The organism is Aggregatibacter actinomycetemcomitans (assembly GCF_023518055.1).
In the GTDB taxonomy this organism is placed as follows: domain Bacteria; phylum Pseudomonadota; class Gammaproteobacteria; order Enterobacterales; family Pasteurellaceae; genus Aggregatibacter; species Aggregatibacter actinomycetemcomitans.
The window spans coordinates 346,030-461,372 of the sequence record NZ_CP085096.1 but is presented as its reverse complement, the minus strand read 5'-3'; the positions used below and the strand labels follow the sequence as shown (position 1 = coordinate 461,372).

At 45.2% G+C, this 115,343-nt stretch carries 109 protein-coding genes, 1 tRNA gene, 3 rRNA genes, 1 other RNA gene and 3 pseudogenes (2 of these 117 only partly in view); 45 read left to right on the top strand and 72 right to left on the bottom strand.

The window, feature by feature from the left end:
• The 3 genes from LIN98_RS02330 to cydC all read left to right on the top strand — a co-directional run.
• Positions 1-15, top strand: the 3' portion of a protein-coding gene (locus LIN98_RS02330) for an anaerobic C4-dicarboxylate transporter (RefSeq protein WP_249856149.1). The gene continues 1,308 nt to the left of window position 1, outside the view; the window shows 15 of its 1,323 coding nt (coding positions 1,309-1,323); its start codon lies beyond the left edge, outside the window; the stop codon is at positions 13-15.
• 167 nt (positions 16-182) lie between these two features.
• The gene (locus LIN98_RS02325; RefSeq protein ID WP_249856148.1) at positions 183-1,931 is read left to right on the top strand and encodes an ABC transporter ATP-binding protein/permease; all 1,749 of its coding nucleotides are present in this window, start codon (positions 183-185) and stop codon (positions 1,929-1,931) included.
• The gene (cydC, locus tag LIN98_RS02320) at positions 1,924-3,582 is read left to right on the top strand and encodes a thiol reductant ABC exporter subunit CydC (RefSeq protein ID WP_033000450.1); all 1,659 of its coding nucleotides are present in this window, start codon (positions 1,924-1,926) and stop codon (positions 3,580-3,582) included. Before LIN98_RS02325 ends, cydC begins: the two co-directional genes overlap by 8 nt.
• A gap of 111 nt (positions 3,583-3,693) precedes the next feature.
• Here cydC and fabR read toward each other — a convergent pair whose 3' ends face one another.
• Both fabR and oxyR read right to left on the bottom strand, forming a co-directional pair.
• Positions 3,694-4,314, bottom strand: a complete 621-nt coding sequence (gene fabR, locus LIN98_RS02315; RefSeq protein ID WP_005539586.1) for an HTH-type transcriptional repressor FabR — start codon at positions 4,312-4,314, stop codon at positions 3,694-3,696.
• A gap of 11 nt (positions 4,315-4,325) precedes the next feature.
• The gene (gene oxyR / locus LIN98_RS02310; RefSeq protein WP_005539591.1) at positions 4,326-5,225 is read right to left on the bottom strand and encodes a DNA-binding transcriptional regulator OxyR; all 900 of its coding nucleotides are present in this window, start codon (positions 5,223-5,225) and stop codon (positions 4,326-4,328) included.
• A gap of 158 nt (positions 5,226-5,383) precedes the next feature.
• Here oxyR and pgdx point away from each other — a divergent pair, with 158 nt between their 5' ends.
• Positions 5,384-6,112 carry a hybrid peroxiredoxin PGdx gene (gene pgdx, locus LIN98_RS02305; RefSeq protein WP_005539592.1) on the top strand — a complete coding sequence of 243 codons (729 nt, stop codon included), beginning with the start codon at positions 5,384-5,386 and terminating at the stop codon, positions 6,110-6,112.
• Between the two features lie 60 nt (positions 6,113-6,172).
• On the opposite strand, the gene LIN98_RS02300 is transcribed toward pgdx, so the two are convergent.
• Positions 6,173-6,394: a SlyX family protein gene (locus LIN98_RS02300; RefSeq protein WP_025298275.1), complete on the bottom strand. Its 222-nt coding sequence runs from the start codon at positions 6,392-6,394 to the stop codon at positions 6,173-6,175.
• A gap of 88 nt (positions 6,395-6,482) precedes the next feature.
• On the opposite strand from LIN98_RS02300, the gene LIN98_RS02295 reads away from it, so the two are divergent.
• The 5 genes from LIN98_RS02295 (at position 6,483) to LIN98_RS02275 (ending at position 8,986) form a co-directional block, all read left to right on the top strand.
• On the top strand, positions 6,483-7,208 hold the full coding sequence (locus LIN98_RS02295; protein WP_249856147.1) for an FKBP-type peptidyl-prolyl cis-trans isomerase: 726 nt from the start codon (positions 6,483-6,485) through the stop codon (positions 7,206-7,208).
• Between the two features lie 79 nt (positions 7,209-7,287).
• A complete protein-coding gene (locus LIN98_RS02290) occupies positions 7,288-7,956 on the top strand; it encodes a helix-turn-helix transcriptional regulator (protein WP_005546328.1) in 669 nt (222 codons plus the stop codon).
• Positions 7,957-7,959: 3 nt separating this feature from the next.
• Positions 7,960-8,337 carry a sulfurtransferase complex subunit TusD gene (gene tusD, locus LIN98_RS02285; protein ID WP_249856146.1) on the top strand — a complete coding sequence of 126 codons (378 nt, stop codon included), beginning with the start codon at positions 7,960-7,962 and terminating at the stop codon, positions 8,335-8,337.
• Entirely contained in the window at positions 8,334-8,696 is a 363-nt protein-coding gene (gene tusC / locus LIN98_RS02280; RefSeq protein WP_014167514.1) for a sulfurtransferase complex subunit TusC, read from the top strand. The genes tusD and tusC overlap by 4 nt, the downstream gene beginning before the upstream one ends.
• Before the next feature lie 2 nt (positions 8,697-8,698).
• A complete protein-coding gene (locus tag LIN98_RS02275; protein ID WP_005568519.1) occupies positions 8,699-8,986 on the top strand; it encodes a DsrH/TusB family sulfur relay protein in 288 nt (95 codons plus the stop codon).
• 4 nt (positions 8,987-8,990) lie between these two features.
• Here the strand turns inward: LIN98_RS02275 and LIN98_RS02270 are convergent, their stop codons facing one another.
• The 5 genes from LIN98_RS02270 to LIN98_RS02250 all read right to left on the bottom strand — a co-directional run bounded on the left by LIN98_RS02270 (position 8,991) and on the right by LIN98_RS02250 (position 14,163).
• On the bottom strand, positions 8,991-9,758 hold the full coding sequence (locus LIN98_RS02270) for an amino acid ABC transporter ATP-binding protein (protein ID WP_005568518.1): 768 nt from the start codon (positions 9,756-9,758) through the stop codon (positions 8,991-8,993).
• A 9-nt stretch (positions 9,759-9,767) separates the two neighbouring features.
• Positions 9,768-10,490 (bottom strand): amino acid ABC transporter permease, encoded by a 723-nt coding sequence (locus tag LIN98_RS02265; RefSeq protein WP_014167513.1) that lies wholly within the window; start codon positions 10,488-10,490, stop codon positions 9,768-9,770.
• On the bottom strand, positions 10,474-11,253 hold the full coding sequence (locus tag LIN98_RS02260) for an amino acid ABC transporter substrate-binding protein (RefSeq protein WP_005568516.1): 780 nt from the start codon (positions 11,251-11,253) through the stop codon (positions 10,474-10,476). Before LIN98_RS02260 ends, LIN98_RS02265 begins: the two co-directional genes overlap by 17 nt.
• Before the next feature lie 125 nt (positions 11,254-11,378).
• Positions 11,379-12,674 (bottom strand): NAD(P)/FAD-dependent oxidoreductase, encoded by a 1,296-nt coding sequence (locus LIN98_RS02255; protein WP_148326242.1) that lies wholly within the window; start codon positions 12,672-12,674, stop codon positions 11,379-11,381.
• A 124-nt stretch (positions 12,675-12,798) separates the two neighbouring features.
• Positions 12,799-14,163 carry a patatin-like phospholipase family protein gene (locus tag LIN98_RS02250; protein ID WP_014167512.1) on the bottom strand — a complete coding sequence of 455 codons (1,365 nt, stop codon included), beginning with the start codon at positions 14,161-14,163 and terminating at the stop codon, positions 12,799-12,801.
• Positions 14,164-14,424: 261 nt separating this feature from the next.
• Between LIN98_RS02250 and LIN98_RS02245 the strand changes: the two genes are divergently transcribed.
• The 3 genes from LIN98_RS02245 (at position 14,425) to LIN98_RS02235 (ending at position 15,996) form a co-directional block, all read left to right on the top strand.
• Positions 14,425-14,868, top strand: a complete 444-nt coding sequence (locus tag LIN98_RS02245) for a Panacea domain-containing protein (RefSeq protein WP_061870001.1) — start codon at positions 14,425-14,427, stop codon at positions 14,866-14,868.
• 2 nt (positions 14,869-14,870) lie between these two features.
• Positions 14,871-15,428 (top strand): RelA/SpoT domain-containing protein, encoded by a 558-nt coding sequence (locus LIN98_RS02240; RefSeq protein ID WP_231098008.1) that lies wholly within the window; start codon positions 14,871-14,873, stop codon positions 15,426-15,428.
• Positions 15,429-15,519: 91 nt separating this feature from the next.
• Positions 15,520-15,996 carry a (p)ppGpp synthetase gene (locus LIN98_RS02235; protein ID WP_249856145.1) on the top strand — a complete coding sequence of 159 codons (477 nt, stop codon included), beginning with the start codon at positions 15,520-15,522 and terminating at the stop codon, positions 15,994-15,996.
• Between the two features lie 111 nt (positions 15,997-16,107).
• Here LIN98_RS02235 and murQ read toward each other — a convergent pair whose 3' ends face one another.
• Positions 16,108-17,022, bottom strand: coding sequence for an N-acetylmuramic acid 6-phosphate etherase (gene murQ / locus LIN98_RS02230; protein ID WP_061870002.1), 915 nt, complete (start codon positions 17,020-17,022; stop codon positions 16,108-16,110).
• On the bottom strand, positions 17,019-18,149 hold the full coding sequence (locus tag LIN98_RS02225) for an anhydro-N-acetylmuramic acid kinase (protein WP_014167510.1): 1,131 nt from the start codon (positions 18,147-18,149) through the stop codon (positions 17,019-17,021). The genes murQ and LIN98_RS02225 overlap by 4 nt, the downstream gene beginning before the upstream one ends.
• 85 nt (positions 18,150-18,234) lie before the next feature.
• Between LIN98_RS02225 and glmU the strand changes: the two genes are divergently transcribed.
• The gene (gene glmU / locus LIN98_RS02220) at positions 18,235-19,605 is read left to right on the top strand and encodes a bifunctional UDP-N-acetylglucosamine diphosphorylase/glucosamine-1-phosphate N-acetyltransferase GlmU (RefSeq protein ID WP_005546352.1); all 1,371 of its coding nucleotides are present in this window, start codon (positions 18,235-18,237) and stop codon (positions 19,603-19,605) included.
• Positions 19,606-19,756: 151 nt separating this feature from the next.
• Here the strand turns inward: glmU and LIN98_RS02215 are convergent, their stop codons facing one another.
• The 3 genes from LIN98_RS02215 to deoC form a co-directional block, all read right to left on the bottom strand.
• Positions 19,757-20,848, bottom strand: a complete 1,092-nt coding sequence (locus LIN98_RS02215) for a YdcF family protein (protein WP_005568508.1) — start codon at positions 20,846-20,848, stop codon at positions 19,757-19,759.
• 137 nt (positions 20,849-20,985) lie between these two features.
• Positions 20,986-21,735 (bottom strand): DNA-binding transcriptional repressor DeoR, encoded by a 750-nt coding sequence (gene deoR / locus LIN98_RS02210; RefSeq protein WP_005546355.1) that lies wholly within the window; start codon positions 21,733-21,735, stop codon positions 20,986-20,988.
• Positions 21,736-21,762: 27 nt separating this feature from the next.
• Positions 21,763-22,434 carry a deoxyribose-phosphate aldolase gene (gene deoC, locus LIN98_RS02205; protein ID WP_249856144.1) on the bottom strand — a complete coding sequence of 224 codons (672 nt, stop codon included), beginning with the start codon at positions 22,432-22,434 and terminating at the stop codon, positions 21,763-21,765.
• Positions 22,435-22,625: 191 nt separating this feature from the next.
• On the opposite strand from deoC, the pseudogene LIN98_RS10405 reads away from it, so the two are divergent.
• Positions 22,626-22,898 (top strand): annotated as a pseudogene (locus LIN98_RS10405) (helix-turn-helix domain-containing protein); the annotation flags it as partial.
• Positions 22,899-23,500: 602 nt separating this feature from the next.
• Here LIN98_RS10405 and LIN98_RS02200 read toward each other — a convergent pair.
• The 19 genes from LIN98_RS02200 to LIN98_RS02110 form a co-directional block, all read right to left on the bottom strand.
• Positions 23,501-24,010 (bottom strand): hypothetical protein, encoded by a 510-nt coding sequence (locus LIN98_RS02200; protein ID WP_014702418.1) that lies wholly within the window; start codon positions 24,008-24,010, stop codon positions 23,501-23,503.
• Positions 23,997-24,203 carry a hypothetical protein gene (locus LIN98_RS02195; RefSeq protein ID WP_005594668.1) on the bottom strand — a complete coding sequence of 69 codons (207 nt, stop codon included), beginning with the start codon at positions 24,201-24,203 and terminating at the stop codon, positions 23,997-23,999. The genes LIN98_RS02200 and LIN98_RS02195 overlap by 14 nt, the downstream gene beginning before the upstream one ends.
• On the bottom strand, positions 24,193-24,564 hold the full coding sequence (locus LIN98_RS02190) for a hypothetical protein (RefSeq protein ID WP_005594667.1): 372 nt from the start codon (positions 24,562-24,564) through the stop codon (positions 24,193-24,195). Before LIN98_RS02190 ends, LIN98_RS02195 begins: the two co-directional genes overlap by 11 nt.
• Complete coding sequence (locus LIN98_RS02185; protein ID WP_249856143.1) at positions 24,557-25,120, bottom strand: host cell division inhibitor Icd-like protein; 564 nt, start codon at positions 25,118-25,120, stop codon at positions 24,557-24,559. Before LIN98_RS02185 ends, LIN98_RS02190 begins: the two co-directional genes overlap by 8 nt.
• Positions 25,121-25,729: 609 nt before the next feature.
• Positions 25,730-26,155 (bottom strand): winged helix-turn-helix domain-containing protein, encoded by a 426-nt coding sequence (locus LIN98_RS02180; protein ID WP_005657512.1) that lies wholly within the window; start codon positions 26,153-26,155, stop codon positions 25,730-25,732.
• Between the two features lie 71 nt (positions 26,156-26,226).
• Positions 26,227-27,000, bottom strand: coding sequence for an antA/AntB antirepressor family protein (locus tag LIN98_RS02175; protein ID WP_249856142.1), 774 nt, complete (start codon positions 26,998-27,000; stop codon positions 26,227-26,229).
• The gene (locus LIN98_RS02170) at positions 26,997-27,272 is read right to left on the bottom strand and encodes a hypothetical protein (protein ID WP_005594661.1); all 276 of its coding nucleotides are present in this window, start codon (positions 27,270-27,272) and stop codon (positions 26,997-26,999) included. Before LIN98_RS02170 ends, LIN98_RS02175 begins: the two co-directional genes overlap by 4 nt.
• Positions 27,273-27,293: 21 nt before the next feature.
• Positions 27,294-27,677 carry a hypothetical protein gene (locus tag LIN98_RS02165; RefSeq protein ID WP_005594660.1) on the bottom strand — a complete coding sequence of 128 codons (384 nt, stop codon included), beginning with the start codon at positions 27,675-27,677 and terminating at the stop codon, positions 27,294-27,296.
• A 93-nt stretch (positions 27,678-27,770) separates the two neighbouring features.
• Positions 27,771-28,082: a hypothetical protein gene (locus LIN98_RS02160; RefSeq protein WP_005594659.1), complete on the bottom strand. Its 312-nt coding sequence runs from the start codon at positions 28,080-28,082 to the stop codon at positions 27,771-27,773.
• 24 nt (positions 28,083-28,106) lie between these two features.
• A complete protein-coding gene (locus LIN98_RS02155; RefSeq protein WP_005594657.1) occupies positions 28,107-28,559 on the bottom strand; it encodes a hypothetical protein in 453 nt (150 codons plus the stop codon).
• A 13-nt stretch (positions 28,560-28,572) separates the two neighbouring features.
• Positions 28,573-28,833, bottom strand: coding sequence for a helix-turn-helix domain-containing protein (locus LIN98_RS02150; protein WP_005594655.1), 261 nt, complete (start codon positions 28,831-28,833; stop codon positions 28,573-28,575).
• Between the two features lie 10 nt (positions 28,834-28,843).
• Positions 28,844-29,053, bottom strand: a complete 210-nt coding sequence (locus LIN98_RS02145; protein ID WP_005594653.1) for a helix-turn-helix transcriptional regulator — start codon at positions 29,051-29,053, stop codon at positions 28,844-28,846.
• Positions 29,054-29,239: 186 nt separating this feature from the next.
• Complete coding sequence (locus LIN98_RS02140; RefSeq protein WP_005594652.1) at positions 29,240-30,016, bottom strand: hypothetical protein; 777 nt, start codon at positions 30,014-30,016, stop codon at positions 29,240-29,242.
• Positions 30,017-30,025: 9 nt separating this feature from the next.
• Positions 30,026-30,697 (bottom strand): hypothetical protein, encoded by a 672-nt coding sequence (locus LIN98_RS02135; protein ID WP_005594651.1) that lies wholly within the window; start codon positions 30,695-30,697, stop codon positions 30,026-30,028.
• 173 nt (positions 30,698-30,870) lie between these two features.
• Entirely contained in the window at positions 30,871-32,115 is a 1,245-nt protein-coding gene (locus LIN98_RS02130) for a tyrosine-type recombinase/integrase (protein WP_005594650.1), read from the bottom strand.
• A gap of 287 nt (positions 32,116-32,402) precedes the next feature.
• Positions 32,403-32,768: a transfer-messenger RNA gene (gene ssrA, locus LIN98_RS02125) on the bottom strand.
• 242 nt (positions 32,769-33,010) lie between these two features.
• Positions 33,011-33,241, bottom strand: a complete 231-nt coding sequence (locus LIN98_RS02120) for a YnbE family lipoprotein (RefSeq protein ID WP_005548515.1) — start codon at positions 33,239-33,241, stop codon at positions 33,011-33,013.
• The gene (locus LIN98_RS02115; protein ID WP_249856141.1) at positions 33,238-35,973 is read right to left on the bottom strand and encodes a YdbH family protein; all 2,736 of its coding nucleotides are present in this window, start codon (positions 35,971-35,973) and stop codon (positions 33,238-33,240) included. The genes LIN98_RS02120 and LIN98_RS02115 overlap by 4 nt, the downstream gene beginning before the upstream one ends.
• A 105-nt stretch (positions 35,974-36,078) precedes the next feature.
• The gene (locus tag LIN98_RS02110; RefSeq protein WP_005568493.1) at positions 36,079-36,696 is read right to left on the bottom strand and encodes a MarC family protein; all 618 of its coding nucleotides are present in this window, start codon (positions 36,694-36,696) and stop codon (positions 36,079-36,081) included.
• A gap of 80 nt (positions 36,697-36,776) precedes the next feature.
• Here LIN98_RS02110 and LIN98_RS02105 point away from each other — a divergent pair.
• The 4 genes and pseudogenes from LIN98_RS02105 to LIN98_RS02090 all read left to right on the top strand — a co-directional run bounded on the left by LIN98_RS02105 (position 36,777) and on the right by LIN98_RS02090 (position 40,876).
• Positions 36,777-38,664: pseudogene (locus LIN98_RS02105) on the top strand (ABC transporter ATP-binding protein).
• Between the two features lie 147 nt (positions 38,665-38,811).
• Complete coding sequence (gene recA / locus LIN98_RS02100) at positions 38,812-39,870, top strand: recombinase RecA (RefSeq protein WP_005544399.1); 1,059 nt, start codon at positions 38,812-38,814, stop codon at positions 39,868-39,870.
• A gap of 81 nt (positions 39,871-39,951) precedes the next feature.
• Positions 39,952-40,410, top strand: coding sequence for a recombination regulator RecX (gene recX / locus LIN98_RS02095; protein ID WP_005548507.1), 459 nt, complete (start codon positions 39,952-39,954; stop codon positions 40,408-40,410).
• A 76-nt stretch (positions 40,411-40,486) separates the two neighbouring features.
• The gene (locus LIN98_RS02090) at positions 40,487-40,876 is read left to right on the top strand and encodes a RidA family protein (protein ID WP_005568497.1); all 390 of its coding nucleotides are present in this window, start codon (positions 40,487-40,489) and stop codon (positions 40,874-40,876) included.
• A gap of 71 nt (positions 40,877-40,947) precedes the next feature.
• On the opposite strand, the gene tkt is transcribed toward LIN98_RS02090, so the two are convergent.
• Both tkt and tal read right to left on the bottom strand, forming a co-directional pair.
• On the bottom strand, positions 40,948-42,945 hold the full coding sequence (tkt, locus tag LIN98_RS02085) for a transketolase (protein WP_249856140.1): 1,998 nt from the start codon (positions 42,943-42,945) through the stop codon (positions 40,948-40,950).
• A gap of 132 nt (positions 42,946-43,077) precedes the next feature.
• Entirely contained in the window at positions 43,078-44,031 is a 954-nt protein-coding gene (gene tal, locus LIN98_RS02080; protein WP_005571405.1) for a transaldolase, read from the bottom strand.
• 522 nt (positions 44,032-44,553) lie between these two features.
• On the opposite strand from tal, the gene LIN98_RS02075 reads away from it, so the two are divergent.
• The 5 genes from LIN98_RS02075 (at position 44,554) to LIN98_RS10470 (ending at position 50,251) form a co-directional block, all read left to right on the top strand.
• Positions 44,554-46,093 (top strand): 16S ribosomal RNA (locus LIN98_RS02075).
• A 99-nt stretch (positions 46,094-46,192) separates the two neighbouring features.
• Positions 46,193-46,268, top strand: a tRNA-Glu gene (locus LIN98_RS02070).
• A gap of 206 nt (positions 46,269-46,474) precedes the next feature.
• Positions 46,475-49,497: ribosomal RNA gene (locus LIN98_RS02065) — 23S ribosomal RNA — on the top strand.
• A gap of 281 nt (positions 49,498-49,778) precedes the next feature.
• Positions 49,779-49,894, top strand: a 5S ribosomal RNA gene (gene rrf, locus LIN98_RS02060).
• The 16S, 23S and 5S rRNA genes sit together here with 1 tRNA gene alongside, the layout of an rRNA operon.
• A gap of 183 nt (positions 49,895-50,077) precedes the next feature.
• Positions 50,078-50,251: a hypothetical protein gene (locus LIN98_RS10470; RefSeq protein ID WP_415749547.1), complete on the top strand. Its 174-nt coding sequence runs from the start codon at positions 50,078-50,080 to the stop codon at positions 50,249-50,251.
• Positions 50,252-50,418: 167 nt separating this feature from the next.
• On the opposite strand, the gene mog is transcribed toward LIN98_RS10470, so the two are convergent.
• The 19 genes and pseudogenes from mog to LIN98_RS01965 form a co-directional block, all read right to left on the bottom strand.
• The gene (mog, locus tag LIN98_RS02055; protein ID WP_005540434.1) at positions 50,419-51,000 is read right to left on the bottom strand and encodes a molybdopterin adenylyltransferase; all 582 of its coding nucleotides are present in this window, start codon (positions 50,998-51,000) and stop codon (positions 50,419-50,421) included.
• A gap of 89 nt (positions 51,001-51,089) precedes the next feature.
• Positions 51,090-52,019, bottom strand: a pseudogene (locus LIN98_RS02050) (phosphatidate cytidylyltransferase).
• Positions 52,019-52,651 carry a lysophospholipid acyltransferase family protein gene (locus tag LIN98_RS02045; RefSeq protein ID WP_061870019.1) on the bottom strand — a complete coding sequence of 211 codons (633 nt, stop codon included), beginning with the start codon at positions 52,649-52,651 and terminating at the stop codon, positions 52,019-52,021. The pseudogene LIN98_RS02050 and the gene LIN98_RS02045 overlap by 1 nt, the downstream one beginning before the upstream one ends.
• 10 nt (positions 52,652-52,661) lie before the next feature.
• Positions 52,662-53,270, bottom strand: coding sequence for a CDP-alcohol phosphatidyltransferase family protein (locus LIN98_RS02040; RefSeq protein ID WP_005548612.1), 609 nt, complete (start codon positions 53,268-53,270; stop codon positions 52,662-52,664).
• A 10-nt stretch (positions 53,271-53,280) separates the two neighbouring features.
• Entirely contained in the window at positions 53,281-55,149 is a 1,869-nt protein-coding gene (locus LIN98_RS02035; protein WP_014167507.1) for an SLC13 family permease, read from the bottom strand.
• Between the two features lie 39 nt (positions 55,150-55,188).
• Positions 55,189-55,788, bottom strand: a complete 600-nt coding sequence (gene rnhB, locus LIN98_RS02030) for a ribonuclease HII (RefSeq protein WP_005569469.1) — start codon at positions 55,786-55,788, stop codon at positions 55,189-55,191.
• Positions 55,781-56,965 (bottom strand): lipid-A-disaccharide synthase, encoded by a 1,185-nt coding sequence (lpxB, locus tag LIN98_RS02025; protein WP_005548618.1) that lies wholly within the window; start codon positions 56,963-56,965, stop codon positions 55,781-55,783. The genes rnhB and lpxB overlap by 8 nt, the downstream gene beginning before the upstream one ends.
• A gap of 84 nt (positions 56,966-57,049) precedes the next feature.
• Positions 57,050-57,838: an acyl-ACP--UDP-N-acetylglucosamine O-acyltransferase gene (gene lpxA / locus LIN98_RS02020; RefSeq protein ID WP_005548620.1), complete on the bottom strand. Its 789-nt coding sequence runs from the start codon at positions 57,836-57,838 to the stop codon at positions 57,050-57,052.
• Between the two features lie 20 nt (positions 57,839-57,858).
• The gene (gene fabZ / locus LIN98_RS02015) at positions 57,859-58,269 is read right to left on the bottom strand and encodes a 3-hydroxyacyl-ACP dehydratase FabZ (protein ID WP_005569468.1); all 411 of its coding nucleotides are present in this window, start codon (positions 58,267-58,269) and stop codon (positions 57,859-57,861) included.
• A 136-nt stretch (positions 58,270-58,405) separates the two neighbouring features.
• Positions 58,406-59,428, bottom strand: coding sequence for a UDP-3-O-(3-hydroxymyristoyl)glucosamine N-acyltransferase (gene lpxD, locus LIN98_RS02010; RefSeq protein ID WP_005548623.1), 1,023 nt, complete (start codon positions 59,426-59,428; stop codon positions 58,406-58,408).
• A complete protein-coding gene (locus tag LIN98_RS02005; protein WP_005566444.1) occupies positions 59,428-60,003 on the bottom strand; it encodes an OmpH/Skp family outer membrane protein in 576 nt (191 codons plus the stop codon). The genes lpxD and LIN98_RS02005 overlap by 1 nt, the downstream gene beginning before the upstream one ends.
• A 102-nt stretch (positions 60,004-60,105) precedes the next feature.
• Positions 60,106-62,511 carry an outer membrane protein assembly factor BamA gene (gene bamA / locus LIN98_RS02000; RefSeq protein ID WP_014167506.1) on the bottom strand — a complete coding sequence of 802 codons (2,406 nt, stop codon included), beginning with the start codon at positions 62,509-62,511 and terminating at the stop codon, positions 60,106-60,108.
• Positions 62,512-62,535: 24 nt separating this feature from the next.
• The gene (gene rseP, locus LIN98_RS01995) at positions 62,536-63,870 is read right to left on the bottom strand and encodes a sigma E protease regulator RseP (protein WP_005575594.1); all 1,335 of its coding nucleotides are present in this window, start codon (positions 63,868-63,870) and stop codon (positions 62,536-62,538) included.
• An 8-nt stretch (positions 63,871-63,878) separates the two neighbouring features.
• A complete protein-coding gene (locus LIN98_RS01990; RefSeq protein WP_148322227.1) occupies positions 63,879-64,748 on the bottom strand; it encodes a phosphatidate cytidylyltransferase in 870 nt (289 codons plus the stop codon).
• A 14-nt stretch (positions 64,749-64,762) separates the two neighbouring features.
• Positions 64,763-65,482, bottom strand: coding sequence for a polyprenyl diphosphate synthase (gene uppS / locus LIN98_RS01985; protein ID WP_005548633.1), 720 nt, complete (start codon positions 65,480-65,482; stop codon positions 64,763-64,765).
• Positions 65,483-65,503: 21 nt separating this feature from the next.
• Positions 65,504-66,787 carry a 1-deoxy-D-xylulose-5-phosphate reductoisomerase gene (ispC, locus tag LIN98_RS01980; protein WP_005569455.1) on the bottom strand — a complete coding sequence of 428 codons (1,284 nt, stop codon included), beginning with the start codon at positions 66,785-66,787 and terminating at the stop codon, positions 65,504-65,506.
• Between the two features lie 28 nt (positions 66,788-66,815).
• Entirely contained in the window at positions 66,816-67,373 is a 558-nt protein-coding gene (gene frr / locus LIN98_RS01975) for a ribosome recycling factor (protein ID WP_005548637.1), read from the bottom strand.
• 224 nt (positions 67,374-67,597) lie between these two features.
• Complete coding sequence (gene pyrH / locus LIN98_RS01970) at positions 67,598-68,311, bottom strand: UMP kinase (RefSeq protein WP_005548639.1); 714 nt, start codon at positions 68,309-68,311, stop codon at positions 67,598-67,600.
• A gap of 156 nt (positions 68,312-68,467) precedes the next feature.
• Positions 68,468-70,126 carry a putative transporter gene (locus tag LIN98_RS01965; RefSeq protein WP_005548641.1) on the bottom strand — a complete coding sequence of 553 codons (1,659 nt, stop codon included), beginning with the start codon at positions 70,124-70,126 and terminating at the stop codon, positions 68,468-68,470.
• Positions 70,127-70,282: 156 nt separating this feature from the next.
• On the opposite strand from LIN98_RS01965, the gene LIN98_RS01960 reads away from it, so the two are divergent.
• On the top strand, positions 70,283-72,067 hold the full coding sequence (locus tag LIN98_RS01960) for an ABC transporter ATP-binding protein/permease (protein WP_128568082.1): 1,785 nt from the start codon (positions 70,283-70,285) through the stop codon (positions 72,065-72,067).
• A 588-nt stretch (positions 72,068-72,655) separates the two neighbouring features.
• Here the strand turns inward: LIN98_RS01960 and LIN98_RS01955 are convergent.
• From LIN98_RS01955 to LIN98_RS01945, 3 genes are all read right to left on the bottom strand, one after another.
• Positions 72,656-75,382 carry a TonB-dependent receptor domain-containing protein gene (locus tag LIN98_RS01955; RefSeq protein ID WP_148322225.1) on the bottom strand — a complete coding sequence of 909 codons (2,727 nt, stop codon included), beginning with the start codon at positions 75,380-75,382 and terminating at the stop codon, positions 72,656-72,658.
• 343 nt (positions 75,383-75,725) lie between these two features.
• Complete coding sequence (locus tag LIN98_RS01950) at positions 75,726-76,481, bottom strand: DeoR/GlpR family transcriptional regulator (RefSeq protein ID WP_005543199.1); 756 nt, start codon at positions 76,479-76,481, stop codon at positions 75,726-75,728.
• 61 nt (positions 76,482-76,542) lie between these two features.
• A complete protein-coding gene (locus LIN98_RS01945) occupies positions 76,543-77,418 on the bottom strand; it encodes a rhomboid family intramembrane serine protease (protein ID WP_005569788.1) in 876 nt (291 codons plus the stop codon).
• Positions 77,419-77,460: 42 nt separating this feature from the next.
• Here LIN98_RS01945 and LIN98_RS01940 point away from each other — a divergent pair, with 42 nt between their 5' ends.
• Positions 77,461-77,775 (top strand): DUF5389 domain-containing protein, encoded by a 315-nt coding sequence (locus LIN98_RS01940; protein ID WP_012820825.1) that lies wholly within the window; start codon positions 77,461-77,463, stop codon positions 77,773-77,775.
• A gap of 11 nt (positions 77,776-77,786) precedes the next feature.
• Here LIN98_RS01940 and glpE read toward each other — a convergent pair whose 3' ends face one another.
• From glpE to rmuC, 3 genes are all read right to left on the bottom strand, one after another.
• Positions 77,787-78,113, bottom strand: coding sequence for a thiosulfate sulfurtransferase GlpE (gene glpE / locus LIN98_RS01935; protein WP_148322221.1), 327 nt, complete (start codon positions 78,111-78,113; stop codon positions 77,787-77,789).
• 11 nt (positions 78,114-78,124) lie between these two features.
• Positions 78,125-78,685 carry a TIGR00645 family protein gene (locus tag LIN98_RS01930; RefSeq protein ID WP_005588112.1) on the bottom strand — a complete coding sequence of 187 codons (561 nt, stop codon included), beginning with the start codon at positions 78,683-78,685 and terminating at the stop codon, positions 78,125-78,127.
• A 112-nt stretch (positions 78,686-78,797) separates the two neighbouring features.
• Entirely contained in the window at positions 78,798-80,411 is a 1,614-nt protein-coding gene (gene rmuC, locus LIN98_RS01925) for a DNA recombination protein RmuC (protein ID WP_014167502.1), read from the bottom strand.
• Between the two features lie 143 nt (positions 80,412-80,554).
• On the opposite strand from rmuC, the gene LIN98_RS01920 reads away from it, so the two are divergent.
• Genes LIN98_RS01920 through aroE form a run of 3 tightly spaced genes read left to right on the top strand, consistent with a single transcriptional unit; the run spans position 80,555 to position 82,463 of the window.
• Positions 80,555-81,103 carry a DNA topoisomerase family protein gene (locus LIN98_RS01920; RefSeq protein ID WP_005548661.1) on the top strand — a complete coding sequence of 183 codons (549 nt, stop codon included), beginning with the start codon at positions 80,555-80,557 and terminating at the stop codon, positions 81,101-81,103.
• A gap of 4 nt (positions 81,104-81,107) precedes the next feature.
• Positions 81,108-81,659: an L-threonylcarbamoyladenylate synthase type 1 TsaC gene (locus LIN98_RS01915; protein WP_005548663.1), complete on the top strand. Its 552-nt coding sequence runs from the start codon at positions 81,108-81,110 to the stop codon at positions 81,657-81,659.
• Between the two features lie 3 nt (positions 81,660-81,662).
• Entirely contained in the window at positions 81,663-82,463 is an 801-nt protein-coding gene (gene aroE / locus LIN98_RS01910) for a shikimate dehydrogenase (RefSeq protein WP_005566420.1), read from the top strand.
• Here the strand turns inward: aroE and rarD are convergent.
• Together rarD and LIN98_RS01900 are read right to left on the bottom strand one after the other, a co-directional pair.
• Positions 82,458-83,339 carry an EamA family transporter RarD gene (gene rarD / locus LIN98_RS01905; protein WP_005548667.1) on the bottom strand — a complete coding sequence of 294 codons (882 nt, stop codon included), beginning with the start codon at positions 83,337-83,339 and terminating at the stop codon, positions 82,458-82,460. The two genes, aroE and rarD, sit on opposite strands and share 6 nt — an antisense overlap.
• Before the next feature lie 32 nt (positions 83,340-83,371).
• Complete coding sequence (locus tag LIN98_RS01900; RefSeq protein ID WP_005575611.1) at positions 83,372-83,557, bottom strand: LysR substrate-binding domain-containing protein; 186 nt, start codon at positions 83,555-83,557, stop codon at positions 83,372-83,374.
• 634 nt (positions 83,558-84,191) lie between these two features.
• Between LIN98_RS01900 and LIN98_RS01895 the strand changes: the two genes are divergently transcribed.
• The 6 genes from LIN98_RS01895 to LIN98_RS01870 all read left to right on the top strand — a co-directional run bounded on the left by LIN98_RS01895 (position 84,192) and on the right by LIN98_RS01870 (position 91,106).
• On the top strand, positions 84,192-84,500 hold the full coding sequence (locus LIN98_RS01895; protein WP_005588117.1) for a ketol-acid reductoisomerase: 309 nt from the start codon (positions 84,192-84,194) through the stop codon (positions 84,498-84,500).
• A 220-nt stretch (positions 84,501-84,720) separates the two neighbouring features.
• Entirely contained in the window at positions 84,721-85,095 is a 375-nt protein-coding gene (gene rpsL / locus LIN98_RS01890) for a 30S ribosomal protein S12 (RefSeq protein ID WP_005543325.1), read from the top strand.
• A gap of 152 nt (positions 85,096-85,247) precedes the next feature.
• Positions 85,248-85,718: a 30S ribosomal protein S7 gene (gene rpsG / locus LIN98_RS01885; RefSeq protein ID WP_005555497.1), complete on the top strand. Its 471-nt coding sequence runs from the start codon at positions 85,248-85,250 to the stop codon at positions 85,716-85,718.
• 114 nt (positions 85,719-85,832) lie between these two features.
• A complete protein-coding gene (gene fusA / locus LIN98_RS01880) occupies positions 85,833-87,935 on the top strand; it encodes an elongation factor G (RefSeq protein ID WP_005589288.1) in 2,103 nt (700 codons plus the stop codon).
• Between the two features lie 63 nt (positions 87,936-87,998).
• Positions 87,999-89,183 (top strand): elongation factor Tu, encoded by a 1,185-nt coding sequence (tuf, locus tag LIN98_RS01875; protein ID WP_014167500.1) that lies wholly within the window; start codon positions 87,999-88,001, stop codon positions 89,181-89,183.
• Between the two features lie 1,287 nt (positions 89,184-90,470).
• Positions 90,471-91,106 carry a TfoX/Sxy family DNA transformation protein gene (locus tag LIN98_RS01870; protein WP_053330351.1) on the top strand — a complete coding sequence of 212 codons (636 nt, stop codon included), beginning with the start codon at positions 90,471-90,473 and terminating at the stop codon, positions 91,104-91,106.
• Positions 91,107-91,172: 66 nt separating this feature from the next.
• Here the strand turns inward: LIN98_RS01870 and rpoH are convergent, their stop codons facing one another.
• From rpoH to narQ, 4 genes are all read right to left on the bottom strand, one after another.
• Positions 91,173-92,021 (bottom strand): RNA polymerase sigma factor RpoH, encoded by an 849-nt coding sequence (gene rpoH / locus LIN98_RS01865; protein WP_005548059.1) that lies wholly within the window; start codon positions 92,019-92,021, stop codon positions 91,173-91,175.
• A gap of 184 nt (positions 92,022-92,205) precedes the next feature.
• Positions 92,206-92,520 (bottom strand): DUF2322 family protein, encoded by a 315-nt coding sequence (locus LIN98_RS01860; protein ID WP_005548062.1) that lies wholly within the window; start codon positions 92,518-92,520, stop codon positions 92,206-92,208.
• Positions 92,521-92,535: 15 nt separating this feature from the next.
• Positions 92,536-93,561 carry a UDP-N-acetylmuramate dehydrogenase gene (murB, locus tag LIN98_RS01855; protein ID WP_005566996.1) on the bottom strand — a complete coding sequence of 342 codons (1,026 nt, stop codon included), beginning with the start codon at positions 93,559-93,561 and terminating at the stop codon, positions 92,536-92,538.
• 14 nt (positions 93,562-93,575) lie between these two features.
• Positions 93,576-95,279, bottom strand: a complete 1,704-nt coding sequence (gene narQ, locus LIN98_RS01850; protein WP_005548066.1) for a nitrate/nitrite two-component system sensor histidine kinase NarQ — start codon at positions 95,277-95,279, stop codon at positions 93,576-93,578.
• Between the two features lie 275 nt (positions 95,280-95,554).
• Here narQ and LIN98_RS01845 point away from each other — a divergent pair, with 275 nt between their 5' ends.
• From LIN98_RS01845 to LIN98_RS01820, 6 genes are all read left to right on the top strand, one after another.
• The gene (locus LIN98_RS01845; RefSeq protein WP_005548070.1) at positions 95,555-95,839 is read left to right on the top strand and encodes a chaperone NapD; all 285 of its coding nucleotides are present in this window, start codon (positions 95,555-95,557) and stop codon (positions 95,837-95,839) included.
• A 33-nt stretch (positions 95,840-95,872) separates the two neighbouring features.
• The gene (gene napA, locus LIN98_RS01840; RefSeq protein ID WP_005566990.1) at positions 95,873-98,359 is read left to right on the top strand and encodes a nitrate reductase catalytic subunit NapA; all 2,487 of its coding nucleotides are present in this window, start codon (positions 95,873-95,875) and stop codon (positions 98,357-98,359) included.
• A 71-nt stretch (positions 98,360-98,430) separates the two neighbouring features.
• Positions 98,431-99,246 (top strand): ferredoxin-type protein NapG, encoded by an 816-nt coding sequence (napG, locus tag LIN98_RS01835; RefSeq protein ID WP_005585478.1) that lies wholly within the window; start codon positions 98,431-98,433, stop codon positions 99,244-99,246.
• Positions 99,246-100,127 (top strand): quinol dehydrogenase ferredoxin subunit NapH, encoded by an 882-nt coding sequence (napH, locus tag LIN98_RS01830; RefSeq protein WP_005548076.1) that lies wholly within the window; start codon positions 99,246-99,248, stop codon positions 100,125-100,127. Before napG ends, napH begins: the two co-directional genes overlap by 1 nt.
• 37 nt (positions 100,128-100,164) lie before the next feature.
• Positions 100,165-100,614 (top strand): nitrate reductase cytochrome c-type subunit, encoded by a 450-nt coding sequence (locus LIN98_RS01825; RefSeq protein WP_005548078.1) that lies wholly within the window; start codon positions 100,165-100,167, stop codon positions 100,612-100,614.
• A gap of 13 nt (positions 100,615-100,627) precedes the next feature.
• On the top strand, positions 100,628-101,263 hold the full coding sequence (locus LIN98_RS01820; protein WP_005569423.1) for a NapC/NirT family cytochrome c: 636 nt from the start codon (positions 100,628-100,630) through the stop codon (positions 101,261-101,263).
• 85 nt (positions 101,264-101,348) lie between these two features.
• Here LIN98_RS01820 and gss read toward each other — a convergent pair whose 3' ends face one another.
• The 4 genes from gss to rfaD form a co-directional block, all read right to left on the bottom strand.
• Complete coding sequence (gss, locus tag LIN98_RS01815; protein WP_005569424.1) at positions 101,349-103,244, bottom strand: bifunctional glutathionylspermidine amidase/synthase; 1,896 nt, start codon at positions 103,242-103,244, stop codon at positions 101,349-101,351.
• Between the two features lie 117 nt (positions 103,245-103,361).
• On the bottom strand, positions 103,362-104,405 hold the full coding sequence (waaF, locus tag LIN98_RS01810) for a lipopolysaccharide heptosyltransferase II (RefSeq protein WP_005592506.1): 1,044 nt from the start codon (positions 104,403-104,405) through the stop codon (positions 103,362-103,364).
• Between the two features lie 19 nt (positions 104,406-104,424).
• Entirely contained in the window at positions 104,425-105,552 is a 1,128-nt protein-coding gene (locus LIN98_RS01805) for a DUF4172 domain-containing protein (protein ID WP_005548086.1), read from the bottom strand.
• 169 nt (positions 105,553-105,721) lie between these two features.
• Positions 105,722-106,648 (bottom strand): ADP-glyceromanno-heptose 6-epimerase, encoded by a 927-nt coding sequence (rfaD, locus tag LIN98_RS01800; RefSeq protein WP_005566984.1) that lies wholly within the window; start codon positions 106,646-106,648, stop codon positions 105,722-105,724.
• Positions 106,649-106,926: 278 nt separating this feature from the next.
• Here rfaD and LIN98_RS01795 point away from each other — a divergent pair, with 278 nt between their 5' ends.
• Positions 106,927-107,703 carry a hypothetical protein gene (locus tag LIN98_RS01795; RefSeq protein ID WP_005548092.1) on the top strand — a complete coding sequence of 259 codons (777 nt, stop codon included), beginning with the start codon at positions 106,927-106,929 and terminating at the stop codon, positions 107,701-107,703.
• A gap of 26 nt (positions 107,704-107,729) precedes the next feature.
• Positions 107,730-109,544, top strand: coding sequence for an NAD nucleotidase (gene nadN, locus LIN98_RS01790; protein ID WP_005538478.1), 1,815 nt, complete (start codon positions 107,730-107,732; stop codon positions 109,542-109,544).
• Positions 109,545-109,649: 105 nt separating this feature from the next.
• Here nadN and LIN98_RS01785 read toward each other — a convergent pair whose 3' ends face one another.
• From LIN98_RS01785 to polA, 3 genes are all read right to left on the bottom strand, one after another.
• The gene (locus tag LIN98_RS01785) at positions 109,650-109,997 is read right to left on the bottom strand and encodes a helix-turn-helix domain-containing protein (RefSeq protein WP_012820817.1); all 348 of its coding nucleotides are present in this window, start codon (positions 109,995-109,997) and stop codon (positions 109,650-109,652) included.
• A 249-nt stretch (positions 109,998-110,246) separates the two neighbouring features.
• Entirely contained in the window at positions 110,247-110,369 is a 123-nt protein-coding gene (locus LIN98_RS01780) for a hypothetical protein (RefSeq protein ID WP_005548099.1), read from the bottom strand.
• A gap of 14 nt (positions 110,370-110,383) precedes the next feature.
• Entirely contained in the window at positions 110,384-113,185 is a 2,802-nt protein-coding gene (gene polA / locus LIN98_RS01775) for a DNA polymerase I (RefSeq protein ID WP_050846190.1), read from the bottom strand.
• 216 nt (positions 113,186-113,401) lie between these two features.
• Between polA and LIN98_RS01770 the strand changes: the two genes are divergently transcribed.
• The 3 genes from LIN98_RS01770 to rep all read left to right on the top strand — a co-directional run.
• Positions 113,402-113,965 carry a porin family protein gene (locus tag LIN98_RS01770; protein ID WP_005548103.1) on the top strand — a complete coding sequence of 188 codons (564 nt, stop codon included), beginning with the start codon at positions 113,402-113,404 and terminating at the stop codon, positions 113,963-113,965.
• A 103-nt stretch (positions 113,966-114,068) separates the two neighbouring features.
• Entirely contained in the window at positions 114,069-114,299 is a 231-nt protein-coding gene (locus tag LIN98_RS01765; protein ID WP_005539105.1) for a YceK/YidQ family lipoprotein, read from the top strand.
• 9 nt (positions 114,300-114,308) lie between these two features.
• Positions 114,309-115,343, top strand: partial view of a DNA helicase Rep gene (gene rep / locus LIN98_RS01760; protein ID WP_005570045.1) — the 5' portion only. The gene runs 981 nt beyond the window's last position; the window shows 1,035 of its 2,016 coding nt (coding positions 1-1,035); the start codon lies at positions 114,309-114,311; the stop codon falls past the right edge of the window.

Below are 115,343 nucleotides of genomic sequence, written 5' to 3'. Positions count from 1 at the left end.
AATATTTTCCTATAACACGATTTTGCTTCGGGGAATAATAGCGTCTTATTTCAGGCGCTATTTTTTATTTAACCGTTAAACACGAAATACATTATTTTTACGAATAAAATTAATTAGCATTTGTCATATAAATGTTATGATATAGCACTTTCATTGAGGTGATTTAAGGACAGATAAACATTATGATGATTGATAAACGGCTGATAAATACGGTCGCCAACAGCAAAAAATGGATTGCGATTAATGTATTGTGGAACTGGGTTGCATTAATTGGCGGCATTATTAGCGCAGTGGTGTTTGCCGTTTGTTTGCAATGGGCGTTTGAGCGTTCGCTTACCCTCCAAAGTGCGGTTATTTTTACCGTCGTTTTAATTGCCTGTTTGGCACTACGTGCCTGGGCGGGCAAAATGGCAGTGAAAGCGTCCTATAAAGCCAGTACGCAGGTGAAACACAAATTACGCACGCTGATTTATCAAAAACTGTCTTCCATGCCGCTTAATCAAGTAAATCAACAATCAACCTCTTCCGTAATTCAAGTGGCTTCCGAAGGGGTAGAACAGCTGGAAATTTATTTCGGGCGTTATCTCCCGCAGCTTTTTTACAGCCTGCTTGCGCCACTCACGTTGTTTATTTTTTTGGTTTTTTTCAACGCGCCAACGTCCCTCATTCTGTTGGTTTGCGTACCGTTAATTCCTATGTCCATTATTGCCGTGAATAAAATCGCGAAACGTTTATTAGCGAAATATTGGTCCATTTATGTGGGTTTAGGCAGCAGTTTTTTGGATAACTTACAAGGCTTGATTACTTTAAAAATCTATCAGGACGACGATTACAAAGCTAAACAAATGGACATTGAAGCGGAAAATTTCCGCACTATTACCATGAAAGTGCTCACTATGCAGCTGAACTCCGTTTCGCTAATGGATTTATTGGCTTACGGCGGCGCTGCGCTGGGTATTTTGACCGCACTTTTACAATTTCAGGACGGCAATTTATCCATTTTCGGCGTGGTGTTGTTTATTTTACTGGCTTCCGAATTTTTCATTCCATTGCGCTTGCTTGGTTCCTTCTTCCATGTGGCGATGAACGGCAAAGCTGCTTCGGAAAAAATCTTTATGCTGTTGGATACGCCGGTGGAAGAAAATAAAAGTGCGGTGGATTTTCCGGTTAAAAATGAAGTCACCGTGCAAATTAACGATTTACATTTTGCCTATTCCGAGGAAAAACCCGCCATTAAAGGCTTAACCCTCAGCATCCAGCCGAAACAGTTAACGGTTTTCGTGGGCAAAAGCGGTTGTGGCAAATCGACCTTGGTATCTTTACTAATGGGGTTCTATCAGGCGCAACAAGGCGAAATTTTGTTTAACGGCATCGATATTAAACAGATTAACCGCCATTCCTTATATCGCCACATTTCGCTGGTAAGTCACAGCAGTTACATTTTCAAAGGCAGCTTGCGGGAAAATATGCTAATGGTGTTATCAAATGCCTCCGACGAAGTCATTTATCAATGTTTGGAACAAGTGAATCTGGCGAATTTTGTGCGGGAAAACGGCGGTTTGGAGATGCCGTTGCTCAGTCGCGGAAGCAATTTGTCCGGCGGGCAAATTCAACGTTTAGCGCTTGCCCGCGCCCTTTTGCATAACGCTGATGTCTATATTTTCGATGAAGCTACCAGTAACATCGATGTAGAAAGCGAAGAAATTATTCTGCAATTTATTCAACAGCTTAAACACAGCAAAACCATTGTGATGATTTCTCATCGGTTGGCAAACGCGGTGAACGCGGATCAGATTTATGTGCTACAAAGCGGTCGCTTGATGGAATCCGGCGATCATGCCTCTTTAATGGCAGAAAACGGAATTTATGCAGAAATGTTCAATCAACAAAAGAATTTAGAAAATATCAGAATGGGGGCAAATCATGCGTAAGAACGGATTTGTCGTCATGTGGCAGCTCATGAAATTGGTTACGCCGTTAGCCCACATCATGAGTTTCACCATCATTATGGGCACCCTCGGTTTCCTCAGCGCGATTTTCATTATGGTGCTGGGCGCCATGGGATTGGCGGAACTGCTCAATTTCCACGTTCACTTAAATTTATCGCAAATTTTGACCGCACTTATCGTGTTGGCGGTAGCACGCGGCATTTTGCGTTATCTGGAACAAATGTCCGGGCATTACATCGCTTTCAAATTATTGGCATTATTGCGCGATAAAGTGTTTGGCGCATTGCGTCGCCTGGCGTTCGTTAAATTGCAGGATAAACAATCCGGGCAATTGCTCTCTTTAGTCACCAACGACATTGAATTGTTGGAAGTGTTTTACGCACACACCATCGCCCCCATCGCTATTGCCTTTCTCACTTCCGCCATTTTATTGGCGGTATTCGCTCACATTTCCTGGTGGTTCGTGTTGGTGGCTCTGTTGGCGTATGTGACCATCGGCATTATTCTGCCTATCGTCACTACCCAAATGGCGCGCGAAGACGGGCGCAAATACCGCGAGCTGGTGGGCGAAATGAACGATTTCTTTCTCGACAGCATTCGTGGCATGAAAGAAATTCAGTTATTCGGCAACGAACAAAAACGCCTACAGGAAATTCACCAACGCAGCGAAAAAATCGATCAGGCATTCTTAAAAATCAAACAACAGGAAGGCAATGTGCGTTCCTTTACGGAAATCGCCGTATCGTTTTTTAATATCGTGATTTTACTGGTGGGCTTAACGTTATTTGCTTATGATAAAATTGATTTTGTTGGCTTGTTAGTGGCGGTGATTTTGCTTATGTCCGGCTACGGACCGGTGATTGCCTTAAGTAATCTCTCCAATAACCTGCTGCAAACCCTTGCCAGCGGCGAGCGGGTATTGGCGTTGCTGGCGGAACAGCCTGAATTGAAAGACGTGGAAAATGGAGTAAGTATCACCGATGTGCAGCAAATTAAGGTAGAAAATGTCAGTTTTGCTTATGCGCAGGAACAGATTTTGTCCGATGTGAATTTGCACATAAATAAAGGCGAAATCCTCGGCATTCACGGACGCAGCGGCAGCGGAAAAAGCACGCTGTTAAAATTGATTATGCGTTTTTACGATCCGCAACAAGGCAGCATCTGTATTAACGATACCGACTTAAAACACATTAACACCGTGAATTTGCGCGATAATATCGCTTACATCACGCAACAAACCTATATTTTCAACGAAACCATTTATGAAAATATTTTGTTGGCGAACCGCAACGCGACCAAAGAACAAGTGATTGAAGCGGCGAAAAAAGCGTCTATTCATGAATTTATCATGAGCCTGCCGGAAGTCTATGACACCAAAATTACCGAAATGGGGAACAACCTTTCTGACGGCGAAAAACAACGCATCGGTATTGCCCGCGCTTTCTTGCACAACGCGCCGATTATTTTGCTGGACGAACCTACCAGCAATCTGGACAGCTTAAACGAAGCCATGATTTTGCAATCTTTATTGAATGTAAAAGCGGAAAAATTAATCATCCTCGTCAGCCATCGCGCCTCCACCATGGCGATTTGCGATCAGGTGATCCCGATTGCCAACGGCCGAATGTCATAGTTGTTCCTACAAAGTGCGGCTAGCTTAACTATTTGAGGGGTATAAAACCTAAAGATCTGTTTTTGGCATGAAATGTAAAATAAGCAGAGCTAAATTGAATCTGTTAAAAAATTAGCCAGGCTTGTATTTATCCCTGGTTTCATATTTAGCCCCTTTTGCCAACATTCTGAGTTGTAAAATCAACCGCGCTTTTAACTGTTCCCGTTCCGCCTTACTCATGTCTAAGGCACTGGCGCCAGTAGTAAATACAATGGTGACCATCCCTTCAGCCTGCACATAAGCGATATATTGGGAATAGTGGTTTTTGTGGGCAATGTATTCTGACAGTTCGTCGATAAAATGCTTTATTTCACGGGCAGCGGCAGTGCGGAAAGCCTGTGATGTGCCTGAACTTTCACGCAATAGTAGGCGGAATATGTTTGGACTGTTGTTGATAAATTCAAAGAAGGTTTCCACTGAGATGACGATAACGCTTCCGCCGTTGGCAATGCGTTTACGTGCTTGACGCATGAGTTGACGTAGGATTAAACCTGCTTCATCCACCATGGTGAGACCAAGCTCATTCATATCGCGAAAATGGCGATAAAATGAGGTCGGAGCAATACCGGCCTCGCGGGAGACTTCCCGCAAACTCAAATTGGAAAAACTCTTTTCTGCCGTCAGCTGGTTAAAAGCCGCATCAATTAAGGCACGACGGGTTTTTTCTTTTTGCTGCGCCCGAATACCGACCATAGCTTACCCCATTAAGAAGATAAGATAGATTTAACCGATTGACTCACCGTATTTGCTACTCGCTCATAACGTGCACGTAATGGTGAACCCGGGCGATAAACCAAGGTAATGTCGCGGGATGGTTCCGGTTCATCACAAGGCAGGTATTTTACGCCACTACGATTGCCTTCACTGAGCACAGCAAGCTGTGGCATTAAAGTGACGCCGGTATTGGCAGCGACCATGTTGCGTAGAGTTTCTAAGCTGGTTGCCTGAAAGTGGGCGTTTTCCCGTGCGCCGGCAGTGAAGCAATAACCTAATGCTTGGTTGCGTAAGCAATGCCCATCGTCCAACATTAATATTTCACAGTCTTTTAGTAAGGACATTGAGACTGAATTTTCATTAGCCCATGGGTGCTGCTCAGCAACGGCAAGAAGCATTTTTTCATTAAATAGTTGGACTTCAATAAAGGCTTCAGTTTCCGGTACGGACGCTACAATAGCACAATCCAATCGACCGGTTTCCAGTTGTTCTAACAACCTATAGGTTTGTGCTTCATAAAGGAATAATTCCAGATCAGGGAAATTTTGCTGTAAGGTCGGTACGATATGAGGCATTAGATAAGGTCCTACAGTAGGAATAATGCCTATATGTAGCGGACCGGTCATGTCTTTGCCTTGGTTGCTTGCCATTTCTTTTAATAACTTTACTTCGCGCAAGACGGTTTTAGCCTGATCCACCAATAATAAACCCGATTGGGTAAACAATACTTTACGGCTGGTACGTTCCAACAGAATAATACCCAACTCATCTTCCAGTTTACGAATTTGTCCGCTTAATGTCGGTTGGCTTACATGACAAGAATCCGCCGCACGACGAAAGTGCTTGTGTTCGGCAAGCGCTACAAGGTATTCTAAATCACGAATATTCATAGATCCTCAATTATAGAAGGTAGCAATTAAAAAAATAGAATTAATTGATTGCGACTATATCATAATTTTACCTATAATTCACCTTATGTTTAGATATTGCTTAGGCTTTTAACGGCGGTTTCTAAATGTGTTCTGCAAATTTTAATAGGAGAAAAATCATGTCTAATATGGAAGGTAAAAAAGTTCCTCAAGTGACATTCCGTACGCGTCAAGGCGACCAATGGATTGATGTCACTACATCCGAATTATTTGATAATAAAACCGTTATCGTTTTCTCTTTACCGGGTGCATTCACCCCGACTTGTTCTTCTTCCCATTTACCACGTTATAACGAATTAGCGCCGGTATTCAAAAAATACGGTGTTGATGATATTCTTGTGATTTCCGTGAATGATACATTCGTGATGAATGCATGGAAAGAAGATGAAAAATCCGACAACATTACTTTCATTCCTGACGGTAATGGCGAGTTCACCGAAGGCATGGGCATGTTGGTAGGGAAAGAAGATTTAGGTTTTGGCAAACGTTCATGGCGTTATTCTATGCTGGTGAAAAATGGCGTAGTAGAAAAAATGTTTATCGAACCAAACGAACCGGGTGATCCGTTTAAAGTGTCCGATGCCGATACCATGTTGAAGTATCTTGCACCGCAACACCAAGTTCAAGAATCTATTACGATCTTCACTAAACCGGGTTGTCCATTCTGTGCAAAAGCAAAACAAATGTTACACGAAAAAGGCTTGAGCTTTGAGGAAATCGTGTTAGGTCACGATGCGACTATCGTGAGCGTACGTGCGGTTTCCGGTCGTGCGACTGTGCCGCAAGTATTCATCGGTGGTAAACACATCGGTGGTAGTGATGATTTAGAAGCGTATTTTGCGAAATAATCAACATTATAAAATAAATGAGGACGCCGGTTCGGCGCCCTTTTTTTATTTTCTTTAACTCTAATAATGCGGTGGTGGGGTTTCTTCCGCTTGGCTGGCGATATTGGAAGGCTGCATATCTTGTATTTTATTCGCCAGATAACGTAACTGGAGCTGAATTTTATCCAGAATAAATTGTTGTTCAACCAATGCCTGATTCAATTCTTCAATGACAGTTTCCTGAAAGGTCGCTTTCATCTCCAATTCGGTGATACGCTGTGCTAAATTTTGTTGCATCGACATAATATTTCCTAAATAACTGTTGTGAATTTGTTGAATCCGTTTTACCCTATCCAACGCATTTTTTACTTATTATAAAGGATAGAACCCAATGTTAAAAATGAAGAAAATTTCAGTGCCGGTGCTGATTTTAAGTGCGGTCGTTTCTAGCGGTGTTTTGGCGGAAAGCAAAACTGATGCAAAATTTACCGATGATTCCTCTTACGCGGTAGGCGTATTATTCGGTTCCGATTTACAAGGCTTAATTAACGCACAAAAAGGCATGATTGATTACAACAATGCGAAAGTGATTGCCGGGATTTCCGACGTGTTAAACGGCAAAGTAAAATTGGAAGGCAACAAAGAAATCGCCTCTACCTTGCAAGGCATTAATGCCAAGTTAAAAGCGGAAAATGAAAAACGTGTCGCCGCCATGGTGAAAAAAGCGGAAGAAGAAGGCAAAAAATTCACGGCAGAATTTGCTAAGAAAGATGGCGTGAAGAAAACTGCTTCCGGTTTGTTATATCGTGTGGAAAAAGAAGGGTCCGGTGATGCCATTAAAGCTGCCGATGTGGTTAAAGTTCACTATACCGGTAAATTGCCGCACGGTACCGTATTTGACAGCTCCCGTGAGCGTGGAACGCCTGCCGAGTTTCCATTAAATCAAGTGATTAAAGGTTGGACCGAAGGTCTGCAATTAGTTAAAAAAGGCGGACAAATTGAGTTGGTCATTCCGGCGGACTTGGGGTACGGTGAGGACGGTGCGGGCGATAAAATTCCACCGCATTCCACACTTTACTTTGATATTGAAGTATTGGACGTCACCCCGGCGAAATAACCTGAAAAACGACCGCACTTTTCCGGCAAGCGAAAGTGCGGTCATTTCTAGTGGCTTATAACAATAAACACGTTCTTTCATGTTAACGGATAAACGACCTTTTACTGACGAAGATCGCACCATTTTAAATTCTTATATTGCCGTGGTTGACGGCGTGAGTGCGCTTATCGGGCAACATTGCGAAATTGTTTTACATTCCTTTGAGGATTTAGAACATTCCGCCATTTATATCGCCAACGGGCATAACACCAACTGTCAGGTGGGTTCGCCCATAACGGATTTTGCTTTGCGTTCATTGCACGAGATGAAATCAGACAGCGTCAGTAAACCTTATTTTCTCCATGAGGAGAAAAACAGCGGTTTGATGAAGTCGGTAACCATCGCTATTCGCAACAGCACAAAGCGTATTATTGGTTTGCTTTGTATAAACATTAATTTAGACGTGCCGGTGTCGCAATTTCTGCAAAATTTTATCCCAATCCCCGATCATCAAGAAACCTCAGCGGTGAATTTTGCCAGCTCGGTGGAAGAACTGGTAGTGCAAACTGTGGGTAAAACCATTGAGGAGATTACTGCCGATCGCATGGTGGCGAATAATAACAAAAATCGCCAAATTGTCGTTTCTCTGTATGAAAAAGGCATTTTCGACATTAAAGACGCTATCAATTTAGTGGCGGAGCGTCTCAATATTTCTCGTCATACCGTGTATTTATATATTCGTCAAATTAAACAAGATCAGGATGAATAATTCATGGATTATGTGTTGGTGGTGAAACAACCGGTTTACGGTAGTCAAGGCGCGTTTCTGGCGTACCAACTGGCACAAGTACTGGTGCAAAAGCATCATATCAGCCAAATCTTTTTTTATCAGGATGGCGTAACCAACGGCAACGCCTTGGTTTATCCCGCTAATGACGAATTTAATTTGGTCCAAGCCTGGCAGGCATTTTCCCGTCAATTTAACGTGCCGCTGCATTTGTGCGTTGCCGCCGCTCAACGGCGTGGCGTGGTGGATAGCTATTCTGCCGCCGATAAAAGTGCGGTTAACCTGGCGGACTTTTTTCAACTTGCCGGCTTGGGTGAATTCAGCCAAGCCTTATTACAAGCCGATCGGGTGATAACCCTATGAGTAAACTTGCCTTTATTTTCCGTCACGCGCCTTATGGTTCGGCAAATACACGCGAAGGATTAGACGCGCTGCTTGCCGCCACGGCATTTTGCGCCGAAGAGGACATTGCGGTGTTTTTCTTGGATGACGGCGTGTTGAATTTGCAAAAAAATCAACAGGCGGAATTGATTTTGCAAAAAGACACGGCAAGCGCATTAAAATTATTGAATTTATACGATATTGAACAGCGTTATGTGTGCGCCGATTCCCTGCAACAATTTCAACTTAAGCCGCTGGATTTATCCTTAAACTGTGAGGCACTGCCGCGTGAACAGCTGATGAGAATCCTGCAACAAAGTAAAAAAATTCTGACGTTCTGATTATGCTTTATACCTTTTCCCAAGCCCATTATTCCCAAGCCGAACTGGCACGTTATTTGCTGAATGCCACCGCGCGGGATGCGGTCGTGTTATGGCAGGACGGCGTGTTATTGGCGTTAAAACAGGCGGATTTATTGGCGCGCTGTAAAGCGCAATGTATGATGTTGCAGGAAGATATTTTGGCGAGAAATTTAACCGCACTTTTGCCGTCACCAACAAAAGTGCGGTTGATTTCTTTGACGGATTTTGTGGCAATCAGCGAACAATATTCTCCGCAAATTGCCCTTTGAAAGGCTAAATTTCATACTCCACGCAGACCGGAATTTTTGCCTGTAACAAGAATTGTTTGGTGCGTTCCTGTTGCGGGTTTTCAAAAAATTCACGCGCGCCGTTTTGTTCCACCACATTGCCGTCTGCCATTAAAATCACCCGATCCGCCACGTCGCGGGCAAACTGCAATTCATGGGTGACGATAATCATCGTCCAGCCTTCCTGCGCCAGTAATTTCAAAGTTTGTAGCACTTCACCGACCAATTCCGGATCCAGCGCGGAGGTGGGTTCGTCCAGCAGAATAATGTCCGGTTGCACCGCCAACGCGCGCGCAATACCGACACGTTGCTGCTGACCGCCGGATAATTGGGACGGATACAAATGCATTTTGTCTTTTAAGCCCACTTTGGTGAGCAATTCCACGGCGCGCTGTTCCGCTTCCTCCTTGCTTTTCTTTTGCACCACAAGCATGCCTTCCATCACGTTCTCAAGTGCGGTGCGATGGGGAAATAAATTGTATTGTTGAAACACCATGGAAGAGCGGCGACGCAGTTTTAATTCATCGGCTTTGCTGATTTTTTTGGCAAAATCCAACGCAAGGCTGCCGTCGGTGAAGTGCAACGTGCCCTGTTCGGCGCGTTCCAGTAAATTTAAACAGCGTAAAAACGTGGTTTTGCCGGAGCCGGAAGGGCCGAGCATCGCCACCATTTCGCCTTTTTGAATCTGAAAATCGATCCCTTTCAGCACCTGATTGCCGTTAAATGTTTTATGAATGTTGCGAACGTCTAACATGGGATTTCCTTAGGCTTGTAAGTGACGGGACAGGCGTTTTTCCAAGCGTTCCTGAGCAAATGACAAAACCAGACAAATGCACCAGTAAATTAACGCCGCTTCGCTATAAATCATAATAAATTCATAGTTTTCCGCTGTGATATTTTGCGCCACGCGGAACATTTCGGTCACCAACACCAAAGACGCTAACGACGTGTCTTTCACGTTGCTGATGAAGGTGTTGGATAGCGGCGGCACGGACACGCGCAAAGCTTGCGGCATGATGGTGCGGGTGAAGGTTTGGAAATAGTTCATGCCAATAGAATAGGAGGCTTCCCATTGCCCTTTCGGAATGGACAAAATCGCCGCACGAATGGTTTCCGACGCGTAGGCACCGATATTAATGGAAAAGGCGATAATCGCCGTCGGAAAGGGATCCAGTTTAATGCCCACTTCCGGCAAGCCGTAGAAAATAATGAAAATCTGCACCAACATCGGCGTACCGCGAATGATGGAAACATAGATGCGACAAAGCAGTTGCAACACAAGTAAACCGATGCCGCTTTTCGGCATGGTACGAATCACCGCCACGCCCAACGCAATCACTAAACCGGCAAAGAAAGAGATAATTGCCAACGGAATGGTTTTATCAATTGCCGCTTCCAACATAGGCCAAAAAGCGCTGATGGCTTCATTGGCTCTTTCTGCATTCATAAAGGGAAGGGAGGCAAGAAAATTATTGAGTAATATCATCACCGAACCATTTAATTGAGATTTGCTTCAAGGTGCCGTCTTTTCGTAATTCTTCCAGCGCCTGATTGATTTTTTCCGCCAACGGTTCTTCACCTTTTAACACGGCAAAACCGGAAGGCACTTTTTCATCGCGTTTTACTGCAATTTTTAAGCCGGCATTTGGTTGTTTTTTGAAGTAATCCAACACTGCTAATTGGTCGTTTACTACGGTTTGTGCACGATCTTGTGTGATGAGTTTCAAGGCTTGCGCCAAACCGTCCACCACGATCAATTCCGCGCCGTTGGCTTTGGCGATTTTGCCGTAGTTACTGGTTAAGGATTGCGCCGCTTTTTTACCTTTTAAATCTTCAAATGCCTTAATGCTGTCATCGCCTTCTTTGGTCACGATAACCGCCGTGGAGTAGTTATAAGGTGTGGTGTAAAGGTACTTTTTCAAGCGTTCCAGACTTGGGCTGGTTTGGTTGGCGATTAAATCGAAACGTTTGGCGTTTAACCCGGCGTACATGGAATCCCATTGGGTTTCGTTAAATTGAATTTTTAAGCCTAAACGTTGCGCCACAGATTCGATAACTTCCACGTCAAAACCGGTTAATTTGCCGCTGTCATCGTGGAAGGTGAACGGAGCGTAAGTGCCTTCCGTACCCACTAATAAGGTTTTGGTTTTTTCTACCCGATCGGAAATTTCGCCTGCTGCCGCCTGCGTGGCGATGCCGAGGGCTAAACCGGTTAACAGTAATGTTTTTGCTAAAATGGATTTTTTCATAATTCGTTCCTTTATTTTGCTTAATAAGAGGAAAAGTGCGGTGGATTATTACAGTAAATCTGCGCCGAATAAAATAATCATTTTCTCTATTGTATAACTAAAAGAAATAAAATTTGTCTACAAAATCAACGGTATTTATCTAAGAAACGATAATAATTAACGCCGATTTTTAATGCCAGATTCTTCACTAATTTGCCGCCGAACACGGAAGGCACTTTTAATTTACTGAAAATCTTCAAACGCTCGTCGTTGCCTAAAATGGCTTCCGCTACAATGCGCCCCGCCAAACCGGTGAGCGCGACGCCGTGTCCGGAATAGCCTTGCGCGAAATAAATATGCGGCGAAATCCGGCCGAAATGCGGGTTGGAATTGATAGTCATGTCGATAGGTCCACCCCAGCCGTAGTCAATTTTGACCTGTTCCAACTGTGGAAAAACATGCAACATATTGCCGCGCATGACTTCAATCATATCTTTTTCCGAACTGGAGTCACTGCCGAACAACAAGCGATTATCGGCGCTTAAACGATAATAATCCAGTAAATAATTGCTGTCGCACACGGACATCCCGTTATTAATCACTGAATCGGCGGTGGCTTGATCCAACGGTTCGGTGGCGATAATAAAACTTTCCACCGGCAGAATTTTGCGCGCAATGCCGTGGTGAATGCTTTTCGGCAAGGCGTCAATATAGGCGTTGGTCGCTAATACCACATCTTTGGCGATGACCGAACTTTGATCGGTGATCACTTCAATTTTCGTGGCTTTTTCCTGCAAATCCACTACCGGCGACTGTTCATAAATGCGCACGCCCAGCTCCAAACAGGCTTTCGCCAAACCGAGACAATAATTGAGCGGGTGTAAATGCCCGGAATTACTGTCGTACAACGCGCCGTAATAAATTTTGCTGCCCAGATGTTGTTCCAGCTTAGCTTTATCCCACAGTTGCATATTTTGATAGCCGAAAATCTCATGGCTGGCTTTTTCGATAGCGATGAGATCGTCCATGCGGCGCTCATTTAACGCCAAGGTAGCATAGCCTTTCTTCCAATCGCATTGAATGCTGTATTTGGCAATACGCTCATCAATAATCTCAATGGCTTCCAGCGACATCTGCCAGAGCTTGCGGGCGGTGTCCAGCCCCACTTGCGCAATATAATCGTCGATGCCGTCTTCAAACCCGTTAATCGCCTGCCCGCCGCTACGCCCCGACGCGCCAAAGCCCACCCGCGCGCCTTCCAGCACGATCACGCTTTTTCCTTGCTCGGCAAGTTCCAACGCAGTGGATAAACCGAAAAAGCCCGCGCCCACCACGCAAACGTTGGCAGATGCTTTTTGACTTAGCGATGGTAACTCAAAATATTGGTTACGAGTGACGGAATAATAGGATTCAATATGTTCCTGATGTGAAAACGCTAGCATAAAAAACGCCTGTAATGGAAAGTGGGAGCATATTACTACGCAAGGGGGAGAAGTCAATATTTGTACGACAGACAAGCAAAAGTGCGGTCATAAAAAAATGTATTTTACACCGCACCTATCAAGATTATTGCAATGCCTTCAGCGCTTCTTGATATTCTTTCGATTGCTCTAACAAAATCTTAGCGGCTTCGCGCAGTTTATCCACATCAGATTCAGGCAAATAGAAAGAGGTGCCGATATGTAACACATCGGTTTTTAACTGTCCTTCAGGCAGATTCCGCAAACTCAAATTCACAAAATAAATCTTAATTTTTACGTCTTTTTTGCGCTTGGTGTAAGCATTCCATTGGTCGGCAAATTTTTGTGAATATTGCAATGTGGATTCCGTCGCTTTATCAATAGGCACACTGATAACTGTATTAACCACTTCTTTCACGCCCGGCACATCCGCCGATTTATCTATCTGACTGGTATTTTCGTTTTGCGCATTCACATTCACCACCACAATATTGCGCAAATTGGACTTTTTCAATTCTGTATATAACTCATGCATACTCAATAAATTCGACATATCCAATAAACTCGCCAAGCCCAAATTGTCTGTCAAACCGCCGTCTACCAAATGTAAATAGGTTTTTTCGGGATTATTTTGATAGCGGGCAAAACGTTTTTCCATAGCATTAAAATTATTCAGCAGGAGCCAATAACCCGGCTGTTCGGTCAACATCGCTTTTTTGTTATGGATATGGCAAGATCCACCATGATTATTGAGCGTCACCGGCGAAAAAATTAACGGCACGGCGCTGGACGCCGCCACCGCGCGGGCAATTTCAATATCGTTTAAATCCAGACAAAGCCAATCAAAGAAATCTTGGGTAAAGGAGATTTTTTGCCCCATGGCCATGTCCGTGGCATTGATCACCGCAAAAGGACCTTTTCTATGTTGGGCGAGGTCGGCAAATTTTTTCCCTTTATATAACGCAAGATTCAACTGCTCCTGCAACAAATCGCTCCGCCCGAATTGCGGGGAGGTTAGCCGAGGCACGTTGCTCATGGAGAACACTTCGTTAATTACTTTCTTTTGAAAGTCCTTTTTCAAAAAGGATTCGTTAAATTTCGGGATCACATCCTGCCCTTCCTGTGCAAAATATGCCGCCAACACCGAACCGCCCGACACGCCGTACACCACATCAATATTTTGCAACAGAGTATCGCCTTTTTCCGTCGGTCGCACCGAGGCGTTTTTGAATTGCTCCAACACGCCGTAGCCCAAAGATGCCGCCCGCGAACCGCCGCCGGAAAAGGTCATAATCACCAGATTCTCTTTTTGCAACGCCTGCTGCATGACGTTTTCCAAACGATAACCGCTTTGCAGATCGATGTGTTCAATGGTTTTGGCAGGTTGATAAATGATGGAGTGGCAAGCGGTTAGCAACGCTAAACCGGCGGCGAGAAAGGTCAATCGGAAAGGAAAGTTCGCGCGTTTCATAACAATATCCCTTTGACGGATTTGGATAAAATTTATTCTACAACGCTTAGCAAGAAAGGGGAAAGTGCGGTGGATTTTTTCGGTGTTTTTATTTTGAAAATGTGATCGGTGTGGCAATTAAGGAACAAAATGTGAAGATACGCATGGTGTATTTACTCAAATTTACAAAGAAAATGGTGGTATACAGTATTGGTTTATAACAGAGAAAGGTATACAATCCTAAGCCAAATTTTAGTTTATTATAGAATAAGGAGGTAAATTGTGGGTTATTCATCTATTGCTATCGCCAACTCATTCATTGGCAAGGCTAATATTGGAGAAATTTCTAATTTAACTCCAATGAAACTACGAAAATTAATGTTTTATACGCAATCTTGGTATATTAAGCTTTATGGTAAGCCTTTGTTTGAGGGGGGGGTTGAAAGATGGCAATTTGGTCCGGTGCTACCGGAAATTTACCATGAGTTCAAACCATTTGGTTCTCGAATTATCTCTAGTTTTGGTACTGATATATGGGGGAAACAGCAAATTATTAAAGAAAGTGATAAAGATACTCTGTTGTTTTTAGATAAGATCATTGAAATATACGGTAAATTTGATGGACCTCAGTTATCTTGGATGACTCATCAACCTGAAACGGCATGGTCTATGGGACGTTTAGGAAGTGTTATTACTCAAGATGAGCTTTTTAATGGAAAAGTATAATAATGTCCAGTATTGAGAATATAAAAACAGAATTTGAATTTAATTATGTTCAAAAAGGTGAGGCTGGTATCGAAAGTCCACCTTTTTTATTGCCTTCAAAATCATCAGTAGCCAAGGCTGGCGATTATTTAAGAAAAATATCTCAAAGCAATAATGAAGAAATAGATCAAAAAAAATTAATACGCTTTATTACTATACTAGAAACATATAGAAGTTACCACTCATATAATATTTCAGTTTTTGAAAGACTACTGAATAAGAAAATTCAGAGATTAAATCTATATGATAAATGTATCATATCTTCGCGCTCAAAAAGGTTTTCTTCAATTATACAAAAATTAAAAAGATTTCCTGATATGAAATTATCTCGAATGGGAGATTTAGCTGGAGTTAGAATAATTTTAAAGAATATGGATGCATTGAGAGTGTTTGTTAGTGATAATTCAAATACAATCTGTGAACTTAGGAAGGAAAATTTCTTCTGTTATGTAAATAAAACGCATGATTATATAGAAACTCCTAAAAAAGATGGGTATATGAAGTGTACATCAAGTATTTGAAGATAAAAATTATAAACTAAAATTAGAGTTGCAAATTAGAACTCAGTTACAACATGAGTGGGCAACCATAGTTGAAATATTGGGCTCTTTGATGAAAACATCATTTAAAGTTGGACAAGGTGATGAGGGAATAAGATTATTTTTGAAATTATGTAGTGCATTATTTTCTTATCAGGAAGATACTCCAATAATAGAAGAGTTTAATAATTTTTCTGTTGTGCAAATATGTGAAAAAATAAAAGATTTAGATTCAAAATTAGGTGTAATAGATAAACTAAAAAGCGTTAGTGCTATTGATGTAGAACATAACCCTAGCGCAGCATATTATTTGTTAATATTAGATTTAAAAAAACATAATACTGAAATTAAAACTTTTAATGAGAATGAGAAATTTAAAGCTGAGCAGGTATACTCCCATTATGAACAAGATTCTTTTAAGAATGAATTTCTTGATGTGGTGCTAGTTTCGGTTGATGATGTAAACCAATTAAAAGATGCGTACCCTAATTATTTCTTAGATACAACTAGCTTCATAAATAGAATGGAAAACTTACTAATGAATAGATAGTAATTTTTTTGTTGTATACACTTCGTTTCTCCAAATAATTTCAAGTCCAATTCCCGTACTTGCCCTCGGCTTTTAAAGCCTATAAAGTGCGGTCGTTTTTTCCGGCGTTTTTCACCCCACCAAGGCGTTCTGTAATCTTCCCTTATGTTGCACTAACACGGCTTCCGCCTGCGTTTTATCCAATCCGCTTAACAACATCATGATCGCGAGTTTGGCATTGCCGTTGGTGGTGTGTAGGGTTTGTTCGGCGGTGGTGGCATCGCAGTCGGTGGCTTGCATGACAATGCGGATGGCGCGGGCTTTGAGTTTTTGGTTGGTGGCTTGCACGTCCACCATCAGGTTTTGGTAGCATTTGCCGAGGAGGATCATGGCGGCGGTGGTGAGCATATTCAGCACCATTTTTTGCGCTGTGCCGGATTTTAAGCGGCTGGAACCGGTGAGAGCTTCAGGGCCGACGGCGGTGGTGATGGCGATGTCCGCGATATCGCTCATAACAGCGTTCGGGTTGCTGACCAAGGACACTGTGGTTGCACCGAGCTGTTTGGCGTAGTTCAAACCGCCGATCACATAAGGCGTACGTCCGCTGGCGGCGATGCCCACCAGTACGTCTTTAGCGCTGAAATTGATGTGGCGTAAATCCTGTTCGCCTGCGGCGGCATTATCTTCCGCGCCTTCCACCGCGTTACGCAACGCCGTGTCCCCGCCGGCAATTAACCCCACCACCATGCCGGATGGCACGCCGAAGGTGGGCGGGCATTCGGAGGCATCTAATACGCCAAGGCGACCGCTGGTGCCGGCACCCAGGTAAACCAAGCGTCCGCCCGCCTGAAATGCCTCCTCAATGCGTTCTACCGCTTGTGCAATTTGCGGCAGATTTTTTTCCACCGCCAACGCCACCAATTTGTCTTCCTTATTTAATAAGGTAACGACCTCCAACGTCGACAGGGAATCAATGTGCATGGTGTTCGGATTGCGCTGTTCGCTTAACATTTTTTCGAGGCTGTTTACTAAATTTTGTTCGCTCATGAGATCTTCTCCGCAGGAAAAATGGCGCCCAAACTGACCGCACTTTTGGCGCCGGTCACGCTGGGTAAATTGGATGGTAGGTTGTGAATGCGACGATAGGCAAGCCAAGCGAAGGCGGCGGCTTCCACATAATCCACATCTAAGCCCACGTCGTTGGTCGGACGGCATTGCCAATTTGGCAGCAGCGCTTGCAGGCGCTCCATCAGCAAGCCGTTTTTCGCGCCGCCGCCACACACCAACAAATGGCGCGGCAGTTCGGTTTCAAGCTGATTTAAAGCAAGGGCAATGCTTTGCGCGGTGAATTCCAATAAGGTGGCTTGCACGTCTTGCGGCGGTATCTCGTCTAAAAGTGCGGTCGTTTTTGCCAGCGTTTTTTCAAGCCACGCAAGGTTGAACAATTCGCGCCCGGTGCTTTTCGGCGGCGGTAGTTGGAAATAAGGCTCTTTCAGCATTTCCGCCAATAATGCCGACCGCACTTTTCCGCTGCGCGCCCATTGCCCGTCGGCGTCGTAGGATTTGCCCAGATGGCGCTCAATCCAACCGTCCATTAAGGCGTTGCCCGCGCCGGTGTCGTAGCCGATAATCGGCTGATGGGGAAACAGCACGGAAATATTGCTGATCCCGCCGATGTTCAACACCACCGTCGCCCAACGTTCATCATAAAACAGCGCTTGATGAAAAGCAGGCACCAGCGGCGCCCCTTGTCCGCCGAATGCCATATCCTTACGCCGAAAATAGCCCACCACGTCAATGCCGGTGCGCGCTGCAAGCAGATGCATATCGCCAATTTGTAGGGTAAACGGAAAATCCCCCTGCGGCGCGTGCCACACGGTTTGCCCGTGGCAGCCGATGGCGCGGATATGTTGCGGAGATAGGTTGTGGGTGGTGAGGAAGCGGTTGACGGCGTCGGCGTATAACAGGGCTAAACGTTGATCTAGCTCGCCCAGTTGCTGTAATGTGGTGGTGCCGTGAGAAACTAATTGCAATAAATCTTGTCGTAAATGCGTCGGCATTGGCGTGAATTGCCCGGCAATGAATTGCGGTTGTTCGGTGAATGCCATCAGGGCAACGTCCACACCGTCCAAACTGGTGCCGGACATGATGCCGAGATAATATTCCTGTTGCATATTGCGGCGTATCCTTAACTTAACTCGAAATTGCAAGAATGATATACTAGCGCGCAATTTTTAGCGAACAAAAGAGACATTTTTTATGACAACTCAAGCACTCAGCGTAGTAATTCTGGCCGCCGGCAAAGGCACCCGTATGTATTCCGATTTGCCGAAAGTGTTGCACCCTATTGCGGGCAAACCCATGGTGAAACACGTCATCGACACCGCTAAACAACTCGGCGCGCGCAATATTCATTTGGTTTACGGACACGGCGGCGATTTAATACAACAACGCTTGGCGGGCGAACCGGTGAACTGGGTGTTGCAAACGGAACAACTCGGCACAGGTCATGCCATGCAACAGGCGGCGCCGTTTTTTGCCGATGACGAAAACATTTTAATGCTCTATGGCGATGCGCCTTTGATTACTAAAGACACCTTGGAAAAACTCATTGCCGCCAAACCGGACAACGGCATTGCCTTGTTAACGGTCGTGTTGGACAACCCGACGGGTTACGGTCGCATTTTGCGCGAAAATGGCAATGTCGTTGGCATTGTGGAACAAAAAGATGCCAACGTGGAACAGCTTAACATTCAGGAAGTGAACACCGGCGTGATGGTGTCCGACGGCGCATCCTTCAAAAAATGGCTGGCGCAGCTGGATAACAACAACGCGCAAGGCGAATACTACATGACCGATGTTATCGCCTTGGCAAATCGCGACGGTTGCCAAGTGGCGGCGGTGCAAGCGGTGGATTTAATGGAAGTGGAAGGCGCGAATAATCGCCTGCAACTGACCGCACTTGAGCAATATTTCCAACAAAAACAGGCACGCGAATTATTGCTGGCGGGCGTGATGTTATTGGATCCGAACAGCTTCAAACTGCGCGGCGAATTGAGCCACGGCAAAGACGTGGAAATCGACATGAACGTGATTTTAAACGGCAAAGTGCGGTTAGGAAATCGGGTGAAAATCGGTGCAGGTTGTGTGTTGACTAACTGCGACATCGGCGATGACGTGGAAATCAAACCGTATTCCGTGCTGGAAGATGCCTCCGTAGGCGCCAATGCCGCCATCGGACCGTTCTCCCGCTTACGTCCGGGCGCCGACTTGGCGGAAAACACCCACGTGGGCAATTTCGTGGAAATCAAAAAAGCGTACATCGGCAAAGGCTCCAAAGTGAACCACTTAACCTATGTGGGCGACGCGGAAATCGGCAAAGATTGTAACATAGGCGCAGGCGTGATCACCTGTAACTACGACGGCGCCAACAAATTCAAAACCACTATCGGTGACAACGTGTTTGTCGGCTCCGACAGCCAACTCGTCGCCCCGGTCACCATCGAAAGCGGCGCTACCATCGGCGCAGGCTCCACCATCCGCTACGACGTCAAACGCGACGAACTGGTCACCACCCGCGTTCCGCAAAAACACGTCCAAGGCTGGGAAAGACCGACGAAGAAAAAATAATCCATTGATTTGAATAGAAAAGAGCAACATAGCTTGGCTGTGTTGCTCTTTTTTTTTTAGGGAAATGCCGGACATAAAAAGTGCGGTGAAAATTCACAGCGTTTTTCAACCGCACTTTGGCTCGGGATGCGACCCAATTTGCATTACAGAATTAATCTTGTAGTGCTCCGCTATTAAACATTGGCAAGCCCATGGTTTTCAGGCTGTCGCGATAGATTCCCAATAAATCTTTTTCACTCACTTTTTGTAATTCGTCTAACGGTTTGTCTAGCGCCGCCACCGTTTCGATTTTGATGTTTTGCGGACCGGATTCCAAGGCGGCGATTTCAAACAACGCCTGACCGCGCCGCACATGGCTACCGGAGCTGATGAGGGAGGCGTGTTTGATATGGTGTTTCGCCAAGGCGTAACGGGAAAATAACGCATTTTCCACCGTTGAACGGGCGTAATTGTCGGCATAAATGCGTTTGGCATCGATGCCTTTGTTAATCAGCCATTGTTTCATTAATGCCCCTTCCGTACGATTATTTTGCGGCATGCCGCCGGTGACAATAATCAATGCATCAGGATTTTGTTTGGCGATTTCCAAGGTTTTTTCCAAACGCTGAATCAAAATGTCGTGCATACTGCCGTCCGGATTTAACGCATAACCCAAGGTAATAATGGCGGAATCCGCCGGCAATTTATTCGCCAATTTATCGCTAATCGGTTGGCTTGCGGCGTTATCAATAATCTTGAAGACCTGCTCCAGTTCCGCTGCTTTTTGCGGTGCCAGCGCTTTTAAGCGGGTGAAGTATTTGTCGGTTTCCCCTTGGTTTTGTTTAAAACGATTCCACGCGGTTAAATAAATATGTGCTTTCACATCATCAGGCGCCACCGTGAGCACTTTTTGGTAAAGCTCGATGGCTTTGTCCGTATTGCCGTTGTAAATGTTGGCATTTGCTGCGCCGAACAGAAAATCAACGCGGTAAGGTTCCAATTCATAGGCTTCCAACAAAATCGCGGCAATGCGTTCCATGTTGCTTGGCAATTTTGCGGTAAAGCCCGCATTGGACACCCGCGCCGGTGAATTTTGGATTTTCACCGCCTGCGCGATTAAATCATCCACCACCTGCCGTTGGGTGAGTAACTGTTGATAGTTTACCTGCGGTTCCAACACGGCTAACGGTTGTGTATTTGCCATGGTATTAAAAGCTAACGCGGAAATCATGGCAAACAATGAAATTTTTAAGGTTTTATTCATCTGATTCTCCTTGGATTGGTGTTTATAAAGATAGTGTATTGCAATTGCATTTAAAAACCACGATTTAGATCACATTTTGAGGTTTTTCTGTGTGAAAAAACGCCATGATGATCATGGCGTTTGGGTTCCCTTTCACTTTATTTCACTAACATCTTCGGCACCTCACCAAAGCCCGCCGGTAGCGGTTGGTTGGAGATCAGCAGATCAAATTGTGCCAATTCGCCGATATAGGCTTGTTGGATTTTATGCACTTTATGGTGATCAAAAACCAAAATGGCCAGTTGGGTTTTTGCCATGGCTTTTTGCTTCACTTTCGCTTCATCCACGCTAAAGCAGGTCACACCTTTTTTTATATCGATACCTGAGGCGGAAATAAAGGCTTTGGTGGTGCAAATGGCGTCCAGTTCGCTGTGTAATTGCACGGAAGTCAGGAAAGAATTGTGGCGCGAATAATGTCCGCCGCACAGAATCACTTCGCAGTGCGGTTTGTCCTGCAACGCCATAAAACTATTGATGGAGCAACAAAGTGCGGTGAATTTTATCTGCGGATCGATTTGCGAAATGATAAACGGAATGGTGCTACCGCAATCGAAGAACACGGTATCTCCGTCCTTGACGAGATTGGCGGCGAGTTTACCGAGCCACATTTTTTCCGTAATGTGGCGCGTTTGTTGGTCAAAAATCTGATAATGATTGCCGCTTTTTTGTGGGTTCATCACGATATAGCCGCCCAATAACACCACATTGCCGCTGTCGGAACTTAAATCCCGACGTAAAGTCATTTCCGACACATCAAGCATTTGTGCCGCGTCGCGCAGATGGATTTTATCTGTTTGTTTGAGCAAAAATTCCAGTTTTTGTACCCGTGAGGTTTGTTTTTTCTCCATGCTGTGCTGTCTTTCCTAACGTATTGATTAATAAGGGCTGCCGGAGTCCTGTAAGCCGTGAATAATGGCGATGCCTGCGCTGGCGCCGATACGGGTTGCGCCCGCTTCAATCATGGCTAACGCGGTTTGCGTATCGCGAATCCCGCCGGAGGCTTTTACGCCGATGTTACCCACGGTTTGTTTCATTAACGCTACATCTTCCACGGTGGCGCCGCCTTTATTGAAACCGGTAGAGGTTTTCACAAACGCCACATTTAACCTTTTGCAGATTTCGCAGGCGCGTACGATTTCTTTTTTGGTTAGCAGACAGGTTTCCAAGATCACTTTTAACGGCGTGCCATAGCAGGCGGCAAGTACGCCCTGAATATCCGCTTTTACCGCGTCCCACTTACCGGATTTAATCCACCCCACGTTGATCACCATATCGATTTCATTGGCGCCGGCGGCAATGACTTCTTTGGTTTCAAAGGCTTTCACGGAGGTGAGATTCGCTCCCAACGGAAACCCTACTACCGTACAAATTTTCACATCGGAACCGGCAAGTTTTTGTTTTGCCAACGGAATATGGCAGGAATTAATACAAACGGAAAAGAAATGATGTTCAAGGGCTTCATCACACAGTTTCAAAATATCCGCCTCGGTTTTCTCGGCTGTGAGGGCGGTGTGGTCGATATAATGGGCGATTTGTTTTGCGTTCATTGGTAACTCCTTACTGCAACAATTAATTAAGGGAATTATAGCGAAAATAAATTTTAGGAACGTGATCTGTATAACATTTTTGAGGTTTTTTATTGGGTAGGGGGATTTTTGTGAGATTTGTAACAGTGAGGAGAAAGAAAAGTGATCTACCCTACCAAAAAAAACTGGACACCTAATTTGAGGTGCAGATTATGTCTTACTCTTACCAATTTCGTTTAAAAATTATCAAGCCGGTCACCGAGCAGGATTTCGGTATATGAGAGGTGGCTAAATTTCATCAGATTTCTCGTTCTCAAGTCATTTATTGGAAAAGCCTTTCGTGAAAGAGGGCTTGATGGCGTAAAATCGCCTTATACAAACCTAAAACCTCCAAAATTCTGAAACCCCAAATGAAAAGAACGCAGATTGAAGTGGCTGAAACAAGTGACTTTTCACCACAAGCCTTTAAAAAACTGAAACGGGAATCGTATAACTAAAATTCAAGGCTTTGGTAGTATCTTATAGGAACGCTTAGGAAATAAAAAAGCCCTTGAGGTTAATATTTTCAAGGGCTTTTAGGTTTTGTAAAGTTTGCTTTGGACTATGTTTTGGTGGGCTGGGGTTATCTGAATTGTTGCTTGTAAGCCTTGTTATTGCTAGATTTGTGCAATTTGGTTTTTACTCCGTATAACTAAACGTATAACTAAAATCTAAAGTGCCTATAAAAATGGCGGTAATCGGGAGGTTTCTGAACGCTATAAAAAAGAGGTTTTCGGGAATTATAAAAAAGCGATTTAACCAGAAGATGATGATGGTTAGAAATGTGAAAAATTGGCAGTCTCCGCGCACCCGTTACCCCGTGGAAGTCCTAGCCCATCTAGGAGTACCTTTACTCAAAGGTAAACAAGTCCGGTTTTATCTGTCATCATAAAATCTTAATTTTGCGGTGGTGGTAATTGAGTGGGATGGGCGGTTTTAAGGCCTAAAACCTGCAGTAATTTCCCGCGCGCGCGTACTGGTCGCGAAATTCAATAAAAAAGGCTCAATGCACTACATCAAGCCTTTTTACATCGGTGTAACCGGTGGATTAATCCACTTTGCTATCCGTCGTTTTTTGCCCTTCAACGCGCTCAATACTGAGCTGGTCAATCTGCTCTACCACTTCCGAAAACTTATGGATTAGATAGCCGCTCACCTGATTAAATGCCTTCAAAAGTGCGGTCTGTTCTTGGGTTAAATTGGTGCCCTTGGCTAATTCATTAAATAACTTTCCACCACCTTTTAACCTGCCGGCTAAATCGGCGCATTCTTCCCGCATTTTTAGCTTATGATGGAAATCATCAGGGTAAACCTCTAAGCATTTGCGGTTACTGTCATGAATTAGCTTAAATTGGCGCGTTATTTGGCTATATTCCACCACCAAAGGGTTAAATGGTAGCTTCCCCTGTCTTTTATCTTTCGTCGCTCCTTGCGCTTCCTGTTGCGTCTTTGGGCTATCCTCAAATTTGAGGGTATGGGAATTTTTAACCGAACCAATTTTGGGCGCGTTGTTTGCCTTCCATTGCTCAAGCTTTGCCATTGGATTAGTTGGTTTCATTTCCACCCTCCGTTAAAACGGTGATAGTTTCTAAACGTCTGCCGGTAATATCTGTTTCGCCAATCTCAGCTTTCGCCCTGATTTTGGCTTGTAGTGCGTCTCTAAGTGAACAATATTGACCTGCTGTGAATTGGTCGCCATTGTCATAAATAAAGATTAATTGATAGGGTAGGTTCACTTGTTTAATCATCATTTCTTTCAATCTCCCCATCTAAGCCACCAGCAAGATAATATTCGCTCAAGCTAGCCGTTTCTCTTAGCGCATTGAGAAGATAGGCATTTGCCTTGATTAATCCCCCGATATGTTTCACGTTATCGTTACTCATTGCCTCCCGTGTAAAATCCTGCTCTGTGTCGGCAAGATTCCCCAGCGTTTGCATTAAGTCGCCTAAGTGCATCAATCCATATTCGATAGACTCACAAAGATTTTCAGATTCATTGTGCAAGTCTGTTAATTTTTTCTTGCTCATTGGTACAGGGATTTGCTTGTAGTTGTTAATGTCGTAAAAGTCCGCCATCTCTTGAAGTGCAGATAAAATTGATTGATTAAACATTTGCGCCCCCTTGTATTGCAGATACAGAAAGGGCTGAAAGTGCCGCTAAAGTGCGGTTATTTTGAGGGTAGATTTTCATTGTTGGATTTCCTCTCGTTTTAGTAAGTAATGAATTATCGCCCGTGATAGGGTGCGACAAGGTATCAACTACCGACGAAAGACGGCGGATCTGATTCGTGCTTAAAGCCTTAGTTCGATCTCTTAACCTTGTCGCAAATTCGATATAAGACAACGTGCCTAATTTTTTAGGAACGTGCAAGGAATGAATTTTAGACAAAAAAATAGCACTAAAATAACGGTCGTGCTTACCGCTTTCGTTTGTAGTGCTTTCAATACTACCCACATTCTGCCCTGCTGGCAAGCTGTGATTTTTTACAGAGTCAGATTCAGCTTTAACATCCAACACTGGTGTAAGTTTAGGGTTTTGGTTGATTCTGCCAACAAAAATCAAGTTTTCGCCGCGGGTAAATCGGGCGCGGGCTTGTTGTTCATTATCAGCAAGAAGTCTGATTTTGATTTGAGGTGCGCGTGATAGCGCAAAAATGAATTGATACATTTGCGTAGATTCCAATAACTGATTTTTAGAATCTACCGCTAGACTTCTCACGGTCGGGCGGTAGAACGTAACAGGGTGAGAAACTGTCGTTATTGGAAAACAGCCCGTCAAAGACGGCCTATTACGCTCTACCATTGAATGAATTTTAGATTAGATAAAACAAAATCCGCAAATTCTTGAGGTGTGCGAATGTTACGAACAAAAAAAAGCACGGTTAAAAGGCGTGCTATCGTTCGCCAATAACTTAATATTCAGCTTCTCACGGCTGGCAATCGTTTTTTGCGACTGCGTGAATATATTGGCAAAAATATGGGGGGTTGTAAAGCGGTTTTTGAGGGTAATTTCGATTTTTTGATAGTAAAAAATTTACCTAACTTAGGAAAAAATTTTACATACCTTGCGCATTTTTTAATCATTTTTATGTTGAGTTGAGTAAAAATTTTACTAAGTCAGCGTATTTTTAGCACTCTCATTGGGTAAAATTTTTACTACCTTTATATATTATAGCCATAGGCTATGTTTTTTTATTGTATTTTTTATCTGTAAAATTATTCAAAAAATGAACGATAAATATAATTTGGTCTTTCGCAAAAAAATTCGGGCCAAAAGCTAAAATGACTTTTTCCATTTATCGCTCGGTCTTTCTGTCGCTTTGATAAATATTCCCGCCTTGTTTACATCATTTAGCGGAAAGCACGTTAAGGCATAAAGTGAGCATTGATTCTTGCCACCTTGTCGGGTGGTTTCAATAAAGCCGTTCTGTTCAAGCTCTTTTAGTCCGGTTCTTAGACTAGGGGCGGATAAGTTAAATTCTTGCTTAGATCGGCTTTGTGGCGCGGATAAATCCCCGTTATTCTTACGGTTATATTTTGCCAATAAGTGTAAAAAAGCCACTTTTGCGGAATTGCTTAAGCCTAAGAAGCTAGGGCTATTGATTACATCATGCCGTAAGGCAGTGAATGTACTGTCATTAATACTTTTTTTCAGTTCGCTACGTTTACCGCTTCTGCCTTTTCTTTCTGCGTAACCCGTCATATAATAAACCTGTTCAATTTATATTTAATCTTGCCTATGCCCATTCTTGAAGAAAGCATAGGCATTTTTGTTTATGAATGGTGGCGTTCCCGTTCTGCCAGTGTTATCAATCGTCCTTTGCGCTCGTAGTAGTTCATGCCTAAATTAATTAGCGCGGTGTTGGTGGCCTGCAAGGTTTTCAGGGTGTTTAGTTGTTCTGTGGTGAATCTGTCGCGCACATTGCCAATAATGCCTTGTTGTTTCTTCCACCGGCGCACGTTTTCACCTAGAACAAGACTATCCAGCATTTCCTGCATTTCCTGTTCCCTTGAGTAATAAAACGCTTTAGGGGCTTTATTAGTGCGCTGTAATGTTGCCTTGATTGCGTCCGTCATTTCTCGGTTATGGTCGATTGCCGCCAACCGTGCCTGTGTTTTGGCAAGCGTGTTTTTATAAACCGTTGGCGCAACCTGTCTTAACTGTCTTTCTGCGTCAATAAAGTGCTGTCTAACCGCTCTGCCGATTTCGTTCTTCTCCATTAAGCAAAGGTGCTTTGCCATATCAAGGGTAACGATATAATCAACCCTATTGTGTCCTCCTCGGGTTTCTTTTTGCTCGCCCATTTTGTCGTGCAAAAAACAATCACTTTCTTTGCTTGCCAATTTTGGCAAATCAACGACTAAACTTTGAACAATGGCAAAATCTTGATTTTCAATAAAGCCCGCTTGATTAATTCGCGCTTTAATCCATTTTGAATAATCCCGCCCCACTTTCAAAAGTCGGTGAACATCGCGTGCATTAATGCCTTGATTTCCACCATCAAGGGCTTGTGTGGTTTGTAATAGGTTTATAATTTCGGTTTTCATGGTGTCATCTCCTTTAGTCGCTTTTCCATGCGCTCTAAATGTTTCTTGGTCGTGTAAAAGCTGGTTTTTAGTGATTCATTCAACGGGTGAGCATCTATAGCGCACTCTAAATCGCTTACCTTGAGCTTTAATACATCCACCACCTCGTTTATTGGGTAAGCCTCAAAATCGTCATACAGGCTCGGAAAAGTGAAGATTTGAGCCGATTTCTGATAATGTTTAACCGCTTGAAGCAAAATTAGCGGGTTATGTTTTGCTATGGTGCATTTCATTAAATACTTATCCTTTCAGTTTTAAAAAGGTGATGTTTTAGTAGCGGATCTTTTTAATCTCGCCATTCCCTTAAATAGCCCTTTCATTCCTCGCGGAATCGCAAAAGGGTGCGGAGGCGGTTCAGGCGGTTGATAAGGCTCACCGCTTAATAAATCCGCCCGCCATGTTCTCAAGCGGTAATGTGGCAAGGTTTCCCCACGCTGTTGCATTTCTGCCTTTTCCTGCTCAATTTGTTCCGCTACTCGATAATGGTTCAGTAACTCGCTGGCTTTTGCCCGTAGTGTGTGCGGTTTCATTCTGCCGGCACGCCCTTCCCCTAATACCATTCGCAAAGCGTGCGTTGCATTGCCCATTCGGGCGTAGGTTTTCGCAAATTGGTTTCGTATTTCGCGGCCATATCCCATCGTTTTAAATTCCCCTTAATTGCTTTTGTGCAATATGCACCTATCCTGAACTTCCTCGCGCGCGTACTGCGCGTACTGATCGCAAAACTCTCTTTAGTCCACCACCGGCAAATCGACCGATTCGCTTTTGTCCTCTTGATTGCCAATTAGCATTTCAAGCTGTCCTTTCAGTATGTCTATTTCCATCAGGGCATAAGTGGCTTGGTCGCAAATAAACTCTAAAGCGTCTTTGTGCGTGAACGGAATTTGTACCTTTTGCCCGGTCTCATCAATTCGGGTTTGTGTTATTTTTCCATCAAGTGATAAATCAGCTATTTCATACATGAGCTCAATAATTGCGTAAATGCTCCATAGCGTCACCGTGTTGCATTTTTGATGGCGGGGTAATGGGTTTGTATTGGTCATTCTTTTCAATCGCTCCTTGCTCGTCTAATTCAATATTTTGCCCATTTCTACAAACTGGAACTTCTCGCCCTGTGAGTACTTTTCTTCAAGGTGTCGCATGGTTTCTTGTTTGGTATCAGTGGAAAGGATTTCAGCAAGTGGAATGAGTGCGCCATTTCCTTTTTTCATCGGATTAAATGCCATGCCATTTTCAGAAAGTGCAGTTAGTTCCTGTTGCATTTCCTCATCAATCAATAACGGGGCTTTTGTGCTTTGTTGAAGAAAAGCAATCATCATTAACGCCTCTTGCATCGTGTCAGCATCAATGCCCAGCGGTAGAAAATCGCCGACCTCAAGCCATAAAACGGCATTCATTCCCCAATCTTCAGAAGTCACCGTTAAATGTGGTAATTGAGCCTTTGAATAAGTAATTGAAATTGGGGTATTAATTAAATCTTTGCGCCCTTGTTCTGTTGAGCAGTCTTTGCAATCGGTCATTTTTAATTTCTCCTTAGTCGTTATATTGATAATTTTGGCTTACTGCGCTTTCATGTAGAACATAAACGCCTACACGGTGGGTTAAGCCGGTGTTGTCGGTTTCATCACGAAAGAACGTATCAATCAAATAACCTTGATTGCGCAATTCCTTAATGCGTGCCGGTGGGTAATAAACGCCCATTTGTCTCAGCTCATTCGTGCTATGCGGACGTTCTCTTAATCGTTCAATAGTGAATCGGCGTTGTTCGGACGTGCTGGTGGTGGAAATAATCATTAACGCCCTCCTATGCTCTCGCTTCTGCCAATTTGGCAATGTAAGAGTTAATTTCACTTTCCAAGTAACCGACTGAATTAACCCCTAATTGAATTTTCTTTGGAAAGTCCGGGCGGTAACGTTTCGATTTAGGGTTTTGCCAATCGGCAAAGGTGGATTTGCTTACGCCTAACATTTTCATGGTGTCAAGGCGGCGGATAATGCGATCTGATTGATTCATTGTGTTTACTCCGTACTGGTTGGAATGGTTAAAGCCGTTTGGGGCTTCGTTGTGTCGGAGTGGATTATGAGACGAGGGGAGTATGAGGAATAGACTGAATAGTCTTGTTAGGTATGGATAGTCTAGGCAATAAAAAAGGGCTACCCCCTTTATTAGAGATAGCCCTTAAAATCAAAATAAACCCAGTTAAATAAACCCCTGAAAGGTATCTACCCCTATAGGGGTTTTCCCTCTGGTTTTGACTTTTTCAGGGGTTAGAATTTGATAAAATGCTACCGCTAATTTTGAGCTATCTGAGTAGTATTTCTTAACGTATTCCTCGAAATCTTCTTTCGTTGGATAAGAATGAGGATTGTCCGGGTCACACTTTTCGGCGATCAGTTTCGCTAGCTTAAACGCAAATTGTAAGTTTTCGCTAGTGTGTCCATGAATCGAACATTTATCATAATTAATGGAGTTTTGCTGTTGTTGTGTATTTTTATTTAATTGCGCTTTAAGTTCAGCATTTTCAGCTTGTAAGCGTTTAATTTCTTCCGATTGTTGAAGAATTGTAGTCGCTTGTGTTGAATCTACCGCATTATCATTAATTATTTGCCGGTATGGTGGGACATTCCATTTTAAGCCATGTGTTTTAGCCCATTTTGCGGCGGTCTCGTGCGTTAAGGAAACACCTGTAGTATTGCCGTTTATATCAGTTTCAATTCTTGCTGGTATATACTCTTTTTCGGCGGCTTGCTGGATTGCCTCATAAATTACATCATAGCGCGGGTGCTGGTGAGCGTTCCAGTTTCCAGGGTGAAGTCCTAGCAATAAGCACGTAACATCATGTAGAGACAATTCGGCAAACATTCTATAATCTTCTAGATAGTCATCTTCGCTGTTTGATTTCGTTATAGTTTTCCCTAGGATTTTTTCTATTTCGTTGCGATTTATAAGCAAAGTTTGAAAGTCATTTATGTTCATTCTTACCACCTAAAAAGGAATATCATCATCAAAAATTTCTTCATAGCCGTTATTTTTTGCCACAAATTGAAGGGCATTTTTAAAGCTCTGTTTGTCTGTTTCAATGCAAGGCTTTAAACCACCATATTCTCTATAAAGTGAAATGTATCTATCGCCTATAATTCTCAAAATATCGTTGGCGGTGTCAGTATAATTAAATCCCGTTTCATTTTTCGCCCACTCAATCAGATCATAAAGGCTTATATAATCACCTTTATTCTGACTTATTAATTGTGTTGATATAGGTGTAACTGGATTTAATAAAGTGATATTAAATACCTTCAATCTCTCTATAAATTCTCGCCTATTTACTGCTAAATTATTTAAATCTTCAATATCTGCACTATTCTTTGCTATTGCCTGTTCTAGAGGCTCTTTTAAATAATTTTGACTGTCAGAAAAATCAGATTGCATTGATATTGAAATAACATCCTTTTGGCTTAGATCATAAATCGAGCAGTAAGAGAAAGAATTTAGGTAAGCTCCATTTTGTTTATAGCCAATAAGTAAAGAAAGTACATCCTGAGCAGTTTTACTCAGCGTTTTTTGGGTGTGTTTTGATAGTTCTATAAGTAGATTTTTTATACTAACTAATGGTTCTGCATTATTTTTAAATGATTGGATAAATTCTGAGTTATCCATATAAACGCCCCTTAACGTTGCCCTTATTAGTGGAAGTGCGACAAATAGCAATAAGGGTTACTATCTTTCGGTTCGGTTAATTACGCCGCGCCTAGTCGCACCAATTCTTTAAATTATCAAACAGTAAAACGCTGTCAAAAACGACCGCACTTTACTTCATGTTTTATCAGTCTCTAAGCCACAATCTTCAAATGAAATTGCGGCAAAGTGCCTTGTGCGGATTGTTCTACAAAATCCGCCCATGCCTGTAATAGCTTGAATCGCTGTTCTAATTTTTCCCCTCTGTCATAGGCGGTTTTTACTCGGTCTGAATTGAGGTGTGATAGTGCTACCTCAATCAAATCACTATTAAAGCCCTGATCGTTTAAATAGGTGCTGGCGATACTACGTAAACCGTGTGCCACTAATTTACCGGCATAGCCCATTCTCTTAATCGCGGCATTTGCCGTTTGCGTGTTTACGTGGGATTGTGGGTTCTTTACACTGGGGAATAGGTAAGTTTTTCCGCCACTCAATTTTTTAATTTGCCCTAACAGGGCTAAGGCTTGCCGTGATAACGTGATTCTATGTTCAATGCCGCGTTTCATTTGCTCCGCCGGAATCGTCCATATTCTGTTTTTCTCGTCAATATCCGCCCATTTCGCCGTAGCCGCTTCGTTCGGTCTTGTCATGGTGAGCAGTTGCCATAAAATCAAATAACGCGTCTGTAAGTGAATCTGAGCGTTTTGTAGCGTGGACATAAATTCGCTTAAATCCTCAGGCTTAAGGGTTTTAAAATGTTCAACCGTTGGGCTGTCAAATTCCTTTGCGATATTCGCCGTTGGATTAAAAGAAATTAAGTCTCGGTGTAGGGCGTAAGTCATGATCTCGTTATGCTTCTGAATCGTCCGTTTGAGCTTTTCTAAGTGTCCTTCATCTTGATATTGCTTAAATGCTTTTAATGCCATTGGCGCGGTAATTTGAGAAATGGGTAAATGTCCGAAATGTGGCAATAAGCAACGATTAATCAAGCTTATAACGTCCTTTTGATAATTATCTGAAAAGTTTTTTTTGGTTTTGCGATACTCAAGCCACGCCCACGCCACTGCTTCATAGGTATTATTCAGCTCATTTTGCTTAGCTTGTTCTTGCTGTTGGCGATAGATTGCCGGATCGATATTCTGCGCAAGTAAAGATAAATATTCCTCTCTAATTGCTCTTGCCTGCTGTAAGGAAATATCAGGGTATTTGCCAACGCCAATTAACGCCCTTTTCTTTGGTTGCGTGAAAGGCTTGTAATAGTTAAACCGCCATAACTTAGCCCCATTGGGTTTAACCAACAGATAAAGCCCTTTGCCATCGGATAGGGTAAATTCCTTTTCCTGCGGCTTGGCTTTGTCTATTTTCGTGCTGTTTAACGGCGTGATTGTGCGTGCCATATTGCTTCTTTCTGAGAGTTGAAAACTGTTCTAAATAACTCCGACGGAGATTCAGACTTTTAAAAATTTGGATATAGCTAAAACATGAGCAAAACCTTTTGCTAACAGGTTTTGTATGGTTTTAGTTATACCGATTTTGTTATACGGCTATCAGTATAACTAAACGTATAACTAAAATTCAAGGATTTTATAGGATTGGGTAGGAACGCTTAGGATATAAAAAAGCCCTTGAGGTTAATATTTTCAAGGGCTTTTGGGATTTGATAAGTTTGCTTTGGATTGTTATTTGGTGGAGCTGGGGGGAGTTGAACCCCCGTCCGAAATTCCTCTGCCGTTAGCACTACACGTTTAGTCCGGTCTTTAAATTCACTTAATCCTGCGGACGGACACGCGACAATTAAGCTAGTTTGATTTAATTTAATGCTTCGATCCTCAAACGGTGGCTTCCACACGAGCTCGTTTTGGTTTGACTCCGCTTTATCCCCGTCTTACGAGCGGAAGCTGGGGAGCGAAGGCTAAAGGCAGGTTATTAAGCTGCTAAAGCGTATTGTTCGTCGTTTGCGACTATTTTTTTGCGGTTTATTTACGAGGCCTACCGCACCTCGACGTGCACTTCGGGCTTCGCTAATCCCGTCGAATCCAGAATCAGCCCCAAATTGCGCTAATGATAGCAAAATATAGCGTTAAATGAAAGATAGTAAACCTGCCGTACTTTATGCTGATAAATATCATATCCTTAAATGGTAAGCAGATGAGCCATCTCTCGGGATCTTAATAGCGCATGGGATGTCGATCGTGTTAATAAATCAGAAAGTGACATGGTTTCCCCTTTTCATTTTGTGGCGACTTAATTTTCTGCGTAATTATTAGACGATTTGTGATGCGCTAATCCGTTTTATTTTTCCGCCGGCGTTTTGTTCGCTTCAACTGCGCTATTTTCTCCGGCAGTCACTTTGGTTTTTTCATCTATTTTGACGTTAATATTGTGATCCACAATCACGTTCATATTGATAGTAATGCCTTCTTTGGGCGTATCAAGCTGAATGGTTGGTGTGCAGCCGGCAAGCGCCAATATGGTGGCGGTCAGGCAAAAAAAGTGCGGTGATTTTTTAAGATGTTTTTTCATTGTTCCAAATGTCGGTAAAGTCGATATTGCAAATTCTGTTCAAATTGCGAGCCGTAGTCAATCATATTCCACAGCTCAAACATATTTTCTTGGTGAGTGTAATTCAGGGTGATCGGGCTACGTGTGCGCTTGGTCGGGTTGAACGCGGTCAGGCTGGAATGTAATTTCATTTGCCCGTCTGGCGCAAGATTCAAGTTGGCACGGGATTTTTCCAATTCCATTTCTTTTAATAAATCCACTAAAATGTTTTCCGTCCAGCCGCCCTTTTTTAAGCCGGTGACGATTTCGTCGTTGAGTTTAATATGCAGGTTATTTACCTGTTCAATGGTGCCGTTACAGATCAGGCATTCCTGGTGTCCGAGCCAAAACGGCAAGGTGGCATTGACCCTTCCGTGCAGGCTGATTTGATTATATTGCGCCATGTTGATGACCTGCGCCAAGTCGATATTCTTGAAACTCAAGGTTGCTATTTTTTGTTGCGGGAAACTTAAACTCGGAATTTGCAACTCACCGTCAAAGACATTTATCCGCGCATTGCTCAAGGTGAGTGGCGATTTTGCTGAATTTGGGTAGGTCCCGAACAGGTTGAACACCGCTTTATTCATCAACAGCGCACCTTTACGGATATTGTTTGCCGACACACGAATAGGTTTGTTGCGCGAGGCTTTCAACGCCAGATCCTGATAATTTAACGGAAAACGAATATTCAGCCCTTGAATTTCGCCGTCGGGCATGGTGATTTCACCACCGCGCAGGTTCAGTTCACCGTGCAGCGCCACTCCGTCGCCGTTAATAACGAAGTTGCTGGCGCCTTTGATGGTGCCTTGGTGGATAATCCATTCCCATTGTTGCGGAAACAGCGATTGGAATACGTTGGCGGATTGCTCCTTCCAACCGATTTGTCCCGTCAGCGTCTGATTTTGATAACGGGCAGTAAGATCTAATGGGCCGAGCGAACCGGCTTTCAACTCACCGGCGATGGTAAAATGATTGATACTTTTGCCGTTTAGTCCGACGCCGAACACCGGCTTTACAAACCACCCGCCGTAGTTAAATTCGATCCAGTCGGTTTTTGCCTGCATCAGCCCGCGGATATGCTCTTTTTCATAATTCCAACGCAGTCGGTCTTTCAGCTCCAGTGACAGCGGTGCCATTTTTACCCCACCGGTATATACGTTGCCGGAATGCGCCGAAAGTTGGTTCAATTCAATATAATTCGCCTGCCAAAAGCCGATGCCTTGCATGGTGACGGCAGTTTTTAGCGCTTTCCATTGTGCGCTGCCGCTAATCGTCCAATCCCACCGGTTTGCCGCACGCATTTCTGCATTGTGCAGATTTTGTTGTTCGTCACGCAATTCAAAGACGGTTTTAATGCCGGCGATGAACTCGTGTGCCTGTCCGTCCAATTTCAAATTGAGGTTCTCAAATTGCGGGGTGAAGCCTTGCAAAGTTGCCTGTAGCCGTCCTTCCAGTCCATAGCGCCCGATTAACACATCGTCCAACGGCAGGCGAACATGAATTTTGGCATCCGGTTGCAGGTTATCCATTTTGAAAATTGACCCAGGGCGGAATTGCAAGATCGGATCGCTGAATGTGCCGCCGATATGATAATCCAGATTGGTTTGCGCGACGGTATTGTTATAACGCAGATCGCCGCGGGTTTTCAGGTCAAAGTTGAGTTCGTTCTGCTGCGTACCGCCGCCAATTTGTCCGCCTTTACCGGCAAACACGATTTCACCCTTGCCTTGTTCGCCGAAGGTTTGCAGAATGACATCCAAATCAATATTGAGCGGAAACCAGTTATCCTGCGGTTTGCGCAATGTCAAACCAAGGAAGCCCTTCACCGGCTGATAACCGTCGAAGGTCCAATAAAATGTCCCCCAGCTGACTTCCAAACTGTTTGGGGTGAGAATAAAAGGCACGTCAAGCAATGGCTCGCTGCGTACCAAATCCTGCGCATTGATTTGTCCTTTCTCGCCATCCCAAGTCCATTTGATTTCCCCTTTCGCCACAACAAACTCGGGATTTTGCCAGTTCAGCGTAATCTCGCCGCGAGGTTTCAGGCGCAATAATTCATTATTCATTTTTGTGGAGAACGTCAGGTGATAGGCTTGTTTTTCTGTGGGTTGAAAATCCGTTCGTCCCTGCCAGTGGAACTGCCCGTTTTGCGGCGTGAGGGTGGAACGGTGTTGCAATATCAGCGTCCCATTCTTTGTAGCTTCCTCTGTGGCTTCAGTGTTAATTTGCAGCCGCTTGCCGTCATAATTTGCCACGACGCTAAGGTCGGCGGTGATTAGCTGATTTAACAACGGTTGGGTGACGTTTTCGGTATTGAGTACCTTTAGGTGTTTGATTACCACTTCTGCGGTAGGCAGGGAGGAAAAAAGTGCGGTCAATTTTGGCGATGTTTTTCCATTGTCGTTGATATGCAGGCTGTTCAGGCAGGCATAATCCAGTGTCGCCTGTTCTACTTCAAGGCGACGGGGAGCCCACCAATTCAATTGAATGTTGTTGAGGGTCACGAGGTTGCATTGTGTTGCGCCGAGGCGTAATTGGGATACTTGTAAACCGTCCATATTAAGCGAACGCTCATTGCCGATTTGCAGCGTATAACCCGGCGCTAAGAAATAGTTGGCAAGTTGTTCCAATTGTTGAGACGTAATCCACCACGGTAGAGAACCGATCCCCGCCAAGATGAATAACAGCAATAAGAATAGCCAACGTTTTCCCACGATTACCTCATTAAAATAACATTACTAAGACCACAGAAGCGCCGAAAATTTTAAGCGGAATACCCGAAAAGTGCGGTCATAAAAAACGGTGTTTTTTTGAATAGACTAACTCATTTGCGTAAAGAAATCGCGAATCCCCACCAACATATTGTTGATAGCAACCGCTGCCAGGATTAATCCCATCACTCGACTGATCACCGCCGCACCGGTGTTGCCGAGCCAGCGTTGAATGCGATTTGCCGCGAGGAGCAAAAGGTAAGTGATTGCCAGAACGGACAACATAATTAAGGTGGTCATGGTTTGGTCGAACAGGCTGAAACGGTGGTTGTCGGTTAGCAACACAATCGCCATCATCGCCCCCGGTGAGGCGATGGACGGCACAGCTAACGGATACACCGCCAGTTCGTTTAAGTTGGAGGACAGCTTAATTTCCTGCTCCGCCTTGCCCTCACCGAAAATCATAGTGAGCGCGAATAACAATAGCACCAGGCCGCCGGCGATTTGGAAGGCGGTCAACGGAATTTGCATGGCTTCTAACAGTGCCTGTCCGGCAATGAGGAAGAAAATTAATATTCCGGCGGAAATCATGACGGCTTTTAACGCAATCTTGCGCCGATCTTCCACCGATAACCCGACGGTTTTCGTTAAGTAAACGGGAATGGAACCGATGGGATCGATAACCGCCCACAGTACGACAAATTGAACGATAAGAGAATCAAACATTGGCAACCCCAAGAAAAAAGTGGAAAATAATGCGCGTATTTTTATGACTCAATATCTTATATTAAATTCATTCTAAACCAATGCTTTTTTTCATTAACTTAACATTAAAACGTGGTTTAACCACCTTGCTCGAAAATGCCAACGCTACCATCAACCCCGGACAGAAAGTCGGGTTGGTCGGAAAAAACGGTTGCGGTAAGTCTTCTCTGTTCGCCTTGCTGAAAAATGAAATGAGCGCCGAAGGCGGCGAAATGTCTTTTCCGCCGAATTGGGCATTGGCATGGGTGAATCAGGAAACTCCCTCGCTGGATTGCCGCGCCATCGATTATGTGATTCAGGGCGATCGCGAATACAGCCGCCTGCAACAGGTATTACAACAGGCGAATACCGCCAATGACGGCAATGCTATCGCGGTGTTGCACAATCAGTTAGACGCCATTGATGCTTGGACCATTGAAGCCCGTGCCGGCGAATTATTGCACGGCTTAGGTTTCACCCAAGCGGAACTGGAACAACCGGTGAAGGCCTTTTCCGGTGGTTGGCGGATGCGCTTGAACTTGGCGCAGGCGCTGATTTGTCGCTCTGATTTATTGTTATTGGACGAGCCCACCAACCACTTGGATTTGGACGCGGTGATTTGGCTGGAACGTTGGTTAAAGCAATATCCCGGCACCTTGATCCTGATTTCGCACGATCGCGACTTTTTAGACCCTATTGTCGGCAAAATTCTACACATTGAACAACAAAAGCTGAACGAATATACCGGCGATTATTCTTCTTTCGAACAGCAACGGGCGACCAAATTGGCACAACAAAACGCCATGTATCGCCAGCAACAACTGAAAATCGACCATCTGCAACGTTATATCGATCGCTTCAAAGCCAAAGCCACCAAGGCGAAACAGGCGCAAAGCCGCATCAAGGCATTGGAGCGTATGGAAAAAATCGCGCCGGCGTATGTGGATAATCCGTTTCATTTTGAATTTCGCGAACCGTTGTCGCTGCCCAACCCGTTATTAATGATGGAAAACGCCTCGGTAGGCTACGGCGAGGGCGAAAAAAGTGCGGTGGAAATTTTAAGTAAAATTAAACTCAATCTGGTGCCCGGCTCGCGCATTGGTCTGCTGGGGAAAAACGGTGCGGGGAAATCTACTTTAATCAAATTATTGGCGGGCGAAATCGCGCCTACCGGCGGCACCATTCAGTTGGCAAAAGGCGTACAGTTGGGCTATTTCGCGCAGCACCAATTGGATACGTTGCGCGCCGACGAAAGCGCCCTGTGGCATTTACAAAAAATTGCCCCGCAACAGACGGAACAGCAACTGCGCGATTATTTGGGCGGATTTGCGTTTCACGGCGAAAAAGCGCGTCTGGTGCTGGCGCTCATCGTGTGGCAACGCCCGAATTTGCTGCTGCTGGACGAGCCGACCAACCACTTGGATTTTAGATATGCGTCAGGCGTTAACGGAAGCCTTGGTGGATTATCAGGGCTCTTTGGTGTTGGTGTCGCACGATCGCCATTTATTGCGTAACACAGTAGATGAATTTTATTTGGTGCACGATAAGCAGGTGGAGGAATTTAAAGGGGATTTGGGCGATTATCAAAAATGGCTGAACGAACAAAACGCCCAACCGACCATCACAAAAGCACAAACCGCGCCTGTTGAAAATGAAAACTCCGCCGCTAATCGTAAGGAACAAAAACGCAAAGAAGCGGAATTGCGCCAACAGCTCGCGCCGTTACGCAAACAGGCAACGCAGCTGGAAAATCAAATGGAAAAGCTGGGCGCGCAGTTACAACACATTGAAACAGCGCTGGCGGATCCGAATGTGTATGATGCCGAAATGAAAGCAAAACTGACCGCACTTTTAAACGATCAGGTGCAGACGAAAAAGCAACTGGAAGAAGTAGAAGCGGCATGGTTAGTCTTGCAGGAAGATATGGAAAACATCACAGCACAAGCATAATAGAAGGCGGAATAACGGCAAAATAATTGCGTTTTGGAAGCCGTATCACAGAATTTTTAAAAAGATCAAAATTTCACTTGATACTGTATATCGATACAGTTATTATAAGCGCGAATTTTTGATAATGATTTTCCCCGAGGTATAAAAATGGCAACTCAAGAAGAAAAGCAAAAAGCACTCGACGCGGCGTTAGGTCAAATTGAAAAACAATTTGGTAAAGGCGCCATCATGAAACTCGGCGACAGCCAAAAACTGGACATTGAAGCGATTTCCACCGGTTCTTTCGGTCTTGACCTAGCACTAGGCATCGGCGGTTTGCCGATGGGGCGTATCGTGGAGATTTTCGGGCCGGAATCTTCAGGTAAAACTACTTTAACCCTTTCTGTGATTGCGGAAGCACAAAAAACCGGCAAAACCTGTGCCTTTATTGATGCGGAACATGCTTTAGACCCGATTTATGCCTCCAAACTCGGCGTGGATGTAAAAGAACTTTTAGTTTCCCAGCCGGACAACGGCGAACAGGCGCTGGAAATTTGTGATGCGTTGGTGCGTTCCGGTGCGGTGGATGTAATTATCGTTGACTCCGTTGCCGCCTTAACGCCGAAAGCGGAAATTGAAGGCGACATGGGCGATTCCCACATGGGATTACAAGCGCGTTTAATGTCTCAAGCATTGCGTAAACTTACCAGCCAAATTAAAAACGCCAACTGCTTGGTGATTTTCATCAACCAAATTCGGATGAAAATCGGCGTGATGTTCGGTAATCCGGAAACCACCACCGGCGGTAACGCGTTGAAATTCTATGCCTCGGTGCGTTTGGATATTCGCCGCGTGGGTTCTATCAAAGAGGGTGATGAAGTTATCGGTAATGAAACTCGTGTGAAAGTGGTGAAAAACAAAGTGGCGCCACCGTTCCGCCAAGTGGATTTCCAAATTCTGTACGGCGAAGGTATTTCCAAAGAAAGCGAACTGATTGAGCTCGGCGTGAAACATAAACTCATCAGCAAAGCAGGTGCGTGGTACGCTTACCAAAACGAGAAAATCGGTCAGGGCAAAACCAATGCTATGAAATGGTTGAAAGACAATCCTGAACAAGCCAAATTTATCGAAAGCACCTTGCGTGATGAATTGTTGGCACATCCGGAATCTGCCATCACTGCGGAAGTAGAAAACGAAGCGGGTAATGGCGAAGGCGATTTCGAATAAGGTGTGGTTATACATAAAAGTGCGGTCGAAAATGACCGCACTTTTTCTATCGGCTTCCTCAATAATGACAAGTAACACAATATGTCTTCTCTTGCGCTCAATTATGTGATGAATTTACTTTCCCGCCGTGAATACAGCGAGTTTGAACTGCGTTGCAAAATGCAGGAAAAAGCCTTTTCCGAAAACGACATCGATCAGGTAATTGCCCATTGTCAGCAAAAAAACTGGCAAAGCGATGTACGATTCACGGAAAGCTATTTGCACAGCCGTGCCCAGCGGGGTTATGGTGCCAATCAAATCAAACAGGAATTACGCCAGTTAAAAGGGGTTGAAAGCGCAACCATTGAATCGGTAATGCGCGAATGTGAAATTGATTGGTCCGAGTTGGCGTTAACCGTATTACGCAAAAAATTTCCCGATTACAAAGCAAAACAACCGCCGAAGATGCGACAAAAGATCTGGCAATATATGCTGTCGCACGGTTTTCATGGCGATGATTTTGCCGATTATGTGGGATCGGAGCCCGATGAATTTGATTAACACCACCTTAAAACTGACATTCCGCCGATCTGGGCGTAGAATGACGACGATGTAACAAACTAATTAAGGAGAAAAAATGACTAAAATAATTCATACCGATAAAGCACCGGCAGCCATTGGTCCTTATGTACAAGCGGTGGATTTAGGCAATTTGGTGTTGACATCCGGACAAATTCCGGTCAATCCGGTAACAGGCGAGGTGCCGAAAGAGATTGTGGCGCAGGCCCGTCAGTCTTTAGAAAACGTAAAAGCCATTATTGAACAGGCGGGTTTGAAGGTTGCCGATATTGTGAAAACCACGGTGTTTGTGAAAGACTTGAATGATTTTGCTGCGGTAAACGCCGAATATGAGCGTTTCTTCAAAGAAAACAATCACCCGAACTTCCCGGCGCGTTCTTGCGTAGAAGTTGCCCGCTTGCCGAAAGATGTGGGCTTGGAAATTGAGGCGATTGCGGTAAGAGCCTAATTTCATCACGAATAGATGAAACAAAAAACCACCTCTGATGAGGTGGTTTTTTATTAAAGTGCGGTCAGAAATTAGAGTATTTCTTTTGCCTTGGCGACGACGTTATCCACCGTAAAACCAAAGAGTTTGAATAATTGGTCTGCCGGTGCAGATTCGCCGAAGCTGTGCATACCGATGATTCGGCCGTTGAAGCCGACATATTTGTACCAGAAGTCGGAAATTCCGGTTTCAATGGCGACACGTTTAGTCACGGCGACAGGCAACACGGATTCGCGATAAGCTTCATCTTGTTTATCAAACACGTTGGTGCTTGGCATGGAAACCACACGAACTTTTTTGCCTTCCGCGGTTAATTGTTCTGCTGCTTTCACTGCTAATTCCACTTCAGAACCGGTGGCGATAAAGATCAGTTCCGGCGTACCGGCACAATCTTTTAAGACATACGCCCCGCGCGCCACATTTGCCAGTTGCTCGGAAGTGCGGTCCATCTGCGCCAAGTTTTGGCGGGTAAAAATTAAGGCGCTTGGACCATCCGTTCTTTCAATCGCCGCTTTCCACGCAATGGCGGATTCCACTTGGTCGCAAGGACGCCATGTGTTCAAGTTAGGAATTAAACGTAATGCCGCAGTTTGTTCTACCGGTTGGTGGGTCGGGCCGTCTTCGCCTAAGCCGATGGAATCGTGGGTGAACACAAATAAGGAACGTTGCTTCATTAGGGCCGCCATGCGAATGGCGTTGTGGGCGTATTCCATGAACATCAGGAAGGTGGCGCCGTAAGGAATGAAGCCGCCGTGCAAGGCGATACCGTTCATGATCCCCGCCATACCGAATTCGCGCACGCCGTAGTTGATGTAGTTACCATCAACGTTTTGGGTGGCACGGATTGGTTTGGAACCGGACCAAAGGGTTAAGTTGGAACTTGCCAAGTCGGCAGAACCGCCCAGTAATTCAGGTAAAATTTTGGCGTAGGCTTCAATGGCATTTTGTGAGGCTTTGCGGCTTGCAATGCTTGCCGGATTGGCTTGTAAATGCTCAACAAATGCTTGAGAGTCTTTTGCCCAGTCGGCCGGCAGTTTTTTCGCTATGCGGCGGGTGAATTCAGCCGCTAATTCAGGATAGGCTTTGGCATACGCGGCAAATTTTTCATCCCAGGCTTTTTCCCATTCCGCGCCTTTTGCTTTGGCATCCCATTGCGCATAAATGTCCGCCGGAATTTCAAACGGGGCATAATCCCAATGTAACGCTTTGCGGGTTAAAGCGATTTCTTCGTCGCCTAACGGCGCGCCGTGGCTGTCATGAGAGTTGGATTTATTTGGTGAACCGAAACCGATAATGGTTTTACAGATAATTAATGTTGGTTTGGCGGTTTCCGCTTGCGCTTGTTTGATGGCTTCGGCAATTTGTGCCGGATTGTGACCGTCAATTGCCGGAATCACTTGCCAGCCGTATGCTTCAAAGCGTTTTTGTGTATCGTCGGTGAACCAGCCGTCAACGTGTCCGTCGATAGAGATATTGTTGTCATCATAGAATGCGATCAATTTACCCAAACCTAAGGTACCCGCTAAAGAACAGGCTTCGTGGGAAATTCCTTCCATTAAACAACCATCGCCTAAAAAGGCGTAAGTATAGTGATCAACGATGTTATGACCGTCACGGTTAAATTGACCGGCAAGGGTTTTTTCCGCAATTGCCATCCCCACCGCATTGGTAATACCTTGTCCTAACGGACCGGTGGTGGTTTCTACGCCCGGAGTGTAGCCGTATTCAGGATGGCCCGGTGTTTTGGAGTGCAGTTGACGGAATTGTTTTAAATCTTCGATGGATAAATCGTAACCGCTGAGGTGTAATAAGCTGTAAATCAGCATGGAACCGTGTCCGTTGGACAGCACAAAACGGTCGCGGTTAGCCCATTGCGGGTTGGTCGGGTTGTGGTGTAAAAAATCACGCCATAATACTTCGGCGATATCCGCCATGCCCATAGGTGCGCCCGGGTGACCGGATTTCGCTTTTTGTACCGCATCCATACTTAAAAAACGAATTGCATTGGCGAGTTGTTGACGATTTGACATTATGCCTCCTGATGTGAATAAATTTTACAAAAATAGAAAATGCTTATAAAAAAGTGCGGTCGGATTTCCCGGCGTTTTTAAAATACCGAAAATTCCCACCGCACTTTTGCTCAAGACATGACTAACGAACCATTACCATTTGGACAGTAACATTTCTTCCAATTTGCCTTGGTCAACGGCAAATTTGCGAATACCTTCCGCCAGTTTTTCTACCGCCATGGCATCGCTGTTATGCTGCCAATAGAACTCTGTTTCGGTTAACGGCTGCGGTTTAGCTTTAACTTCACCTTGGAAATCTAATTTTCTGACAACGGCATTTGGCGTTTCGTGTAAGATTTTCAATAATGGCGGGGCGATGGTTAAACGGTCACAACCGGCTAATTCGATGATTTCGCCGACATTACGGAAGCTGGCGCCCATGACCACTGTTTTATAGCCGTATTGTTTGTAATAATTGTAGATTTTGGTGACGGAAATCACGCCCAGATCTTCAGCCGGTGCGTATTCTTTCTTATCGGAATTGGCTTTATACCAGTCTAAAATACGACCGACAAACGGCGAAATTAAGTAAACACCGGCTTCCGCACAGGCACGGGCTTGGGCTTCGGAGAATAATAGGGTTAGGTTACAGTTAATGCCTTCTTTTTCTAAAATTTCCGCGGCACGGATACCCTGCCAGGTGGACGCAATTTTAATCAAAATACGGTTTTTATTAATGCCTGCCGCTTCATAAAGGGCAATAAGTTTTCTGGCTTTCGCAACGGTGGCTTGCGTGTCATAAGAAAGACGGGCATCCACTTCGGTAGAAACACGACCCGGCACCAGTTTTAAGATTTCTAAGCCGATGTTTACCGCTAATTTATCTTCCGCATCAATAAGTTGTTGTGATTTATCTTGGCTTTTCTGTTTGCCGTAAGTAATGGCTTCATCAATCAGTGCGGCATATTGTGGAAGTGCTGCTGCACTAAGAATCAGGGATGGGTTAGTTGTCGCATCTTCCGGTTTGTATTGGCGAATTGCATCAATATCGCCGGTATCGGCGACCACAGTAGTAAGTTCACGAAGAGAATCTAGCTGGTTAGTCATAATTTATTCCTTTTTTTGTGTTTGAATTTGAGAGATGGAAAACGACGAGTTGATTATCAGAAAACTATCATATCCGTGGCAAAAAACTACCGGAAATATAACCGTATTTGATACAGAAAGCAACTTTAAAATACCTTTATAAAAGCGCGTTTCACATAATGAAATTAATAGGTTTTATCTTGTTAAATTAATGTTAAATATTTGTATTTTTTAGCGCGGCTAAAATTTCATGATATGCAAATTATTAGCAATTGGAAAAAAAGTTCAATTTTTTTGTAAAAAACTCTTGCAAAGAATTAGTAAATACCTATAATACGCGGGCACAACGACGCGCCGTTGTAGGGTTTTATAGACAGCGCGTCGTTTTTTGTTCTTTAACAATCAATCATACAAACTGTGTGGGCACTTATAGATTCGTTTTAAATGATTTTAAGATTGAACTTAATAGGTGCCGGAAGATTCGTTTATTTATATTATTTATAATAGATTAATTAAGTCAGCTATTGAGGGATTAAGCTTTTTGAATTGAAGAGTTTGATCATGGCTCAGATTGAACGCTGGCGGCAGGCTTAACACATGCAAGTCGGACGGTAGCAGGAGAAAGCTTGCTTTCTTGCTGACGAGTGGCGGACGGGTGAGTAATGCTTGGGAATCTGTCTTATGGAGGGGGATAACGACGGGAAACTGTCGCTAATACCGCGTAGAGTCGGGAGACGAAAGTGCGGGACTTTATGGCCGCATGCCATGAGATGAGCCCAAGTGTGATTAGGTAGTTGGTGGGGTAAAGGCCTACCAAGCCGACGATCGCTAGCTGGTCTGAGAGGATGGCCAGCCACACCGGGACTGAGACACGGCCCGGACTCCTACGGGAGGCAGCAGTGGGGAATATTGCGCAATGGGGGCAACCCTGACGCAGCCATGCCGCGTGAATGAAGAAGGCCTTCGGGTTGTAAAGTTCTTTCGGTATTGAGGAAGGTTGGTGTGTTAATAGCATGCCAAATTGACGTTAAATACAGAAGAAGCACCGGCTAACTCCGTGCCAGCAGCCGCGGTAATACGGGGGGTGCGAGCGTTAATCGGAATAACTGGGCGTAAAGGGCACGTAGGCGGACCTTTAAGTGAGGTGTGAAATCCCCGGGCTTAACCTGGGAATTGCATTTCATACTGGGGGTCTGGAGTACTTTAGGGAGGGGTAGAATTCCACGTGTAGCGGTGAAATGCGTAGAGATGTGGAGGAATACCGAAGGCGAAGGCAGCCCCTTGGGGATGTACTGACGCTGATGTGCGAAAGCGTGGGGAGCAAACAGGATTAGATACCCTGGTAGTCCACGCTGTAAACGGTGTCGATTTGGGGATTGGGGTTTAGCCCTGGTGCCCGAAGCTAACGTGATAAATCGACCGCCTGGGGAGTACGGCCGCAAGGTTAAAACTCAAATGAATTGACGGGGGCCCGCACAAGCGGTGGAGCATGTGGTTTAATTCGATGCAACGCGAAGAACCTTACCTACTCTTGACATCCGAAGAAGAACTCAGAGATGGGTTTGTGCCTTAGGGAGCTTTGAGACAGGTGCTGCATGGCTGTCGTCAGCTCGTGTTGTGAAATGTTGGGTTAAGTCCCGCAACGAGCGCAACCCTTATCCTTTGTTGCCAGCGACGTGGTCGGGAACTCAAAGGAGACTGCCGGTGATAAACCGGAGGAAGGTGGGGATGACGTCAAGTCATCATGGCCCTTACGAGTAGGGCTACACACGTGCTACAATGGCGTATACAGAGGGTAACCAACCAGCGATGGGGAGTGAATCTCAGAAAGTGCGTCTAAGTTCGGATTGGAGTCTGCAACTCGACTCCATGAAGTCGGAATCGCTAGTAATCGCGAATCAGAATGTTGCGGTGAATACGTTCCCGGGCCTTGTACACACCGCCCGTCACACCATGGGAGTGGGTTGTACCAGAAGTGGATAGCTGAACCGAGAGGGTGGCGTTTACCACGGTATGATTCATGACTGGGGTGAAGTCGTAACAAGGTAACCGTAGGGGAACCTGCGGTTGGATCACCTCCTTACATACGAACGACTTTAAGTGTTCACACAGTTTGTTTGATGATTGTAGGCAATGGAAGAACAAAGGAAAAAGTGAAGGAAAGATAGTATCTTTACATGTTGTCCCCATCGTCTAGAGGCCTAGGACATCGCTCTTTCACGGCGGTAACCGGGGTTCGAATCCCCGTGGGGACGCCATTTAAAGATGATTATCCGTCTTATCTGTTCTTTAAAAATCCGGAAACAAGCTGAAAACGAGACTTTCAAGGAAGTCTGAGCGAGTGATTGAGAAAAGGCGATTACTCGACTTTAATTTAAAACTGTTATTAATCGCAGCGCGGGTATGCCACTTATGGTGAATATACTAATATCCTATGAGAGGGCAAGAATACTTGAGGTTGTATGGTTAAGAGACAAAGCGTACAAGGTGGATGCCTTGGCAATCAGAGGCGAAGAAGGACGTGCTAATCTGCGAAAAGCTCGGATGAGTCGATAAGAGGCGTTTAATCCGAGATATCCGAATGGGGAAACCCAGTGGGTGAAGAACCCACTATCATTACCTGAATCCATAGGGTAATGAGGCGAACCGGGAGAACTGAAACATCTAAGTACCCCGAGGAAAAGAAATCAACCGAGATTTTGTGAGTAGCGGCGAGCGAAAGCGAAAGAGCCTGTTAGTGATAGCGACAGAGACAGAGGAATGTGCTGGGAAGCACAGCGAGACAGGGTGATAGCCCCGTACTCGAAGTCTGGGTCGTGGTACTAAGCTAACGAGAAGTAGGGCGGGACACGTGATATCCTGTTTGAAGAAGGGGGGCCCATCCTCCAAGGCTAAATACTCCTGATTGACCGATAGTGAAGCAGTACTGTGAAGGAAAGGCGAAAAGAACCGGGGTGACCGGAGTGAAATAGAACCTGAAACCTTGTACGTACAAGCAGTGGGAGCCCGAAAGGGTGACTGCGTACCTTTTGTATAATGGGTCAGCGAGTTATATTTTGTAGCGAGGTTAACCGGATAGGGGAGCCGAAGGGAAACCGAGTCTTAACTGGGCGCTTAGTTGCAAGGTATAGACCCGAAACCCGGTGATCTAGCCATGGGCAGGTTGAAGGTTGGGTAACACTAACTGGAGGACCGAACCGACTAATGTTGAAAAATTAGCGGATGACTTGTGGCTGGGGGTGAAAGGCCAATCAAACCGGGAGATAGCTGGTTCTCCCCGAAATCTATTTAGGTAGAGCCTTGAGCGGACACCTTTGGGGGTAGAGCACTGTTTCGGCTAGGGGGCCATCCCGGCTTACCAACCCGATGCAAACTACGAATACCGAAGAGTGATACTCAGGAGACACACGGCGGGTGCTAACGTCCGTCGTGGAGAGGGAAACAACCCAGACCGCCAGCTAAGGTCCCAAAGTACTAATTAAGTGGGAAACGAAGTGGGAAGGCTTAGACAGCTAGGATGTTGGCTTAGAAGCAGCCATCATTTAAAGAAAGCGTAATAGCTCACTAGTCGAGTCGGCCTGCGCGGAAGATATAACGGGGCTAAAATTAGTCACCGAAGCTGCGGCATCAGGCGTATCACTAATACGCCTTACGATTAACAACTTGCGAAACGAAGAGAAGCAAGTTGGTCAAGCGCCAAACACGTTGAGACGGAAGTCATGACGGGAAGTGCGGTTGGGAATTGAGGAATATTAGTGATACGCCTGTTGGGTAGGGGAGCGTTGTGTAAGCGGAAGAAGGTGTATTGAGAAGTATGCTGGACGTATCACAAGTGCGAATGCTGACATAAGTAACGATAAAACGGGTGAAAAACCCGTTCGCCGGAAGACCAAGGGTTCCTGTCCAACGTTAATCGGGGCAGGGTGAGTCGGCCCCTAAGGCGAGGCTGAAAAGCGTAGTCGATGGGAAACGGGTTAATATTCCCGTACTTGGTAAAGCTGCGATGTGGGGACGGAGCAGGTTAGGTTAGCGTACTGTTGGATATGTACGTTTAAGTTGGTAGGTGGGGAGCTTAGGCAAATCCGGGCTCCTGTTAACACTGAGAGATGATGACGAGACTCTACGGAGTTGAAGTAACCGATACCACACTTCCAGGAAAAGCCACTAAGCGAAAGGCTTTACTAAACCGTACTGAAAACCGACACAGGTGGTCAGGTAGAGAATACTCAGGCGCTTGAGAGAACTCGGGTGAAGGAACTAGGCAAAATAGCACCGTAACTTCGGGAGAAGGTGCGCCGGCGTAGATTGTAAGGGCTTGCCCCTGAAGGTTGAACCGGTCGAAGATACCAGCTGGCTGCAACTGTTTACTAAAAACACAGCACTCTGCAAACACGAAAGTGGAGGTATAGGGTGTGATGCCTGCCCGGTGCTGGAAGGTTAATTGATGGTGTAATCGAAAGAGAAGCTCCTGATCGAAGCCCCAGTAAACGGCGGCCGTAACTATAACGGTCCTAAGGTAGCGAAATTCCTTGTCGGGTAAGTTCCGACCTGCACGAATGGCATAATGATGGCCAGGCTGTCTCCACCCGAGACTCAGTGAAATTGAAATCGCCGTGAAGATGCGGTGTACCCGCGGCTAGACGGAAAGACCCCGTGAACCTTTACTATAGCTTGACACTGAACATTGAATTTTGATGTGTAGGATAGGTGGGAGACTATGAAGTAGTGACGCCAGTCATTATGGAGTCGACGTTGAAATACCACCCTTTAACGTTTGATGTTCTAACGAGACATCGATTACAGGTGTTCGGACAGTGTCTGGTGGGTAGTTTGACTGGGGCGGTCTCCTCCCAAAGCGTAACGGAGGAGCACGAAGGTTTGCTAATCACGGTCGGACATCGTGAGGTTAGTGCAATGGTATAAGCAAGCTTAACTGCGAGACGGACAGGTCGGGCAGGTACGAAAGTAGGTCATAGTGATCCGGTGGTTCTGCATGGAAGGGCCATCGCTCAACGGATAAAAGGTACTCCGGGGATAACAGGCTGATACCGCCCAAGAGTTCATATCGACGGCGGTGTTTGGCACCTCGATGTCGGCTCATCACATCCTGGGGCTGAAGTAGGTCCCAAGGGTATGGCTGTTCGCCATTTAAAGTGGTACGCGAGCTGGGTTTAGAACGTCGTGAGACAGTTCGGTCCCTATCTGCCGTGGGCGTAGGAGAATTGGTTGGGGCTGCTCCTAGTACGAGAGGACCGGAGTGGACGCACCGCTGGTGTTCCGGTTGTGTCGCCAGACGCATAGCCGGGTAGCTAAGTGCGGGAGAGATAAGTGCTGAAAGCATCTAAGCACGAAACTTGCCAAGAGATGAGTTCTCCCAGACTTTAGGTCTGTAAGGGTTGTTAAAGACTATGACGTAGATAGGCGTGGTGTGTAAGCGTAGTGATATGTTGAGCTAACACGTACTAATTGCCCGAGGGGCTTAGCCATACAACGCTCAAGTGTTTTTGCGGGGGGCAGGAGCGCAGGGGATGTATTGATAAGAATAACGGTATTAGATTAAATTAAAGAGAAAGATAAAGAGAAAGAGAAGAAAAAGGATTGTAGCTCAGGAGAGGGAGTTGAGGGAAGGAAGTTGGTTTGAGGCTTGTTTTTGGAGAGGACGCGTATAGCGTGCAGGAAAGGAAGTAAGAAGGGAAAGAACGAGAGAAGCGAAGAGCGGAATAAGAAAGCGAAAGCGCGGAAAGGAGAGAGGATAGTCATCAAAGAATATTGGCGGCGATAGTGCGGTGGTACCACCTGAAACCATACCGAACTCAGAAGTGAAAGGCCGTAATGCCGATGGTAGTGTGGGGCATCCCCATGTGAGAGTAGGTCACCGCCAAGCCTGATAGGGAGCCCTGATGTGAGAGCATCGGGGCTTTTTGTTATAGCTAGACGTTGTCTAGCTATAAAAACCGTACGCTAAACGGTGCTATCAGGCTTGAATTGCTCTCGAATAAACCTAAGTTAAAATTAGGTTCTTTTGAATTTATGAACAAAAAGTGCATTTTTTTGCCAACATCACCCGATTCAAAAGTATGACACACAAAATCATCTTCAGCGCTATAAGTGCCCGCACTGCAATAAAGTGTTTTCTTTCAAAAGTAAACTTAATCCAATACAAATTTGGGAAGATTATAAAAATTACTCTTTGGTAAGAGCCTGCAATGTTATCTTGATAAAGCGCCTAAAACCACGCTAAATTCCTCTGAATATCCTTACTGGCATTACTTTTTTTGTTGGGATTTTTACGTGCTTGCGCTTTTAAAACTAGTGTTTATTAAATATTTTCTGAATAAAAAGAACCAGTAAAAACTTGTTTGGCTGTTCTGTTAAAACAACTAAAGAGCATTATATTTTTAACGGTGCTTAATCACGACAAGCAGATTGGGGTCTGAAACTGACAATGACGTCGGGTTTGGTGTTTATGTATAAGCCGTTGATAAGTTGCAGACAGTATGGCACGGCGCTGAAAATCCCTTTGACCAGAACGTTGCCCTGTTTGTCTTTTACCCCTTCCAGCGTTTCTTTGATGGCTTTCGGCTGTCCGGGTAAGTTTAAAATGAGGCTTTCTTTGCGAATGACGCCCACTTGGCGGGAGAGAATTGCCGTCGGTACAAAATGCAGGCTGACCTGGCGCATTTGTTCGCCAAACCCTGGCATTTCGCGGTCGGCGACGGCAAGGGTGGCATCCGGGGTCACGTCGCGTTTTGCCGGGCCCGTGCCGCCGGTAGTCAGCACCAAATGACAATGTTGCTCATCCACCAGTTCGCACAGGGTACGTTCGATTTCCGCCTGTTCGTCGGGAATTAAGCGTTCCACCACTTCAAAGGAATCCGCCAACGCCTGTTGTAGCCAATTGCGCAATTCGGGAATGCCTTGATCCGGATAAATCCCTTGTGACGCCCGATCGGAGACGGACACTAAACCAATCTTTAAAAGTGCGGTCATTTTTTCCCTCGTTTTTTAAATCTGTTAGTCATGAATTCACGGTGATGTTTGTGATAACACATTGCAACGCACTATCGCAAGTCATCGCCCTAGGTCCAATAATATCTGACGACATGGAAGAAAATCGACGCGGCAAAGCACAAGGAATCCATGCGATCCAACATACCGCCGTGCCCGCTAATCATATTGCCCCAGTCTTTTACGCCCATGCTGCGTTTCATGGCGGACATCACCAAGCCGCCTAAAAAGCCCATCAGGCAAATCAATAAGCTCATTAACACCGCTTGCACCGGGCTAAACGGCGTCAGCCAATAAAGTAAACCGCCTAGTACGCTGGCGCTCACCACACCGCCTACAAAACCTTCCACGGTTTTAGATGGCGACAGTTTCGGCGCGATTTTGTGTTTGCCGAATAATTTGCCCCACACATATTGCAACACGTCGCTCGCCTGCACCACCAGAATCAGGAAAATCATCAGCAGTAAATTTTTGCCTTCAAAACCGGCAATATCCAACGTCAGCATGGCAGGAATGTGGGAAATACAAAATACGCTGATCATCAACGCCTATTGCACTTTGGTGGAGCGATCCAGGAAATGCGCGGTGTCGCCCAACAGGGCGGAGAGGATCGGGAGAAATAGGAAGCCGTACACCGGAATGAAAATGGTGAACATACTGAACCAGTCGATTGCCACCAGAATGTATTGCACGGACAGGATGACATAAAAACAGGCGGCGAGCGCCAAATGGTCACCACGGCGAATGTAAAGCAACGAGAGAAATTCCCGTAATGCCATAAAGGAAATCACGAAGAATAAAAAGATGATGCCGTAAAAACCCAAGGCGGCAGCGGCGAAGATGATTAAAATCATCACCCACCAGGCGTTAATGCGTGCGTTTAAGTTGTCAATCACAGCGTGCGGCGTGGACCAACCTACTTTAAGTTTTAAACCGTAACCGATTGAAGAAGCGATAATTAAGGTGATCATCAAACCACCGAACAGTTTCCACATTTCCATTATGCTCTCCCTTTTTCGGTTACATTCAAACTTAACAACGCCTGCTCGGCACGGGTTAAAAATGCGGCTTTGTTTTCATCGTCACGATAAAATAACGGTTCGCCCATATACAAATCGCACAATAACGGAATCGGCACCACAAAGCCTTTCGGCAGCACATTGTGCATATTGCTGATCCACACCGGCACCATTTCCAACTGCGGATTTTGTTTCGCCAGATAATATAGCCCGCTCTTGAACGGTTGTAACGGCAAATCGTCGTCCATTTTGCGTGTGCCTTCCGGAAAAATAATCAAGGAATGATGCTGCAAGGCGTCGCTGATTTGCTCGGTAATGGCTTGCGGATTATCACCGCCACGTTCGATCAACAACATATTAAAGACTTTATACGCCAAGAAACGGCGAATCGGGCTTTTCGTCCAGTAATCCGCACCGGCAACCGGACGGGTGTTCTTACGCACCGGATAAGGCAAAGAAACCCACAGCAAAATAAAATCGCCGTGGCTGTTATGGTTGGCAAAATACAAACGGTGCTTATCCGCCGATTGCTGTTCCACATTTTTCTGCGCACGCACACCGGTGATAAACGAGGTGAAACGACACAGTAGAAAATCAATGAGTTTGGCTAACATGATTGTGCTCCTAGAGGTTATCTGCTTCGGCTAAACCTGATTTAACCCGTTTTATACAAGTCATTATCAGTAGAATTACCACTACCCAGGCTGCCCAATAAAGCCAGGCAGGTAACGTCGGGATAAGGGCATAAAAAAGACCTAAAATGCCAAAGAAGAACGCGCGATCGCTTTTTCCCAACGGGCCGTCATAACGGCGGGTTTTGCCTTGCACTTGCCCCAACACGCCGCAAAATTCCGTCAATGCCGAAAGCCAAATAATCAAGCCGATTTGGAAAGCATCAAAGGGAAAAATCAACGCAAAAGGCAAATAAAGTGCCGCGTCGGACACCACATCGGTAATTTCATTTAAGTAACCGCCCAGACGGGATTTTTGGTTAAACTCGCGCGCTAGCATGCCGTCAATCGCGTTAAGTGCCATGCGCACAAACAACCAAAGCGGAATGAGGATAAAAAGCCAATGATAGGCAGAAAGTGCGGTCAAAATCAGCCCTAAAATCACGGAAACGGCACAGGCGGCTAATGTCACCTGATTGGCGGTGACACCATGTTGCGCCAATTTAACAGTAAAGGGACGTAACAGATTTTGGAATTTGGGTTTTAGATCGTAAATACTCATACACTGCGCCTTAAGGGTTAAAGGGAAAGAGAAAAGGAATGAGGAACACACTAACCAACATCACTAAGAGCGTAAACGGTACGCCGACTTTCACGAAATCCGCGAATTTATAGCCGCCGGGACCGAAGACCATCATATTCACCGGCGAGGAAACCGGCGTCATAAAGGCAGCGGAAGCAGCGATAGCAACGACCATCGCAAACGGCACCGGCGATAAATTCAGCTGGTGCGCCATAGTGATGGCAATCGGCGCGATCAAAATCGCCGTGGCGGTGTTGGAGATAAACAAACCAACCACCGCCGTGAGAATAAACAGGCTGATCAAAATCCAGTGTTTGCCCATGCCACCCACCAGATGTAACATTAAATCCACAATCATCGAAACCCCGCCGGTTCTTTGCAAAGCAAGGGAAAACGGCATCATGCCCACAATCAGCACTAAACTCGACCAATGTATGGATTCGTACGCGCTTTTGCTGTCCACACAACGGAAATAACCGAGCATTAAACAGGCAATCAAGGCGGCAACTACGTTCGGCACGAGGCGGGTAACCATTAACAACACCATTACCGCAATGCTGAGTAACGCATAAGGCGCTTGGCTTTGCGCGGGTACGGCACGGGTAATTTCGCTCGGATAATTCAACACGAAGAAGTCTTTGCTGTGGCTACGCATTTGCTGAATTAGTTTCCAGTCACCGACGACTAGCAACAAATCACCGGCTTTATACGGCATTTCGACAAAATGCCCGTCCAACACCTCGCCATCACGTTTGATACCCACCACATTTAAATCGTATTTGGAACGGAAGCGTAACTGTTCGGTGGATTTACCGATACAATCGGAATTCGGCACCAAAATCAATTCTGCCATGCCGATGGAACTGGCTTGTTCGGAAAAATACTGCGCACGAATTTCTGCCCGTTCCAGGTTATATTCCGTACAAAAGGTTTCTATGTCTAATTCGGGATCGCTGATGTCCATCAACAGAATGTCTTTTTCACGCACTTCAGACGTTCCCAGCGCCGCAATAAACAGCGGACGAAAACGCTTCCAGCGTTCAATCGCCAACACATTCAAACCATATTTGGAACGTAAATGCAATTCATCCAGATTTTTACCGATAATCGCGGAACCTTTTTTCACCACGAAACGTTGCGCCCGCAGTTGCAAGCCGTACTCATGGATCAAATCACTTATGGAACGTTTATCCAGCTTGTTATTATCGGCTTTGGTGCCGGATTTCAGCCAACGGCGCGCCACTAGCATATAACCGATGCCAAGGAGCAAAATCACTAAACCGATGGGCGTGAGATCAAAGAATTTCAGGCGCATACCAGCTTCCCGTACCAACTCGGCATTTACCACTAAGTTCGGTGCCGTGGCGATTAAGGTCAGCATACCGCTAATCAAGCCTGCCACGCTGAGCGGCATCATCAGGCGTTTGGGCGAAATATTCATTTGCTGGCAAATCATTAATACCACAGGAATAAAAATCGCCACCACGCCGGTAGAACTCATAAATGCGCCGAGCCCCGCTACCGCCAGCATCATGAAGACCAGCACGCGCGATTCGCTGTTATGGGAAGCTTTGAGTAACCATTCACTCACTTGATACGCCACGCCGGTACGCACCAGACCTTCCCCGACGATAAACAATAAAGCAATTAAGATGATATTCGGATCACTGAATCCGGCGAAGACTTCTTCAACAGTCAAAATGCCGCTGAGGCTGAAAGCTAACATCACCAACACGGCGACAATGTCCATGCGGATGTGATTGCGAATGAAAAGAATGACGGCGGCAATCAGCAACAAAACAACCCATAACCACGGTTCCGGTTGGAATGAATTGAAGAAATGAGAGATTTGACTCATAGCCACCTCTGGAATGAAGGCTTGTTATTATTGGCTGAATTATAGCGATTTTAGTAATTTTTTAACAGGTGCAAAACTGCGGCGGTATTCCGGCAGCACGCCAAATTCCCTTAATTTTTCCAAATGTAGCTTGGTGGGATAGCCTTTGTGCTTAGCAAATGCATAGTGCGGATATTTTTTATCCAGCACTATCATTTCCTGATCGCGCGCCACTTTTGCCAAAATAGACGCCGCGCTGATTTCCAGCACCAACACATCCCCTTTGACAACGGCTTGCGCGGGAATCATGAGATTCGGCGGAATCCGATTGCCATCCACCAACACAAAGTGCGGTCGAATTTTCAGGTGTTTTATCGCCCGCTCCATGGCAAGCATGGACGCATGTAAAATATTCAATTCGTCGATTTCATGCGGTTCCGCCCGCCCGAGCGCCCATGCCAACGCTTTTTGCTTAATTTCTTCTGCCAGTAATAACCGTTTCTTTTCCGAGAGTGTTTTGGAATCCGCCAGCCCTTCAATAGGCTGCTTCGGATCCAAAATCACCGCCGCCGTCACTACTGCTCCCACCAAAGGACCTCGCCCTACTTCATCTACACCGGCAATCAGTTCATAGCCTTGGGGATAGGTAAATTTATCCATTTTTCTGCTCCAGTAAATCAATCACCGACTGTGCTGCCTGTTGATCGGCATCGCATTGAATCATTTTGTGCAACTCGGTGAAACGTTGAATTAAAATGTTGCGATTTTTGACCGTACTTTCATCTGTATCCAAATATACCGACAGTTTTTCCACCAAATTAGTCGGATTACATTCTGCCTGAATTAGCTCCGGCACCAACATTTCATCCGCCAGCAGATTCGGCAGGGAAATATACTTGATTTTCACCAAACATTTCACCAGGAAATACGTGAACGGCTTCATGCGATAGCCCACCACCATCGGTGATTTGCATAACATCGCCTCTAATGCCGCCGTGCCTGACGCGAGTAAGGTTGCTTTGGCGGCAATCATGGCGGCGCGGGCATTGCCGTCTAACAGGATAACATCTAAATCCGGTGCCACGCGTTGTTTGATTTGTTCAAATTGCTGACGGCGCTTGGCGTTAATTAACGGCACCAGAAATTGTAAATCAGGATAACGTTGGCGCAATAATTGGGCGGTTTGCAAAAAAGGTTCGGCAAGAAATTCCACTTCACTACTGCGGCTGCCAACGAGGATAGCAAGATAATGTTGGTTTTCGTCCAGATTGAGCAAACGGCAGGCTTCCGCGCGATTCGGTTTCAACGGAATGGCGTCTGCCATGGTGTGCCCGATAAAACGGCAAGGCACGTTAAAGCGATCGTAAAAGGCTTTCTCAAAAGGCAAAAACGCCAGCACCAAATTGGTTGCCGCACCGATTTTATACACGCGTTTCTGACGCCACGCCCACACCGACGGGCTGACGTAATGAATGGTTTTAATGCCGTTTTGTTTGAGTTTAAGCTCCACATCCAGATTAAAATCCGGTGCGTCGATGCCGATAAACACATCCGGCTTTAACGCCAATAATTGTTGAATAATACGGCGGCGAATTTTCAGCAGGCGCGGCAGATGCTTAAGTACTTCCACCAAACCCATAACGGAAAGTTCTTCCATATCAAACAGGCTTTCAAAGCCTGCCGCAATCATGCGTGGTCCGCCGATGCCGATAAAACAGGCATTGGGATAACGCACTTTGAGGGATTTAATCAAACCGGCGCCGAGAATGTCGCCGGACACTTCGCCGGCAGTGAGGGCGATAAGCGGGGAATCCTTTGTTGCAATGAAATCTGACATATAAAAACTCTGAAAAAAACGACCGCACTTTTGACGGATGAGATCAAAGTGCGGTCGGAAAATGGGGTGTTTTATCTGTTGAGATTAGCGAATAATGCCGCGTTTTGAACGCTTGAAAAACTCAACGAAAAAGCTTATGGCCGATTCGGTCTCGGCAATTTGCTCAATTTCCGGCATCACTTCTTCTAATGTTTTCCCACTACGGTAAATCATTTTGTACACATTACGAATAGTACGCATGGTTAACTTATCAAAACCACGACGTTTCAAACCTTCAATGTTCACGCCGAACGGTTGTGCATGATTACCTTGTGCCATCACATACGGCGGGACATCCTGGCTGACCATAGAACCACCACCCAACATCACATGCGCACCGATAACCACAAATTGGTGAATTGCGGACATGCCTCCCACAACAACAAAATCATCCAGTTGCACATGGCCGGCAAGCGTAGCATTATTGGCTAAAATACAACGGTTTTTTATCAGACAATCGTGCGCAATATGCACGTTAATCATGAGTAAATTGTCGTCGCCGATTTTCGTCACACCACCGCCTTGTGCCGTACCGCGATGAATAGTCACACTTTCACGAATGCGGTTACGGTTGCCGATCACTACGCGGGTCGGTTCACCTTGATATTTCAAGTCCTGGTTCACTTCACCGATACTGGCGAACTGATAAATTTCATTATCTTCGCCGATTTTAGTGTTGCCGTTAATCACAACATGGGAATGAATAACGGTACCTTTACCGATTTTTGCATCTTTACCGATAATGGTAAAAGGACCGATGACCACGTTCTCGCCGATTTTAGCGCCTTCTTCAACGATCGCCTGAGGATGAATTTTTGCAGTTGGGTGAATCATGTTTATCCTCTTATATTGATTTATTCTACACGGCGGGCACACATTAACTTCGCTTCGCAAGCCACTTCACCATCGACGGTTGCGGTTGCCGTGAACGCGGTAATACCGCGACGTTCTTTAATGACTTCAACGTGTAATACCATTTGATCGCCCGGAATAATCGGACGTTTAAAGCGGGCTTCATCTACACCGGCGAAATAGAAAATTTCGCCACCTACCAATTCATGGGTTTTAAATGCCAAAATGCCCATAGCTTGTGCCAAGGCTTCAAGAATTAACACCCCCGGTAAAATCGGATTATCCGGGAAGTGCCCGGTAAAACAGGGCTCGTTTACGCTAATATTCTTAATTGCAGTTAACCATTTACCTTCTTCAAAGTTAATCACGCGATCAACTAATAAAAATGGATAACGATGGGGCAATAATTGCATTATTTCGTGTGATTCGATAATTCTTGAGTTTTGTTCAGTCACAGGTTTACCTTCAATACTAAAATAATAAACAAAATCAGCGCGGATTATACGTTATTTGTATGATTAACACAAAATGAACTATTCGTAGCTCATCTTATTTTACTTTTTTTTCTAATGCCTTGATGCGCTTATTCAATCCGTCAATACCCAGCGTCAATGCAGCGGTTTTACGCCATTCTTTGTTGGTTTGCAATGGAATACCGGAAGAATACACGCCCGGTTCGGTAATCGGACGCATCACCATGCCCATGCCGGTAATCGTCACTTGATCGCAGATTTCCATGTGACCATTAATCACACTGGCACCACCGATTAAACAATAGCGACCGACCGTCAGGCTGCCCGCCATAATCACACCGCCCGCCACTGCCGTGCCGGTACCGATATGCACATTATGGGCGATTTGGCACAGGTTATCGATGATCACGTTATCTTCAATCACCGTGGCATCCAAGGCGCCGCGGTCGATACAGGTGCAAGCGCCGATTTCCACGTTATTGCCGATAATTACCTGCCCCACCTGCGGGATTTTAATCCATTTGCCGCGTTCATTGGCGTAACCGAAACCGTCACTGCCAATCACCGCGCCGGATTGAATCAGGCAATGCTGACCGATTTGTACGTCGTGATACACGGAGACATTCGCCCAAAGTTGGGTATTTGCACCGATTTTTGTGTTTTTACCCACAAAGCAATTGGCGCCTATCACTACGTTATCCCCCAATTCCACGCCGGATTCAATCACCGCATTAGCGCCGATGGACACATTTTCACCAAGAAAAACGCCTTCAGCAATGACCGCACTTTTGGCGATGCCACTCGCCGCTTTAGGGGTGGTATCCATATATTGCGCCAGTTTGGCATAGGCGACATAAGGGTCTTTAACAATAAGCAGGTTGCTGTCCGGAGAGCAAAATTCCACATCCGCTTCGGAAACCACCAAAATTCCCGCTTTCGACTGCACCAATAGTTCTCGGAATTTGACATTAGAAATAAAGGTCAGTTGCCGTTCGTTTGCCTTGTCTAAAGGGGCAATATTGCTAACAACAACATCGGCGTTACCACGAATGGTAGCGCCGATTTGCTGTGCTAATTCAGAAAGAGAATAAGTTCTCATTATTTAGCCTGTGCCGGAATTGCTTTTAACACTTCTTCGGTGATGTTTTTACCATCCATACCATAGACAACGGAACGATCATCAAGCACTAACGTATAATTTTTTTGTTTCGCGACATTGTTAGTCGCGGCTTGAATACTGGCGACTAATTTTTCAGTTTCCTCATTTTCACGTTTAGCATAGTTCTCTTGGAATTCTTTTGCTTTTTGATCATGTTCGGCGATTAATTTATTAATTTCCTCTTGCTGGTCGTTGCCATATTTATTGATTTCATCTTCACGCTTTTTGATGTCGGCAGAACGCAATTTCGGCGCATCTTTTTGTAATGCAGCCACTTTCGCTTCTACTTTTTTCTGAATATCGGCGATCTTGGTATCAATTTGTTTTTTGTTTTCTGCTAATTTATCTGCGGTCGGTTTAAATTCGGCTTCTAATTTTTCTGCTACCGCTTTGCGATCAGGGTGATTTTGGAAAAGGTACTCTGCGCTAATAAATGCAATGTTTTCGTCAGCCATGGCTAAAGAAGAGAAAGCTAAGGCCAAAGAAAGTGCGGTAAGTTTTACGATTTTTTTCATGTTTCGATTTTTCCTTTTTGTGAATTAAATGTGAATTTTCAGTGCCGCTTTAACGGCACCGGTATTTTTCAGATGTCCCGTTTTCTATGAAGCTCATCTTGACTAGAAAGAACCGCCGATACTGAACTGGAATTGCTCAATATCATCATTTTCGTATTTCTTAATCGGTTTCGCATAAGAGAAAACTAACGGACCAATCGGTGATTGCCATTGGAAGGCAAGACCGGCAGAAGCACGAACACGGGAAGGATCACCGTAATCCGGTAATTTCAAATTCGTAAATTTGGCTTTTTCACCCTTCCAATGTGTATCCCAAACACTGGCAGCATCCACAAAGAAGGAAGTGCGCACGGAGTTTTGGTTTTTTTCGGCAACAAACGGAGTCGGCACGATTAATTCCACACTTGCCGTTGCCATAGCATTACCGCCCACAATATCACCGTTCACAATGTTATAACAGCTTGAATTGACATTCACACCGGAACCGCTACATCCATTCACCCTCGGATTGATATAAATTGCTTGCGGACCAATCGCGCTGTAGGCGAAACCACGTAAGCTACCGATACCGCCCGCAGTGTAAGTTTGATAGAACGGCAGACGCTTACCACCGAAGCCGTTGGCATAAGCCGCACCTAAACGTCCGGATAATACCCAGGTTTGATCGCGGTTAAGCGGATAGAAACCTTGTACATCGGCGTTCAGTTTGTAGTATTTGTTATCGGAACCCGGAATCGTGACTTTGCCGCCAATAGAGGCTTTCACCCCTTTGGTTGGCAAGAAACCACGGTTCAAACTGTTGTAGTTCCAGCCGAAGGAAATATCATAATCGTGTGATTTGAAGGTCCATTCGTTATAGTTTAAGGAAGCTAAATATAAGGCCCGATTATATTCAGGCGTGATATTTTTCAGTTTGTTATAGGCATAGCCCAAGCCGATATAGTAGGCATTATTTTCATTCACCGGGAAGCCTAATGTTAAGTTACCACCGTAAGTGGTACGCGCATAGGACGCGGATGTCGAGTTTTTGGAGTTATCATAATTTTCGAAGAATATATTACCGCCTAAGCTAACCCCGTCTTTAGTGAAGTACGGTTCGTTATAGCCTAAGTTAACGCTGGTGCCGTAATCGTTACGGGAACCCGCCAAGCTTAATGAGGAACCCATGCCGAGGAAGTTATCCTGTTTGATACTTGCTTGGTAGCTTAAACCGCTTTCCGTACCATATCCCACACCGAAGTTAATACTACCGGTGTTACGCTCTTTCACTTTATAAATGACATCCACTTCATCGCCGGTACCTTCGACCGGCTCGGTGCGGCTTTCTACGGTTTCAAAAAATCCCGTACGATCTAACCGCACTTTACCCAATTCAACTAGATCAGTAGATAACCAGCTGCCTTCTTGTTGACGCATTTCCTGACGTAATGTGCTGTCCGCGCTGACGGTGTTGCCTTCAAAACGAATTTGACGAACGGAATAACGTTTGCCCGCATCCACCACAAAACTTAACCCGACGGTTTTGGCATCATCGTTAAAGTCAGGTTGAACGTTCACTTGTGCGCTACCGTAACCACGTTCGCCCAAGGTGGATTTAATGCTGTCTTCAACGGCTTGCACATCGCTACGATGGAATTCTTCGCCGATATGAATTTGCTTCAATAATGGTGCCAGCTGCTCGCTCATACCGCCCACATCACCCACGATACGTGCGCCATTGACGGTATATTTTTCACCCTCAGAGACGTTAATAGTGACGCGTGCTTCGGTTTTTTCATCATTTAGCTGAACATCATTATCAACGATTTGCGCTTTGGCATAACCACGATCCAAATAATAATTTTGAATGGTTTCTAAATCTTTGGAGAATTGGGTTGAATCGAATTTATTGCCGAATAACTTCCACCAGGCATCCGGTTGAAGTTCCATTTGATCTTGCAATCTGTCGCTATCAAAGACCTGGTTACCCACAAAGGTCACGCCTTTTAATAACGCCACATCGTTCTCTTTGATTTGAATTTTCACTTCAGCGCGGTTATTTGGCAGCGGATTTACGATAGTTTCCACTTTTGCGTTATAACGCCCGACGCTGTGATAATGATCTTCTAAACTTTTACGAAAGGCTTCAAGTTTTTCACGATTTAATATATCGCCCTTCTGGAAGCCATTGGCATTTAAATTTTGTTTTAATGCATCATTAGGAATGGATTTGTTACCGTCCAGCACCACATCGGAAATAATTGCTTTCGGCACCACGGAAATGACTAAGGTATTACCTTGTTGGGAAGCTTTAACATCTTCGTATTGACCGGTTAAAAACAAGTTACGTACTACACCGGCAATATTGGCATCGTTAATTTTTTGCCCGACACGAACCGGCAAACTTGCGATAATATTACTTTCGGTTCCCGCCTGAACGCCGTCAACACGAATGTCCTGTACCACGAAAGGTCCGGCAAGCGCGGCGGTTGAGCTAAACAATAAGCTTGCAATTAAAAGTTTTTTCATCGTCATTTTTATCCTGTATCAAAACTAATTTAAACGTAAAAAATCATTGATCAGTCCGAATCCCATTAACATCAATAATAAGACCGCACCAATTCGATAACTGATATTCTGGACCTGTTCGGAAACCGGTTTTCCTTTAAGGGCTTCCAGCGCCAGGAAGACCAAATGCCCGCCGTCTAACACCGGCAACGGAAAGAGATTCATCACACCTAAATTCACGCTGATTAACGCCATAAAGCTTAAATAGTAAATCAGACCTAGTTCAGATGATGCACCTGCGCCCTGTGCAATGGAAATCGGACCACCCAAGTTATTCAACGATAATTCGCCGATGAGCAATTTACCGATCACTTTTATAGTTAACCAAGAGAGTTGGAATGTCTTTTCAACCGCCCTCTGTAGAGATTCGAGCATATCATACTTTAATTCGGTACGATATTCATCAGCCACCGGGTAAAAAGTCGGTGAAATGCCCACAAACCAACGCTTTTTGTCATTAAGCTCCGGAGTAATGGTTTTTTCCAGCCATTCACCGTTGCGTTCCACTTTTAAAGCTAACGGTTTGCCCTGTTGAACCTGTTCGATAAAATCCTGCCAGACAATTTCTTTACCGTCCGACCAATATAATTTATCACCGACCAACAACCCTCCCTTTTGCGCAGGGGAATGATTATTGACTTTAGACAAAGTCATATCCACTTTGGTTCTTACCGGAACAATTCCTAGTGAGCCGAAAGCACTTTCTTTTTCGGGATTAAAAGTCCAGTTAGATAAATCTAAAATTTTGTGTTGCTCAATGGTAGAACCAAACTCTACCAAGGTTAATTCCACCTTGCTTTCGCCCGTTTTAGTCGCCAGCAACAGATTAATTGTTTCCCAATCCGGCGTAACAACACCGTCAACTTCAGTAATCTGGGTATTTGGTGAAACTTGTGCCTTTGCAGCAATGGAATGAGGTTGAACTTCCTCGATCACTGGTTTAATGCTGGGGACACCGATGGAGTAAATAACGAAATACGCCAGAATAGCAAATAAGAAATTGGCTAAAGGTCCGGCAGCGATAATGAACGCACGTTGCGCGACGGTTTTGTTATCGAAGGCTTGCGCGGCAAATTCAGGCGGAATCTCTTCATTGCGTCCGTCCAGCATTTTCACATAACCACCGAGGGGAATCGCCGATACGGCAAACTCCGTCCCCCGTTTATCGGTACGCGACCAGATCACTTTGCCGAAGCCGATAGAAAAACGATGAACTTTTACACCGCACTTTCTCGCCGCCCAAAAGTGTCCGTATTCGTGTACCGCCACCAAGACGGCGATAACAATCAGAAATGAAACTGTCGACCACAAAAATGACATAGCCAATCCTACAATACAAAGAAATAGAAATATGCAAAGAACGGTACGGCAGCAGTCAGGCTGTCAATTCTGTCCAAAATGCCACCGTGCCCCGGAATCAGGTTACTGCTGTCTTTAATGCCGCTTTGGCGTTTGAACATACTTTCCGTTAAATCGCCCAGAATCGAAATGGTTACCGTCACCACAGACAATGCAATAAATGCCGGCGGCGAAATATCTTTAATCAAACTTTGTTGCGTAACATTCACGAAAATCGCAGAAACGATGCCCGCCATCACCAAACCGCCGATTGCGCCCTGCCAGGATTTACTTGGCGATACTTTCGGCGCCAATTTTTGTTTACCGAATTTACGTCCCACAAAATACGCCCCGGAATCCGCCACCCAAACCAGAATAAACACATACAACAGCAACATAATGCCGTAATAAGGTTGCGCTACATAATTATCCAAACGTAGCAATAACACGCCGATTAAAAACGGAATCAGCGTAAAAAAGGCAAAGAAAAATTGCAGCACGGAATGTTTTGCCCAAAGATTGCTGCTTTTCGGGTAACTCACCACAAAAGATAACGCCACCAACCACCAAATCACTGCGCCCAATAAAATCGGTTGAGCATAATGTTCAAAAACCCGACCGGCATCCAGATAATTGCCTTCATCATAAATCCACAGGAACAAAAACACCGCACTTAACACGGTGGTGGCATAACGCCAGAATGTCGGTTGTTTGAAATTAAAGAACTGAGTCCATTCCCAAATGCCCAGCACCACAACCACACCTAAGGCGAGCGCAAAATAATAAGGTGAGAATAAAAATAACGTGGCGAATACAATGGCAATTAACACAATCGCCGATAAAACCCGTTGTTTAAGCACGATAAATTCCTCTGTTATTCCGTCCCGCCAAAACGACGATGACGCTGTTGATAAGATAGGATCGCCTGATGAAACTCGGCTTCATTAAAATCCGGCCAAAGCACATCGGAAAAATAAAATTCGGCATAGGCGGCTTGCCATAATAAAAAATTGCTGATGCGCTGCTCGCCGCTGGTGCGAATAAGCAAATCCACTTCCGGATCGTCTTGCGTAACCAAATGTTGTTGCAACAACGCTTCGTCAATTTCCGTTACGGCAAGTTGTTGCGTCTGTACTTTTTGTGCCAGCTGTTGTGCCGCCTGTACAATGTCCCAACGACCGCCGTAATTCGCCGCGATATTTAAAGTAAGTGCGGTGTTATTTTCCGTTAATTTTTCCGCGTTCTTAATTTTTTCCTGTAACCCTTCACTGAAGCGCGCAACATTGCCCAGAATCTTCAATCGAATATTATTTTTATGCAGTTTTTTTAGTTCAAAATCCAACGCCTGCATAAACAAATTCATCAGCGCACTGACTTCCTGCTCGGGGCGATTCCAGTTTTCACTGCTAAACGCATATAAAGTTAAATATTTCACACCGATTTTACGCGCGTAAGACACCGCCTCACGCACCGCCGCCACGCCGTTTTTATGCCCGAAAATGCGCATTTTGCCCTGCTGTTTCGCCCAACGCCCGTTGCCGTCCATAATAATGGCAACATGTTGCGGAATATTATTCGGATCCAGTTCTGTCATTATCCATTCTCTGTTTAAGCGTCAGTGAGACCAATGTGCCAATTGTTTACGCGCGCACTCACGCGCTGCGCGATCGACGTCCAACACATCATCAATTTGTTTGATTTGTTGCGGTGCAATTTGTTCCACCACCGCCTGATTAAGTTTGGCAATGTCGGTAAATTTAATTTGGCGATCTAAAAATGCCTGCACAGCGATTTCATTGGCGGCATTCATTGCCGTCGTAGCATATTGACCGGCGGCGAACGCCTCGATGGCGAGTTTCAAGCAAGGATAACGTTGATAGTCCGGTGCCAAAAAAGTCAGCCCGTTTAATTGATAGAAATCTAGCGGCGCGACGCCGGAAAACGTGCGGTGCGGATACGCCATGGTTTCGGCGATCGGCGTGCGCATATCAGGATTGCCTATTTGCGCGATGACGCTGCCGTCGATATAACGCACCATAGAATGAATAATGGATTGCGGGTGAATAATCACTTCCATTTCGTCGGCGGACACGTTAAACAACCAGCGGGCTTCAATATATTCCAAGCCTTTGTTCATCATGGTGGCGGAATCCACGGAAATTTTCTTGCCCATAGACCAGTTCGGATGCGCTACCGCTTGTTCCGGCGTAATGCCGTCAAATTCGCTTAACGCCGTATAACGGAAAGGTCCGCCGGAACCGGTCAGCACGATTTTGCTGATGCCCAAATCCGCCAACGGGCAAAAACCGATTTGTTGCTGCGCCTGTGGTGGCAACGATTGAAAAATGGCGTTATGTTCGCTGTCCACCGGCAATAATTGCGCGCCATGCTGTTTCACGGCATCAATAAAAATTTGACCGCAAGTCACCAGCGCCTCTTTGTTCGCCAGTAACACTTTCTTACCCGCTTTAACTGCAGATAGGGTCGGTAACAAGCCCGCCGCACCCACAATCGCCGCCATCACCATGTCTGCATCAGGATGCGCACTCAATTCACAAATCGCCTGCTGCCCCGCCAAAACTTGGGTTGGAATCTGATGAGCCGTTAATTTTTCGCGCAATACTTTCGCTGCGTATTCATCAGCTAAAGCAACAAAGTGCGGTCGAAATTTCAGGCATTTTTCAAACATCGCCGTCGCATTGGAACCGCCCACCAAGGCAAACGCCTCATAGTTTTCCGGATTGTGTTCAATCACCGACAGGGCGCTGTTGCCGATAGAACCTGTAGCACCGAGAATCACGACCTTTTGTTTGTTTTGCATAAAATTTTGACCGCACTTTGCAGAGTTGTCGGGCAATAAAATAAACGCGCCCGCATAAGAAAAGACGCGGTAAGCCACTGCGTCCGTGTTTAGCGATGTTCAGCAATTAGAAATCAAGTAATTCTTTTTCTTTGTCCGCCAACACATCATCCACTTTTTTGATGAAGCTGTCGGTTAATTTTTGAATCACCTCTTCCGCTTTGTGTTGATCGTTTTCGCTGATTTCTTTGTCTTTTAACAAGGCTTTGATTTTATCGTTAGCATCACGGCGCACGTTACGAATCGCCACTTTGCCCTGTTCGCCTTCCGCTTTCACGATTTTGATTAACTCACGACGACGTTCTTCCGTTAATGGTGGTAGCGGCACGCGAATGGTGGTGCCGGCAGAAGACGGATTTAAGCCTAAATCGGAAGTCAAAATGGCTTTTTCCACCGCTTGAATCAAAGAACGATCGAATACGGTCACCGCCAACGTACGCGCATCTTCCGCCACCACATTGGCTAATTGGCGTAACGGTGTTGCAGAACCGTAATAATCCACTTGAATCGCATCCAATAAACTTGGCTGCGCACGACCGGTACGGATTTTTGCAATATGCCCTTTTAACGCGTCCAGGCTTTTTTCCATACGGTCTTCGGCATCTTGTTTAATTTGCTTAATCATTCAACTTTCCTTTTTAATAAATAAAGATAAAACGGCGTGATTCTACTGGATTTTTGTAAAATTTTGAATCATTTTCTTTTGGAAGCACGGCTTTCAGGCGTAAATTTTTGCTGTATTTTATTTTTTGATGGGCAACAAAGTGCGGTCGAATTTTCATGTGTTTTTTTCATACAAAAAACGGTAGAAAATCATTTCTACCGTTTTTCCTTTTCACGAAACCCCGCTTAACAAATGGTCGTGCCGACATCGGTATCGAGGATGACTTGGCGTAATGCGCCCGGTTTACCCATATTGAAGACCCGAATTGGTATACCGTGGTCGCGGGCGAGGGTAAAGGCGGCAAGATCCATCACTTTTAATTCTTTATCGATGACTTCCGCATAGGTTAAGTTTTTATACAGTTTGGCATTGGTATTTTTGGCCGGATCGCAGTCGTACACGCCATCCACTTTGGTGGCTTTTAACACCACATCCGCTTCAATTTCAATACCGCGTAAACAAGCGGCGGAATCGGTGGTAAAGAAAGGGCTGCCGGTGCCGGCAGAGAAAATCACGACGCGTTTTTCGCGTAACATTTTGATGGCTTCGGACCAGTTGTAGGTATCGCAAATACCGTTTAACTGAAAGGCGGACATTAATTTGGCGTTGACATCGGCGCGGTGCAGCGCGTCACGCATCGCCAAACCGTTCATCACCGTCGCCAACATCCCCATGTGGTCGCCTACCACGCGGTTCATACCGGCTTTGGCAAGTTTGGCACCGCGGAATAAATTGCCACCACCCAACACAACGCCGACCTCCACGTCCATTTCGACGAGCTCCTTAATTTCTAACGCCATTCTATCCAAAATGGAAGGATCGATACCGAATTCTTCATCGCCTTGTAAGGCTTCACCACTGAGTTTTAACAGAATTCTTTTATAAATCGGTTGGCTCATATTTTTCCCTTTTGTGTTAACAAAAATTGGTTCATTTTAATGGATCTTGCCTAACCTGTGAAGCAAACATTGGAAAATGCCGCAAAAACCGACTGCACTTTACACGGCGAAATCTGTCGTCGCATAAAGTGCGGTCGGTTTTTATCGCGTTTTTTACTAGGCGAAACTCCACAACAGCAACGCCAATAACTGCGGTGAAATAATCCGCAGGAACATGGCGAGCGGATACACTGTGGCATAAGACAATGCCGCCGCGCCGCTTTCTTCTTTAATAGCATTGGCGAAAGCCAGCGCTGGCGGATCGGTCATGGAACCCGCCAGCACGCCGCACAGGGAAAGGTAATTGAGCTTGCTGTATAAGCGGGCAACAATGCCAGTAATCAGCAGCGGAACCAAAGTAATAATCACGCCGTAGCCCATCCATTCCAAACCGCTGCCGTTAAGCAGGGTATCCAGGAAGCTGCCGCCCGATTTTAACCCGACCACCGCCAGGAACAGAACGATCCCGATTTCACGCAAAGCAAGGTTGGCGCTCGGCGGCATAAACCAATACAGTTTTCCCACACTACCGATCCGTGCCAAAATCAATGCGACCACTAACGGACCGCCCGCCAAACCGAGTTTTAATGCCACCGGAAAACCGGGAATGTAAAACGGAATGGAGCCCAACAACACACCCAAGCCGATCCCGATAAACACCGGTAACATTTGCACTTGTTGTAATTTTTGTTCGGCGTTACCGATCACGGAAATGGCGTTATTTAACACATCGGTGCGCCCGACCATGTGCAACACGTCACCGAATTGCAGGCTGGTGTTGGCGGTCGGCACCAGTTCCACCCCGGCACGGTTCAAACGGGAAATCACCACACCGTATTTTTGGTGAATACCCAGCGATTTGATTTTCTTGCCCAGCACTTTTTCGCTGGTAACGACAACCCGTTCGGCACGAATTTCGCCGCTGATGTTGGAAATCGGTAAATCCAATTCCTCGCCGATGACCAAACGCATTTTTTTCAATGCCGGCGTTTCTCCTACCAAGTGTAACACGTCATCCGGAAAAATTTCCGTATCGGCTTTCGGCACGCTGATGTCGTCACCACGTTTCAAACGGGAACAGACCACATCATGACTTTCAAAACCCGGAATATCCGCCAAGCGCAAACCATCCAGGTTTTTGTTGGTTACTTTTACGTTAATGGAGCCCAAAGATTCTTTATCCTGCCCGCTTTCATGCTGGAAATTACGTTCTTCGTCGTCCACTTTCACTTTAAACGCCAGGCGAATGAGCCACATACATAACAAAATCCCGCAAATACCGAAAGGATAAGCCATTGCGTATGCTGTCCCCATGGTGGTGTTTGCATCAGCAAAGCCCAATTCGCTTAAAATCTGTTGTCCCGCACCGAGAGACGGCGTATTGGTTACCGCTCCGGAATAAATCCCCAAGATAATATCCAACGGCACGCCCGCAAACTTATGAATCACTACCACAGTGAGCCCGCCGAGCAGCACGATTAAAAATGCAAAACCGTTCAGTTTTAATCCTGAACGGCGCAACGATGAGAAAAATCCCGGACCAACCTGAATCCCGATGGTATAAACAAACAGAATTAAGCCGAATTCCTGCACGAAATGCAACGTGTGCATATCCAGCTTCAGCCCGTATTCATTGGTAAAATGCGCCACGATGATTCCACCGAACAGCACGCCCCCCACGCCGAAACCGACGCCTTTGATTTTCCAATGTCCGATCCATAGCCCGATAACGGCAACTAACGCTAATAGGCTCGTCGTAATTGCAATATCGCTCATATCTACCTCAAACAAAATTAGCTGAAAAGATTATAACAAGTTGATTTTTCACTTGCTGAAGTAAAGCTAAAAAATGCCACCTCCATCACATTTTTACTTGCCTAATAAGAAAATCTTTTTAAAATGAACCGCACTTTTTTGTTATCGGATTATATGATGGATCATACTCAGGAAATTATCACTTCTTTACTTTGGATTGCAAAAACCTTGGCAATTACCGCCGTTGTTTTCAGTTTCAGTATTTTTTTATTAGTGCATCTCACCAGCTGGGGCAAACAATTCTGGATGTTCGCCGGCGGCTATCTTTCGCCGAAGCGCAGCATCAAACCGCTGCTATTTTTCACTTTAATCGTCACCTTGACACTCTTTAGCGTGCGTCTTAGCCTGGTGTACTCTACTTGGTACAACAATCTGTACACCTCGCTCCAGGAATTCAACGAACCGGTGTTTTGGAATCAAATGATCCTCTTTGGCTTTATTGCCGGCTTTTCCGTCCTCTCGACGCTTATTAGCTATTATGTCAGCCAACGCTTTTCCATTAACTGGATTGAATGGCTGAATAGCGAAATGGTAGAAAAATGGATGAGCAATCGCGCTTACTATAAAAGCCAATATACCGGTCATAATCTGGACAACCCCGATCAACGGATTCAACAAGACGTGCAAGCTTACGTCAAAACCACCCTTTCCCTTAGCACCGGCGTGATTAATGCTGTCACCTCCATGATTTCCTACACCATTTTGTTGTGGGGATTGGCGGGTCCAATGAGCGTGCTGGGAGTAAAAATTCCGCACATGATGGTGTTCTTGGTGTTCGCTTACGTGATTTTCACCACGCTCATCGCCTTCTGGCTCGGAAAACCCTTAATCCGCTTGAATTTCGCTAATGAAAAATTAAACGCGAACTATCGTTATTCCTTAATTCGCGTAAAAGAATACGCCGAAAGTATCGCGTTCTATACTGGTGAAAAAGTGGAAAAAAGCCATCTATATAAACAATTTCGCTCGGTTATCGGCAACATGTGGGGCATCGTGTTCCGGACGTTAAAATTCTCCGGGTTCAACTTGGTGGTAAGCCAAATTTCGGTGGTGTTTCCGCTACTCATTCAAGTGGGTCGCTATTTTGAAAAACAAATTAAACTGGGCGACTTAATGCAAACCTTACAGGTTTTCGGGCAGTTACACTCAAATCTCTCCTTTTTCCGTAACACTTACGACAATTTCGCCGAATATAAAGCCACGTTAGACCGTTTAACCGGTTTCAAATACAGCGTCGAAGCGGCACAAAAAGAAAGCAAAACTCACATTTCCGACCACCCGAGCGATGTGATTTTCCAACATCTCAGCGTCAAATCCCCCCTTGGCAAAACGCTGATTAAAGATCTCAATCTCACCCTACCGCAAGGACATTCTTTGCTCATCCAAGGGCAATCGGGCGTAGGTAAAACCACCTTATTACGCACCGTAGCGGGGCTATGGTTATACGCTCAAGGAGAAGTGTTCTGCCCGCAAAACAATACCTTGTTCCTCTCGCAGCGCCCTTATCTGCCACAAGGGGATTTACTCACAGCGCTGTATTATCCGAGCTCCATAGAAAAGGCGGATTTGACAGAGGTCAGCAAGGTGTTACAACAGGTTCAGCTGGCTCATTTACAGGATCGTTTGGCACAGGAACAAGACTGGAGTCGCATTTTATCCCTTGGTGAACAACAACGCCTTGCTTTCGCCCGTTTATTATTGCACAAGCCACAAGTCGCCTTTTTAGACGAAGCCACCGCCAGTCTTGACGAAGGATTGGAAAACGCCATGTATCGTCTCATTCGCCACACATTGCCGAATACGACGATTATCAGCGTAGGGCATCGTTCGGCGTTGGTGCCGTTGCATCAACAGCGTTTAGAATTGCAGGCTGATGGAAGCTGGATATTGACTACCGGTTAAGATTTTCGCGCTACTTCATCACAGAATCCGATCGATACTCCTAAAGTGCGGTAGTATTTTATGGTGTTTTTTAAAACCCTTGAAAAGGGTATAGCAGAAAAGTAGCGGATAAAAGTGGGTTAAGACCTTATAGTACGAGGCGTTAACCCACTTTTTTGAATTTATCAACAAAAAAATCACTTTTATGTCCTGCGCTATTCGTGGTATCGAAATCATCAAACGTTTTTGACGGAACGCTCGGACAAGCCGAATGAGAATTTTCTTATAAACAGCGCAATGTCAGAAGTGCGTATAGGAGCTCAAAAGCGATATATGAATTAGTTATTCACGTTTGAACAATATGCCGGTTTAGGCATTGAAAAACAACTAATCGACTTAAGGGATTAAAATATTAAAACAAAAATTAGCCGTGCATCATAGTTTGACAAGTATGCGCAATGTATTACTTATTAGGGATCTTATAAATAGAAAAAGTTGGTAAAACCAACTCTTTTGTCTACTATGCCTGTATATTTATTAAACAATAATAAATATACAGGTCCTGTTAGTACTCGATCGATGTCTCTAGGTGTTCTATCAGTTAAATTATCAGAATTTATAACTCACCGATAAGACGAAAGTCCTCCCTCTGGCATAATTATTCAGAATAGAATTGGTCTTTCCGCCATATCTTCCGTTACATAATCCGTTAGAATCACACTGAACTATATCATCTCCATAGGAATTGAAATTCTCAAAGGTGGAGAAATAGCGTTGGGTTGCTGCGTCATTTGCGGCATCCAACGGGTCAATATATCTTTTATCAAAGGCATTTTGTATATCCGCGCGAATGACTAAATTTTCGACGGGTTCATACGCCACATAGAAATCAACCACCAACGGTTGCTTATCAATAGTCTCGGTTTCTTTAATCACACGTTTGCCGATATTATGCGGATCAGCGGTATTGCCGGGTTTCGTGCCGTCAATGTATCTTTCTTCCGTAGTGGCACGTTTACTTTTACCGTAATATCTGACCGCACTTCCGATGGTTAATTTACGATCAAACCAGCGCGAACCGATTTCCAAGCGACCATAGTCTCTCGGCAACATAGAAATTTTAGTTAAACCATAGCCTTGTTTAATTTGATCCTGTTTCGATGCGTTATTTGGTGATTCACTGGCATCGCTGTAGTTAGTCGGCTGATTGGTTTTCTGATAAGCGTAAGATAAATTAGTAAAGAACCGACCCGCATCATAATTAAGCTCTAATTCTAAGCCGCGTTTATTAACGCGTTTTTGATAATTTCGGTGCTGAATCGTATAGCTCAGCCCGGTTGTCGTTACCCAACTTGGCGGTAAACCGGCTTGAGTATTCCACCATTTACCATAAACATTATGAATGTAATCTTTAATGCGGCTACGATAAAACACGGCTTTTAAACCCAATACATCATCATCCAGGAACACATTATTTTTGAACGTATTAAAACCGATTTGATAGGTATCCGCACGTTCGGGTTTTAAGTTGGTATTCACACCGGAATCGCCGATTTGTGAAAAATACATTTCCTGAATATTCGGCATTCTATGGGTTCTGGCATAGCTGATAAAAGGCATAAAATAATCACTTGGCTCAGCACTCAAAACGACGGAATGATTGACCGCACTTTTCTTGCCGCCCTTTTTATACACCGGTTCATACAAATCACAACTTGGATTGCAGTGTTTTTTATAAATTTCCGAATCTTCTCCAAATGCCTTTTTAAAATCGCTCGGACTGTTGTAATAGGCAGTATATTCGCCGTTAAACTTATACTTCACAAAATTCACACTGTAATCAAGTTTAAAGATGTCACGAGTCAAAGATGTATCCAGATAAACCGTATTAAAACGCTGTTCGCCGGAAGGCTGTAAAATGGTCGATTTTTGCGGAAGTATGCCTTTATCGCCTTTGAAACGACCTAAGAAGTCATATAGTCCGCTTTTTTGCGAAGGACCGTCGTAAAAAGGACTGAGTTCTTCCGGGAAACGATTTTTAGTATATTGATTTTTAAATAAATTCACGCCTAAGGTCGTTTTTAGATCGGTTTCTTTTGGCAGCGAAAAGGTATAACTGTTACTAATATCAACAATATCCGCTGTATTTTTGGTTTCCAAATATTTCAATACCTGCCAGCCGCCAAAACGTGAACCGCTCGGATACTTTTGTTTGCCTACGTTATGCGCCAGCAATACATTGAGATCAAGATAGCCATTATTATTAAAATTGTAATTTAACTGATAATTCTGATTCTCAATTTTTCGACTACCGATATGATTATCAAGCGTTCGGTATTGTAAATTTAAGGTATGTCGATCATCCGAAAATTCCACTTTCACTAAATGGCTTTTTGAACGCTGAACCAAACTTGAAGGATCTATCGGTGTTAAATCCCATTGCGGCACTTCGTTTTCATTCCAGATTTTACCTAACTCGGCGATATATTCCTTTAGCTTTTGCGGATCGTTATATTTTTTATTCCAGGGATATTCCCACGTACTCTTACCCGCTGAATTTTTTATCGAAAAGTCACGTTCCCATTCGTTTTTCTCACTGTTAAATTTCAACTGATGGCTACGGAAAAATTCATTTCTTTTTCGTTCAAGAAACCCTTTACCTACATCGGAGATACGTTCGCCACCACCGCCGACCTTATAATTTTGTGAAACCTCTCTTTGGCTATAGCCATACAGAACGCCAATATATCCGCCATTATCCAACCATTTACGGGCAGCACCCATTGCCATGTAGTTATATTTGGTTTCGTTATCGCCGGTTAATCCTTTGGTGAGGAAGCCATAGTTTTTATCCCCCTGAATCACATCATTCACACCTAAAGTTCTGAAATTTGCCGCACCGTACAAGGAATTTACCCCGCCGGTTCCGCTAAAGTTGCCTTTGGTTAAATCTATACCGGCAATAAAATTCGGATCGATTGCCGCACCAAACTGCGAATTACCACCTGCACGCCCTGCATCCATAGAGGTTGAATAAAAAGTTTGTGTCACCCCATCAACCATGGTGTTCGCCCGTCCGAACCCGGTTTCGCCACGAATGTTTAAGGATAGTACGCCAGAACTTTTATCCTGTTGAGTAAATGCCCCGGGAATACTACGTACCACATTATCAACGGTTTCTGTGGACTTGAAGACATTCTCGCGGGTACTTTTAGCTTTCGCCTCGGTAAATGGTTTTTTCTCGTTCGCAATGGTTTTTTCAACAACGTCGATTTGATCTAATTGTTCCTCTGCATTGGCAACATTCAGCACGTTTAAAATGCAAAATGTGACCAAATTTAATAAACTTGCTCATTTATTCTCCTTAGGAAAGTTTATTTTTATTAGTTTTGATAATCATTCTCATTATCGATCTTTTTATAAATGAATACAATAAAAGCAATAATAAGATTTTTGCTAAAACGTGTTTGCAGAAAAATCAATCAGATAAGCTGCATCAATTTTACAAGTGATCAATAAATAAGCATTTTTATCAATATCGAAAGGTAACTTATTTTATATAGAAAAATAAGTTTTTAGCAAGAAAAAAAGAAATTCAAAAAATGCGAAGACAGGAGATAAAGAAGAAAAAAGTGCGGTGAAAATCCACCGCACTTTTTACGTAAAAACTAATAAAACGCTAGCAAACAACTAAATTGACATTTTTGTTTTTCAGCAGTTCATCAATGCTCGGTGGTACGTCCATGTCGGTAAAAACATATTCCACATCGGTGATTGAACCCAGTTTTACCATAGCGCGGCGGCTGAATTTAGAATGGTCGGTGACTAACAAGGTATTGCGGGAATTATCAATAATTGCCCGCTTAACCTGCACTTCATGATAATCGTAATCCAGCAATGTGCCGTCTAAATCAATGGCGCTGATGCCTAACACGCCGAAATCCAAACGGAATTGGGACAAAAACTCCACCGTCGATTCGCCGATAATGCCGCCGTCTTGGCGTAAAGAGCCGCTGGCGATGGTAATGTCGAAGGAGTCATTTTGCATGAGAATATGCGCGGCATTGAGATTATTGGTGACGATACGCAGTCTTTGGTGCCCCAGTAAAGCGAAAGAAACGGCTTCAGAGGTAGTACCGATGTCGATAAACAATGAGGCGCCGTTCGGAATGAGCTCAACCGCCTGTTTGGCGATACGATTTTTTTCTTGAGAAAAAAAGTGCTTGCGATCGTGATAATCGCTGTTTTCGGCGCTGGAAGGCGAAGCGGCACCTCCATGATGGCGGCGAATGAAGTTGGCTTCGGCCAGTTCATTTAAATCGCGTCGAATGGTTTGCGGGCTCACATCAAACAAAGCCACCAATTCATCGGTGCTCAAATACCCTTTTTGCTTCACCAGTTCGACAATTTTTTGATGACGAAGAGATTGTCTCATGCGTATTTCCTCATTCCCATAAGCATTCGGGCAGCTAATTTACCGCATTTTAGTGAGGAAATCACGACTTAACGCGAATATTTCGATCCGCAAACGCCAACAATACGCCCACCAACAAACCGGAAATATGCGCCGTGTTGCCAATATTAATATCCACCAATGGGCCGGCAAAGCCAAGCAAGATCCCGACAACCAACATATTGAAAAAGCCTTCCGGCACGTCAAAATCCGTGTGTTTATTGAGCTTATCCAACACAAATACATAGCCCAGCACCGCATATACCACGCCGGATAAGCCGAAAAATGCCGGTCCGCTCACCATGTTTTGCGCAATGCCGCCCACCGCGCCGGCAAGGAAATAAATTTGCAGTAATTTAAAACTGCCCAAGCGACGTTCAATCGCGCCACCGAAAATCCACCACCATGTGAGGTTAAACAGAATGTGCATATTGGACAAATGCACTAAAGTATGACTGAAATAGCGCCAAATTTCGCCGTATTGGTCAGCTTCATCGGGGAAATGGGAAAACAGCACGATGGGTTCGGCAAAACCGAATAACATAAAAAGATAAATCAGGGCACAAAGTGCGGTCACAATAACGGTTATTTTTCGCGGTTGAAGGTAAGTTACAAGGGAAATCCTGTTGAGCGGCGGCATCTCGTCGGAGGCGGATACCGCGCGCACTCGAACGGGGCTTGCGCCATTTTGCCATGCCTGTGCATTTTGCCGTTTCAGCCATTCTTGTAAGAAGCCGTCACATTCCTGCACAATCGCTTCAAAGTGCGGTGCATTTTGCGGCAGAAAAACATGATAAATCGGTTCGCCCTGTTCGTTGGTCTTTTCTTCAATAACCAACTCCACCTGATATTTCGTGCGAATATGCTCACGAAAATGACTGACTAACGCGGGAATTTCACTACCAAACAAATGCTGCATTTGCTATATTCCTTTTCCAAAAATTTGATGTACGGAGAAAAAATGAGAAATCCAAATTTGCCCTCGGGCTTCAGCCCTTTCAGCTGGGCGATTGCTATGTTTTGCTTACCGGTTTTGCTTTGGCCATTGGCACTGTTAATTTCACCGAATTTGTTGAAGAACCCGAACCTAAGCGACACTCAAATCCACGCCATGTCGATTTTTCTGTGGGGTTATCCTTTCGCTTTGGGCATCATCGCACGGATTTTTTATAAACTGCATGAGCGCAAAGCCGCGTTGGCGCGTCGCGGTTTAGCCATAAGTGCGGTCATTTTTTACGGCGTTTTAAGCTATGTTGCCGTCGTCGGATTTAACTAAAAAAGCGCCGACTAATAGGCGGTTTCCAGCGGTAAATTGGCTTTCACCCAACCGGTGAATCCGCCCCGCACGCTATACACTTTTTCATAGCCGCGTTGTAATAGAAACATGGCGACACTGCGGCTGCTCACACCATGATAACAACTGACCAAAATCGGCTGATCGTAATCATATTCGGCTTCAAAATCCGTCCAGGTAAGTTCCGTTAAATTCACCGCGCCCTGTGCGTGGGAATAATTGAAGCGCACCTGATCGCGCACATCCGCCAGCACGGCGTTTTCATCCTGTTGTAACATCTCCCACGCCTGCTGGGGGGAGATTTCAATAAATTCTGTCATAAATGTTTTTACTAATGTGCTTTATGGCTGGTGCCGTAAAGGATTTTGTCCGTATATGCCATGGCAATGGCGGAGGCTAAAAAGCCTAAATGTAAAAACAGCTGCCACATCATGGTTTTTTCATCCATATTTGACGCATTCACGAAGGTTTGCAACATATGGATAGACGAAATGCTGATAATCGACATCGCCAATTTCACTTTCAACACCGACGCATTCACATGGCTCAACCATTCCGGCTGATCCGGATGCCCACGCGTGCGCAGCTTGGAGACGAAAATCTCATACCCGCCGATAATCACCATCACCAGCAAATTGGCGATCATGACAACATCAATCAGATTCAATACCGCCAACATCACGGTGTTGGAATCCATTTCCTGTAAATTGACAATTAAATGCCACAGGGATTTCATAAATTTATAGGCATAAATGCCTTGCACGATAATCAACCCGAGATAAATCGGCAGTTGCAGCCAACGGCTGGCGAAAATAATTTTACTGATTGCCGCCGGCTCATAACGCGGTTTAATTTGTTGTCCTTGGTTCGCTTGTTGCACGGTTTCCCCCAATAAAAAATAAAAGTATAAAAGGCGGAAAAATTAACTGTTTTACGCCTAAAATTCAACGTTTTTTTAACATCATGGGGAAATTGTAAAAACACATTAAAAATCCACCGCACTTTTATTCTTCTAAATTTTCTTTTGTCACCAACAACCGCTCCGTTTCAAAATCATGATGCAGCGGTTCGATATTCGGCAGGGTTTTGGAGGCTTTGGCGGAGAGGGCTTTGAAACGTTCCACTTTGCCCATTAAGCCTTGCTGCCCGACCAGCGCGGTGACGGTGCTGTTGTAGTGGGAACTGACGGCAGACAGACTGTTGCCCACTTTTGCCAAACGTTCGGCAAGCAGGCAGATTTGGTTATAAATGTCGCCGGCTTTTTCGCTGATTTCGCGCGCTTCCGCATTGCCGCGTTCTACCCGCCACAGGTTCGCTACGGTACGCAAAATCGGCATGAGCGTGGTGTGGGACACCATGATGACATTTTTATCGTAGCCGTAGCCGAACAGGCTAGGATCCATTTTTAGCGCTTCAATATAAGCGGGTTCCACGGCAACGAACATCAGCACGAAATTCGGGCTGCGTACGCCGATAAGGTTGCTGTAATCTTTGCGCGATAAATCATCGATGTGATTGCGCAACGCCTTAATGTGTTCATGCAGAAACGCCTGACGTTCCATTTCATCCTCAGAACTGACCGCACTTTCATAGGCGTTAAGGGACATTTTGCTGTCGATGATTAAATGTTTGTCGTCCGGCAGGTTGAGAATAAAATCGGGATAATTACGCTTGCCTTCCTCGTTTTTAAAATGCGCCTGCGCGGTGTAATGTTGGTCTTCCAGCAAACCGGCAGATTGCAACGCGCGCTCCAGCTGCATTTCGCCCCAGTTGCCGAGGGTTTTCTTTTCGCCTTTTAACGCGGATGTAAGATTATTCGCCTGTTGCGACATACTCAAGCCGATTTCCAGCACTTTCTTAATTTCCGCTTCCAACCCGGCGTTGCCTTTAACGGGCTCCGAATGAATTTCATTCACCCGTTTCTGAAAACTTTCAATTTGCTCGCGGAACGGCTTCAACAGGCTGTCCATGGAGGCTTGGTTGGTTTGTTGAAAACGCTGACTTTTTTCTTCCAGAATGCGATTGGCGAGATTTTGAAATTCCGTATTAAGTTGCTGTTTGGTTTGCTCGAAATTTTGCTGCTGTTCGGCAAAATGTTTTTCTTTTTCCGTTAAGGTGGTCTTGAGCTCTGCCAGCTCCTGCGAAAGTGCGGTGTATTTTTCCGTTAAATTTGCCAACGCTTCTTCACGGCGTGAAATCAGACTTTGGCTCTGTTCCAACTGACTGCGCAACCCTTCCGCCTGCGCCGACGCCACGCCGAAACGTTCTTTTAAGGCGGTAATCTGTTCCGCAATGGCACTGTGACGGGCTTGTTCTTCGTTCAGTTCCGTTTGCAAATACAGCACTTTTTCATCGCGCTCGGTGAGGCGAATTTGTAGGCCGTCCGCCATGGTTTGCGCTTTCACCACTTCTTGTTCCAATTGATTTTTGCGTGCGGTAACCGCATCAAATTTCGCCAATAACTGATTAAAATCTTCGATGTTTTTATTGAGATCCTGCTGCAATTCCACGCTGTCGCGTTTGCGTCGCGCGCCCACAAATAACAAAATCAGGCAAAGCACGCCAAGCGCCGCGCAAATGCCCAATAACATATTTAAATCAATATCCAATGCAAACATTTTTCCTCCTGCTGTTGGCGCATTAGTATAAAGGAAATCGGCGCCCTTTGCCGACCTTTTGCAGGTGGCAAAACGCCGTAAACTTGCGTAGAATTGCCCTATCAAAAACGTTTGCCAAAACGACCGCACTTTTAGGAACAAATATGCGCGAACCTTTATTCCAAGCCACCAAACAGGAAGAACACTGCCCGCAATGTGGCGCCTTGTTGCAAATCAAACAGGGTAAAAAAGGGCTGTTTCTCGGCTGTTCCGCTTATCCGCAATGCGATTATCTGAAACCGTTGCACGCCGGCAATGAGGTGAAAATCCTCAAAATGCTGGAACAAAGTTGCCCTGAATGTGGGCATCTTTTAGCGTTAAAACAAGGGCATTTCGGGATGTTCATCGGCTGCAGCAATTATCCCGACTGTCATTTTGTGGTGCACGAAGACGCAGAGGAAGAAACGGAAGAACATTTGCCTTGCCCCGAATGCAAAGCAGGGCAATTGGTGGCACGGCGCGGACGTACGGGCAAATCGTTTTATGCCTGCAACCGTTTTCCGCATTGCAAATTTTCTGTGCCGAGCAAGCCGTATGCCGTCCGTTGCCCGCAATGCCACGGCAGTTTAGCCTTATTAAAAAAACAACAGGACGGGCAACGCACTTGGCAATGCGCCAACAAAGCCTGTCGCCATATTTTTATGACCGAGTAACCTCATGAATTTACAAGATATTGTTGAACAGTTGAAACGTCAACGCGTGGTGGCGTATCCTACCGAAGCGGTGTTCGGCTTGGGTTGCAACCCGAACAGTCAAAGTGCGGTAGAAAATTTACTTGTTTTGAAGCAACGCCCCGTGTCGAAAGGTTTGATCCTGATTGCGACTGCCTTGGATTTTTTGTTGCCGTTTATTGATGAACGCCCTCTGGCGGAACTGCATTGGCAACGCCTCACCGCGCAATACGCCCGCCCGACCACCTGGGTCGTTCCCGCGAAAAAGACCACGCCGAAATTTCTCACCGGCGATTTTGACAGCATTGCGGTGCGCATCAGTCAGCACCCCGCCGTCAAACTGTTATGCGAACAGGCGGGCTTTGCGCTTACCTCCACCAGCGCCAATTTAAGCGGACAGCCGCCCTGCCGCACGGCGCAGGAAGTCACCCGCCAATTCGGCGCCGATTTTCCGGTGTTGGAGATGCCCGTGGGCGATGCAGTTAACCCGTCGGAAATTCGCGACATTTTCACCAACCAAATTTTTCGTCAAGGATAAATCATGTTATACGCCGTTTGGGGCAACCCCATCGTTCAAAGCAAATCACCGCAAATTCACCGCATTTTCGCCGAACAAACCACACAAGACGTGCAATATGACGCCATGTTGGGCGATGAACAGGATTTTGAGCGACAATTGCTGGCGTTTTTTGCCAAAGGTGCGGCGGGCTGTAATATCACCTCACCTTTCAAAGAACGGGCATTCAAGCTGGCACAGGCGCACAGTGAACGCTGTTTATTGGCAGAAGCCTGTAATACGCTGAAAAAACGGGATGACGGCAGCCTTTACGCGGACAACACCGACGGCGCCGGTTTAGTGACAGATTTACAGCGGTTACATTGGTTCAAACCGAATCAAACCTTGCTGATTTTAGGCGCTGGTGGCGCCACCAAAGGCGTATTGTTGCCTTTACTACAGGCGCAGCAAAACATTGTGATTGCCAACCGCACGCTATCTAAAGCACAGCAACTGGCGGACAAATTCGCGCCTTACGGTAATGTTCGGGCGGTTGCGCTGGATAAGATTCCCGCACAATCCTTTGATGTGGTGATAAATGCGACTTCATCAGGCTTACACGGCGGCACGGTACAAATTGATGACGCCATTCTACGGATGGCGAAAGCGGTTTACGATATGCAATACGATCGACAACAAGACACACCGTTTTTGGCGCGTTGCCGTGCGTTAGGCGTGCAAAACCGATGTGACGGCTTCGGAATGTTATTGGCGCAAGCAGCGCATTCCTTCTATTTATGGCTCGGCGTGATGCCGAACATCGAACCGCTGTTTGAGGCGTTATAATCGGGTCGGGCTATGTTTGGTGCGCCAAACGCCGTCGGCGATGATTAATAGCATGGCGATCACCAAACAAATAAACAACGGGTAACTCTGCGCATCGATTTCTTCGCCGATGAGCAACGAAATTCCTACCATCAGGCAAGGTTCTACATAGCCCAACAAGCCCAGCAGGTTCATCGGCAAATGGTTGCTGGCAAGAATATAGGAATTGAGCGCAGTGCCACTGATTAAGCCGAGGATCAACAATAAGGTTAAAATATTCGGGTTGCTTTGCTGCACTTGGGCAATATCCACCTGCCAGGAGAAATAAACACAAAACGGCAATAAGGTCAGCATTTCCAGGAAGAATGCCGCCAGATCGGTCATTTTCAGGATGCGGCGAACCACAAAATAGGTGGTGTACCCCACGCAAATCACCGAGGCTTCCCAAGAAATTTCTCCTTTTAGCACAATATTCGACAGCACACCCACGGCGGCAATCACCACCGCCAGAAATTTAATGCGCGAAATGCGTTCTTTAAAAATAAGACGCGCTGCTGCCACCATCACCAAGGGCAGCAATAAATAGCCGAAAGAAACACTGAGCGAGCTGCCGTTATTCGGTGCCCACAGAAACAACCACATTTGGAAGCCTATCAGCGCGCCGGTAAACACAAACGCCAGCGCAAAGTGCGGTTTTTTTTGAATGCGTTTTAAATGGGCGACAAGTGCCGCTTGCTGTTTAAACAGCACCACTGCCGCCGCCACGAAAGGCAGGGTGAACACAATGCGATAGCCGAAAATATCCGTTCCGCTCAAAGGCAACAGAAGTGTGGAAAAATAGTACATATAGCCGAACAGTAGGGAGGCAAATAATGAAAATGCGATGCCTTTTAACATGGTGAAAAAACTCCTTAGATAATGACCGCACTTTACTCCAACAAATCCCAAAATGCACGCACTAAAGGGCGCTCCAACGCAGGTTTTAAGGCGCACACGCCTAATTCGAAAGGCGCAATAGGCACATCTAATTGCAACGTGGAAATCTGATTGTTCAATGGACTGTTTTTCATCACCACATCCGGCAACAACGCCAACCCGCAGCCCGGCGCCATCATAGACACAATGCCCTCGTGCCATACCCTGGTTCTTCTTCACTTGAATTTGGCGGGACAACGTTGAGGACGGCATATTATGATACTGCGCCGGCGGTTTTGGCAAAGTTTTGGGGTGAGTGAAGGTTGTGAAGATTTTGAGATCGTTAAAGTTCATAATCGTTTGTTTTCTGTTAAGGTTGGTATTTCGTACTCAATATTGTTGTTGAGTACAAGCTCCTTTTCTTTGCTTCGCCAAAGAAAAGTAACCAAAAGAAAGGCGACCCCGGATAAGCCGCTTATCCTTATTCCAACACAATTTTCTTCACACTAAATTTCGAACTCGCTTCGCTCAAACAGGCGAAATTTAGCTAAAAATTGCATTTCCATAAGGGCGTCTTACAGGGGGACCCCATTTTTCTTCGAGCGTTATTCTAAAAGTGCGGTCAGTTTTAAAATTATTTATTCAAATGAAAAATACACAAAAATTTAACCGCACTTTTTCAAATTCAAAGAGCGAATCTATCCCCGTGTAGGTCGCCCTAGGGCGAAATCCCTAGCTGCACAGATAATTGCAAAAATTGCAACACATAATCCAAGTAATATCACTTTACGCAATAACAAAACACCTTATAATCACCCCAATCTAAAATTGATGATGAATTGCTTGTCCAACAGCGCAAAATTACGTGCCTTTGAATTAGCGGAACAAATTAAAGAAAAATTGGCATTCTTATTTGCCAAACACATGAACGACATTATCAGCGGCGAATTCTCCCGCGTGATGATAGAAGACTGGGCGAAGGGAGATGCCAACTTATTGAAATGGCGTGAAGAAACCGGCAAAACCGCCTTTGAAAACGCACCAAAATACGATGGCAAAATCAGCGAGCAGGAGTATTTCGATAACGGTGAGTTAATGGTCGCGATGGTGAAAGACATGAAACGTATTTCCTTACAAGGTTAACCTCGTCAAAGAAACAAAAGTCGACAATATTGTCGGCTTTGTTGTGAGGGAAAGTGCGGTCGTTTCCAGAAATGTTTTTACATGCCGCAAGCAACACGCGCAGGAAGTGATAATAAGTTGACAGCCTGCGGTTTGAAGATTAAAATCTGCGGTCTGTTCTTGTATGGACAGATTTGTAAAACAACATTTTTTAATGAATTTATTAAACTGGAGTTTTTTAATGGCAACAATCAACCAGCTAGTACGCAAACCGCGTGTGAAAAAGGTTGTAAAAAGTAACGTTCCTGCATTAGAGGCTTGCCCGCAGAAACGTGGTGTATGCACCCGTGTGTACACAACTACACCTAAAAAACCGAACTCAGCATTACGTAAAGTATGCCGTATTCGTTTAACCAATGGTTTCGAAGTAACCTCATACATCGGCGGTGAAGGTCACAACCTTCAAGAGCACAGTGTTGTGCTTATCCGTGGTGGTCGTGTTAAAGACTTACCGGGTGTGCGTTATCACACCGTACGCGGCGCATTAGACTGCGCAGGCGTGAAAGATCGTAAACAAGGTCGTTCTAAATACGGCGTTAAACGTCCTAAAGCTTAATGGATCTCCGTTAAGTAAGGCCAAACGTCTAAATTAGTAAAACTTATTTAAATCACAAACTCCAGTATCTAATTAGCCCCTTGTAAAAAGTGCGGTTAGTTTTTATCGAGTTTTGGGATACCCTGAAGATTATAGAAACGGAGAAATTCGCAATGCCACGTCGTCGTAGTATTGAACAACGCAAGATTTTACCGGATCCAAAGTTCGGTTCAGAATTACTTGCTAAATTTATCAATGTCATCATGGTAGATGGTAAAAAATCTATCGCAGAATCTATCGTTTATAACGCGTTAGACACTTTAGCGCAACGTACCGGTAAAGAAGCTTTAGAAGCTTTTGAAGCGGCATTAGAAAACGTGCGTCCAACCGTAGAAGTGAAATCCCGTCGTGTCGGTGGTTCTACTTACCAAGTACCGGTTGAAGTTCGCCCGGTTCGTCGTAACGCATTAGGTATGCGTTGGATCGTTGAAGCAGCTCGCAAACGCGGTGATAAATCCATGGCTTTACGTTTAGCTAACGAATTGTCTGACGCTTCCGAAAACAAAGGCGCGGCAGTTAAGAAACGTGAAGACGTTCACCGTATGGCTGAAGCTAACAAAGCGTTTGCTCACTACCGTTGGTAATATTCGGTTAGTATTTACGTTTTTGGGCTTCATCTCATTTCTATGCGGTGAAGCCTCATTCGTATATAAAATTTCGTATTTAATTTTAAATAAGAAATCGTCAAGGAAATAATAATGGCTCGTACAACCCCTATTGAAAGATATCGTAACATTGGTATCAGTGCGCATATTGATGCGGGTAAAACTACTACTACTGAGCGTATCTTGTTCTATACCGGTGTAAGTCACAAAATCGGTGAAGTACACGATGGTGCCGCAACCATGGACTGGATGGAACAGGAACAAGAACGTGGGATTACCATCACCTCTGCGGCAACCACCGCATTCTGGTCAGGTATGTCACAACAATTCCCACAACACCGTATTAACGTTATCGACACCCCGGGACACGTTGACTTTACTGTTGAAGTAGAACGTTCTATGCGTGTTCTTGATGGTGCGGTGATGGTTTACTGTGCGGTTGGTGGTGTTCAACCACAATCCGAAACCGTATGGCGTCAAGCAAACAAATATGAAGTACCACGTATTGCATTCGTTAATAAAATGGACCGCACCGGCGCAAACTTCCTACGCGTGGTTGATCAATTAAAAACCCGTTTAGGTGCCAATGCCGTTCCGCTTCAACTACCAATCGGTTCAGAAGAAAACTTCACCGGTGTTGTTGATTTGATCAAAATGAAAGCGATCAACTGGAACGAAGCTGACCAGGGTATGACGTTTACTTATGAAGATGTTCCTGCTGATATGCACGCCGCTTGCGAAGAATGGTGCCAAAACTTAATTGAAGCGGCAGCAGAAGCTTCAGAAGAATTAATGGAAAAATACCTCGGTGGTGAAGAATTAACTGAAGAAGAAATCAAAGCCGGTCTTCGTCAACGCGTATTAGCAAACGAAATCATTTTGGTAACCTGTGGTTCTGCGTTCAAAAACAAAGGTGTTCAAGCAATGCTTGATGCTGTTGTTGAATACTTGCCGGCGCCAACCGATATTCCTGCGATTAAAGGTATTAACCCGGATGAAACCGAAGGTGAGCGCCATGCAAGCGATGAAGAGCCGTTCTCCTCATTGGCATTCAAAATCGCAACTGATCCATTTGTGGGTAACTTAACCTTCTTCCGTGTGTACTCTGGCGTAATCAATTCCGGAGATACCGTATTGAACTCCGTACGTCAAAAACGTGAACGCTTTGGTCGTATCGTTCAAATGCATGCGAACAAACGTGAAGAAATCAAAGAAGTTCGCGCAGGTGATATTGCGGCGGCAATCGGCTTAAAAGACGTCACCACCGGTGATACATTATGTGCGATTGAAGCGCCAATCATCCTTGAACGTATGGAATTCCCTGAGCCGGTAATCTCTGTTGCGGTAGAACCAAAAACCAAAGCAGACCAAGAAAAAATGGGTATTGCATTAGGCCGTTTAGCACAAGAAGACCCTTCATTCCGAGTGCACACTGATGAAGAATCCGGTGAAACCATTATCTCTGGTATGGGTGAATTACACTTGGATATCATCGTTGACCGTATGAAACGTGAATTCAAAGTGGAAGCTAACATCGGTAAACCACAAGTATCTTACCGTGAAACTATCCGTACTCGCGTTAACGATGTGGAAGGTAAACACGCAAAACAATCCGGCGGTCGTGGTCAATACGGTCATGTGGTTATCGACTTGTATCCATTAGAACCGGAAGGTCCGGGTTACGAGTTTGTTAACGAAATTAAAGGTGGTGTAATCCCTGGTGAATATATCCCGGCCGTTGACAAAGGTATTCAAGAACAACTTAAATCCGGTCCGTTAGCAGGTTATCCGGTGGTTGATATCGGTGTTCGTTTACACTTCGGTTCATACCATGATGTGGACTCCTCCGAATTGGCGTTTAAATTAGCGGCATCTTTAGCATTTAAAGCAGCATTCGCTAAAGCAAACCCTGTTCTGCTTGAGCCAATCATGAAAGTTGAAGTAGAAACCCCACCTGAGTACGTAGGTGACGTAATCGGTGACTTAAGCCGTCGTCGTGCAATGGTGAACGGTCAAGAAGCGAACGAATTCGTTGTTAAAATCGATGCAGAAGTTCCGCTTTCAGAAATGTTCGGTTACGCAACTGACTTACGTTCCCAGACTCAAGGTCGTGCTTCCTACTCAATGGAACCATTGAAATATGCTGAAGCACCGAAAAACGTAGCTGAAGCCGTAATTGAAGCTCGTAAAAAATAATTTTGTTTAACTAATCCACAAGCCACTCCGGCTTGTGGACTTATACATTGAGGAAACTTAATCGTGTCTAAAGAAAAATTTGAACGTACAAAACCGCACGTTAACGTGGGTACAATCGGCCACGTTGACCATGGTAAAACCACTTTAACAGCAGCTATCACTACCGTATTGGCAAAACACTACGGCGGTGCAGCACGTGCATTTGACCAAATCGATAATGCACCTGAAGAAAAAGCGCGTGGTATCACCATCAACACTTCACACGTTGAATATGACACCCCAACCCGTCACTATGCACACGTTGACTGCCCGGGACACGCCGACTATGTGAAAAACATGATTACCGGTGCGGCGCAAATGGACGGTGCTATCTTAGTAGTAGCAGCAACCGACGGTCCTATGCCACAAACTCGTGAGCACATCTTATTAGGTCGCCAAGTAGGTGTTCCTTACATCATCGTATTCTTAAACAAATGCGACATGGTAGATGACGAAGAGTTATTAGAATTAGTTGAAATGGAAGTTCGTGAACTTCTTTCTCAATATGACTTCCCGGGCGATGACACCCCAATCGTACGCGGTTCTGCATTAAAAGCGCTTGAAGGCGATGCCGCATGGGAAGAAAAAATCCTTGAATTAGCAAACCATTTAGATACTTACATCCCGGAACCTGAGCGTGCTATCGACCAACCGTTCCTTCTTCCAATTGAAGATGTGTTCTCTATCTCCGGTCGTGGTACCGTAGTAACGGGTCGTGTTGAGCGCGGTATCATCCGTACCGGTGATGAAGTTGAAATCGTGGGTATCAAACCGACTGCAAAAACCACCGTAACCGGTGTTGAAATGTTCCGTAAATTACTTGACGAAGGTCGTGCGGGTGAAAACATCGGTGCATTATTGCGTGGTACTAAACGTGAAGAAATCGAACGTGGTCAGGTATTGGCGAAACCGGGTTCAATCACCCCGCACACTGACTTCGAATCTGAAGTGTACGTATTGTCCAAAGAAGAAGGTGGTCGTCATACTCCATTCTTCAAAGGTTACCGTCCACAATTCTATTTCCGTACAACTGACGTAACCGGTACTATCGAGTTACCTGAAGGCGTGGAAATGGTTATGCCCGGTGATAACATCAAAATGACCGTATCCTTAATTCACCCAATTGCGATGGACCAAGGTTTACGTTTCGCTATCCGTGAAGGTGGCCGTACAGTGGGTGCCGGCGTGGTAGCTAAAATTATCAAATAATTGATAAGACAAACCAAAGTAAAACTGAAAAGGCGTATCGAGAGGTACGCCTTTTTGTTTATGAAATCTTTAATAAATACTATGCTGTACTTCCTTTTTAATTCATTATACACGACTAATTTTTATTTTAATTCTATTAAATAATCATTTAAGCCGATTTATCGTATTTTTCAATGTCTGAATCTGTATATCGTTCAGACGTGAATAATAGTCCATATTGTAACGGTCTAACTTTCAGCAACACCTCAAGCCTGATAAAACCAATCATTAGTTAAATTAACAAGTTAATGTGCAGGCAAAAACCGGGGGGGTAGGCAGGTGACATTATTTATGCATAGCTATGCTGACTGTATTTAGCCATAGTCATTGACCTTTACTCCTGTCAAATTGTGGGTTGACGCTGTTCCGCTGAGATCCATATAGCATTGAGTAAACAGGCGTTAGGTTCGAAGATTCACTGCAGACAACCGAAGCGGCTTCAGCCTTAGGCAATTTATTACTAATGATGTTTGAAGCGAAAAAATGTTTTTAAAATAAATTTATCTTTGTTGTATTGTGGAAGCCTAAACCATTACAATAACGAAAAGTAACACTATAACTTGGTAACTAAACTTGCTAAAATCCGTCCTCTAGCTCTGGGTACTAGCCAACTTTCTCAGTTTTTCAAAAAAATCACAGGGGAGACCAGATTATCTACATTACTGCCCTTAGAGTTAATATTTAGGGCATAAAACTACCTAGTATTTAGTTAACTAATTGAAAATAAAAGTGAAAAGTTTTGGATGAGTGTTCTAACGGAGATTCAAAGTTGAAGTTTAAAAAGCTTTTTATTGCTTACATAGATGGTTTGAAAGGTTTTTCTAAGGCGACTAATGTTAGATAATCACTTAATAGCGAGGATTTATTGTGTGATCAGAAAACATAATTGTATTTCTGATAGATGACCCCGCCTTCAATATCATTTGGTTAGGGATTAAAGAGGCAGTAAAGAAGTTGGATAATGTTGATTCAGAACCGGAAATCGGCGATGAATCAATTTATGGTTGATTTTCGGAGTTGAAATGAGGGCCGCACAGAATTTGGGATAAGGACAAAAGAAATAATTTACGCTATATCTGCTAAGGTGTTATTCTTTGACACCTTTGGTTCTAAAGAACATTTTTTCATTAAAATTTTCCAATTCCTCGATCAAGATCACAAATTTAACATTAAAATAACAATATTTTCTTCATATAAATTTAATTTATGATATAAATACAATTAAATAACAACCTGAAGGATTTAATTATGACAACGGTATCTCAAAGACTCAAGAACGAATTCAAACAACTAGTAGATGGTGAAATCAGTATTAAAAATTTATTCACCGGACATGGTATATTTCATTCAGGAATAATGTTTGCACTTCATCAAAACGATAGCATTTTCTTGCGGGCTGAAGATGAGTTAGTCCCTTACTTAGAAAGTTTAGGTGCTGTAGCTTATTCAATTGATCCCAATAATACGAATAAACTGGCACTCCACCGTTACTATCAACTTCCTCATTCTATTCGTAAAAATAAGCCGTTATTTGAAAAAACCGTTAAATTGTCTATTCAACAGGCAAAATTTAAGAAAGTCGCTGAAGATTTGACAAAAAAAGAGCGAATTAAAGAATTGGCTAATTTTTCCATTAAGCATGAAAGATTGCTGGCTAAAATTAATATTTATACGGTAAGTGAATTTCAGAAGATCGGCGCAATTCACAGCTATTTTAGGTTAAAGAAACTGGGTGTTTCTGCCAACGTAGAATTGTTATGGACTTTATGCGCCGCATTAAAAAATAAGCATGCTTCGTTGCTTACGGAAAAGGAAAAATCGGCAATTTTGACTAAATTAAATGTTTTACTTGCAGCAAATGGTTTGCGGAAAGTAAAGGCCTAAGAATCGCAAAAAGAAAAAAACCGCTCTATTGAGCGTTTTTTCATTTATAGAACACCTTAAAACACTTTAGAAAACCACCGCACTTTTGAGTTTTTTCAAGGCATTGGTTTCTAACTGGCGAACACGTTCGGCGGAAATGTTGTATTTCGCCGCCAAATCCTGCAACGTAGCTTTGGTTTCATCTAACCAGCGGGCTTTGATAATGTCTTGGCTGCGTGCATCAAGATTGTCTAACGCGACGGCAAGCTGATCGGTGGCTTGTGCTTCGTAGTTTTCGTTTTCCAATTCGGCGGCAAAGTTGGAGCTTTTGTCTTCCAAATACAATGCCGGCGCATAGGTTTCTTCGTCATGCTCATCGCCGGGCAGGTCGAATGCCACATCGGCGCCGGTCATGCGTGACTCCATTTCCATGACATCTTGCGGCGATACACCGAGTTCATTGGCGACCATGTCCACTTCGTTTTCGTTGAACCAGCCTAAGCGTTGCTTAGTTTTGCGTAGGTTGAAGAACAATTTGCGTTGCGCTTTGGTGGTGGCGACTTTAACAATACGCCAGTTGCGCAACACATATTCGTGAATTTCCGCTTTGATCCAGTGCACAGCGAAAGAAACCAAGCGCACGCCTACTTCCGGGTTGAAGCGTTTTACCGCTTTCATTAAGCCGATGTTACCTTCCTGGATTAAATCCGCTTGCGGCAAGCCGTAACCGGAATAACCGCGCGCGACGTGAATCACAAAGCGCAAATGAGACAACACTAATTTTTTCGCCGCTTCAATATCTTCTTTGTAATACAAACGCTCTGCCAATTCCTTTTCTTCTTCGGCGGTCAGCATTGGATATTCATTTGCCGCACGAATATAAGCTTCTATACTGCCTTGCGGAACGAGCATCATTGTTTGAGTTTCTTTATCCATTATCTTCCTTCTTCTTTGTTAATCACCGAATCAAAGAATTCAATGCAATATAATCTGTATTAAGTTAATCGGTTTTAGCGATTGGATTTTAACTTTTTGCAGGCTATTTGACTATATTGTGTGAAAAAAGTTTCTTTATTTTACAAAATAACCTGCATAAGAAAACAAAAATTTTATCCTGAAATTATTCTGTTAGCGGTTTGATTTGATAGGTCAAATCCTGTTCGATGACGCGTAACAACAAATCAATGTTCGGGTGTTTGCCGGGGTGTTTATGTGCATCTTCCGTGTACTCGGCGAATAATTGCAAACCTTTTTGGGCAGAAGTGCGGTCTAATTTTCTGTTAAATTTTACGGCGAGCGCATTGTAAACCCGCAATGAACCTAATTTCCCGGCAACGGCAGGAATCTCATGAACCAATGTACCGTTATGTAAAATATGGATACCACTTAAATGGTCAATAGCAGGCAATGTCGCTAAAATTTCATTAAAATTCATCTTACTCCTTTAGTATTAACTGATGGTTTGTTGACTATTCACTTCGCCCTGTTTGCCGATAAAACGCACTTCGGGCTGTAAGCGAACGTCAAAACGAAGGGCAACTAATTGATAAATGTGATGCGCCAATTCTACCACATCGGACGCGGTGGCGTTGCCTTTGTTAATAATCACCAGCGCCTGTTGTTGATGTACTGCCGCGCCGCCGATTTGATAGCCTTTCAAGCCGCATTGATCGATAAGCCAACCGGCGGCTAATTTGACGCTGCCGTCCGCTTGCGGGAAGTGCGGTATAGCGGGGTAGTCTTCTTTTAAGCGGGCAAATTGTTGGGCGGAAACCACCGGATTCTTAAAGAAGCTACCCGCATTGCCGAACTGTTTCGGATCGGGCAATTTGCTTTGGCGTACGGCACAAACCTCGGCAAAAACGTCCGCCGAACTGACCGCACTTTTGTCTAAATTTGCCAAGTTGCCGTATTTCAACACCGGTTTCCAGTCTTTCGCCAGTTTTAAACCGACCGCCGTGACCACATAACCATGCGCATATTTGTGTTTAAACACGCTTTCCCGATAACCGAATTCGCATTCTTCGCAGCTCAAACGGAATTGTTCTGCGGACGTGAGATCGAGCACCTCTACATAATCGCACACGTCTTTAAATTCCACGCCGTAGGCACCGATATTTTGAATCGGGGCGGAACCGGCACAGCCCGGTATGAGGGCAAGATTTTCCAAGCCGTAAATGCCTTGCGCGATACTCCATTGCACCAAATCATGCCACACTTCGCCGCCATTCACATGTAGATAATGAAAGCGGTCGTCTTCCTTATGCGCAATACCACGCAGACGATTAATCAGCACAGCGCCGGCAAAATCTTCCACAAACAACACATTGCTGCCTTGCCCTAAAAAAAGCACTGGCAGATTTTCCCGCTGGAATTCGTCCCACACCTGTTTAAGTTGAGGAACGGAGGTAATTTCAATCAGTTTTTGGGCTTGCGCCGGAATAGAAAAGGTATGGAACGGTTGTAAATTCTGCATGGCTTTCCTCTGAATTAAGCTAATGTGTGTGCCAATGTGACTTTCACTTCCGTGCCGCCGTCGGTGCGGTTGGCAATGGTCAGTTTGGCGTTAAGTTGTATGCTGCGCTCGTGCATGATGTTGAGCCCGTAGTGTCCATCCGGCTCTTCCAGGCTTGGAATGCCGATTCCGTTATCGCGCACGACTAGTTCATATTCACCGTCTTCATTGGTGTGCGCGATGACTTCAATGAGTGTGCCTTGTGAATGTTTAATGGCATTTAACACCGCTTCACGCACAATTTGCAAGGCATTGACCAATTGCTGCGCGTTAAAACTTTGTGACGGCAAGGTGCAATCCACGCTCATTTGAATGTCCGTTTGATTGCGCAAGGAATCAATCACTTGCTCCAATGCCAGTTTCAAATTGGCTTCCTGCACGGTTAAACGGAACGTCGCCAACAGTTCGCGTAATTGGCTGTAGCCGTCGCTGAGTGCCTGTTCGAACTGCTTAATAATCGACAAACTTTTTTGCTTGGAATCTGTTTCGCCTTTGTTCAAATTGTGTTTTAACAGCGTAAGCTGAATTTGCAAAAATGCCAACACTTGCGCCAAAGAATCGTGCAATTCGCGGGCGATAATGGAACGTTCTTCCATCAACAATAGCTGTTCTTGCTGGCGTTGCATGCGTTGGAAATACAGCGAGCGGCTGAGCATTTGAGCCACATTTTGCATGGTGCGCAAATCCGGACACGGCAACCCCGCCTGCCAACGCAATACGGCGAGGCTTTCCCCTTCAATATTCATTTCCGTTTGTTGCGATTCCAGCTGGTCATATTTCACGCCCAAGCATATATTCCAATGCGGCGCGTCTAACACATCCAGTTCCAAATAGCGTAAATGTTCGCTAATCATGACATTTTGTAGCACCAGTTGCAAAATTTTGCCGTCGATTTTATTGGTCGTCACAAGTTGGGAGCAGTGATATAAGGTCGTTAAAGAGCGGTTGGTTTGTTGTAGCTTTTGCGTTTTTTCATTCACTGTGGCTTCCAAACCGGAATACAGTTTACCCAACTCCGATGACATTTTAGTGAAAGTGCGCGCCAAATGCCCCAGTTCGTCTTCTTTACGCACGTCCAGCGGAATATGCTTGAATTGCCCCATTTGCACCTGCGTACTGGCGCGGGTGAGCTGCTCCAGCGGGCGCACCACAGCTTTTCGGGTGTACCAATTCACGTAAGACACCATGATCACAATAAGCAGCATGGAAAAAATAATCACGCACAGCGCCCAAATCCATTTTTCTTCCGCCGAATGTTGCAGGGTAAAAACAAATTGATCCACTTGTTCCACATAATTGGCGATATTCTTTTGATATTCGGTGAAATTTTGTTCCCGCGCCAGACGTTCCATCACTTCCCAGCGTTTAATCAAATTGTGATAGGAATCTTTCACATCCTGCGAAGCAAAAGACTGATAGTTAATTTCCACCAGGGATTTTGAATGCAAACTCACGCGATATTGGCGCAGGCTGCTTTCCACCATTTGTGGTTCATGTTCGATTTCATAAAGTATGCGATAACTTTGCATACGCAATGAACCGGACACGTTAATGGCTTCCGCATAGGATTTATTGCCCGCCATCAGCGCCAGACTTAATGCGCCGATGATGCCGACAAAGATAATAATCACAATAAGATAGTTGGCAATGCGGGTGGAAACGGAATGTTTAATTTTCAAAATAACAAGCCTTGGTAGAAAACGTGTCATTAGTGTAACAAAAAAGTGCGGTGGTTTTTACCGGCGTTTTATCAAGCGGCGTTTTTTCATGCCTGCGTTCTTAAATTTGATCTAAAACAAATTGCGCTGGGAATCCGCCTAAAATACTCATTTGTAGTGATATTAATTCATTCGCAACAAATTAATATGCGGGATCTACAAAAAGATTAATTGGTAAAGACAAATAATAACGTCGAAGGTTAACGGCGCGATAAAAATACATTATCCGAAAGAATATGAATAAAACAGACATTTTAACCATGGAAGACGCTAAAGATTGGCACATTGTCGGTCTGGTGGTGCAAGGCAAGCCGCAAAAAATAACAGCCATTCGCACCGCACTTTTGGCGATTCCACATACAGAAATCCCGACCTTTAATGAAAACATCGGCAAAATCGTGGCGGTAATGCAATCTCATGATCCGCATGTTTTGTTGAAGAACATGGAGTCGGTAAAAGAGATTGACGGTGTGATTACCGTGTCGCTGATTTATCATCAACAGGACGAACAGCCAGAATAATCAAAAAGATATAAAAATAGTGGGGGAAACGCTATGAATTTAAGTCGTCGAGACTTTATGAAAGCCAATGCGGCGATGGCAGCCGCAACGGCGGCCGGGTTAAGTATTCCGGTCAAAAATGTTGAAGCTGCAGAATCCGAAATTAAATGGGATAAAGCGGTTTGCCGTTTCTGCGGTACCGGTTGTGCGGTATTGGTGGGCACCAAAGACGGTCGTGTTGTGGCTTCACAAGGCGATCCGGATGCGGAAGTCAACCGTGGTTTGAACTGCATTAAAGGCTATTTCTTACCGAAAATCATGTACGGTAAAGACCGTTTGACGCAGCCGATGTTGCGCATGAAAGACGGCAAATACGATAAAAACGGTGATTTCACGCCGGTGAGCTGGGACGTGGCGTTTAAGACCATGGCGGAAAAATTTAAAGCTGCAGTGAAAGAATTAGGTCCGAACGGCGTAGGGATGTTCAGTTCCGGGCAGACCACCATTTTTGAAGGCTATGCCAAATCCAAATTGTGGAAAGCCGGTTTCCGTTCTAACAACATCGACCCTAACGCCCGTCACTGTATGGCGTCTGCGGCGGTTGCCTTTATGCGTACTTTCGGCATGGATGAACCGATGGGCTGTTATAACGACATCGAACAAGCCGAAGCCTTCGTACTTTGGGGTTCCAACATGGCGGAAATGCATCCGATTTTGTGGTCCCGTATTACCGATCGTCGTCTATCCAACCAAGATGTGAAAGTCGCCGTGCTTTCTACTTTTGAACATCGTAGTTTTGAATTGGCGGATTATAGCCTCATTTTCAAACCGCACACCGACTTGGTGATTTTGAACTACATTATCAATTATCTGATTCAAAACGATGCCATTAACCGGGATTTCGTCAACAAACATACCAAATTCAAACGCGGCGAAACCGACATTGGTTATGGTTTGCGCCCTGAAAATCCGTTGGAACAAAAAGCGAAAAACGTGAAAACGGCAGGCAAAATGTATGACAGTAACTTTGATGAATTAAAAGCCTTAGTCGCCGAATATACGTTAGACAAAGCCCATGAAATGTCAGGCGTGCCGAAAGATGTGTTGGAAAATTTGGCGAAATTGTATGCCGATCCGAAGAAAAAAGTGGTGTCTTACTGGACCATGGGCTTTAACCAACATACCCGCGGCGTGTGGGCGAACCACCTCATTTATAACATCCATTTGCTGACCGGTAAAATTTCCATTCCGGGCTGCGGTCCGTTCTCGTTAACCGGTCAACCGTCTGCTTGTGGTACGGCGCGCGAAGTGGGAACGTTTATCCACCGCCTGCCGGCAGACTTAGTGGTCACCAATCCGAAACACCGTGAAAAAGCGGAACAAATCTGGAAATTGCCTGCCGGCGTGATTACTGATGTTCTCGGCTTCCATGCGGTCGCTCAAAGTCGTGCGTTAAAAGACGGCAAAATGCGCGTGTTGTGGCAAATGTGTACCAACAATATGCAAGGCGGTCCGAATATTAACAGAGAAACCTTCCCGGGCTGGCGTAATCCGGACAATTTTATTGTGGTGTCCGATCCGTACCCGACGGTGTCCTGTCTAGCCGCCGACTTGATGTTGCCAACGGCAATGTGGGTGGAAAAAGAAGGCGCTTACGGTAATGCGGAGCGTCGTACCCAATTCTGGCGTCAACAAGTAAAAGCGCCGGGAGAAGCCAAATCCGACGTATGGCAATTGGTAGAATTCTCCAAATATTTCACCACCGATGAAATGTGGCCGGCGGAAATTCTGGACAAAAATCCGGAATACAAAGGCAAAACCTTATATGACGTGTTATACCGCAACGGTCAAGTAGATAAATTCCCGTTAAGCGAATTGGCGGAAGGACAATTGAATGATGAGTCCTATCACTTCGGTTTCTACTTGCAAAAAGGCTTATTTGAGGAATACGCCTCCTTCGGTCGCGGTCACGGACATGACTTGGCATCGTTCGATACTTACCACAAAGCACGCGGTTTACGCTGGCCGGTGGTGGACGGCAAAGAAACCTTATGGCGTTATCGCGAAGGCTACGACCCGTATGTCAAAGAAGGGGAAGGTGTGGCGTTCTACGGCTATCCGGATAAAAAAGCGATTATTCTTGCCGTGCCTTATGAGCCGCCTGCGGAATCACCGGACGAAGAATACGATTTGTGGTTATGTACCGGTCGCGTGTTGGAACACTGGCACACCGGCACCATGACCCGTCGTGTACCAGAACTGCACCGCTCCTTCCCGAATAACTTGGTTTGGATGCACCCGACAGACGCGCAAAAGCGCGGGTTACGCCATGGTGATAAAGTCAAAGTCGCTTCACGTCGAGGAGAAATCATTTCGTTCTTAGATACCCGCGGACGTAACAAGGTGCCGGAAGGTTTGATTTACACAACCTTCTTTGATGCCGGTCAGTTGGCGAATAAATTAACCTTGGACGCGACCGACCCGATTTCCAAAGAAACCGACTTCAAAAAATGTGCGGTGAAAGTGGAAAAAGCCGCTTAAAAACGTGTTAAAAACCTACCGCACTTTTGTGTCTTCAAGCCAGAAAAGTGTGGTCAGAAAATCAAAAGAAAATGCAAAAACCGACTGTAACGCCCGAACGCCGTAAATTTCTCAAAGACGCCACCCGTACTGCGGGCGGGCTTGTTGGGCTTGGCTTGTTACTTGGCTTACAGCAAAAACAAAGTTTGGCACGTGAAGGCGTGGCATTGCGTCCACCTTTCGCCATCGAAAGTGACGAGAAATTTGCCTCCGCCTGCATTCGTTGCGGTCAGTGCGTGCAAGCCTGCCCTTATGATATGTTGCATTTGGCATCGTTGCTATCACCAATGGAAGCGGGGACGCCGTATTTTATCGCGCGCGATAAACCTTGCGAAATGTGTCCGGATATTCCTTGCGCCCATGCGTGTCCGAGCGGTGCGTTAGATCGTGAGGCGCAGGATATTAATCAATCCCGTATGGGGCTGGCGGTGTTGCTGGATCATGAAACCTGCTTGAACTGGCAAGGCTTGCGTTGCGATGTGTGTTATCGGGTTTGTCCGTTGATTGATAAAGCCATTACGCTGGAAAGCCATCGTAATGAGCGCACCGGCAAGCACGCGGTGTTTATTCCGACGGTGCATTCCGATGGCTGTACCGGCTGTGGCAAATGCGAACAAGCGTGTGTCTTGGAAGAAGCGGCAATCAAAGTATTACCGATGCATTTGGCGAAAGGCATGTTAGGCAAACATTATCGTTTGGGTTGGGAAGAAAAGGCGAAAGCCGGACATTCCTTGGCGCCGAAAGATTTGATTTCGATGCCGACCCGTATGCCGGAAGCCACAATGCCGGTAATGGGCGCAGAAGACATTCCGGAGCCGATTCTGGCACCGACATTGGGAGGCAAATAATGGCGAATTCACCAAAATTTGCAGGCAAAGAGGCGCGGGAAAAACTGGGCTGGTGGCATGCCTATCGCTTCTTGTTTTGGCGTAGGCTCACGCAATTCGGCATCCTGATGATGTTTTTAAGCGGTCCTTACTTTGGCGTGTGGATTTTAAAAGGCAATTACAGCGGAAGTCTGCTTTTCGATGTGATTCCGTTAAGTGATCCGTTAATTACGTTGGAAAGCCTTTCCACGAGGCATTTACCGGGAACCCTGACCCTCATCGGCGCGTTGATTATCTTTACGTTGTATGCGTTGTTAGGTAGCAAAGTTTTCTGCGGCTGGGTTTGTCCGCTGAATGTGGTTACCGATTGCGCCGCCTGGATTCGCCGGAAACTGGGCATTCGCCAAACGGCAAAAATTCCGCGCGGGTTACGTTATGCCATTTTGCTGATGATTTTAGTCGGCAGTGCAGTCAGCGGTTTGTTACTGTGGGAATGGATTAATCCGGTGGCGGCGTTAGGTCGCGCTTTAATTTATAGTTTCGGAGCGACGGCATGGTTGATTTTAGCGGTATTTCTGTTTGATTTATTCATTGTTGAACACGGTTGGTGCGGGCATTTGTGTCCTATTGGCGCAACCTATGGCGTCATTGGTGCGAAAAGTCTGATTCGGATCAAAGTGATTGATCGGGCAAGATGTGACAATTGCATGGATTGCTACAACGTTTGCCCGGAACCCCAAGTGTTGCGTTCGCCATTACACGGAAAAAATAACGAAAGCTTGTTAGTGCTTTCGCAAGATTGCATCAGTTGCGGGCGTTGCATTGATGTCTGCGCTGAAAACGTATTAACTTTTAGCCATCGGTTTAATAACGACATTCCTATCGTCACCCTAAACCAATAAAAATAAAAAAATTCCATCATTCGGGGGAGTGATTAAAATGATTAGAAACAACGTATTTGCTTTTAGCGGTGCGCTATTTACGGCATTGTTCGCGACGTCCGTTATGGCGCAACAGCCGACGGAAGGCGCTGGAGATTTTTTCCATAATTCACCGGAAAGTGTCTCGCCGGCATTTCATGATGCACCGAAACAAAGCGAACTGCCTGCCTTAAACTATGTGAATCAACCGCCAATGGTGCCGCATAGTGTGAAAAATTATCAGGTCACCAAAAACGTGAACCAATGCTTAAACTGCCACAGCGTTGAAGCGTCGCGCGTGACCGGTGCAACCCGTATCAGCCCGACGCACTTTATGGATCGCGACGGCAACCTCGGCTCCAGCTCCTCTCCGCGTCGTTATTTCTGCTTACAATGCCACGTTTCTCAATCCGATGTTGAGCCAATCGTGCCAAACGAATTCAAACCGATGAAAGGTTACGGACAGTAATTAAGAGGTGGTTATGTCAGCGAAGAAACCAAATATTTTAGTGCGATTCTGGCGTTGGTTCAGATCGCCTAGCCGTATTGCGGTAGGCACGATTATCGTCTTATCCTTTATCGGCGGTATTTTGTCCTGGGTCGGTTTTAACTACGGCTTGGAACAAACCAACACCGAGCAATTTTGTGCCGGCTGTCACATGAATGATGCGTACCCGGAATATTTGCACAGCGTACATTATCAAACCCGCACCGGCGTGAGCGCCAGCTGTCCGGATTGTCATGTTCCCCATGAATTCGGACCGAAAATGTGGCGTAAAATGGTGGCGGCAAAAGAAGTGTACGCGCATTATATGGGCTTAACTGATACGTTGGAGAAATTCAATGCCCGTCGTCCGCACATGGCGGAAAACGAGTGGGAGCGCATGAAAGCCAACGATTCCCAAGAATGTCGCAACTGCCACAAAATGGATCGTATGGATTTCTCCCAACAAAAAACCGTGGCACAAAGAATGCACAAATTTGCGCAGGAAAACGGCAAAACCTGTATTGATTGCCATAAAGGTATTGCGCACGAGTTGCCGGATATGAGCCGGGTTGCACCGGGTTGGTTGCAAGATACGGAAGTGAAACCGGAAGAAGAACAAGGCAAAAAATAAGCATATAAAAAACGCTGTGTTTTTTGACCGCACTTTCTAATGAAATAGGCACTTTCAAGGTGCCTATTTTGATCCTAGCTTGAGACTATTTTGCTTTTTGCGTAAACACTTTGTCGCTCAATATTCGCAACGGTTGCATATCGCTGTCGCCCACAATCACGCGGGTCGGGTCGGAGCGCAAACAACTGCCGGCATAATGCCCGCCTACGGTAAACGTACACACCTGCACATATTGATCTTCCACTTTCGGCAAGCACCATAATTGCTGGTAGATATTTTCTTGTTTAGCAAAACACCCGTTGGTGCTATCCAAGACGGTTTTGCACTCGCCGATAAGTTTTACGTTATCGCCACGGCGACCGGCAATAGGTTTTTGCGCATAACCGTTGGCAATGAGTTTCGGCGTAAGTTCAAAACCGGCTTCCAGCAAATAACGGTGATTCGGGAACAACGACCACAACACCGGCAAAATCGCTTTATTGCTTGGAATTGCCGTCCATAAAGGCTCATACACCAACACTTCCGGACGAAGTAACACGTCAATCAACCGCACTTTATCTTCCGGATAACCGGTGCGAATCGGCGGTGCCACTTCACGCCCGGTGGCATCTTCGCGTAATTGTTCCAGCACGGTTTCCCATGCCCAGGTTTTCCATACGCTTTGCACCCGTTGATTTTCGTCGTCCAATAATTGTCCGCGCGTATCCCAATGCAACCCTTCTGTGCCGTGGATAATCTTGGTGTTAAAACCCGCCTGCGTCAGCGTATCACGCATAAACAAGGCGTGATATTCTTCTTCCGCATCGTGATCCTGCATAATGTGCACCAACGGCGTGGCGTGGCTGTGTTTCCAGGTATCCGCCAAGGCATTGCGTAAGCCTTCGCCAGGGTCATGCCTTAAGGTTAAACCCGCCAGTGCCGCCCAATGGGGCAAAATCGCCCCCGCTTCTGCGTGACAAGAGGCGGAATCGGTGTTGTATTCATAAACTTTCAAACCGCGTTCATCCAAACAAAAATCCATTCTGCCGGTGATGGTTTGATAACGACGATTTTGCCAGGATAAGCGTAAACGCGGCCACAGCAGTTTCGGAATATTGAAATATTGCAATAACTTATCGTCTTTCAGCACCTTGTCGGTGGCGTGCAAATACATCAAATGCAGCTCATTGGTGGCGCGAATCAGCTCATGTTGTGCGCTTTCGGAAAGGGCAAAATAGCGATATTGATCGCCATGATTGACGATGTGTCCCTTCATTGCCTTCACGTAAGCCGCTTCCAGCGGGTTGTCTTCATTCAGCCAATTGGCGGCGAATTGTCCCTGATTTTCAATGTGTTCTGCATGAATGGTGAGTTTCTCCGGCGCCGGCATCGGTTGCGGCAGACTAAATTCCTCGTTGTCCGTTTGAATCATCCAGCCGAGAATTTCCGTGTCATCAAAGGTGTCTTGCAGGAGGTATCTCCCAGCCGTAACCGTCATCGGCAGCTCACGTGTCCATTGTTGACCGCTTGGCAGGCGGGAGTGAATCACGTTTTGCTCGGCGATACGCACTTTGTCCGCCAATACTTCAGTAATCACCGCCACATGCCCGGTGTGCTTAAATTCGCCGCCTTCCTGCCAAATGAGCAATGCCCCGCATTCCGGCGCCCGTTTGCCGCCGTTGGCAAAGGCTTGCAACGGCAACAGGGCGTCATTCACCACTTGGCGCAAAAAGCGTAAGGAAAAAATTTCATACGCCATGCCCACATCGGTGAACACCATGCCGTAATTGAGATAAAGATAGCGACGGGCGAATTCCACGCATTGCCATTTGTAGCCCATGTATTCGCCGCCGAGATAGCTACGAAAGGCGGCATCGTCAGGGTATTCCTGCGCATCCGCTGTGTTGTAATCTGAAGAATAAATGGCAACACCGCCGGGCGCGTAACCCAACAAGCTGCCGAAAGGATCATGTGTCGTGATATTAGGTGAGCGATCCGGCATAACAACTCCGAAAAAGTAAATCAGGGCAATAGTATAGATCTTTTAACGTATTGCCCCCAAAGGGTTTAATGCGAAATTCAAAGAAAAAAATGACCGCACTTTTGTGCGGTCAGGTGGCTATTGATTGAGTAATCCCATTAACTTTTCAAACACCAGCTGCGGCGTAATATCGATCAAACTCTGATGATAGCCTTCCGTGCTGTCGGCGCTTTTGCGTACTTTAATCAAATCCCCTTCTATTAACCGAATGATTTCGGCATTGTCCGATAACGGGGGGGTGTAAGCGGGGCTGGTTGGGCCGTAAAGCGCCACTAACGGGCGATCGGTCGCCGCGGCAATGTGCATTAAACCGCTGTCGTTACTGACGACGGCGGTGCAGTTGGCGATTAAATCCACCGCCTGATTGAGATTGGTTTGTCCCGCCAGATTCAAGCAGAAAGGCTGCAGTTCGACAGGCAAGGCGTTACGGATTTGTTCGCCGGCGTCCACATCTTTCGGCGAGCCGAAAAGTTCCACTGCATAACCTTTTTCAAGAAGCATCCGCGCCAGTTCGGCATAATGATAATGCGGCCAACGCTTCGCCGGACCGAATTCCGCGCCGGGGCAAAAACCGACAATCGGACGCCTGCCTAAAAGTGCGGTCGGTTTTTCAAACGTTTTTAAGGTCGCCGCCTGCCGGCTAGGTTCGACGGTTAAATAAGGCTTCAGCACAGGAATCTCAACGGCTTTCGGCACGGCATTTTTTTCAAACGCCAACGCCACATAACGTTGCACCATCATCGGGTAATCCCGTTTGTTATGGCGTAAGTCATTGAGCAGCCAATAACGGCTTTCCCCTTTCCAACCGCGCCGCACGGCAATTTTCGCAAACAACGGAATAAACGCCGATTTCAGCGAATTCGGCAACACAATCGCCATGTCATATTGGTTGCGCAACGCCTTGCCCAAACGATAACGCTCACACAACGCAAATTTCCCGTGCCCGAGTGGCATCTCAATGGCATTCCGCACCTCCGGCATGCGCGCCAACAACGGTTTGCACCAATTAGGCGCTATCACATCGATGTGGCAATGGGGATATTGCAATTTGAGCTGTTGATACAAACTGTGCGACATCATCATATCGCCGACCCAAGACGGGCCGATAATCAGGATATTCATTTTTTCACCTTAAGTGATTTTAAACTTGTGATAAATCCGGGGGTGTTAATTCATAATGAATGCTCCGCCCGCCTTCTTCCGCGCGTTTCAATATATTTTTTGCGACTAAATCCGTGAGATCCCGCAAGGCGGTGTCCCGCGACACTTTGGTTAAGGCGGCATATTTTTTATTGCCAAGTTTGCCTTCAAAGCCATCTAACATAAGATTGAGAACTTTAATTTGCCGTTCATTGAGCGAAAACCGATGCCAGGATTGCCAGTATCGGGTTTTCAGTAAAACTTTATCCAAGGTTTCCTGTGCCTGCTTCATGGCATTGATTAAACAGGCTAAAAACCACATCAGCCATTGGGTTAAGTTGGTTTCGCCTTTCTGGGTTTGCTCTAAAATCACATAATAACTCGACCGCTCTTTTTGGATTTGGGCAGACAGGCTGTAAAACCGTTGTGGGTTTCTATCAGCTTTGGCAAGCAAATAATCCGCAATAGCACGTGCAATGCGACCATTACCATCTTCAAAAGGGTGCAGAGTTAAAAACCAGAGATGAGCGATGCCGGTTTTAATAAAAGGATCAAGCAGTTGGTTCGAATCATTCAGCCAGGTTAGAAATAACATTAATTCCTTTTCAAGTTGTTCAGCCGGCGGTGCCTGAAAATGAATTTTTTGTCTCCCGATTCTCCCTGAAATTACTTGCATTGCACCATTGTTATCATCGCGCAATTGTGCCGTCCGAATTCTTACCATTCCGCTATAACCGCTTGGGAAAAGTGCGGCATGCCAGCCGAACAGCCGTTCTAGAGTAAGTGGGCTATCAAACTGTTCAGTGGCATTTAACGTCATTTCTACGACGCCTTCGACGGCACGATCCGTTGCGGTTAATCCGCCGATATTAACGCCTAAACGGCGAGCCAGGGAAGAACGCACGGATTGTGCATTGAGCATTTCGCCTTCGATTTCACTACTTTTGAGGACACTGTTGGTTAATGCCTGAAGGCAGATCTGTTCACGCTCACCTAAACCGATATCCAACAATCTTCCCAGCAGTAAGCCCTGTTGATAATGGGCTTGGTTTAATAGCGGAAGTAACTGTGGCAAGTCGTATTCCCATTGCCGCCAATTTACCTTCTGCCAAATATATTGTTGTTCCATGCCGCAATTACCTTATTATTCGCCTTAAAATATAAGGCAAATAATATAATTATTTGCCTTATTTGTCATTGCTATTTTCAAAAGTGCGGCTAAAAAACACGATGGATTTTAACCGTACTTATACGCTGTTTTTCGTTTGAATTTCTCTGCTAAAACAGATTCTTTCGTTCTATTTACGATTTAACCACGCCATATATTCCGCGACGCCTTCCGCCACGGTTTTGAACGGTTTGTCGTAGCCGGTGGCGCGGAGTTTGGTTAAGTCCGCTTGGGTGTATTCTTGGTAGCGGGATTTTAAATGTTCCGGGAACGGGATGGTTTCCACTTCGCCTTTGTTGTGGAATTTGATAACGGCTTTTGCCACTTCGGCGAAGGATTCGGCGTTGCCGGTGCCGCAGTTGAAAATGCCGGAAACCTTGTTTTGCCAGCACCAGATATTTATTGCTGCTACATCGCCCACATAGACGAAATCACGGCGGAAGTGTTCGCTGCCGGCGAACAGTTTCGGGTTTTCGCCTTTCAGAATTTGGTTGTTTAAGTGGAACGCTACGCTTGCCATGGAGCCTTTGTGTCCTTCGCGCGGGCCGTACACGTTGAAGTAACGGAAACCACACACCGGCGATTGCGCTTCCGGCAAAATGGCACGTACATATTGGTCGAATAAAAATTTGGAATAGCCGTACACATTTAACGGGCCTTCAAACTCGCGTTCTTCGCGGAATTCGGTTTTGTCACCGTAGGTGGCGGCACTGGAGGCGTAGAGGAACGGAATTTGGCGATCCAGACAGTAATGCAGTAACTCTTTGGAATATTCGTAGTTGTTGTGCATGATGTATTTGCCGTCCCATTCGGTGGTGGCGGAGCACGCGCCTTCGTGGAACACGGCGTCGATGTCGCCCAAATCGTCGCCGGCGATGATGGACGCGATGAAGTCTTCTTTGTCGCAATAGTCGGCGATGTCTAAATCCACTAAGTTGATGAATTTGGTGCCGTCTTTTAAGTTATCCACCACTAAAATATCTTTGCATCCCATGTCGTTTAATGCTTTGACGATGTTGCTGCCGATAAAGCCCGCGCCGCCTGTTACGATAATCATAGTTCTGTCCTTTTGCTAGATGTGAAAATTGTGTTCATTGTAATAGATTTGCCTGCCGAGGTAAAAGTGCGGTTAAAAATTAATGAGTTTGGAATGCCATATATTATGTTAAAACCTATCCCTATTATTTTAATAAAATGAATTTCCATTGTAATAATTTCCTATCATCACTTTGAAACTACAACAAAAATACACTATTTTGTGCTAAGCTGACTCCTTTGAGATATAATAGCGCCAAGGTATTATTCTGAACATGTTGCTAAAACGTGAGGTTCACAATGAAAAAAAAGATTCATTCCGTGTTATTTTTGCTTACATATTTTTTTAGTATTCAAGGACAAACTATGCAAAATATCGAACACACCGGTCAAAACCGGTCGAACCAATCCATACAGGATGTAAAACAGCAATTAGCCGCTGCACTTGCCCGACAAGAACAAAAACAAATTATCGTTTTACAAAAAAAGTTAACGTCTTTGTCTTCCCTATCCCCACAACGTCTTGCGCAACAAATTCGGACTACCGAAAAAATTCTGACCCGTATTTTTAAAACAGAGAAAAATCTGACACCCAAATTTATTGATTACCTGTATTTTGAGCCAATTGAAACGGCTGATGACACCTTAATGCAGGAAATGAAAAAAAATCTTTTGATCTCTTTCTTGGCAAATGAACGCGCTCAAATCTATATTAAAGACATGCCAAACGCTAATCAATTTGTTCAGCTTTTAACAGAAAAAGGAGCAAAGACTACGCAAATATCCGTATTGGCAGAACCTGCTAAAACCATTTTCCAGCGAATCCGCGAACAAATGTACCAAGATTTTCCTAATAAAAAACAGTTTACTATCACTGAAAATCGAGTAAGTGTTATTGCCCCTTCCTCCGTTATTAAGCCACGCCTTGCCTTGGCAGCTGCAATTTTTGATCAGCAGTTTAAAGGGGTTGAAGTTGATGATTTTTCTTACTTGGATCAACCGCGTGAAAATTTGCAACACAATAATGATACAACCCGTTATAAAACCTTTCAGGCAATGTTGGAAGGCTTAGAATAAGCTATTTAACAATCATAGGAGTTCTTATGTTTACACTTAAAAAAACACTTACTCACATTCTTAGTACTACGTTTGTATTTTGTTCAACCTCCGGGTTAGCGGCAAATCCGCCGGAGGATAACCACAAAGCTGTTGAATTGAGCATTCTGCATATTAATGATCATCATTCTTATTTGGAGCCTCACGAAGCCCGCATTTTATTAAACGGTAAAGAAACTAAAGTAAATATTGGCGGTTTTTCCGCAGTTAACAGCAAGCTTAATGAATTACGCAAAAAATATAAAAATCCGCTAGTATTACATGCAGGCGATGCTATTACAGGAACACTTTATTTTACCCTTTTTGGCGGTTCGGCCGATGCAGCGGTAATGAATGCAGGTAATTTTCATTATTTTACACTGGGCAATCATGAGTTTGATGCGGGAAATGAAGGTTTATTAAAATTACTTGAACCACTAAAAATCCCTGTTTTATCTGCTAATGTCATTCCTGATAAAGGTTCTATTTTGTACAATAAATGGAAACCTTATGATATTTTCTCGGTGAATGGAGAAAATATCGGCATTATTGGGTTAGATACAGTAAATAAAACCGTTAATTCATCTTCCCCCGGGAAAGATGTTAAATTTTATGATGAAATTGCAACAGCCCAAATTATGGCGAATGCTTTAAAAGCACAGGGTGTTAACAAAATTATCTTACTTTCCCATGCGGGCAGTGAAAAGAACATAGAAATTGCGCAAAAAGTAAATGATATTGATATTATTGTTACCGGCGATTCACACTATTTATATGGTAATGACGAGTTGCGTGAATTGAAATTGCCGGTGGTATATGAATATCCCTTAGAATTTAAAAGCCCGAATGGTGAACCTGTTTTTGTGATGGAAGCTTGGGCTTATTCCGCCGTAGTGGGCGATTTAGGCGTTAAATTCAGCAAAGATGGGATCGCTTCCATAATCCGAAAAACTCCACATGTATTAATGAGCACAAATAAATTAAAAGTTAAAAACAGTGACGGTAATTGGCAGGAACTTAGTGGAGAAGAACGTCAAAAAGCAATTCAAAGTTTACAAAAGATGAAAAGCATTTCATTGGATTATCATGATAAAAAAACGGATAAACTGATTAGCAAATATCGATATGAAAAGGATCAACTGGCAAAAGAAGTCATCGGCTCAATCGTTGGGCAAGCGATGCCGGGCGGGTCGGATAATCGCATCCCGAATAAAGCAGGTTCTAACCCTGAAGGTTCGGTTGCGACCCGTTTTGTGGCAGAAACGATGTACAACGAATTGAAAAATGTAGATCTGGTTATTCAAAATGCCGGAGGTGTACGTTCAGATATTTTACCCGGTGACGTCACCTTTAATGATGCCTATACCTTTTTACCATTTGGTAATACTTTATTTACTTATAAAATGGAAGGTTCACTGATTAAACAAGCTTTGGAAGATGCTCTGCAATTTGCGTTAGTTGACGGTTCTACCGGCGGCTTCCCTTACGGGGCGGGTGTTCGTTATGAAGCCAATGAAACGCCAAATGCCGACGGTAAACGCTTAGTAAGCGTTGAGGTCTTCAATAAACAAACACAACAATGGGAAGATATTGACGATAATAAACGTTATCTAGTGGGAACCAATTCCTATATTGCCAGCGGTAAAGACGGATATAAAACCTTTGGTCATCTTTTCAATGACCCGAAATACGAAGGTACAGATACCTATCTTCCGGATGCAGAAAGCTTCATTAAATTTATGAAGAAAAATCCGCGTTTTGAGGCCTTCAAAACATCAAATGTAAAATTAAATGTTGTTAGTGAAGCCTTACCTAAAAAATAACAAAAAAGTTGACCGCACTTTGATCTGCCCCCAAAAGTTGGACAGGTCAGTTAACTGAAGTATTGAGCTCGGTATTGTACCAGGCTCAATACTTTTAAATCGAGTTTAATTTGTTTTTGATCGCCCCAATTCCACTAACTTTTTTAGATAATCAATCTCCGCTTTTTCAAGGGCGGGTTCTCGTTTCAGTTTTTTAAAGGCTTGTGGTGAAAAGTCGGTTGTTTCAGCCACTTCAATCTGCGTTTTTTTCATTTTGGGTTTCAGAATTTTGGAGGTTTTAGGTTTAGTATAAGGCGATTTTATGCCATCAAGCCCTCTTTCACGAAAGGCTTTTAACCAATAAATGACTTGAGAATGAGGAATCTTATAAAGTTTAGACACCTTATAAATACTAAAATCCTGTTCGGTGATCGGTTTGATAATTTTTAAACGAAATTGATAAGAGTAGGACATAACCAGCACCTTATAATTAGGTGTTCAGGTTTTGGGTGCAGATCACTTTTTTATTAAACACTGCTGCCCGTTTTTTCAACCACCAAAATCCGCGCTTCGCCCTGCGGGTGGACGACGTGTTCGATGCCGATGCCGGCGTAAAAAATATCTGCTTTCCGGCAATACGCTTCTGGCTTCGCTGTGTTCTTTGTAGTGCATTTCTACTACGCCGTCCATTACGGCAAATATTTCTTCGCCGTCATTGGTGTGTCATTTGTAAGGTTCGTCGGTCCAATGTAAACGCACGCTGATGCCGTTTATTTCAGTAATGTCCAAACCGCCCCGGGCGTGGGCGGCGGTGAAGTCTGCGCTACGAACGATTTTATGTGTCATGTTTTCCCTTTAACTTAATGCGCTTCATCCCAATTTTCACCTACGCCCACATCTACAATCAGTGGCACCACCAGTTCGGCGGCGGCTTCCATGTGTTGTTTGATGAGATCGCTAAAAAACGCGATTTTTTCCGACCGCACTTCAAACACCAGTTCATCGTGCACTTGCATAATCATGTGAATGTCCGGGTCATCACGAGTGATGCCATCCAGTTTAATCATGGCGCGTTTGATGATGTCGGCGGCGGTGCCTTGCATCGGCGCGTTAATCGCCACCCGTTCCGCGCCTTTGCGACGCATGGCGTTGGAAGAATTGATCTCCGGCAAATATAGACGGCGTCCGAACAGGGTTTCCACATAGCCCTGTGCTTTGGCTTTTTCGCGAATGTCATGTATGAAGGTTTGCACGTTCGGGTAGCGCTGGAAATATAAATCCATGTAGCGTTGTGCGTCGGCGCGGGAAATACCGAGCTGGCGGGAAAGACCGAAGGAAGACATTCCGTAAATCAAGCCGAAGTTAATGGCTTTCGCGTTGCGGCGTTGTTCGCTCGTGACCTGTTCCAGTGGCAAACCGAAAATTTCAGCGGCGGTGGAACGGTGAATGTCTTTGCCTTGCGCGAAAGCGTTGATCAAGCCTTGGTCATTGGACAAATGCGCCATAATGCGCAGCTCAATTTGGGAATAGTCGGCGGCGATGATTTTGTAGCCATCACGTGCAATAAAGGCTTGGCGAATGCGGCGCCCTGCTTCGTTGCGAATCGGAATGTTCTGTAAATTCGGATCGCTGGAAGAAAGCCGCCCTGTCGCCGTCACTGCCTGATGATAGGAGGTGTGCACGCGCCCCGTTTGCGGATTCACCATTTGCGGCAACTTGTCGGTGTACGTGGATTTCAGTTTGCTCAAGCCACGATGTTCCACCAGCACTTTCGGCAATTCGTGGCTGTACGCCAGTTCTTCCAGCACTTCCTCATTAGTGGACGGCACGCCTTTCGGGGTTTTTTGCAGCACCGGCAAGCCGAGTTTGTCGAACAAGATTTCCTGCAACTGCTTGGTGGATGCCAAATTGAACGGCTGTCCCGCCAAAGTGTGCGCCTGCATTTCAAGTGCGGTCAATCTTTCGGTAATTTCATTGGATTGCAAAAACAGCGCGTCGGAATCAATCAGCACGCCGTAACGTTCCATACGCGATAACACACCGAGCAGCGGCAGTTCGATGGATTGATAGAGTTCTACCAAACCGGGTTGCGGCTGTAATTTTTGCCATAACACTTGTTGCAACTTCATGGTCACGTCGGCATCTTCCGCCGCGTATTTGCCCGCCTGTTCCAACGGAATTTGATTGAAGGTCAGCTGGTTTTTGCCTTTGCCGGCGATGTCTTCAAAGCTAATGGTTTGATGTCCGAGATAGCGCTTCGCCAAGTCGTCCATATTGTGTCGCCCGGTGCTGTCCAGGGTGTAGGAAAGCAACATGGTGTCAAATTCGATGCCCTGCAAATCAATGCCGTTGCGGGCGAAAATGGTCATGTCGAACTTGAGATTTTGCCCGATTTTGCCGATGTTCGGGTTTTCCAGAATCGGTTTAAGGGCAGAAAGTGCGGTGTTTTTTTCCAGCGTTTTCGGTGCGCCGAGGTAATCCAAATGGAGCGGTAAATACGCCGCTTCGCCATTTTCCAAGGCAAAGGAAACGCCCACCAAATTGGCGGACATATAATCCAGCCCGTCGGTTTCCGTATCCACGGCGATGAGTTTGGCGGCGTTCAGTTTTTCCAGCCAACGCGCCAAATCCGCCTCGGTGAGAATGTTTTCATAACGGCTGCGATCAATGTGAAATTTAACGGCATTTTCGACCGCACTTTCATCGATTTTTGCTGCAGGCGTGGCTTGGTAGTGGTTAATTTTTACGGGTTGCTCGGCGCTTTGCGTGACAGTACCGGCGCCATTCATCACCTCCCCTAGCCAGCGTTTAAATTCATAACGCCCGAAATACGCGATTAAGGCGTCGTTATCGCTGTCGCCGATGGCGAGTTCATGAGGCGAAAATTCTAGCATCACATCAGTTTTAATGGTTGCCAGCGCGTAAGATAAATCCGCCATGGCTTTTTCGGCGAGTAATTTTTTGCCCAGCTTTTTCGCGCCACGAATCGGCAGTTCGGCGGCTTTGTCCAGATTGGCATAAATTTGCGCCATGCTGCCGATGCCCTGCAAAAGCCCAAGGGCAGTTTTTTCGCCCACGCCCGCCACGCCCGGAATGTTATCGGAGCTGTCGCCCATCAGCGCCAGATAATCAATAATCAATTCCGGCGGAATGCCGTATTTTTCAATCACGCCCGCGCGATCCAGCAGGCTGTTGTTCATGGTGTTAATCAACATAATGTTGTCGTCCACCAGCTGCGCCATATCTTTGTCGCCGGTGCTGATGAGCACTTTTTGCCCGTTTTTCGACGCTTGACTTGCCAGCGTGCCGATCACGTCGTCCGCTTCCACACCGTCTACTACCAACAACGGAATGCCCAGCGCGCGGATCATGTCGTGCAAGGGTTGAATCTGTTTGCGCAAATCATCAGGCATGGGCGGGCGGTGGGATTTGTATTGTTCGAACATTTCATCACGGAAAGTTTTGCCTTTGGCATCGAACACCACTGCAATATGGCTCGGCTGCACCTGCGAAATCAGGCTTTTCAGCATATTCAGCACGCCGTACATGGCGCCCGTCGGTTCACCGGCGGAATTGGTCAGTGGCGGGAACGCATGAAACGCGCGATATAAATAGGAAGAACCGTCCACCAGAACGAGGGGATTTGCAGCAATTTGGGCCATAATAATCTCATGATGTTGATGAATAATTGACACATTATAGCGAAAATCGGGGGGCGGCGCATGGAATAATACGGGCTTGATAACCAATTAAAATTACTGACAAAAATCACCGCACTTTCATCTGTAGAATCCACAAAATCGGCAAAAGATCTTGATCCGCCTAGCTAAAGTGCCTATACTCAAGCCGGTTCTAATTAAATCTAATAGAGGGCTTTTATGAAAAAATTAACGCTTTTAGCGCTTAGCGCAGCTGTTCTTGTGTCAACCTCCGCGGTGGCATCCTCAGATTTTACCGGCTTTGGAATTGGTGTTGGTGTAGGCACAACCAAGTACAAAGACGCAAAACGTATCTCTAACGTTGATTTAATTGCCGATTATGGCATCGACTATGGTAACGATTTCGTAGGTATTATTGAAGGAAAATTGAAGTTAAACAAATCAACGTTACATGATAATAACGCCTCCGGCTACCGTGGCAAACTGAACGAAAAGGCACGTTTGGGCGTAAGTTACTTACAAGGCTATCGCGTAACACCAAGCATTCTTCCTTATGCCAAAGTTGGGGTGCAAACTGCTAAATTTGAAAGTGAGGTTCGTACACGCAACTACTCAGCTACGCATAGTGATACCAAAAACGGTATAGGTTTTGGTGCGGGTGTTAAGGTCAATCTGGTACCGGACTTTGAGCTAAGCTTGGAATATTTAAGGACTCATAACAAATTTGATGGTCAAAAGTTAAGAGGTAATGTATATAGCACCAACGCTACATATCGTTTCTAAGCTGAATTCATCAATACCATTGCGCTGCGGGGCAACCTGCGGCGCAAGATTTTTATGCCTCCCCTCCTGCTTTGCGCCGATTTGATGTACAATCCGCCCGCTTATGAAATTTCAACCCGTAAAAACACTCTTTATTTCGACCGCACTTTTTGCTATCAGCGGTTGTGGCACGGTGGTCAAGCTGATCGATCCCACGGAACCTTACAGCGCCTACGCCGGCACCAAGTACGATTTTGACATGGCGAAACGCTGGGGCTTGCCGATTTTAGACCTGCCGCTGTCCTTTTTATTGGATACCGCCCTGTTGCCTTATGCCTGGTCGCAAAGCGAATAACCGACAAATATGAAACTCAATCCGCAACAACAACAAGCCGTGGAATACGTCTCCGGCCCTTGCCTGGTGCTAGCCGGCGCCGGTTCCGGCAAAACCCGCGTAATCATCAACAAAATCGCCCATTTAATCGATAAGTGCGGTTATTTTCCGAAGCAAATCGCCGCCGTCACTTTCACCAACAAAGCCGCCCGCGAAATGAAAGAGCGCGTGGCGCAATCCATCGGCAAAGCACAATCCAAAGGGCTGATTGTGTCCACCTTCCACACCTTAGGTTTTGATATTATTAAGTGTGAATACAAACAGTTAGGCTTTAAAGCCAATATGACGCTGTTTGACGAACACGACCAAATGGCGCTGTTAAAAGAACTCACCGCCGATGTGTTGCAGGAAGACAAAGGCGTATTGCGCGAGCTGATTAACCGTATTTCCAACTGGAAGAACGATTTATACAGTCCGCAACAGGCGCTGGGGTTGGCACGGGATAACAAAGAACAGACCTTCGCCCATTGTTACGATCGCTACAACAAACAACTGCGCGCTTACAACGCCTTGGATTTTGACGATTTGATCATGCTGCCGACGTTGTTGTTCAAACAGAACGCCGAAGTGCGGTTAAAATGGCAGGAGAAAATTCGCTATCTGTTGGTGGACGAATACCAAGACACCAACACCAGCCAATATGAACTGATTAAACTGTTGGTGGGCGAACGCGCCCGTTTTACGGTAGTGGGCGATGACGATCAATCCATTTATTCCTGGCGGGGCGCGCGTCCGCAGAATATGGTGCGGCTGCGCGATGATTTCCCGGCGTTACGGGTGATTAAACTGGAACAAAACTACCGTTCCAGCCAACTAATTTTACACTGCGCCAATATTCTCATTGATAACAATGAGCACGTTTTCGACAAAAAACTGTTTTCCAATTTAGGCGAAGGGGAAAAATTACAAATTATCGAAGCGAAAAATGAAGAGCACGAGGCGGAGCGCGTGGTAGGCGAGCTGATTGCGCATCGATTTATCGGCAAAACCCATTATCGCGATTAT

Coding starts and splice junctions, on each gene's coding strand:
- LIN98_RS02185 (WP_249856143.1), bottom strand. CDS start 25,120: ATGTATCAATTCATTTTTGCGCTATCACGCGCACCTCAAATCAAAATC.
- LIN98_RS01795 (WP_005548092.1), top strand. CDS start 106,927: ATGAAAAAAAAGATTCATTCCGTGTTATTTTTGCTTACATATTTTTTT.
- LIN98_RS01820 (WP_005569423.1), top strand. CDS start 100,628: ATGTCAGCGAAGAAACCAAATATTTTAGTGCGATTCTGGCGTTGGTTC.
- pyrH (WP_005548639.1), bottom strand. CDS start 68,311: ATGAGCCAACCGATTTATAAAAGAATTCTGTTAAAACTCAGTGGTGAA.
- bamA (WP_014167506.1), bottom strand. CDS start 62,511: ATGAAAAAACTTTTAATTGCAAGCTTATTGTTTAGCTCAACCGCCGCG.
- deoR (WP_005546355.1), bottom strand. CDS start 21,735: ATGGAGAAAAAACAAACCTCACGGGTACAAAAACTGGAATTTTTGCTC.
- murQ (WP_061870002.1), bottom strand. CDS start 17,022: ATGAGCGAACAAAATTTAGTAAACAGCCTCGAAAAAATGTTAAGCGAA.
- LIN98_RS01915 (WP_005548663.1), top strand. CDS start 81,108: ATGAATTTACAAGATATTGTTGAACAGTTGAAACGTCAACGCGTGGTG.
- napA (WP_005566990.1), top strand. CDS start 95,873: ATGAATTTAAGTCGTCGAGACTTTATGAAAGCCAATGCGGCGATGGCA.
- LIN98_RS02110 (WP_005568493.1), bottom strand. CDS start 36,696: ATGTTTGATTCTCTTATCGTTCAATTTGTCGTACTGTGGGCGGTTATC.
- LIN98_RS02190 (WP_005594667.1), bottom strand. CDS start 24,564: ATGTTTAATCAATCAATTTTATCTGCACTTCAAGAGATGGCGGACTTT.
- aroE (WP_005566420.1), top strand. CDS start 81,663: ATGTTATACGCCGTTTGGGGCAACCCCATCGTTCAAAGCAAATCACCG.
- LIN98_RS02250 (WP_014167512.1), bottom strand. CDS start 14,163: ATGAAACGCGCGAACTTTCCTTTCCGATTGACCTTTCTCGCCGCCGGT.
- LIN98_RS02180 (WP_005657512.1), bottom strand. CDS start 26,155: ATGACGGGTTACGCAGAAAGAAAAGGCAGAAGCGGTAAACGTAGCGAA.
- tal (WP_005571405.1), bottom strand. CDS start 44,031: ATGACTAACCAGCTAGATTCTCTTCGTGAACTTACTACTGTGGTCGCC.
- LIN98_RS02145 (WP_005594653.1), bottom strand. CDS start 29,053: ATGAATCAATCAGATCGCATTATCCGCCGCCTTGACACCATGAAAATG.
- polA (WP_050846190.1), bottom strand. CDS start 113,185: ATGGCCCAAATTGCTGCAAATCCCCTCGTTCTGGTGGACGGTTCTTCC.
- LIN98_RS02165 (WP_005594660.1), bottom strand. CDS start 27,677: ATGGGATATGGCCGCGAAATACGAAACCAATTTGCGAAAACCTACGCC.
- LIN98_RS01870 (WP_053330351.1), top strand. CDS start 90,471: ATGACAACGGTATCTCAAAGACTCAAGAACGAATTCAAACAACTAGTA.
- LIN98_RS02040 (WP_005548612.1), bottom strand. CDS start 53,270: ATGAGTATTTACGATCTAAAACCCAAATTCCAAAATCTGTTACGTCCC.
- waaF (WP_005592506.1), bottom strand. CDS start 104,405: ATGAATATCCTGATTATCGGCCCGTCTTGGGTCGGCGATATGATGATG.
- mog (WP_005540434.1), bottom strand. CDS start 51,000: ATGACCGCACTTTTAAAGATTGGTTTAGTGTCCGTCTCCGATCGGGCG.
- LIN98_RS01780 (WP_005548099.1), bottom strand. CDS start 110,369: ATGACACATAAAATCGTTCGTAGCGCAGACTTCACCGCCGCCCACGCC.
- LIN98_RS02045 (WP_061870019.1), bottom strand. CDS start 52,651: ATGTTAGCCAAACTCATTGATTTTCTACTGTGTCGTTTCACCTCGTTT.
- lpxD (WP_005548623.1), bottom strand. CDS start 59,428: ATGAGAACTTATTCTCTTTCTGAATTAGCACAGCAAATCGGCGCTACC.
- pgdx (WP_005539592.1), top strand. CDS start 5,384: ATGTCTAATATGGAAGGTAAAAAAGTTCCTCAAGTGACATTCCGTACG.
- LIN98_RS01900 (WP_005575611.1), bottom strand. CDS start 83,557: ATGATGGCGCCGGGCTGCGGGTTGGCGTTGTTGCCGGATGTGGTGATG.
- murB (WP_005566996.1), bottom strand. CDS start 93,561: ATGCAGAATTTACAACCGTTCCATACCTTTTCTATTCCGGCGCAAGCC.
- LIN98_RS02195 (WP_005594668.1), bottom strand. CDS start 24,203: ATGATGATTAAACAAGTGAACCTACCCTATCAATTAATCTTTATTTAT.
- recA (WP_005544399.1), top strand. CDS start 38,812: ATGGCAACTCAAGAAGAAAAGCAAAAAGCACTCGACGCGGCGTTAGGT.
- cydC (WP_033000450.1), top strand. CDS start 1,924: ATGCGTAAGAACGGATTTGTCGTCATGTGGCAGCTCATGAAATTGGTT.
- glmU (WP_005546352.1), top strand. CDS start 18,235: ATGACAACTCAAGCACTCAGCGTAGTAATTCTGGCCGCCGGCAAAGGC.
- LIN98_RS02295 (WP_249856147.1), top strand. CDS start 6,483: ATGTTAAAAATGAAGAAAATTTCAGTGCCGGTGCTGATTTTAAGTGCG.
- LIN98_RS02290 (WP_005546328.1), top strand. CDS start 7,288: ATGTTAACGGATAAACGACCTTTTACTGACGAAGATCGCACCATTTTA.
- LIN98_RS01940 (WP_012820825.1), top strand. CDS start 77,461: ATGAGAAATCCAAATTTGCCCTCGGGCTTCAGCCCTTTCAGCTGGGCG.
- LIN98_RS02235 (WP_249856145.1), top strand. CDS start 15,520: ATGAAAACATCATTTAAAGTTGGACAAGGTGATGAGGGAATAAGATTA.
- rseP (WP_005575594.1), bottom strand. CDS start 63,870: ATGTCATTTTTGTGGTCGACAGTTTCATTTCTGATTGTTATCGCCGTC.
- deoC (WP_249856144.1), bottom strand. CDS start 22,434: ATGAACGCAAAACAAATCGCCCATTATATCGACCACACCGCCCTCACA.
- glpE (WP_148322221.1), bottom strand. CDS start 78,113: ATGACAGAATTTATTGAAATCTCCCCCCAGCAGGCGTGGGAGATGTTA.
- uppS (WP_005548633.1), bottom strand. CDS start 65,482: ATGACAGAACTGGATCCGAATAATATTCCGCAACATGTTGCCATTATT.
- LIN98_RS01845 (WP_005548070.1), top strand. CDS start 95,555: ATGAATAAAACAGACATTTTAACCATGGAAGACGCTAAAGATTGGCAC.
- LIN98_RS02325 (WP_249856148.1), top strand. CDS start 183: ATGATGATTGATAAACGGCTGATAAATACGGTCGCCAACAGCAAAAAA.
- LIN98_RS01960 (WP_128568082.1), top strand. CDS start 70,283: ATGGATCATACTCAGGAAATTATCACTTCTTTACTTTGGATTGCAAAA.
- LIN98_RS02200 (WP_014702418.1), bottom strand. CDS start 24,010: ATGAAACCAACTAATCCAATGGCAAAGCTTGAGCAATGGAAGGCAAAC.
- lpxA (WP_005548620.1), bottom strand. CDS start 57,838: ATGATTCACCCAACTGCAAAAATTCATCCTCAGGCGATCGTTGAAGAA.
- LIN98_RS01860 (WP_005548062.1), bottom strand. CDS start 92,520: ATGAATTTTAATGAAATTTTAGCGACATTGCCTGCTATTGACCATTTA.
- tkt (WP_249856140.1), bottom strand. CDS start 42,945: ATGTCAAATCGTCAACAACTCGCCAATGCAATTCGTTTTTTAAGTATG.
- LIN98_RS02170 (WP_005594661.1), bottom strand. CDS start 27,272: ATGAAATGCACCATAGCAAAACATAACCCGCTAATTTTGCTTCAAGCG.
- LIN98_RS02160 (WP_005594659.1), bottom strand. CDS start 28,082: ATGACCAATACAAACCCATTACCCCGCCATCAAAAATGCAACACGGTG.
- LIN98_RS01765 (WP_005539105.1), top strand. CDS start 114,069: ATGAAATTTCAACCCGTAAAAACACTCTTTATTTCGACCGCACTTTTT.
- napG (WP_005585478.1), top strand. CDS start 98,431: ATGCAAAAACCGACTGTAACGCCCGAACGCCGTAAATTTCTCAAAGAC.
- recX (WP_005548507.1), top strand. CDS start 39,952: ATGTCTTCTCTTGCGCTCAATTATGTGATGAATTTACTTTCCCGCCGT.
- LIN98_RS02270 (WP_005568518.1), bottom strand. CDS start 9,758: ATGTTAGACGTTCGCAACATTCATAAAACATTTAACGGCAATCAGGTG.
- LIN98_RS02150 (WP_005594655.1), bottom strand. CDS start 28,833: ATGATTATTTCCACCACCAGCACGTCCGAACAACGCCGATTCACTATT.
- LIN98_RS02240 (WP_231098008.1), top strand. CDS start 14,871: ATGTCCAGTATTGAGAATATAAAAACAGAATTTGAATTTAATTATGTT.
- LIN98_RS02300 (WP_025298275.1), bottom strand. CDS start 6,394: ATGTCGATGCAACAAAATTTAGCACAGCGTATCACCGAATTGGAGATG.
- LIN98_RS01945 (WP_005569788.1), bottom strand. CDS start 77,418: ATGCAGCATTTGTTTGGTAGTGAAATTCCCGCGTTAGTCAGTCATTTT.
- LIN98_RS02225 (WP_014167510.1), bottom strand. CDS start 18,149: ATGCAACAGGAATATTATCTCGGCATCATGTCCGGCACCAGTTTGGAC.
- LIN98_RS02155 (WP_005594657.1), bottom strand. CDS start 28,559: ATGACCGATTGCAAAGACTGCTCAACAGAACAAGGGCGCAAAGATTTA.
- nadN (WP_005538478.1), top strand. CDS start 107,730: ATGTTTACACTTAAAAAAACACTTACTCACATTCTTAGTACTACGTTT.
- frr (WP_005548637.1), bottom strand. CDS start 67,373: ATGATTAAGCAAATTAAACAAGATGCCGAAGACCGTATGGAAAAAAGC.
- fabZ (WP_005569468.1), bottom strand. CDS start 58,269: ATGCAATTATTGCCCCATCGTTATCCATTTTTATTAGTTGATCGCGTG.
- LIN98_RS02265 (WP_014167513.1), bottom strand. CDS start 10,490: ATGATATTACTCAATAATTTTCTTGCCTCCCTTCCCTTTATGAATGCA.
- rarD (WP_005548667.1), bottom strand. CDS start 83,339: ATGTTAAAAGGCATCGCATTTTCATTATTTGCCTCCCTACTGTTCGGC.
- oxyR (WP_005539591.1), bottom strand. CDS start 5,225: ATGAATATTCGTGATTTAGAATACCTTGTAGCGCTTGCCGAACACAAG.
- rnhB (WP_005569469.1), bottom strand. CDS start 55,788: ATGGATAAATTTACCTATCCCCAAGGCTATGAACTGATTGCCGGTGTA.
- LIN98_RS01825 (WP_005548078.1), top strand. CDS start 100,165: ATGATTAGAAACAACGTATTTGCTTTTAGCGGTGCGCTATTTACGGCA.
- napH (WP_005548076.1), top strand. CDS start 99,246: ATGGCGAATTCACCAAAATTTGCAGGCAAAGAGGCGCGGGAAAAACTG.
- rpoH (WP_005548059.1), bottom strand. CDS start 92,021: ATGGATAAAGAAACTCAAACAATGATGCTCGTTCCGCAAGGCAGTATA.
- rpsG (WP_005555497.1), top strand. CDS start 85,248: ATGCCACGTCGTCGTAGTATTGAACAACGCAAGATTTTACCGGATCCA.
- LIN98_RS02120 (WP_005548515.1), bottom strand. CDS start 33,241: ATGAAAAAACATCTTAAAAAATCACCGCACTTTTTTTGCCTGACCGCC.
- tusC (WP_014167514.1), top strand. CDS start 8,334: ATGAGTAAACTTGCCTTTATTTTCCGTCACGCGCCTTATGGTTCGGCA.
- gss (WP_005569424.1), bottom strand. CDS start 103,244: ATGCCGGATCGCTCACCTAATATCACGACACATGATCCTTTCGGCAGC.
- LIN98_RS02215 (WP_005568508.1), bottom strand. CDS start 20,848: ATGAATAAAACCTTAAAAATTTCATTGTTTGCCATGATTTCCGCGTTA.
- LIN98_RS01785 (WP_012820817.1), bottom strand. CDS start 109,997: ATGTCCTACTCTTATCAATTTCGTTTAAAAATTATCAAACCGATCACC.
- LIN98_RS02035 (WP_014167507.1), bottom strand. CDS start 55,149: ATGAGTCAAATCTCTCATTTCTTCAATTCATTCCAACCGGAACCGTGG.
- LIN98_RS02255 (WP_148326242.1), bottom strand. CDS start 12,674: ATGCTAGCGTTTTCACATCAGGAACATATTGAATCCTATTATTCCGTC.
- LIN98_RS01950 (WP_005543199.1), bottom strand. CDS start 76,481: ATGAGACAATCTCTTCGTCATCAAAAAATTGTCGAACTGGTGAAGCAA.
- rpsL (WP_005543325.1), top strand. CDS start 84,721: ATGGCAACAATCAACCAGCTAGTACGCAAACCGCGTGTGAAAAAGGTT.
- LIN98_RS02275 (WP_005568519.1), top strand. CDS start 8,699: ATGCTTTATACCTTTTCCCAAGCCCATTATTCCCAAGCCGAACTGGCA.
- LIN98_RS01965 (WP_005548641.1), bottom strand. CDS start 70,126: ATGAGCGATATTGCAATTACGACGAGCCTATTAGCGTTAGTTGCCGTT.
- fabR (WP_005539586.1), bottom strand. CDS start 4,314: ATGGTCGGTATTCGGGCGCAGCAAAAAGAAAAAACCCGTCGTGCCTTA.
- LIN98_RS02135 (WP_005594651.1), bottom strand. CDS start 30,697: ATGGATAACTCAGAATTTATCCAATCATTTAAAAATAATGCAGAACCA.
- LIN98_RS02175 (WP_249856142.1), bottom strand. CDS start 27,000: ATGAAAACCGAAATTATAAACCTATTACAAACCACACAAGCCCTTGAT.
- tusD (WP_249856146.1), top strand. CDS start 7,960: ATGGATTATGTGTTGGTGGTGAAACAACCGGTTTACGGTAGTCAAGGC.
- rmuC (WP_014167502.1), bottom strand. CDS start 80,411: ATGTTTGCATTGGATATTGATTTAAATATGTTATTGGGCATTTGCGCG.
- lpxB (WP_005548618.1), bottom strand. CDS start 56,965: ATGTCAGATTTCATTGCAACAAAGGATTCCCCGCTTATCGCCCTCACT.
- LIN98_RS02130 (WP_005594650.1), bottom strand. CDS start 32,115: ATGGCACGCACAATCACGCCGTTAAACAGCACGAAAATAGACAAAGCC.
- LIN98_RS02005 (WP_005566444.1), bottom strand. CDS start 60,003: ATGAAAAAAATCGTAAAACTTACCGCACTTTCTTTGGCCTTAGCTTTC.
- LIN98_RS02260 (WP_005568516.1), bottom strand. CDS start 11,253: ATGAAAAAATCCATTTTAGCAAAAACATTACTGTTAACCGGTTTAGCC.
- LIN98_RS01895 (WP_005588117.1), top strand. CDS start 84,192: ATGAATTGCTTGTCCAACAGCGCAAAATTACGTGCCTTTGAATTAGCG.
- LIN98_RS01770 (WP_005548103.1), top strand. CDS start 113,402: ATGAAAAAATTAACGCTTTTAGCGCTTAGCGCAGCTGTTCTTGTGTCA.
- LIN98_RS01920 (WP_005548661.1), top strand. CDS start 80,555: ATGCGCGAACCTTTATTCCAAGCCACCAAACAGGAAGAACACTGCCCG.
- fusA (WP_005589288.1), top strand. CDS start 85,833: ATGGCTCGTACAACCCCTATTGAAAGATATCGTAACATTGGTATCAGT.
- LIN98_RS02140 (WP_005594652.1), bottom strand. CDS start 30,016: ATGAACATAAATGACTTTCAAACTTTGCTTATAAATCGCAACGAAATA.
- LIN98_RS01805 (WP_005548086.1), bottom strand. CDS start 105,552: ATGGAACAACAATATATTTGGCAGAAGGTAAATTGGCGGCAATGGGAA.
- rfaD (WP_005566984.1), bottom strand. CDS start 106,648: ATGATTATCGTAACAGGCGGCGCGGGCTTTATCGGCAGCAACATCGTC.
- LIN98_RS02090 (WP_005568497.1), top strand. CDS start 40,487: ATGACTAAAATAATTCATACCGATAAAGCACCGGCAGCCATTGGTCCT.